The sequence below is a fragment of the Nocardioides zeae genome (assembly GCF_010686755.1).
GTDB lineage: Bacteria > Actinomycetota > Actinomycetes > Propionibacteriales > Nocardioidaceae > Nocardioides > Nocardioides zeae.
In genome coordinates this window covers 1-115,343 of the sequence record NZ_JAAGXA010000005.1, presented here as the reverse complement: position 1 = coordinate 115,343, position 115,343 = coordinate 1, and the positions used below count along the sequence as shown (strand labels likewise).

General features: G+C 72.6%; 102 protein-coding genes (1 of these 102 running past the window's edge). 31 read left to right on the top strand and 71 right to left on the bottom strand.

Going from position 1 to position 115,343, the window contains the following annotated elements; all coding sequences use genetic code 11:
* Positions 1-698: the 3' portion of a hypothetical protein gene (locus G3T38_RS08665; protein WP_163771894.1), read on the top strand. 394 nt of this gene lie to the left of the window's left edge; only the last 698 of its 1,092 coding nucleotides appear in the window; its start codon lies beyond the left edge, outside the window; it ends in the stop codon at positions 696-698.
* 13 nt (positions 699-711) lie between these two features.
* Here G3T38_RS08665 and G3T38_RS08660 read toward each other — a convergent pair whose 3' ends face one another.
* The 9 genes from G3T38_RS08660 to G3T38_RS08620 all read right to left on the bottom strand — a co-directional run bounded on the left by G3T38_RS08660 (position 712) and on the right by G3T38_RS08620 (position 8,348).
* Complete coding sequence (locus tag G3T38_RS08660; RefSeq protein WP_163771893.1) at positions 712-1,335, bottom strand: acVLRF1 family peptidyl-tRNA hydrolase; 624 nt, start codon at positions 1,333-1,335, stop codon at positions 712-714.
* A 10-nt stretch (positions 1,336-1,345) separates the two neighbouring features.
* Entirely contained in the window at positions 1,346-1,696 is a 351-nt protein-coding gene (locus G3T38_RS21180) for a metal-sulfur cluster assembly factor (RefSeq protein WP_309631859.1), read from the bottom strand.
* Between the two features lie 218 nt (positions 1,697-1,914).
* A complete protein-coding gene (gene sufU / locus G3T38_RS08650) occupies positions 1,915-2,382 on the bottom strand; it encodes a Fe-S cluster assembly sulfur transfer protein SufU (protein WP_338037545.1) in 468 nt (155 codons plus the stop codon).
* Positions 2,379-3,659: a cysteine desulfurase gene (locus tag G3T38_RS08645; RefSeq protein WP_163771892.1), complete on the bottom strand. Its 1,281-nt coding sequence runs from the start codon at positions 3,657-3,659 to the stop codon at positions 2,379-2,381. Before G3T38_RS08645 ends, sufU begins: the two co-directional genes overlap by 4 nt.
* Before the next feature lie 125 nt (positions 3,660-3,784).
* Entirely contained in the window at positions 3,785-4,543 is a 759-nt protein-coding gene (sufC, locus tag G3T38_RS08640) for a Fe-S cluster assembly ATPase SufC (RefSeq protein WP_163771891.1), read from the bottom strand.
* Between the two features lie 56 nt (positions 4,544-4,599).
* On the bottom strand, positions 4,600-4,938 hold the full coding sequence (locus G3T38_RS08635) for a non-heme iron oxygenase ferredoxin subunit (RefSeq protein ID WP_163771890.1): 339 nt from the start codon (positions 4,936-4,938) through the stop codon (positions 4,600-4,602).
* Positions 4,939-4,940: 2 nt separating this feature from the next.
* Complete coding sequence (sufD, locus tag G3T38_RS08630; protein WP_163771889.1) at positions 4,941-6,122, bottom strand: Fe-S cluster assembly protein SufD; 1,182 nt, start codon at positions 6,120-6,122, stop codon at positions 4,941-4,943.
* A 67-nt stretch (positions 6,123-6,189) separates the two neighbouring features.
* Complete coding sequence (gene sufB / locus G3T38_RS08625) at positions 6,190-7,617, bottom strand: Fe-S cluster assembly protein SufB (RefSeq protein WP_163771888.1); 1,428 nt, start codon at positions 7,615-7,617, stop codon at positions 6,190-6,192.
* Entirely contained in the window at positions 7,614-8,348 is a 735-nt protein-coding gene (locus tag G3T38_RS08620; protein ID WP_163771887.1) for a helix-turn-helix transcriptional regulator, read from the bottom strand. Before G3T38_RS08620 ends, sufB begins: the two co-directional genes overlap by 4 nt.
* Before the next feature lie 159 nt (positions 8,349-8,507).
* Here G3T38_RS08620 and G3T38_RS08615 point away from each other — a divergent pair, with 159 nt between their 5' ends.
* The 3 genes from G3T38_RS08615 to G3T38_RS08605 are packed head-to-tail and all read left to right on the top strand — an operon-like array spanning position 8,508 to position 11,213.
* Positions 8,508-9,470 (top strand): ABC transporter ATP-binding protein, encoded by a 963-nt coding sequence (locus tag G3T38_RS08615; protein WP_338037544.1) that lies wholly within the window; start codon positions 8,508-8,510, stop codon positions 9,468-9,470.
* Positions 9,467-10,243 carry an ABC transporter permease gene (locus G3T38_RS08610; protein WP_163771886.1) on the top strand — a complete coding sequence of 259 codons (777 nt, stop codon included), beginning with the start codon at positions 9,467-9,469 and terminating at the stop codon, positions 10,241-10,243. The genes G3T38_RS08615 and G3T38_RS08610 overlap by 4 nt, the downstream gene beginning before the upstream one ends.
* A gap of 4 nt (positions 10,244-10,247) precedes the next feature.
* Positions 10,248-11,213, top strand: a complete 966-nt coding sequence (locus G3T38_RS08605; RefSeq protein ID WP_163771885.1) for a COX15/CtaA family protein — start codon at positions 10,248-10,250, stop codon at positions 11,211-11,213.
* A 1,057-nt stretch (positions 11,214-12,270) separates the two neighbouring features.
* On the opposite strand, the gene G3T38_RS08600 is transcribed toward G3T38_RS08605, so the two are convergent.
* Complete coding sequence (locus tag G3T38_RS08600) at positions 12,271-13,191, bottom strand: heme o synthase (protein ID WP_163772075.1); 921 nt, start codon at positions 13,189-13,191, stop codon at positions 12,271-12,273.
* A gap of 374 nt (positions 13,192-13,565) precedes the next feature.
* On the opposite strand from G3T38_RS08600, the gene tkt reads away from it, so the two are divergent.
* From tkt to G3T38_RS08575, 5 genes are all read left to right on the top strand, one after another.
* Complete coding sequence (gene tkt, locus G3T38_RS08595) at positions 13,566-15,665, top strand: transketolase (RefSeq protein ID WP_163771884.1); 2,100 nt, start codon at positions 13,566-13,568, stop codon at positions 15,663-15,665.
* 56 nt (positions 15,666-15,721) lie between these two features.
* Positions 15,722-16,822 carry a transaldolase gene (gene tal / locus G3T38_RS08590; protein ID WP_163771883.1) on the top strand — a complete coding sequence of 367 codons (1,101 nt, stop codon included), beginning with the start codon at positions 15,722-15,724 and terminating at the stop codon, positions 16,820-16,822.
* 10 nt (positions 16,823-16,832) lie between these two features.
* Positions 16,833-18,515, top strand: a complete 1,683-nt coding sequence (pgi, locus tag G3T38_RS08585; RefSeq protein ID WP_163771882.1) for a glucose-6-phosphate isomerase — start codon at positions 16,833-16,835, stop codon at positions 18,513-18,515.
* Positions 18,512-19,234, top strand: coding sequence for a 6-phosphogluconolactonase (gene pgl, locus G3T38_RS08580; protein ID WP_163771881.1), 723 nt, complete (start codon positions 18,512-18,514; stop codon positions 19,232-19,234). The genes pgi and pgl overlap by 4 nt, the downstream gene beginning before the upstream one ends.
* Positions 19,235-19,360: 126 nt before the next feature.
* Complete coding sequence (locus tag G3T38_RS08575) at positions 19,361-20,323, top strand: hypothetical protein (RefSeq protein ID WP_163771880.1); 963 nt, start codon at positions 19,361-19,363, stop codon at positions 20,321-20,323.
* A 99-nt stretch (positions 20,324-20,422) separates the two neighbouring features.
* Here the strand turns inward: G3T38_RS08575 and G3T38_RS08570 are convergent, their stop codons facing one another.
* From G3T38_RS08570 to uvrA, 11 genes are all read right to left on the bottom strand, one after another.
* Positions 20,423-20,785 carry an RNA polymerase-binding protein RbpA gene (locus tag G3T38_RS08570; protein WP_163771879.1) on the bottom strand — a complete coding sequence of 121 codons (363 nt, stop codon included), beginning with the start codon at positions 20,783-20,785 and terminating at the stop codon, positions 20,423-20,425.
* 45 nt (positions 20,786-20,830) lie between these two features.
* A complete protein-coding gene (secG, locus tag G3T38_RS08565) occupies positions 20,831-21,064 on the bottom strand; it encodes a preprotein translocase subunit SecG (RefSeq protein ID WP_163771878.1) in 234 nt (77 codons plus the stop codon).
* 75 nt (positions 21,065-21,139) lie between these two features.
* On the bottom strand, positions 21,140-21,946 hold the full coding sequence (gene tpiA, locus G3T38_RS08560) for a triose-phosphate isomerase (RefSeq protein ID WP_163771877.1): 807 nt from the start codon (positions 21,944-21,946) through the stop codon (positions 21,140-21,142).
* Entirely contained in the window at positions 21,946-23,145 is a 1,200-nt protein-coding gene (locus tag G3T38_RS08555) for a phosphoglycerate kinase (protein WP_163771876.1), read from the bottom strand. Before G3T38_RS08555 ends, tpiA begins: the two co-directional genes overlap by 1 nt.
* Position 23,146: 1 nt before the next feature.
* Positions 23,147-24,142 (bottom strand): type I glyceraldehyde-3-phosphate dehydrogenase, encoded by a 996-nt coding sequence (gene gap, locus G3T38_RS08550; protein ID WP_163771875.1) that lies wholly within the window; start codon positions 24,140-24,142, stop codon positions 23,147-23,149.
* A 163-nt stretch (positions 24,143-24,305) separates the two neighbouring features.
* Positions 24,306-25,295 (bottom strand): DNA-binding protein WhiA, encoded by a 990-nt coding sequence (whiA, locus tag G3T38_RS08545; protein ID WP_163771874.1) that lies wholly within the window; start codon positions 25,293-25,295, stop codon positions 24,306-24,308.
* Between the two features lie 83 nt (positions 25,296-25,378).
* Positions 25,379-26,335, bottom strand: a complete 957-nt coding sequence (locus G3T38_RS08540) for a gluconeogenesis factor YvcK family protein (protein ID WP_338037571.1) — start codon at positions 26,333-26,335, stop codon at positions 25,379-25,381.
* Positions 26,336-26,361: 26 nt separating this feature from the next.
* Positions 26,362-27,243 carry an RNase adapter RapZ gene (gene rapZ / locus G3T38_RS08535; protein ID WP_338037543.1) on the bottom strand — a complete coding sequence of 294 codons (882 nt, stop codon included), beginning with the start codon at positions 27,241-27,243 and terminating at the stop codon, positions 26,362-26,364.
* Complete coding sequence (gene uvrC / locus G3T38_RS08530) at positions 27,244-29,235, bottom strand: excinuclease ABC subunit UvrC (RefSeq protein WP_163771873.1); 1,992 nt, start codon at positions 29,233-29,235, stop codon at positions 27,244-27,246.
* A 96-nt stretch (positions 29,236-29,331) separates the two neighbouring features.
* Positions 29,332-29,769, bottom strand: a complete 438-nt coding sequence (locus G3T38_RS08525) for a Rieske (2Fe-2S) protein (protein ID WP_163771872.1) — start codon at positions 29,767-29,769, stop codon at positions 29,332-29,334.
* Positions 29,766-32,807: an excinuclease ABC subunit UvrA gene (gene uvrA, locus G3T38_RS08520; protein ID WP_163771871.1), complete on the bottom strand. Its 3,042-nt coding sequence runs from the start codon at positions 32,805-32,807 to the stop codon at positions 29,766-29,768. The genes G3T38_RS08525 and uvrA overlap by 4 nt, the downstream gene beginning before the upstream one ends.
* 144 nt (positions 32,808-32,951) lie before the next feature.
* Between uvrA and G3T38_RS08515 the strand changes: the two genes are divergently transcribed.
* Both G3T38_RS08515 and G3T38_RS08510 read left to right on the top strand, forming a co-directional pair.
* Positions 32,952-33,629 carry an MBL fold metallo-hydrolase gene (locus G3T38_RS08515; protein ID WP_163771870.1) on the top strand — a complete coding sequence of 226 codons (678 nt, stop codon included), beginning with the start codon at positions 32,952-32,954 and terminating at the stop codon, positions 33,627-33,629.
* Positions 33,630-33,747: 118 nt separating this feature from the next.
* A complete protein-coding gene (locus tag G3T38_RS08510; RefSeq protein ID WP_338037542.1) occupies positions 33,748-35,139 on the top strand; it encodes a dicarboxylate/amino acid:cation symporter in 1,392 nt (463 codons plus the stop codon).
* Positions 35,140-35,373: 234 nt separating this feature from the next.
* Here G3T38_RS08510 and G3T38_RS08505 read toward each other — a convergent pair whose 3' ends face one another.
* Positions 35,374-35,907 (bottom strand): flavin reductase family protein, encoded by a 534-nt coding sequence (locus G3T38_RS08505; protein WP_338037541.1) that lies wholly within the window; start codon positions 35,905-35,907, stop codon positions 35,374-35,376.
* 101 nt (positions 35,908-36,008) lie between these two features.
* On the opposite strand from G3T38_RS08505, the gene G3T38_RS22575 reads away from it, so the two are divergent.
* Both G3T38_RS22575 and G3T38_RS08495 read left to right on the top strand, forming a co-directional pair.
* A complete protein-coding gene (locus G3T38_RS22575) occupies positions 36,009-37,289 on the top strand; it encodes an alpha/beta hydrolase fold domain-containing protein (protein WP_163771869.1) in 1,281 nt (426 codons plus the stop codon).
* On the top strand, positions 37,286-37,963 hold the full coding sequence (locus G3T38_RS08495) for a class I SAM-dependent methyltransferase (protein ID WP_338037539.1): 678 nt from the start codon (positions 37,286-37,288) through the stop codon (positions 37,961-37,963). Before G3T38_RS22575 ends, G3T38_RS08495 begins: the two co-directional genes overlap by 4 nt.
* Positions 37,964-37,979: 16 nt before the next feature.
* Here G3T38_RS08495 and G3T38_RS08490 read toward each other — a convergent pair whose 3' ends face one another.
* From G3T38_RS08490 to G3T38_RS08475, 4 genes are read right to left on the bottom strand one after another with little or no spacing between them, the layout of a single operon-like run.
* Entirely contained in the window at positions 37,980-39,077 is a 1,098-nt protein-coding gene (locus tag G3T38_RS08490; RefSeq protein WP_174267772.1) for a prenyltransferase/squalene oxidase repeat-containing protein, read from the bottom strand.
* The gene (locus G3T38_RS08485; protein WP_163771868.1) at positions 39,074-39,787 is read right to left on the bottom strand and encodes a class I SAM-dependent methyltransferase; all 714 of its coding nucleotides are present in this window, start codon (positions 39,785-39,787) and stop codon (positions 39,074-39,076) included. The genes G3T38_RS08490 and G3T38_RS08485 overlap by 4 nt, the downstream gene beginning before the upstream one ends.
* Before the next feature lie 13 nt (positions 39,788-39,800).
* Positions 39,801-41,081 (bottom strand): glycosyltransferase family 4 protein, encoded by a 1,281-nt coding sequence (locus G3T38_RS08480; RefSeq protein WP_163771867.1) that lies wholly within the window; start codon positions 41,079-41,081, stop codon positions 39,801-39,803.
* A gap of 59 nt (positions 41,082-41,140) precedes the next feature.
* Positions 41,141-41,902: a response regulator gene (locus tag G3T38_RS08475; RefSeq protein ID WP_163771866.1), complete on the bottom strand. Its 762-nt coding sequence runs from the start codon at positions 41,900-41,902 to the stop codon at positions 41,141-41,143.
* Between the two features lie 168 nt (positions 41,903-42,070).
* On the opposite strand from G3T38_RS08475, the gene G3T38_RS08470 reads away from it, so the two are divergent.
* From G3T38_RS08470 to opgC, 5 genes are read left to right on the top strand one after another with little or no spacing between them, the layout of a single operon-like run.
* Positions 42,071-43,270: a SpoIIE family protein phosphatase gene (locus G3T38_RS08470; protein WP_163771865.1), complete on the top strand. Its 1,200-nt coding sequence runs from the start codon at positions 42,071-42,073 to the stop codon at positions 43,268-43,270.
* A complete protein-coding gene (locus G3T38_RS08465) occupies positions 43,267-45,267 on the top strand; it encodes a glycosyltransferase (protein ID WP_338037538.1) in 2,001 nt (666 codons plus the stop codon). The genes G3T38_RS08470 and G3T38_RS08465 overlap by 4 nt, the downstream gene beginning before the upstream one ends.
* Positions 45,264-45,596, top strand: a complete 333-nt coding sequence (locus tag G3T38_RS08460; RefSeq protein ID WP_163771863.1) for an STAS domain-containing protein — start codon at positions 45,264-45,266, stop codon at positions 45,594-45,596. The genes G3T38_RS08465 and G3T38_RS08460 overlap by 4 nt, the downstream gene beginning before the upstream one ends.
* Positions 45,589-46,062: an ATP-binding protein gene (locus G3T38_RS08455; protein WP_163771862.1), complete on the top strand. Its 474-nt coding sequence runs from the start codon at positions 45,589-45,591 to the stop codon at positions 46,060-46,062. The genes G3T38_RS08460 and G3T38_RS08455 overlap by 8 nt, the downstream gene beginning before the upstream one ends.
* The gene (opgC, locus tag G3T38_RS08450; RefSeq protein WP_163771861.1) at positions 46,059-48,650 is read left to right on the top strand and encodes an OpgC domain-containing protein; all 2,592 of its coding nucleotides are present in this window, start codon (positions 46,059-46,061) and stop codon (positions 48,648-48,650) included. Before G3T38_RS08455 ends, opgC begins: the two co-directional genes overlap by 4 nt.
* 38 nt (positions 48,651-48,688) lie before the next feature.
* Here opgC and G3T38_RS08445 read toward each other — a convergent pair whose 3' ends face one another.
* From G3T38_RS08445 to G3T38_RS08435, 3 genes are all read right to left on the bottom strand, one after another.
* Complete coding sequence (locus G3T38_RS08445) at positions 48,689-49,957, bottom strand: MFS transporter (protein ID WP_163771860.1); 1,269 nt, start codon at positions 49,955-49,957, stop codon at positions 48,689-48,691.
* Between the two features lie 32 nt (positions 49,958-49,989).
* Positions 49,990-52,131 (bottom strand): excinuclease ABC subunit UvrB, encoded by a 2,142-nt coding sequence (gene uvrB / locus G3T38_RS08440; protein WP_163771859.1) that lies wholly within the window; start codon positions 52,129-52,131, stop codon positions 49,990-49,992.
* A gap of 88 nt (positions 52,132-52,219) precedes the next feature.
* Positions 52,220-52,603 carry a response regulator transcription factor gene (locus G3T38_RS08435; protein WP_163771858.1) on the bottom strand — a complete coding sequence of 128 codons (384 nt, stop codon included), beginning with the start codon at positions 52,601-52,603 and terminating at the stop codon, positions 52,220-52,222.
* A 205-nt stretch (positions 52,604-52,808) separates the two neighbouring features.
* Between G3T38_RS08435 and G3T38_RS08430 the strand changes: the two genes are divergently transcribed.
* Positions 52,809-54,005, top strand: a complete 1,197-nt coding sequence (locus G3T38_RS08430; protein WP_163772068.1) for a phospholipase D-like domain-containing protein — start codon at positions 52,809-52,811, stop codon at positions 54,003-54,005.
* Between the two features lie 24 nt (positions 54,006-54,029).
* Here G3T38_RS08430 and G3T38_RS08425 read toward each other — a convergent pair whose 3' ends face one another.
* The 10 genes from G3T38_RS08425 to G3T38_RS08380 all read right to left on the bottom strand — a co-directional run bounded on the left by G3T38_RS08425 (position 54,030) and on the right by G3T38_RS08380 (position 64,181).
* A complete protein-coding gene (locus G3T38_RS08425; RefSeq protein WP_163771857.1) occupies positions 54,030-55,121 on the bottom strand; it encodes an MlaD family protein in 1,092 nt (363 codons plus the stop codon).
* Positions 55,122-55,123: 2 nt separating this feature from the next.
* Positions 55,124-56,194, bottom strand: a complete 1,071-nt coding sequence (locus G3T38_RS08420; protein WP_163771856.1) for an MCE family protein — start codon at positions 56,192-56,194, stop codon at positions 55,124-55,126.
* Positions 56,191-57,294, bottom strand: a complete 1,104-nt coding sequence (locus tag G3T38_RS08415) for an MCE family protein (RefSeq protein WP_163771855.1) — start codon at positions 57,292-57,294, stop codon at positions 56,191-56,193. Before G3T38_RS08415 ends, G3T38_RS08420 begins: the two co-directional genes overlap by 4 nt.
* Positions 57,291-58,274, bottom strand: a complete 984-nt coding sequence (locus G3T38_RS08410) for an MCE family protein (RefSeq protein ID WP_163771854.1) — start codon at positions 58,272-58,274, stop codon at positions 57,291-57,293. The genes G3T38_RS08415 and G3T38_RS08410 overlap by 4 nt, the downstream gene beginning before the upstream one ends.
* Entirely contained in the window at positions 58,271-59,287 is a 1,017-nt protein-coding gene (locus G3T38_RS08405; protein ID WP_163771853.1) for an MCE family protein, read from the bottom strand. The genes G3T38_RS08410 and G3T38_RS08405 overlap by 4 nt, the downstream gene beginning before the upstream one ends.
* A gap of 1 nt (position 59,288) precedes the next feature.
* Positions 59,289-60,365, bottom strand: coding sequence for an MCE family protein (locus G3T38_RS08400; RefSeq protein ID WP_163771852.1), 1,077 nt, complete (start codon positions 60,363-60,365; stop codon positions 59,289-59,291).
* A 13-nt stretch (positions 60,366-60,378) separates the two neighbouring features.
* The gene (locus G3T38_RS08395) at positions 60,379-61,200 is read right to left on the bottom strand and encodes an MlaE family ABC transporter permease (protein ID WP_163771851.1); all 822 of its coding nucleotides are present in this window, start codon (positions 61,198-61,200) and stop codon (positions 60,379-60,381) included.
* Positions 61,201-61,213: 13 nt separating this feature from the next.
* Positions 61,214-62,047, bottom strand: coding sequence for an MlaE family ABC transporter permease (locus G3T38_RS08390; protein ID WP_338037536.1), 834 nt, complete (start codon positions 62,045-62,047; stop codon positions 61,214-61,216).
* A 10-nt stretch (positions 62,048-62,057) separates the two neighbouring features.
* Positions 62,058-63,035 carry an SCP2 sterol-binding domain-containing protein gene (locus G3T38_RS08385; RefSeq protein WP_163771850.1) on the bottom strand — a complete coding sequence of 326 codons (978 nt, stop codon included), beginning with the start codon at positions 63,033-63,035 and terminating at the stop codon, positions 62,058-62,060.
* A 216-nt stretch (positions 63,036-63,251) separates the two neighbouring features.
* Positions 63,252-64,181, bottom strand: coding sequence for a DNA-3-methyladenine glycosylase family protein (locus tag G3T38_RS08380; protein ID WP_163771849.1), 930 nt, complete (start codon positions 64,179-64,181; stop codon positions 63,252-63,254).
* 112 nt (positions 64,182-64,293) lie between these two features.
* Between G3T38_RS08380 and G3T38_RS08375 the strand changes: the two genes are divergently transcribed.
* Positions 64,294-65,007, top strand: coding sequence for a TetR/AcrR family transcriptional regulator (locus G3T38_RS08375; RefSeq protein ID WP_163771848.1), 714 nt, complete (start codon positions 64,294-64,296; stop codon positions 65,005-65,007).
* A gap of 68 nt (positions 65,008-65,075) precedes the next feature.
* Here the strand turns inward: G3T38_RS08375 and G3T38_RS08370 are convergent, their stop codons facing one another.
* A complete protein-coding gene (locus G3T38_RS08370; protein WP_163771847.1) occupies positions 65,076-66,359 on the bottom strand; it encodes an acetyl-CoA C-acetyltransferase in 1,284 nt (427 codons plus the stop codon).
* Positions 66,360-66,552: 193 nt separating this feature from the next.
* On the opposite strand from G3T38_RS08370, the gene G3T38_RS08365 reads away from it, so the two are divergent.
* Both G3T38_RS08365 and G3T38_RS08360 read left to right on the top strand, forming a co-directional pair.
* Positions 66,553-67,890: a 3-oxoacyl-ACP reductase gene (locus G3T38_RS08365; protein ID WP_163771846.1), complete on the top strand. Its 1,338-nt coding sequence runs from the start codon at positions 66,553-66,555 to the stop codon at positions 67,888-67,890.
* 4 nt (positions 67,891-67,894) lie between these two features.
* Positions 67,895-68,785 carry a MaoC/PaaZ C-terminal domain-containing protein gene (locus G3T38_RS08360; RefSeq protein ID WP_163771845.1) on the top strand — a complete coding sequence of 297 codons (891 nt, stop codon included), beginning with the start codon at positions 67,895-67,897 and terminating at the stop codon, positions 68,783-68,785.
* Between the two features lie 141 nt (positions 68,786-68,926).
* On the opposite strand, the gene G3T38_RS08355 is transcribed toward G3T38_RS08360, so the two are convergent.
* The 7 genes from G3T38_RS08355 to G3T38_RS08325 all read right to left on the bottom strand — a co-directional run bounded on the left by G3T38_RS08355 (position 68,927) and on the right by G3T38_RS08325 (position 76,970).
* Entirely contained in the window at positions 68,927-69,805 is an 879-nt protein-coding gene (locus tag G3T38_RS08355; RefSeq protein ID WP_163771844.1) for an acyl-CoA thioesterase, read from the bottom strand.
* A 36-nt stretch (positions 69,806-69,841) separates the two neighbouring features.
* Positions 69,842-70,768 carry a PAC2 family protein gene (locus G3T38_RS08350; protein ID WP_163771843.1) on the bottom strand — a complete coding sequence of 309 codons (927 nt, stop codon included), beginning with the start codon at positions 70,766-70,768 and terminating at the stop codon, positions 69,842-69,844.
* An 85-nt stretch (positions 70,769-70,853) separates the two neighbouring features.
* Positions 70,854-72,356: an amino acid permease gene (locus G3T38_RS08345; protein ID WP_163771842.1), complete on the bottom strand. Its 1,503-nt coding sequence runs from the start codon at positions 72,354-72,356 to the stop codon at positions 70,854-70,856.
* A gap of 74 nt (positions 72,357-72,430) precedes the next feature.
* Entirely contained in the window at positions 72,431-73,708 is a 1,278-nt protein-coding gene (locus tag G3T38_RS08340; protein WP_163771841.1) for a hypothetical protein, read from the bottom strand.
* Positions 73,689-75,593: a 1-deoxy-D-xylulose-5-phosphate synthase gene (gene dxs / locus G3T38_RS08335; protein ID WP_163771840.1), complete on the bottom strand. Its 1,905-nt coding sequence runs from the start codon at positions 75,591-75,593 to the stop codon at positions 73,689-73,691. Before dxs ends, G3T38_RS08340 begins: the two co-directional genes overlap by 20 nt.
* 76 nt (positions 75,594-75,669) lie before the next feature.
* Entirely contained in the window at positions 75,670-76,629 is a 960-nt protein-coding gene (locus G3T38_RS08330; protein ID WP_163771839.1) for an SMP-30/gluconolactonase/LRE family protein, read from the bottom strand.
* Complete coding sequence (locus G3T38_RS08325) at positions 76,626-76,970, bottom strand: thiamine-binding protein (RefSeq protein WP_163771838.1); 345 nt, start codon at positions 76,968-76,970, stop codon at positions 76,626-76,628. Before G3T38_RS08325 ends, G3T38_RS08330 begins: the two co-directional genes overlap by 4 nt.
* Positions 76,971-77,067: 97 nt before the next feature.
* Here G3T38_RS08325 and G3T38_RS08320 point away from each other — a divergent pair, with 97 nt between their 5' ends.
* From G3T38_RS08320 to G3T38_RS08300, 5 genes are read left to right on the top strand one after another with little or no spacing between them, the layout of a single operon-like run.
* On the top strand, positions 77,068-77,304 hold the full coding sequence (locus G3T38_RS08320; RefSeq protein ID WP_163771837.1) for a hypothetical protein: 237 nt from the start codon (positions 77,068-77,070) through the stop codon (positions 77,302-77,304).
* Positions 77,297-78,376: a hypothetical protein gene (locus G3T38_RS08315; RefSeq protein WP_163771836.1), complete on the top strand. Its 1,080-nt coding sequence runs from the start codon at positions 77,297-77,299 to the stop codon at positions 78,374-78,376. The genes G3T38_RS08320 and G3T38_RS08315 overlap by 8 nt, the downstream gene beginning before the upstream one ends.
* Positions 78,377-78,378: 2 nt before the next feature.
* Positions 78,379-78,666: a hypothetical protein gene (locus tag G3T38_RS08310; protein ID WP_163771835.1), complete on the top strand. Its 288-nt coding sequence runs from the start codon at positions 78,379-78,381 to the stop codon at positions 78,664-78,666.
* On the top strand, positions 78,663-79,538 hold the full coding sequence (locus G3T38_RS08305; protein ID WP_163771834.1) for a hypothetical protein: 876 nt from the start codon (positions 78,663-78,665) through the stop codon (positions 79,536-79,538). The genes G3T38_RS08310 and G3T38_RS08305 overlap by 4 nt, the downstream gene beginning before the upstream one ends.
* Complete coding sequence (locus tag G3T38_RS08300; RefSeq protein ID WP_163771833.1) at positions 79,539-80,612, top strand: heparan-alpha-glucosaminide N-acetyltransferase domain-containing protein; 1,074 nt, start codon at positions 79,539-79,541, stop codon at positions 80,610-80,612.
* Positions 80,613-80,691: 79 nt separating this feature from the next.
* Here G3T38_RS08300 and G3T38_RS08295 read toward each other — a convergent pair whose 3' ends face one another.
* From G3T38_RS08295 to G3T38_RS08285, 3 genes are all read right to left on the bottom strand, one after another.
* Positions 80,692-83,502, bottom strand: a complete 2,811-nt coding sequence (locus G3T38_RS08295; RefSeq protein WP_163771832.1) for an aconitate hydratase AcnA — start codon at positions 83,500-83,502, stop codon at positions 80,692-80,694.
* Positions 83,503-83,763: 261 nt separating this feature from the next.
* A complete protein-coding gene (locus tag G3T38_RS08290) occupies positions 83,764-85,011 on the bottom strand; it encodes a class I SAM-dependent RNA methyltransferase (RefSeq protein WP_163771831.1) in 1,248 nt (415 codons plus the stop codon).
* Positions 85,008-87,074 carry an amino acid permease gene (locus tag G3T38_RS08285; RefSeq protein WP_163771830.1) on the bottom strand — a complete coding sequence of 689 codons (2,067 nt, stop codon included), beginning with the start codon at positions 87,072-87,074 and terminating at the stop codon, positions 85,008-85,010. The genes G3T38_RS08290 and G3T38_RS08285 overlap by 4 nt, the downstream gene beginning before the upstream one ends.
* An 89-nt stretch (positions 87,075-87,163) precedes the next feature.
* Between G3T38_RS08285 and G3T38_RS08280 the strand changes: the two genes are divergently transcribed.
* The gene (locus tag G3T38_RS08280) at positions 87,164-87,826 is read left to right on the top strand and encodes an NAD-binding protein (RefSeq protein ID WP_163771829.1); all 663 of its coding nucleotides are present in this window, start codon (positions 87,164-87,166) and stop codon (positions 87,824-87,826) included.
* Entirely contained in the window at positions 87,826-88,494 is a 669-nt protein-coding gene (locus G3T38_RS08275; protein WP_163771828.1) for a potassium channel family protein, read from the top strand. Before G3T38_RS08280 ends, G3T38_RS08275 begins: the two co-directional genes overlap by 1 nt.
* Positions 88,495-88,564: 70 nt before the next feature.
* Here G3T38_RS08275 and aspS read toward each other — a convergent pair whose 3' ends face one another.
* From aspS to G3T38_RS08260, 3 genes are read right to left on the bottom strand one after another with little or no spacing between them, the layout of a single operon-like run.
* Entirely contained in the window at positions 88,565-90,337 is a 1,773-nt protein-coding gene (gene aspS / locus G3T38_RS08270; RefSeq protein ID WP_163771827.1) for an aspartate--tRNA ligase, read from the bottom strand.
* The gene (gene hisS, locus G3T38_RS08265; RefSeq protein ID WP_163771826.1) at positions 90,334-91,716 is read right to left on the bottom strand and encodes a histidine--tRNA ligase; all 1,383 of its coding nucleotides are present in this window, start codon (positions 91,714-91,716) and stop codon (positions 90,334-90,336) included. Before hisS ends, aspS begins: the two co-directional genes overlap by 4 nt.
* 32 nt (positions 91,717-91,748) lie before the next feature.
* Positions 91,749-92,477, bottom strand: coding sequence for an MBL fold metallo-hydrolase (locus G3T38_RS08260; RefSeq protein WP_163771825.1), 729 nt, complete (start codon positions 92,475-92,477; stop codon positions 91,749-91,751).
* 140 nt (positions 92,478-92,617) lie between these two features.
* Here G3T38_RS08260 and G3T38_RS08255 point away from each other — a divergent pair, with 140 nt between their 5' ends.
* On the top strand, positions 92,618-93,844 hold the full coding sequence (locus G3T38_RS08255) for a DUF349 domain-containing protein (RefSeq protein WP_163771824.1): 1,227 nt from the start codon (positions 92,618-92,620) through the stop codon (positions 93,842-93,844).
* A gap of 244 nt (positions 93,845-94,088) precedes the next feature.
* Here G3T38_RS08255 and G3T38_RS08250 read toward each other — a convergent pair whose 3' ends face one another.
* The 18 genes from G3T38_RS08250 to thrS all read right to left on the bottom strand — a co-directional run bounded on the left by G3T38_RS08250 (position 94,089) and on the right by thrS (position 114,308).
* A complete protein-coding gene (locus G3T38_RS08250; protein WP_163772066.1) occupies positions 94,089-96,323 on the bottom strand; it encodes a RelA/SpoT family protein in 2,235 nt (744 codons plus the stop codon).
* A 300-nt stretch (positions 96,324-96,623) separates the two neighbouring features.
* Positions 96,624-97,163 carry an adenine phosphoribosyltransferase gene (locus G3T38_RS08245; RefSeq protein WP_163772065.1) on the bottom strand — a complete coding sequence of 180 codons (540 nt, stop codon included), beginning with the start codon at positions 97,161-97,163 and terminating at the stop codon, positions 96,624-96,626.
* Between the two features lie 38 nt (positions 97,164-97,201).
* On the bottom strand, positions 97,202-99,727 hold the full coding sequence (locus G3T38_RS08240) for a thioesterase domain-containing protein (protein ID WP_163771823.1): 2,526 nt from the start codon (positions 99,725-99,727) through the stop codon (positions 97,202-97,204).
* Position 99,728: 1 nt separating this feature from the next.
* A complete protein-coding gene (gene yajC, locus G3T38_RS08235) occupies positions 99,729-100,055 on the bottom strand; it encodes a preprotein translocase subunit YajC (protein ID WP_163771822.1) in 327 nt (108 codons plus the stop codon).
* Positions 100,056-100,146: 91 nt separating this feature from the next.
* Positions 100,147-101,226, bottom strand: coding sequence for a Holliday junction branch migration DNA helicase RuvB (ruvB, locus tag G3T38_RS08230; protein WP_163771821.1), 1,080 nt, complete (start codon positions 101,224-101,226; stop codon positions 100,147-100,149).
* A gap of 10 nt (positions 101,227-101,236) precedes the next feature.
* Positions 101,237-101,839 (bottom strand): Holliday junction branch migration protein RuvA, encoded by a 603-nt coding sequence (gene ruvA / locus G3T38_RS08225; protein WP_163771820.1) that lies wholly within the window; start codon positions 101,837-101,839, stop codon positions 101,237-101,239.
* Complete coding sequence (ruvC, locus tag G3T38_RS08220; RefSeq protein WP_163771819.1) at positions 101,836-102,426, bottom strand: crossover junction endodeoxyribonuclease RuvC; 591 nt, start codon at positions 102,424-102,426, stop codon at positions 101,836-101,838. Before ruvC ends, ruvA begins: the two co-directional genes overlap by 4 nt.
* Before the next feature lie 112 nt (positions 102,427-102,538).
* Entirely contained in the window at positions 102,539-103,306 is a 768-nt protein-coding gene (locus G3T38_RS08215; protein ID WP_163771818.1) for a YebC/PmpR family DNA-binding transcriptional regulator, read from the bottom strand.
* Positions 103,307-103,322: 16 nt separating this feature from the next.
* Positions 103,323-103,982, bottom strand: coding sequence for a pyridoxal 5'-phosphate synthase glutaminase subunit PdxT (gene pdxT, locus G3T38_RS08210; protein ID WP_163771817.1), 660 nt, complete (start codon positions 103,980-103,982; stop codon positions 103,323-103,325).
* Positions 103,983-104,041: 59 nt separating this feature from the next.
* Entirely contained in the window at positions 104,042-105,187 is a 1,146-nt protein-coding gene (locus tag G3T38_RS08205; RefSeq protein WP_206675832.1) for a metallophosphoesterase, read from the bottom strand.
* Between the two features lie 19 nt (positions 105,188-105,206).
* Entirely contained in the window at positions 105,207-106,130 is a 924-nt protein-coding gene (gene pdxS / locus G3T38_RS08200) for a pyridoxal 5'-phosphate synthase lyase subunit PdxS (protein WP_163771816.1), read from the bottom strand.
* A gap of 10 nt (positions 106,131-106,140) precedes the next feature.
* Positions 106,141-107,919, bottom strand: a complete 1,779-nt coding sequence (locus G3T38_RS08195) for an FAD-dependent oxidoreductase (RefSeq protein WP_163771815.1) — start codon at positions 107,917-107,919, stop codon at positions 106,141-106,143.
* A 94-nt stretch (positions 107,920-108,013) separates the two neighbouring features.
* Entirely contained in the window at positions 108,014-109,087 is a 1,074-nt protein-coding gene (locus G3T38_RS08190) for an AurF N-oxygenase family protein (RefSeq protein ID WP_163771814.1), read from the bottom strand.
* 145 nt (positions 109,088-109,232) lie between these two features.
* Complete coding sequence (gene pgsA, locus G3T38_RS08185) at positions 109,233-109,862, bottom strand: phosphatidylinositol phosphate synthase (protein WP_163771813.1); 630 nt, start codon at positions 109,860-109,862, stop codon at positions 109,233-109,235.
* A gap of 37 nt (positions 109,863-109,899) precedes the next feature.
* On the bottom strand, positions 109,900-110,691 hold the full coding sequence (locus tag G3T38_RS08180) for an inositol monophosphatase family protein (protein WP_338037533.1): 792 nt from the start codon (positions 110,689-110,691) through the stop codon (positions 109,900-109,902).
* On the bottom strand, positions 110,688-111,239 hold the full coding sequence (locus G3T38_RS08175; RefSeq protein WP_338037532.1) for an HIT family protein: 552 nt from the start codon (positions 111,237-111,239) through the stop codon (positions 110,688-110,690). The genes G3T38_RS08180 and G3T38_RS08175 overlap by 4 nt, the downstream gene beginning before the upstream one ends.
* 46 nt (positions 111,240-111,285) lie before the next feature.
* The gene (locus G3T38_RS08170) at positions 111,286-112,263 is read right to left on the bottom strand and encodes a glycoside hydrolase family 25 domain-containing protein (RefSeq protein ID WP_163771811.1); all 978 of its coding nucleotides are present in this window, start codon (positions 112,261-112,263) and stop codon (positions 111,286-111,288) included.
* 26 nt (positions 112,264-112,289) lie between these two features.
* A complete protein-coding gene (thrS, locus tag G3T38_RS08165; RefSeq protein ID WP_163771809.1) occupies positions 112,290-114,308 on the bottom strand; it encodes a threonine--tRNA ligase in 2,019 nt (672 codons plus the stop codon).
* Positions 114,309-114,412: 104 nt separating this feature from the next.
* Between thrS and G3T38_RS08160 the strand changes: the two genes are divergently transcribed.
* On the top strand, positions 114,413-114,793 hold the full coding sequence (locus tag G3T38_RS08160) for a hypothetical protein (RefSeq protein WP_163771808.1): 381 nt from the start codon (positions 114,413-114,415) through the stop codon (positions 114,791-114,793).
* The last annotated feature ends 550 nt before the right edge of the window (positions 114,794-115,343 follow it).

Below are 115,343 nucleotides of genomic sequence, written 5' to 3'. Positions count from 1 at the left end.
CCGTGGTCGCCGACGAGATCGGGACGTGGCTGGGCGACGTCCGCTGGTTCGGCGAGCTCGCCGCACCGCCGGCGCGGGTCTCCGTCGTCGAGGGCACGATCGACGTCGACCACCTGGCGGCGACGTACGACGGCGAGACCGACGCCGACGGCGGTCGCTGGAAGGTGGGTGAGGGCGAGGACTTCTCTACCGACGTCGAGGCGACCTCCCCGGTGCGCCGGCTGGGTCAGCCGCTGCACCTCGACGTGGCCGGCGACCGGCTCACGGCGTCGCTCAGCGAGCCGGACCTGGCGCTCGCCCTCGCCGGCGACCGGGGCAGCGAGCCGGCGCTCGACCTGGGCACGGCCCTCGACGAGCACGACGTGTACGCCGCGCGCATCGTCGTCGGCCGCTTCGACGGTGGCGAGCGGTCGCTGCCGGCGGCGTTCGACGCGGTCGCGGTCGGTCTCACCGGGGAGGAGGGCGACGCGGAGGTCGTGGTGGCCTACGCCCACGACGACGCCACGGCGGCGCAGGAGAACGCCGACGCCGTCGCCGGCGTGCTGGCCGACGACCCCGCCGGCCCGCCCCTGGAGGTCACGGGCACGGACGTCGACGGCGGGGTGCTGACCGTGACGCTCCGCATGACCGACGACGCACCGGTGCGGACGGCCTGGACGGTGCTCGACCGGCGGGCGGCGTTCGTCAGCCACCGCTGAGGTCGCGGCCCCGTCAGGTGCCGGGCGCGTTCGCCACGCGGACCTGGAGGGCGGCCGCGTCGGCGATCGCCTGGTCGAGCACGGCGCGCCGGGGATCGGGCACGTCGAGGAAGGGGGCCACCGTCTCGGCCTCGAGGCGACCGTCCTCCAGCACGTCGGCGACCGCCGTCCGGTCTCCACCGGCGACCACGACGAGGCGGCCCGGGCCCCAGACGCGGTGGGCGTGCTCCGCGGCCGCGTCGTACGCGGCCTGGGCCTGGTTGGCCCGCCGCCGCGCGAAGCGCTGCTGGCTCTGACCGCCGGCCTTGGTCCGACCCTGCACGTGCCGGGTGCCGACCTTGCTGGCGACGGTCGTGTCCCCCGCGAGCCGCGCCACGGCGTACCCGCCCTTGCGGACCAGCAGCACCCCCCACCGCTCGGGCAGCACCCGGGCGGCGAGGAAGGCGGCGGGTTCGGGCGCTCCGGAGTAGGACGCGGCGAAGGGCAGCCGGGCCTCGAAGCCCGAGCCGTCCGCGGACGTGCCCACGAGCGCACCGTCGACGACGGCGAGGTGGGTGCCGGGGTGACGCGTGCCGAAGTTCGCGACCCAGCGCTCCCAGCGCGCCGCCGGCACGTGGACCAGGACCGGCGGCGTCACGGGGAGGTGCTCAGACGTTGAAGCCGAGGGCGCGGAGCTGGTCGCGGCCGTCGTCGGTGATCTTGTCCGGGCCCCACGGCGGCATCCAGACCCAGTTGATGGCGACGTCGTTGACGATGCCCTCGAGCGCCGTCGACGTCTGGTCGCTGATGACGTCCGTGAGGGGGCAGGCGGCCGAGGTCAGGGTCATGTCGATGACCGCGTTGGAGTCCTCGTCGACGTGGATCCCGTAGACCAGCCCGAGGTCGACGACGTTGATCCCGAGCTCCGGGTCCACGACGTCCTTCATGGCCTCCTCGACGTCGTCGAGGGAGACGGTCGCCGACCGGCTCGACGACACGCCGCCCGATGCCTCCGGCACCTCGGGGAGGTCGCCGTGGTCGTGACCGTGACCGTGCCCGTGGTGCGCGTGGTCGTGCCCGCTGTGGTCGTGCCCGGCGTGGTCGTGCCCGGCGTGGTCCGTCACCGGGGCCTCGCCGGCGTTGGGCACGGTGTCACCGTCGGTGACCTCGCCGGTCACCGGACCGTCGGTGGTGGGGGCGGTCTGGCCGCCCGTGGTCTGGTCGGTGGTCTGCTCGGTCACTTGCTGTTCTCCTCCATGACTCGGGCCGTCGCGTCCTTCCAGGCCATCCACGACAGCAGGGCGCACTTCACGCGCGCCGGGAACTTGGCGACACCGGCGAACGCGATGCCGTCCTCCAGGACGTCCTCGTCGGGCTCGACCTGTCCCTTGCCCTGCATGAGGGTCAGGAACGTCTCGTGCACCTCGAGCGCCTCCGCGACGGGACGCCCGATCACGAGGTCGGTCATCACCGAGGCCGATGCCTGGGAGATGGAGCAGCCCAGGGAGTCGTAGGAAACGTCGGCCACGGTCTCCGCGCCCGGCTCACCGGTGAGGTGCACCCGCAGCGTGATCTCGTCGCCGCACGTGGGGTTCACGTGGTGCACCTCGGCCTCGTGCGGCTCGCGGAGACCCTTGTGGTGGGGGTTCTTGTAGTGGTCCAGGATGATCTCCTGGTAGAGCGCGTCCAGGTCCTGTGCGGTCACGAGTCACCCAACCGGAAGTAGGAGCGGGTGTATTCCAGGGCCTCGACGAGCGCGTCGATCTCCCCCGGCGTCGTGTAGAGGTACGACGACATCCGGGTCGAGCTCTGCACCCCGAAGCGGGCGTGGGCCGGCTTCGCGCAGTGGTGGCCGGCGCGCACCGCGACGCCGCGCGAGTCCAGCACCTGGGCGACGTCGTGCGGGTGCACGCCCTCGATCTCGAAGCTGATCGCGCCGCCCCGCTGGGCGGCGTCGAGCGGACCGAGCACCGTGAGGCCGGGGACGGTGGCCAGGCCCTCCAGCGCGTACGCCGTGATGGCCTGCTCGTGCGCGTGGACGTGCTGCATGCCGAGGTCCGACAGGTAGTCGACGGCCGCGCCGAGGCCGACGGCCTCGACGATCGGCGGGGTACCGGCCTCGAACTTGTGGGGGATGCCGGCGTACGTCGAGCGCTCCATCGCCACCGTCGCGATCATCTCGCCGCCGCCGAGGAACGGCGGGAGCTCGTCGAGGACCGCCCGGCTGCCCCACAGCACGCCGATGCCCGTCGGACCGACGACCTTGTGACCGGTGAACGCGAGGAGGTCGGGGCGCTCCTCGACCGGCATCGCCGCCAGGTCGATGGGCAGCTGAGGAGCCGCCTGCGAGGCGTCGACGACCACGAGTGCGCCGACCTCGTGGGCCCGGCGGGTGATCGCGGCGACCGGGTTGATCGTGCCGAGCATGTTCGACACCCAGGTGAGGGTGACGAGCTTGGTGCGCTCGGTGATCAGCTCGTCGATGTCTGACAGGTCGAGGTGACCGTCCTCCGTGAGGCCGAACCAGCGCAGCGTCGCGCCCGTGCGCTGGGTGAGGAGCTGCCACGGCACGATGTTGGAGTGGTGCTCCATCTCGGTGGTGACGACGACGTCGCCCTCACCGAGCGCCAGGTCGCCGCGGGCCCACGCGAGCGTGTTCGCGACGAGGTTCAGCGCCTCGGAGGCGTTCTTCGTGAAGATGACCTCGTCGCGCGAGGGAGCACCGATGAACGACGCCACCTTGTCGCGGGCGGCCTCGAACGCCTCGGACGACTCCGCGCCCAGCTGGTGCATGGCGCGGGCGACGTTGGCGTTGTGGCGCTCGAGGTGGTCGACCATCGTGTCGATCACGCACTGCGGCTTCTGCGAGGTGTTGGCGCTGTCGAGGTAGACCAGCGGCATCCCACCCGCGAGCGTGCGCTCGAGGATCGGGAAGTCCTTGCGGACCACCTCGAGCTGGGGCAGCAGACCAGCGATCGACATCGTGTTCCTTTCTGGCTGTCGGGCTCACGCAGCGGCGTGAGCAGTGGTGCAGGGCAAGGCGGAGGAGCGACGGCGGCCTTGGAGCGGAGCGGCCGCCGAGCGACGACAACGCCGCCCGGTGCCGCTTATCGCGCCGCTGCGACGTACTTGTCGTAGCCCTCGGCCTCGAGCTGCTCGGCGAGCTCGGCGCCGCCGGACTCGGCGACCTTGCCGGCCACGAACACGTGGACGAAGTCGGGCTTGATGTAGCGCAGGATGCGCGTGTAGTGCGTGATCAGCAGCACGCCCTTGTCGCCGCCCTGGGCGAAGGTGTTGACGCCCTCGGAGACGACCTTGAGCGCGTCGATGTCCAGGCCGGAGTCGGTCTCGTCGAGCACCGCGACCTTGGGCTGCAGCAGGTTCAGCTGGGCGATCTCGTGCCGCTTCTTCTCGCCGCCGGAGAAGCCCTCGTTGACGGAGCGCTGCGAGAAGGAGGCGTCGAGGCCGTTGGCGCCGAGCGCGGTGTTGACGTCCTTCACCCACGTGCGGAGCTTCGGCGCCTCGCCGTCGATGGCGGTCTTCGCGGTGCGGAGGAAGTTGGCGACGGAGACGCCGGGCACCTCGACCGGGTACTGCATGGCGAGGAAGAGACCGGCGCGGGCCCGCTCGTCGACGCTCATCGCGAGGACGTCCTCGCCGTCGAGGGTGACGCTGCCACCGGTGACCTCGTACTTCGGGTGTCCCGCGATCGAGTAGGCGAGCGTCGACTTGCCCGACCCGTTGGGGCCCATGATCGCGTGGGTCTCGCCGTCCTTGATGGTCAGCGTGACGCCCTTGAGGATCTCCTTGGGGCCGTCCTCGGTGGTCACCGAGACGTGCAGGTCCTTGATCTCCAGCGTGCTCATGTTCTCTCTCGTTCTCCAGCGTGGGTGGAAAGTCGGTGGGGGTGGCGACCGGCGGCTCAGCCGCTCGGGCGCACTCCGTTGAGGGTGGTGCTGACGTCGACGTACACGTCGTCGCCGCGCACCTCGACGGGGAAGGTCGCGACGGGCTCCGTCGCGGGCAGCCCCGAGGGCTCGCCCGTGCGGAGGTCGAACTCCGAGCCGTGCAGCCAGCACTCGATGCGGCAGTCGCTCACCTCGCCCTCGGAGAGGGCCACGGCAGCGTGGCTGCAGAGGTCCTCCAGGGCGTAGAACGTCTCGCCGTCACGAGCCACGGCGACCTCCAGCGAGCCCACCTTCACGGCGACGGCCGTGTCGGTGGGGACGTCGGCGGCCGCGCACGCGCGCTCGAAGGCCATGCTCAGGCCTGGCCGTCGGTGAGGACGTGACGCTCGAGCTCGGCCTCGACGACCGCGCGCAGGCGCTCCTCGAGCTCGGGCACGCCGACGCGGCGGATGAGGTCGTTGAAGAACCCGTGCACCACCAGTCGGCGGGCCTCGGACTCCTCGATGCCGCGCGAGCGCAGGTAGAACAGCTGCTCGTCGTCGAAGCGGCCGATCGCCGACGCGTGGCCCGCGCCCTCGATCTCGCCGGTCTCGATCTCGAGGTTCGGCACCGAGTCGGCCTGGCAGCCGTCGGTGAGCACGAGGTTGCGGTTCTCCTCGTAGGTCTCGATGCCTTCGGCGACCTTGCGGATGAGGACGTTGCCGATCCACACCGCACGCGCGCCCTCGCCCTGCAGCGCGCCCTTGTAGGTCACGTTGCTCTTGGTCTTCGGCGCCGTGTGGTCGACGAAGAGACGGTGCTCGATGTGCTGGCCGGCGTCCACGAAGTAGAGGCCGAGCAGCTCCGCGTCGCCGCCGGGCCCGGCGTACTCCACGTTGGTGGACGTGCGCACCAGGTCGCCACCGATGGTGAACTCGCTCGCCCGCACGCGGGCGTCGCGACCGACGCGGATGCCGACCTGGCCGGCGTGCACCGAGTCGTCGCTCCAGTCGTTGAGCGTGACGAGGTCGAGCTGGGCGCCGTCGCCGACGAGCACGGTGGTGGCGTGGCTGTAGCGCGCCTGGCCGCGGTGCTCGATGACCACGGTGGCACGGGCGAACCGACCGACGCGCACGATGACCTGGCCCCACACGACCTGGTCGAGCCCGGTGCCCTCGAGGTCGATGCGCACCGGCTCGTCCAGCTCGGCCTCGGCCGGGATGTCGAGCAGCATCGCGCCGCCCGCGTGGGCGACGGCGAGCGCGGCGAGGCGGTCGAACGGCAGGAACTCACCGAGCTCGCGGGCCTCCTCCCCCGAGATGGGGGTCAGCGTCACGCCGGCCGGGAGCTGGGTGGTCCACGACAGGTGCGCGTCGGAGGCCTGGTCGTCGAGCAGGCCCTGGAGCCGCTTGAGCGGCGTGAAGCGCCAGATCTCCTCGCGCCCCGTCGGCACCGGGTGCAGCGCCAGGTCGTAGCCCGGCTCGGGGTGGAGGTGGCTCGACACCTTGCCGGTCTCCACGGCCTGGGCGGCGGCGGGCGTCTCGTCGATGACAGTCACTTCGTCTCTTCGTCTTTCCTCGGGATCGGTACGGCGCGGGTGCGGCGGCTGCGGCGAGGGGGGCCGGTCAGCCGACCGCGCCCTCCATCTGCAGCTCGATGAGGCGGTTGAGCTCGAGCGCGTACTCCATGGGGAGCTCCTTCGCGATCGGCTCGACGAAGCCGCGCACGATCATCGCCATCGCCTCGTCCTCGGCCAGGCCGCGGCTCATCAGGTAGAACAGCTGGTCCTCGGAGACCTTCGAGACCGACGCCTCGTGGCCCATCGACACGTCGTCCTCGCGGATGTCCACGTAGGGGTAGGTGTCGGAGCGGCTGATCTGGTCGACCAGCAGCGCGTCGCAGAGCACGTTCGACTTCGAGCCGTGGGCGCCCTCGTTGACCTGGATGAGGCCGCGGTACGACGTGCGACCGCCGCCCCGGGCGACCGACTTCGAGAGGATCGAGGAGGAGGTGTTCGGCGCCGCGTGCACCATCTTGGCGCCCGCGTCCTGGTGCTGGCCCTCGCCGGCGAACGCGATCGACAGCGTCTCGCCCTTGGCGTGCTCGCCCATGAGGTAGACCGCCGGGTACTTCATCGTCACCTTCGAGCCGATGTTGCCGTCGACCCACTCCATGGTGGCGCCGGCCTCGCACGTGGCGCGCTTGGTGACGAGGTTGTAGACGTTGTTCGACCAGTTCTGGATCGTCGTGTAGCGGACGCGGGCGCCCTTCTTCACGATGATCTCGACGACCGCGGAGTGCAGCGAGTCGGACGAGTAGATCGGCGCCGTGCAGCCCTCGACGTAGTGCACGTAGGAGTCCTCGTCGGCGATGATGAGGGTCCGCTCGAACTGGCCCATGTTCTCCGTGTTGATGCGGAAGTAGGCCTGGAGCGGGATGTCGACGTGGACGCCCTTGGGCACGTAGATGAACGAGCCGCCGGACCACACCGAGGTGTTGAGCGCCGAGAACTTGTTGTCGCCGACGGGGATGACGGTGCCGAAGTACTCCTTGAAGAGCTCCTCGTGCTCCTTCAGCGCCGTGTCGGTGTCGACGAAGATGACGCCCTTCTCCTCGAGGTCCTCGCGGATCGAGTGGTAGACGACCTCCGACTCGTACTGCGCGGCGACGCCGGCGACGAGACGCTGCTTCTCGGCCTCGGGGATGCCGAGCTTGTCGTACGTGTTCTTGATGTCCTCCGGCAGCTCCTCCCAGCTGGTGGCCTGCTTCTCGGAGGACCGCACGAAGTACTTGATGTTGTCGAAGTCGATCGCGCCGAGGTCGGAGCCCCACGTCGGCATCGGCTTGCGGTCGAAGAGCTTCAGGCCCTTGAGGCGGAGGTCGAGCATCCACCCGGGCTCGCTCTTCTTGGAGGAGATGTCGCGGACGACGTCCTCGTTGAGGCCACGCTGCGCGGCCGCGCCGGCGGCGTCGGAGTCGGACCAGCCGAACTCGTAGCGGCCGATGCCCTCGAGGCCGGGGTTGAGCTCGTCGATGCTCGGGGTGGACGTCATGCGGACGCTCCGTTCTTCTCGGGGGTCGGACGGTCGTTCTGGTCGGTGTCGCGCGTGGCCGGCAGGTCGGGGATGCAGGTGGTGCACACCCCGTCGCCGTGCGCGATGGTCGCGAGGCGCTGGACGTGGCGTCCGAGCACCTCGCTGATGGCCTCGGTCTCCGCCTCGCAGAGCTGCGGGAACTCGGCGGCGACGTGCGAGATCGGGCAGTGCTGCTGGCACAGCTGGTCGCCCACGGGCGAGGCGCGCACGCTCGCGGCGTACCCCTCCTCGGTCAGGACGCGGGCCAGCACCTCGGCGGGCGACAGGTCGGGGTGCGCCGCGCTCACGGCGCCGAAGTCGCGGCCGATGAACGCGACCCGACGGCGCGCGAAGTCGAGGACGGCGTCGTCGCCCTGGGTCTCGGCGAGGAACCGCAGCGCCTGCACGGCCAGGTCGTCGTACTGCTGGTCGAACTGCTGGCGCCCCGTGTCGGTCAGGTGGAACACCCGCGCGGGGCGGCCGCGGCCGCGCGAGCCACCGGGACGCTGCTGGCGCACCTCGACGCTCCCGTCGTCGACGAGCTGGTCGAGGTGGCGGCGCACGGCTGCAGGGGTCAGGTCGAGCCGGTCCGCGAGCTGCGCCGCGGTGGACGGACCGGCCTCGAGGATGCTGCGGACCACGCGCGCGCGGGTGGGTGCGTCGGAGTCGTCGGCCCCGGGGGGACCGACGATCGAAGCGCCTCGCAGCATTTCCACTACGCCAGTGTGACGTTATTCGTCGCGGCCCTTCAAGCAAGGGTGTCCTAACCCTTCCCCGCCGAGCCGCACCCCGGCCGGGCCCGCGGAGGTCGCGGCAGCGGACCCGGGCTCGGGGGCGGACCGGGACGGCCGCACTCCTACACTGGCACGGTGCCGTCCCCCGCTCCTGCCGTCGCCGTCGACGGCCTGGTGATGCGGTACGGCGACCTCGTCGCCGTCGACCACCTCGACCTGCGGGTGGAGGCCGGGACCATCACCGCGGTCCTGGGGCCCAACGGTGCGGGCAAGACGACCACGCTCGAGACCTGCGAGGGCTACCGGCGCCCGCAGGGCGGCACGGTGCGGGTCCTCGGGCTCGACCCGGTCCGCGACCGTCGCGCGCTGCTCCCCCGGATCGGCGTGATGCTGCAGGCCGGCGGAGCCTGGTCGGGGGTGCGGGCGGAGGAGATGCTGCGGCACGTCGCGGCCCTGCACGCCGATCCCCTGCCGGTGGGCCTGCTCGTCGAGCGCCTCGGCCTCGCGGAGTGCGGGCGCACGCCGTTCCGACGCCTCTCCGGTGGTCAGCAGCAGCGGCTCGGGCTCGCCACGGCCCTCGTGGGCCGACCCGAGCTCCTGTTCGTCGACGAGCCGACGGCGGGCATGGACCCGGCCATCCGGCGCACGACGTGGGAGCTGCTCGAGGAGCTGCGGGCCGACGGGGTGACGACCGTGCTGACGACGCACTACCTCGAGGAGGCGGAGCGCCTCGCCGACCACGTCCACGTCATCGACCGCGGGCGACTCATCGCGAGCGGCACGCCGTACGAGCTCACCCGCGCGGGGGGCGCGACCACCGTGCGGCTCGTCGTGACGAAGCCGTTCCCGCCCCACGCCCCCGCCTCCCTGCAGACCGCCCTCGGCCCCGCCACGGAGGTCACCACCATCAACGCCCAGAGCCTCCTCATCACCGGGCCGGCCGACGCGTCGACGCTCGCGAAGGTCTCCGCCTGGTGCGAGCAGCACGGCGTGCTGCCCGAGGCGCTGACCCTGGGCCAGCGGACCCTCGAGGACGTCTTCCTCCAGCTCACCGGACGCGTGCTCACGGAGCCGACGCCGAGCGGGACCGCCGGATGAGCGCGGGCACGTTCACCCCGTCGCCCGGAGCGGCGCCCCTGGCCCGCCAGGTGCGGGCGCAGGCGCTCATGGAGACGCGCCTGATGCTCCGCAACGGCGAGCAGCTGCTCGTGGCGATCGTCATCCCCGTCATGGCACTCGTCGGCGGGGTCATCGCCGGCCGGCGCGGCGGCATCGAGCTCGACGGCCGGGCCGTCGACGTCCTCACCCCCGGCGTGCTGGCGCTCGCCGTGATGTCCACCGCCTTCACGTCGCTGGCGATCGCGACGGGCTTCGAGAGGCGCTACGGCCTCATCAAGCGGCTCGGTGCCTCTCCCCTGCCCCGGCACGGCCTGCTGCTGGGGAAGCTGGGCGCGATCCTCGTCGTCCACGTGGTGCAGGGGGTCGTGCTGGTGCCGGTGGCGCTCGCGCTCGGGTGGCGTCCCGGTGGCGGCGCGGTCGGCGTGCTGGCTGCCCTGCTCGCGGTGCTGGTCGGGGCGGCAGCCTTCTCGTCGCTCGGGCTGCTCATGGCGGGCACGCTCCGCGCCGAGGCGACGCTCGCCGCGGCGAACCTCGTCTACCTCCTGCTCCTCGTCGGTGGCGCCGTGGTGCTGCCGCGGGCCTCGTACGGCGCGGCCGGCGAGGTGCTCGCCGTCCTGCCCTCCGCAGCGCTCGGCGACGCGATGCGCGCCGCGCTCATCGACGGCCGCGTCGCCGTCGTCCCCCTCCTGATCCTCGTGGCGTGGGCAGTCGCCGGCGCCGCCGCCGTGTCCCGATCCTTCCGCTGGGAGTAGTCCGATGTCCCCCGCCGCACCGTCCACCGCCCCGTCCCGATCCCGGCTGGACGCCCTCGCCGACCGGCACCTCGGGTGGCTCGCGATCGCGAACCTCGTCGCCAACATCGGCATCGTCGTCACCGGCGCCGTCGTGCGCCTCACCGGCTCCGGGCTCGGCTGCCCGACGTGGCCCCGCTGCACGGAGGAGTCCTACGCGGCCCACCCGAGCATGGGCATCCACGGCGCCATCGAGTTCGGCAACCGGCTCCTGACGTTCGTGCTCGCGGCGATCGCGCTCCTGACGTTCCTGGCCGCGTGGCGGGCCACCTCGCGTCGGGCCTCGTGGATCGCGTTCGGCATCGGGCTCGGCATCCCGGCGCAGGCCGTCATCGGCGGCATCACGGTGCTGACCGACCTGAACCCGTGGATCGTCGCTCTCCACCTGCTGCTGTCGCTGGCCATGATCGGCCTCTGCGTCGTGCTGCTCGACCACGTGCGGCACCCGGAGGTGTGGGGGCCAGCGGCCCGCGCGACGGCGCCGGCGACGCCCCCGCTCGTCCGTCGGCTCACCGTCGCCGCGTTCGTCGTCGGCTGGGTCGTGCTCTACCTCGGCACCGTCGTCACCGGCAGCGGTCCGCACGCCGGCGACGAGAACGCCCCCCGCACGGGCCTGGACCCGGCGACGTTCTCCCACGTCCACGCCTGGGCCGTCTACGCGCTCGTCGCCCTCACCGTCGCCCTGCTCGTGGTCGCGCGCCGCCAGCGGGACGCAGGGCTCACCCGCGCCGTCACCGCGCTCCTCGCGGTCGAGCTGGCCCAGGGCGTCGTGGGCTACGTGCAGTACTTCACCGGACTCCCCGTCGGCCTCGTCGCCCTCCACATGCTCGGCGCCGCCGTCACCTCCGCGGCCCTGACGTGGGTCGTGGTGCGGGCCTTCCGCCCGATCACCATCGTCGTCGAGCCGGACGTGAGGGTCGCGCGGGTCTGACGCCGAGCCGTACCCCCGCGCGCGGTCGTGGTGTCAGGCCACCGTTCTCCGCAGGTCTGGCACCACGACCCTCGGGGCGGCGCCGGGTCGGGTCGGGTCGGGCCGAGTCGGCTCGGGTCGGGTCGGCGAACTGTGCGGCTGGGGCGGCCCTGATCAGGTGCGACCGGCACCAGCTGCACATCGTTGCCCGCCCCGGAGGGGTACGCCGCACGCCGACGCTCGAGGCCGGCGGAGTCGCTCACCGCGCCGTACCCCCGCGCGGTCGTGGTGGGAGGCCACCGTTTTCCGCGGGCCTGGCACCACGACCTCGGGGCGGCGGCGGATCGGGTCGGGTCGGGTCGGCGAACTGTGCGGCTGGGGCGGACCTGATCAGGTGCGACCGGCACCAGCTGCACATTGTTGCCCGCCCCCGGAGGGGTACGACGCACGCCGACGCTCGAGGCCGGCGGAGTCGCTCACCGCGCCGTACCCCGACGCCCGCGGCGCGCTCGTGTCCTGAGGGAGGAGCGGCCACGTCGGAGGAGCGCAGCGGAGGAGGCGTGGTCGGGATCGACCGAAGGGCGGGAGCTCGTGGCGCCGCGGGCACGGTCGAGCGGAGCGAGGCCAGAGAACGCCGTCGAAGGGCGGGAGCTCGTGGCGCTGCGGGTACAACTGAGCGGAGCGAGGTCAGAACCTCACCGCGCCGTACCCCCGCGCGGTCGTGGTGGGAGGCCACCGTTTTCCGCAGGCCGGGCACCACGACCTCGGGGCGGCGCCGGGTCGAGGCGGCGCCGGGTCGGGTCGGGTCGGCGAACTGTGCGCCTGGGGCGGCCCTGATCAGGTGCGACCGGCACCAGCTGCACATTGTTGCCCGCCCCCGGAGGGGTACGACGCACGCCGACGCTCGAGGCCGGCGGAGTCGCTCACCGCGCCGTACCCCCGCGCGGTCGTGGTGGGAGGCCACCGTTTTCCGCAGGCCGGGCACCACGACCCCGAGCTCGTGCCCCCCCCGACCCTCCCGACGCCCGCGTGGCGCCGCGGGCACAGCCGAGCGGAGCGAGGCCGGAAGAGCAGAGCCTCAGCGCATCAGCAGCGGGTCGATCGCGATGGCGACGAACAGCAGCGACAGGTACAGGTTCGACGTGTGGAACAGGCGCATCGGGTTGATGACGCTCAGCTGGTCGCTGCGCCGGGTGCGGCCCCACATCTTGTGGGCCTCGACGAGGAACACGACACCGAGCACGGCGGCAGCGGCCGGGTAGAACAGGCCGGTGTCGGCGATGGGCCAGAGCGCCAGTGACATCGCGACGGTCGCCCACGTGTAGAGGACGATCTGCTTGCCGACGACGGCGCCCGGCGCCACGACGGGCAGCATCGGGACGGCGACGTTGGCGTAGTCCTCGCGGTACCGCAGCGCCAGCGCCCAGGTGTGGGGCGGCGTCCACAGGAACACGATGAGGAAGCAGATGACCGGGGGCCACGCGAGCTCGTTGGTGACCGCGGTCCAGCCGATGAGGGCCGGGAAGCACCCGGCGGCGCCGCCCCAGACGATGTTCTGGGTGGTGCGGCGCTTGAGCCACATGGTGTAGACGAGCATGTAGAACGCGTTCGCCGACAGCGACAGCACCGCGGAGAGCGGGTTGACGAAGACCCAGAAGATGGCCGTCGAGAGCACCCCGAGCGTGAGACCGAAGACGAGGGCGGCGCGTGGGGTGACGATGTGGCGCGGGAGCGCTCGACGTCGGGTGCGGCGCATCTGCTCGTCGATGTCGCGGTCGTAGACGCAGTTGAGCGCGGACGCGGACCCCGCGGACATCGAGCCGGCGACGACCGTGGCGAGCACGACGCCGAGCTCCGGCACGCCGCGGGCGGCGAAGAACATGACGGGGACCGTCGTGAGCAGCAGCAGCTCGAGGACGCGCGGCTTCGTGAGGCCGACGTACGCCGCCACCACGTCGCGCAACGTCGCGCGCGAGACGGGCGCCGGCTCGTCGCGCACGCCGAGGTCGTCGGCGGTCTCCTCCTCGCTCAGCGAGCCCGGAGGGACGGGCGGAAGCGACTCGGACACCGGAACAGGATGCAGGTCGTGCTCCGGCGTCACGACGACGGGGTCCTCCTCCGTGCGAGCGGAGGTGGACGACTGGCCGGCGTGCGTCACAGGGGTCCTCGTCAAGCGGTCTGGGGCCGAGCGGCTCCGGCGTGCGGAGCGGGCGGTCCGGGCGGTCCAGTGCGGGGTCGAGTCTAGACCGAGGCGGCAGTAGGCTCGGCATCGGCCGTGGCGGCGCGTGGGTACCGGTGAGTCCGTGCAGGACCACCCCCAGGTCCCGCGCCTGTCGCGCCCACGAACGCGCCACCACCCCGGAGAGGATCCCTGTGACCGAGAGCACGCTGGACTGGACCGACCTCGACCGGAAGGCGGTGGACGCCTCCCGGGTCCTGGCGATGGACGCCGTCCAGAAGGTCGGCAACGGTCACCCGGGCACCGCGATGAGCCTCGCGCCCGCGGCGTACCTGCTCTTCCAGAAGGTCATGCGTCACGACCCGTCGGACCCGAGCTGGATCGCCCGCGACCGCTTCGTGCTGTCGTGCGGCCACTCGAGCATCACGCTCTACACGCAGCTCTTCCTCGGTGGCTTCGGTCTCGAGATCGAGGACCTCAAGGCGCTGCGCACGTGGGGCTCGAAGACGCCCGGCCACCCGGAGTACGGCCACACCGCCGGCGTCGAGGTCACGACCGGCCCGCTCGGGCAGGGCGTCGCGAACGCCGTCGGCATCGCGATGGCCGCCCGCCGCCAGCACGGCCTGCTCGACCCCGAGGCCCCGCTGGGCGAGAGCCTCTTCGACCACGACGTCTACGCGATCTGCTCCGACGGCGACCTCCAGGAGGGCGTGAGCGGCGAGGCGAGCTCGATCGCGGGCACGCAGAAGCTCGGCAACCTCGTCGTCATCTACGACCGCAACCGCATCTCGATCGAGGGCGACACGGACGTGGCGTTCAACGAGGACGTCGCGAAGCGCTACGAGGCCTACGGCTGGCACGTGCAGACGGTCGACTGGACCAACGGCGGCGACCACTACGAGGAGGACGTGCCGGCGCTGTACGACGCGGTCCAGGCCGCCCGCGGCGTCACCGACCAGCCGTCCCTCATCGTGCTCGACACGATCATCGCCTGGCCGGCCCCCAACGCCCAGGGCACCGAGGCCGCGCACGGCAGCGCCCTCGGCGCCGACGAGGTCGCGGCGACGAAGGAGGTGCTGGGGTGGAACCCCGACACGACCTTCGACGTGCCGGCCGACGTGCTCGAGCACACGCGCGGCCTCGCGGCCCGTGGCGCCGCGTGGGGCGCGGAGTGGGACGAGAAGTACGCGGCGTGGGCGGCCGCGAACCCGGAGCGCGAGGCGCTGCTGCACCGGCTCAAGGCGCACGACCTGCCCGAGGGGCTCGTCGACGCGCTGCCGACGTTCCCGGCCGACGCCAAGGGCGTCGCGACGCGTGCCGCGTCCGGCAAGGTCATCAACGCGATCGCCGGCATCATGCCGGAGCTGTGGGGCGGCTCGGCCGACCTGGCCGGCTCCAACAACACCACGATCAAGGACGCGCCGTCGTTCATCCCGGAGTCGCGCTCGACGCGCGACTGGACGGGTGACCCGCTCCAGGGCCGGGTGCTCCACTTCGGCATCCGCGAGCACGGCATGGGCGCGATCATGAACGGCATCGCGGCCGACGGCCTGACGCGCGTGTTCGGCGGCACGTTCCTGACGTTCTCCGACTACATGCGCGGTGCGGTGCGCGTGGCGGCGCTGAGCAAGCTCCCCGTCACCTACGTCTGGACCCACGACTCCATCGGTCTGGGCGAGGACGGGCCGACCCACCAGCCGATCGAGCACCTCGCCGCGCTGCGCGCCATCCCCGGTCTCGACGTGGTGCGGCCCGCCGACGCCAACGAGACCGCGGCCGCGTGGGCCGCGATCCTCGGCAACGACGACCGGCCGGCGGCGCTCGCGCTCTCCCGCCAGAACCTCCCGGTGTTCCCCCGCGGCGAGGAGGGCTTCGCGACCACCGACGGCGTCGCCCGTGGTGCCTACGTGCTGAAGGACGTCGAGGGCGGGCTGCCCGACGTCGTGCTCATCGGCACCGGCTCCGAGGTGCAGCTCGCCGTCGCGGCCGCGGAGCAGCTTGCCGAGGAAGGCGTGCGTGCCCGCGTCGTCTCGGCGCCCTGCCTCGAGTGGTTCGCCGAGCAGGACCTGGCCTACCAGGAGAGCGTCATCCCCCCGACCGTCAAGGCGCGCGTCGCGGTCGAGGCCGGCATCGCGATGCCGTGGTGGCGCCTCGTGGGCGACCACGGCAAGGTCGTCTCCATCGAGACCTACGGCGCCAGCGCGTCCGCCGAGCGCATGTTCGCGGAGTTCGGCTTCACGCCGGAGGCCGTCGTGCGCGCCGCCCAGGACAGCATCCGGGTCGTCGCGGGCTGATCCCCGCGCCGTACACCCGTATCCCCGCACGTCAGACCGCAACCCAGGAGGTAGCAATGTCCGACCGTCTCTCCGCACTCGCCGACGCGGGTGTGTCCATCTGGCTCGACGACCTGTCCCGCGAGCGCATCGAGACCGGCAACCTGGCCGCCCTCGTGCAGGACTCCTCGGTCGTGGGCGTCACGACCAACCCGTCGATCTTCGCCGCTGCCCTCGCCGAGGGTGAGCGGTACGACGCGCAGGTGCGCGAGCTCGTCGCCGAGGGCACCGACGTGGACCGGGCCGTCTTCGCCCTCACGACCACGGACGTCCGGCAGGCCGCCGACGTGCTGAAGCCGGTGGCCGACGCCACGGGCGGCAAGGACGGCTGGGTCTCGATCGAGGTCCCCCCGGGCCTCGCGTTCAAGACCGACGAGACCGCCGAGGCGGCTCAGGAGCTGTGGAAGGCCGTCGACCGCCACAACGTGATGATCAAGATCCCCGGCACGACCGAGGGCCTGCCGGCCATCACACAGACGCTCGGCTCCGGGATCTCGGTCAACGTGACCCTGATCTTCGGCCTGCCGCGCTACCGCCAGGTCATGGAGGCGTACGTCGCCGGGCTCGAGCTCGCCCGGGACAACGGCCACGACCTGTCGACGATCCACTCGGTCGCCTCGTTCTTCGTCTCGCGCGTCGACACCGAGATCGACAAGCGGCTCGAGGCCGCCGGCGCGACCGACCTGCAGGGGAAGGCCGGCGTGGCGAACGCCCGGCTCGCCTACCAGGCGTTCGAGGAGTTCTTCACCGGGCCGCGCTGGGAGGCGCTGGCTGCCGCCGGTGCGAACCGGCAGCGTCCGCTGTGGGCCTCCACCGGCGTGAAGAACCCCGACTACCGCGACACGATGTACGTCGCGGACCTCGTCGTCGAGGACACGGTCAACACGATGCCCGAGAAGACGATGCAGGCGTTCGCCGACCACGGCGAGGTCGTCGGCGACGCGGTGCGGCCGCACTACGACGACGCACGGGCGGTGCTGCAGGCGGTGGCGGACGCGGGCGTCGACTACGACGACGTGATCGCCCAGCTCGAGAAGGAGGGCGTCGACAAGTTCGTGACGTCCTGGGACGAGCTGCTCGAGACCGTCCAGGGGCAGCTCGACGGGGCCAAGGGCTGAGGCCGGGTCGATGAGCAGCGCACCGCACGTCTGGCCCGTCGACCCCACCTCCACCGCCGCCTGGTCGCGCCTGCGCGACCGGGCGGGCGCGTTCGAGCCCGACCTGCGGGGGTGGTTCGCCACCGATGCGGGTCGGGCCGAGCGCCTGTCCTTCTCGGCGGGCGACCTCTTCGTGGACCTCTCGAAGGCCCTCGTCGACGCGCCCCTGCTGGAGGACCTGCTGGCGCTCGCCGACGAGGTCGGCGTCGCCGCGCGGCGTGACGCCATGTTCCGTGGCGAGCACATCAACACCACGGAGGACCGTGCGGTGCTCCACACGGCCCTCCGGCTGCCGGAGACGGCGTCGCTCGAGGTGGACGGCCAGGACGTCGTCGCCGACGTGCACGCCGTCCTGCGCCGCGTCTACGCGTTCGCCGAGTCCGTGCGCTCCGGCGAGTGGCGCGGCGCCACCGGCGAGCGCATCCGCACCGTCGTCAACATCGGCATCGGCGGGTCGGACCTCGGCCCCGTGATGGCCTACGAGGCGCTCGCGGCCTACCGTCACCCGGCCATCGAGTGCCGCTTCATCAGCAACATCGACCCGACCGACGCGGCGGCGACGCTCGCCGACCTCGACCCGGCCACGACGCTGTTCATCGTCGCCAGCAAGACCTTCGGCACGCTCGAGACGCTGACGAACGCGCGCCTGTGCCGCCAGTGGCTGCTCGACGGGCTGCGGTCGGCGGGCGCCGACGCGTCGGTCGTCGACGACGCCGTCGCCCGGCACTTCGTCGCCGTCTCGACGGCGCTCGACAAGGTCGCCGACTTCGGCATCGACCCCGACAACGCCTTCGGGTTCTGGGACTGGGTCGGCGGACGCTACTCGGTGTCGTCGGCGATCGGTACGTCGCTGGTCGTCGCGATCGGCCCCGAGCGCTTCGCCGAGTTCCTCGACGGGCTCCACACGATCGACGAGCACTTCCGCACGGCGCCCCCTGCCGAGAACGTCCCGCTCCTCATGGGTCTGCTCAACGTCTGGTACACCGACTTCCTCGGGGCGGCCACCCACGCGGTGCTGCCCTACGCCCAGCTGCTGCACCGGTTCCCGGCGTACCTGCAGCAGCTCACGATGGAGTCCAACGGCAAGGGCGTGCGCGCGGACGGCACGCCGCTGACGGCCGGTACGGGCGAGGTCTTCTGGGGTGAGCCGGGCACGAACGGGCAGCACGCGTTCTACCAGCTGATCCACCAGGGCACGCGCATCATCCCGGCGGACTTCATCGCGGTGGCCAACCCGGCGTACCCGCTCACGGACGGCGACACGGACGTCCACGAGGTGTTCCTCGCGAACTTCTTCGCCCAGACCAAGGCGCTGGCCTTCGGGAAGACGGCGGACGAGGTGCGGGCCGAGGGCACCGCCGAGGACGTCGTGCCGGCGCGGGTGTTCACGGGCAACCGTCCGTCGACGTCGATCCTGGCGCCGGAGCTGTCGCCGTCGGTGCTCGGACAGCTCATCGCCCTGTACGAGCACATCACGTTCACGCAGGGCGTCGTGTGGGGCATCGACAGCTTCGACCAGTGGGGCGTCGAGCTCGGCAAGCAGCTCGCGCAGCAGGTGCTGCCCGCCGTCACCGGGGACGCGGAGGCGCTGGCGGACCAGGACGCCTCGACGCGGTCGTTGATCGAGCGGTACCGGGCGGAGCGCCGCTCGTGACCGGCGCCGAGACCGTCCGGGTCCACCCCGATGCCGAGACGCTGGCCCGCACCGTCGCGCTCGCACTGCTGACCCGCCTGGCCGAGGTGCAGGCCGAGGGCCGCACGCCCCACGTCGTGCTGACCGGCGGCACGATCGCCGACCGGATCCACCGGGAGGTGGCCGGGCTGGCGGGCGAGTCGGGCGTCGACTTCGGCGACGTCGTGTTCTGGTTCGGCGACGAGCGGTTCGTCCCCGCGGACTCGTCGGACCGCAACGAGGGCCAGGCCCGCGCGGCCTTTCTCGACGCGGTGGGCGCCACGCAGGTGCATGCCGTCCCGTCGGCCTCCGACGCGGCGTCGGCGGACGACGCAGCCGCGACGTACGAGGGTCTGCTGCTGGAGCACCTCGTCGGCGAGGTGGACGTCGTGATGCTGGGCGTCGGCGAGGACGGCCACGTCGCCTCGCTCTTCCCGGGCTACCCCCAGCTCGACGAGACCGATGCGCTCGCCGTCGGTGTGCGGGACTCCCCCAAGCCGCCGCCGGACCGTGTCACCCTCACCCTCGAGACGCTGAACCGGGCCGCCTCGGTGTGGTTCCTCGTCAGCGGCGACGGCAAGGCGCCGGCGGTGGCCGAGGCCCTGGGCGGAGCGGACCTCCACGACGTGCCGGCCACGGGCGTCCACGGCCGCACCGAGACCGTCTGGTGGCTCGACGCCCCCGCTGCCTCCCGCCTCTGACCCCGCGTCGAGTTGTCACGTACGACGCGACAGATTCCCCTGCCGAGTTGTCACGTACGCCGTGTTTCCACAGGCACGGCGCATGAGGGATGCAGTTCGTCGAGGTGTAGCGAAGACTGACCGATCATGAGTCTCCGCAAGCTCCAGGGCAATCCGACCCTCGACGGTGCATTCCCACTTCCCCTCGACCAGCCGTTCCATCGGCAGCAGGCATTGGCGGAGGGCGTGCCGCCCGGCTGGCTGAGCGCACTGGTGAGATCCGGGCACCTGCGGCGAACGCTGCGAGGCGTGTACGTCGCGGCAACAGTTCCCGACGACATCGCGGCCCGGGTCGCCAGCCTGCGGCTGGTGACGCCGGACGACGCCGTGATCTGCGACCGCCATGCCGGCTGGCTCCACGGCGCTGACATGGTGCTCGCACCGGGCGAACACCTCGACGTCCAGCCCATCCGCATCTTCAGGCATCCCGGCGCGATCCGCGTGAGGCGACCTGAAGTCCAGAGCGGACAGCGAGCCCTGTTGGCGCGCGACGTCACCGAGATCGAGGGGCTGCTCGTGACGACGAAGCTCCGAACTGCTCTGGATCTCGGGCGGCAGCGGTCGGCCGTCGTCGCCCTGAGCGGTGTCGACGCCATGCTCCGAGCCGGAGTCGACCGAGGCGAGATGATCTCGGAGGTCGGTCGGCTCGTGGGTGAGCGTTGGGTGAGGACCCTCCGCTACGTGCTACCGCTGTCGAGCTCGCTCAGCGCTTCGCCGCCGGAGTCTGCGGTCAAGCTGGCGTGGTACGAGACGACTGGCGAGCTCCCCGATCTGCAGATCGAAGTGACCGGACCCCACGGACGCCCGGCCTATCTCGACCTGGGCAGCAGGGCGCTCCGGTTCGCCGTGGAGTACGACGGCGAGGACTGGCACAGCAGTCCTCGGGACGCAGCGTGGGACGGAGCTCGCCGGTCGCACATTGCTCGCGCCCACGACTACGACATCGCCGTCGTGACGGCGGTGAACGTCTACGGACCCGAACGGGACATCGAGGGGATCATCAGGTCGGGGTTGGGACGCGGGCGCCGCCGCGCTGCGGAGGCTGCGTGACTCGAGCGCGCGGCGTACGTGACAACTCGACGCTCACGCCGCGGCGTACGTGACAACTCGATGCTCACGCCGCGGCGTACGTGACAACTCGGCGCGGGGTCAGAAGACGATGTCGCCGGAGGCGCGGCGGGTGCGCAGGAGCTTGACGGCCTCGTCGAGGAGCACCTCGGCCTCGGCGTCCGAGCGACGCTCCTTCACGTAGGCCAGGTGCGTCTTGTAGGGCTCCGTCTTCGGGACCGCCGGCGGGTTCTCGGAGTCGAGGCTCGCCGGGAGGCCGCACTTCGGGCAGTCCCACGACTCGGGCGCCTGGGCCTCGATCGCGAAGGTCATCACCGAGCGGTGGTCACGGCCGCAGAAGTAGGTGACGGTCTGCCGGGGCGCCGCCTCGCCGCGCGCGTCCTCCCCCATCGGGCCCGAACCCACCCGGGAGCCCCGGATCGCGCTGCCACCTCTGCCCGCCATGCTGCTTCCTCTTCTCTACCGGTGGTCGCGCCAGGGGGACGTGCGTCAGGCGTAGGCGAGCAGCAGCCCGAGAGCGATGACGCTCGCGAACCAGATGATGCCGATGCCGATGGTGTACCGGTCGAGGTTGCGCTCCGCGACCGACGAGCCGCCCAGGCTCGTCGAGACGCCGCCACCGAACATGTCGGAGAGACCACCACCACGTCCCTTGTGCAGGAGCACCAGAACGATCATCAGGAAGCTCGTGATCATGAGCACGGCGGTGAAGAGGACAGTCACGGAGAGAAACCTTACGTCACGGGTGGAACCGTGGGCGGGCGAGGACCCGCCCGCCCACGGCGATGGTGCGGTGGATCAGAGCAGCGGCATGTCGTAGAACCGGCAGATGCCGCCGAACTCGTCGGCCTGGAGGCTGGCGCCGCCGACGAGCGCGCCGTCGACGTCCTCCTTGACCATGATGCCGGCCACGTTGGCCGCCTTCACGGAACCGCCGTAGAGCACCCGCACCCCGTCGGCCGCGGCGTCGCCGTGGACCTCCCGGATGCGGGCACGGATGGCCGCGCAGACCTCCTGCGCGTCCTCGGGCGTGGCGACCTCGCCGGTGCCGATGGCCCACACCGGCTCGTACGCGATGACCAGCCCGGCGACCTCCTCGGCACTGAAGCCGGCGAGCGAGCCGTCGACCTGGGCCAGCGTGTGGGCCACGTGCTCGCCCGCCTTGCGGACCTCGAGGCCCTCGCCCACGCACACGATCGGCGTCATCTCCGCGCCGAGCGCGGCGCGCGCCTTGGCGTTGACGACAGCGTCGGTCTCCGCGTGGTACTCGCGGCGCTCCGAGTGGCCCACGACCACGTAGGACACACCGAGCTTCGCGAGCATCGCCGCGGAGATCTCACCCGTGTAGGCGCCCGACTCGTGCACGGAGACGTCCTGCGCGCCGTACTTCAGCTTGAGGCGGTCGCCGTCCACGAGGGTCTGCACGGAGCGCAGGTCGGTGAACGGCGGGACCACCACGACCTCGACGGCGTCGTGGTCGTGCTTCTTGTCCGACAGCGTCCACGCGAGCTTCTGGACCAGCGCCACCGCCTCGAGGTGGTTCAGGTTCATCTTCCAGTTGCCCGCCATGAGCGGCGTGCGGCCGCTCGTCGTCGTGCCCGCCATCAGTCCTCCAGCACCTTCACGCCCGGGAGCTCCTTGCCCTCGAGGTACTCCAGGCTCGCGCCGCCACCGGTCGAGATGTGGCCGAACGCCGACTCCTCGAACCCGAGCGTGCGCACCGCGGCGGCCGAGTCGCCGCCGCCGACGACCGACAGGCCGTCGATCTTCGTCAGCGCCTCGGCGACCGCCCGGGTGCCGCCGGCGAAGGCCGGCACCTCGAACACGCCCATCGGACCGTTCCAGAACACCGTGCGCGCACCGGCGAGTGCCTCCGCGAACGCGGCCGCCGCGTCGGGCCCGATGTCGAGGCCCAGGCTGCTGGCCGGGATGTTCGACGCCGGCACGACGATCGGCTGCGGCTCGGTGTCCCCGGAGGGGAACTCCGTGTCCACGACGATGTCGCTGGGCAGCACGATCTCGACGCCCGACTCCTCGGCGCGACGCAGGTACTCGATGCAGACCGGCACCTGGTCGTCCTCCAGCAGGCTCCGACCGACCTCGTGGCCCTGGGCCTTGAGGAAGGTGAAGACCATGCCACCGCCGATGAGCAGCTTGTCGGCCTTGCCGAGCAGGTTGTCGATGACCCCGAGCTTGTCGGAGACCTTCGAGCCGCCGAGCACGACCACGTAGGGCCGCTCGGGGGTCTCGGTGAGGCGCTTCAGCACCTCGATCTCCGCGCTGACCAGCGCGCCCATCGTGTGCGGCAGGCGCAGGGCCACGTCGTACACGCTCGCCTGCTTGCGGTGGACCACGCCGAACCCGTCCGACACGAACGCGTCCGCCAGCGCGGCGAGCTCGTCGGCGAACGCACCGCGCTCCGCCTCGTCCTTGCTCGTCTCGCCCGCGTTGAAGCGGACGTTCTCGAGCACGGCGACCTGGCCGTCGGCCAGGCCCGCGACGGTGCTGCGGGCGCTCTCGCCGACGGTGTCCGTCGCGAACGCGACCGGCGCTCCCAGCAGCTCACCGAGGCGGGCTGCGACGGGAGCGAGCGAGTACGCCGCGTCGGGCGTGCCCTTCGGACGACCGAGGTGGGCCGTGACGACCACCCGGGCGCCGGCGTCGGCCAGCGCCTTGATGGTGGGCACGCTCGCCCGGATGCGACCGTCGTCGGTGATGGTCGAACCGTCCAGCGGGACGTTCAGGTCCGAGCGGACCAGCACCCGCTTGCCGGCGACCTCGCCGAGACCGGGGTAGGACCCCACGTCAGAGCGTCTTGCCGACGTACGCGATCAGGTCGGCGAGGCGGTTCGAGTAGCCCCACTCGTTGTCGTACCAACCCGCGACCTTCACCTGGTTGCCGATGACCTTGGTCAGCGGGGCGTCGAAGATGCAGGACGCCGGGTCGGTGACGATGTCGGACGACACGATCGGGTCGGTCGAGTAGCGCAGGACCTTGCCGTCGGCGGCGGCCTCCACCGCAGCGTTGACCTCCTCGACGCTCGTCTCGCGCGAGGCCTCGAACGTGAGGTCGGTGAGCGAACCGGTCGGGGTCGGCACCCGCAGCGCGTAGCCGTCGAGCTTGCCCTTGAGCTCGGGGAGCACGAGGCCGATGGCCTTCGCCGCGCCCGTCGAGGTCGGGACGATGTTGAGCGCGGCGGCGCGGGCGCGACGCAGGTCCTTGTGGATGTTGTCCTGCAGGTTCTGGTCGGCCGTGTAGGCGTGGACCGTCGTCATGAGGCCCTTGGTGATGCCCACGGTGTCGTTGAGGGCCTTCGCCATCGGCGCCAGGCAGTTCGTCGTGCACGACGCGTTGGAGAGCACCGTGTGCGCGGACGGGTCGTAGAGCTCGTGGTTCACGCCGTAGACGATCGTGATGTCGTCGTTGGTCGCGGGCGCCGAGATGATGACCTTCTTCGCGCCGCCGTCGACGTGGGCCTTGGCCTTCGTCGCGTCCGTGAAGAAGCCGGTGGACTCGACGACGACGTCGACGCCGATGTCGCCCCACTTGAGGTCGGCGGGGTTGCGCTCGGCGAAGGCGTGGATCTCCTTGTCGCCGACGACGATCGCGGAGTCGGTGGCGCTCACGTCCGCGTCGAGGCGACCCAGGATCGAGTCGTACTTCAGCAGGTGCGCCAGCACCGCGTTGTCCGTGAGGTCGTTGACGCCGACGATCTCGATGTCCAGACCGGAGGCGCGGACCGCCCGGAAGAAGTTGCGGCCGATGCGGCCGAAGCCGTTGATACCTACGCGAACAGTCACTGCTTCTCGACTCCTAGGGGTGCGGACCCGGGGCGAATGACCCGGCTCGTGGCGGGTTGCCGGGCACGACCCTACCTCCCGCGACCGACACCCCGCGGAGGTGGCACAGACCGGTGGACACCTACCGACGGGTACGCCGCCGCACGCCCCCGCAGGGGTGGGGTCAGACCTCCTCGGCGAGCATCTCCGGCGTGAGCGACGCCTCGGTGTCGGGGATGCCCAGGTCCTCGGCGCGCTTGTCCGCCATCGCCAGCAGGCGCCGGATCCGACCGGCGATGGCGTCCTTGGTCAGCGCCGGCTCGTGCAGCTGGCCCAGCTCCTCCAGGGAGGCCTGCTTGTGCTCGAGCCGGAGGTGGCCCGCCGTCTTGAGGTGGTCGGGGGCCTCCTCGCCGAGGATCTCGAGCGCGCGCTCGACGCGGGCGCCCGCGGCCACGGCCGCACGAGCGGAACGGCGCAGGTTCGCGTCGTCGAAGTTGGCCAGGCGGTTGGCCGTCGCCCGCACCTCGCGCCGCATCCGGCGCTCCTCCCAGGCCATGAGGGCCTCGTGGGCGCCGAGGCGGGTGAGGAGCGCGCCGATCGCGTCGCCGTCGCGGACCACCACGCGGTCGTAGTTGCGGACCTCACGCGCCTTCGCCTGCACGCCGAGCCGGCGGACCACGCCGACGAGGGCCAGCGCCGCCTCCGGGCCGGGGCACGTCACCTCGAGCGAGGACGAACGGCCCGGCTCCGTCAGCGAGCCGTGGGCGAGGAACGCGCCCCGCAGCGCGGCGACCGCGTCGCAGGCGCCACCGGAGACGACCTGCGGCGGCAGGCCCCGCACGGGGCGGCCCCGACCGTCGAGCAGACCCGTCTGCCGGGCCAGCGCCTCGCCGTCCTTCGCGATGCGCACCAGGTAGCGGCTGCCCCGGCGGATCCCGCTGCTCCCCTGGACCAGCACGACGTCCGAGTCGTGCCCGAACACGTCCTTCAGGTCCTTGCGCAGCCGGCGCGCGGCGGCCCCGGTGTCGAGCTCCGCCTCCACCACGATGCGACCGCCCACGATGTGGAGGCCGCCGGCGAACCGCAGCAGCGTGGCCACCTCGGCCTTGCGGCAGCAGGTCTTGGTGATGTGCGTGTTGGAGAGCTCCGCCTTCACCTGTGCCGTCATCGCCATGCGCGACATCCTGCCACGGCACGCGACACGCCGAGGCTTCGTCGTCGAGATCCCGGGCGTGCCGCGGCGTACCCGCCCCGGACTCACCCCATCAGGCGCTCGAAGACCCCCGCCAGCTTCGCCGGATCGTGCCGCGGGCTGCCGTCGCCCACGGCGACGTCGGCCAGCACCAACCGCGCGCCGTGGGACGCGACCCACGCCCGTACGCCGCCGCTGTCGCCCACGGCGCCCTCGTCGGCCACCACCGTGTCGATGCGCAGGTCGGGGGCGTGCTCGAGCAGCGCGTCGAGGTGGTCCTCCGGGCCGTAGCCGGCCGTCTCCCCCGGCTGGTCGGCGAGGTTGAGCACCACCACGACCCGAGCGGTCGACTCCACGATCGCGCGCCGGAGGTCGGGCACCATGAGGTGCGGGATGACCGAGGTGTACCAGGACCCGGGACCGAGCACGACCCAGTCGGCGGCCCGCACGGTCGCCACCGCCTCGGGACAGGCGTCGGGATCCGGCGGGTCCAGCTGGATGTTGACGATGCGCCCCGCCGTGCTCGCGACCTCGACCTGACCGCGCACGTGGGTGAGCTCCCCGTCCTCCGGTCCGCCGAGCCGCACGTCCGCCGTGATGTCCATCGGGGTGACGGCCATCGGCAGCACGCGGCCCTGGGCCCCCAGCAGCCGCCCCACCCAGTCGAGGGCCGGGACGTGGTCGCCCAGCAGCTCCCAGAGGCCGACGATCAGCATGTTGCCGACGACGTGACCCCGCATCTCGCCGTCCCCCGCGAAGCGGTGCTGCAGCACCTCCGCCCACGTGCGGCCCCAGTCGTCGTCACCGCAGAGGGCGGCCAGGGCCATCCGCAGGTCGCCCGGCGGCAGGACCCCGAACTCGCCCCGCAGGCGACCCGAGGAGCCGCCGTTGTCGGCGACCGTCACCACGGCGGTCAGGTCGCCGACGACACGACGCAGGGCCGCGAGCGAGGCGAAGAGGCCGTGGCCGCCGCCGAGCGCCGCGACCGAGACACCGGGCAGGGGGACCGCCCGGGGGCCGATCGGGGCCTGGGCGTCGCCGAAGGGGCTCACTCGCGTCCGAGGTCGCGGTGGGTGGCGCGGACCTCGAAGCCGTCGGCGCGGAGCCGGGCCGCGATCTCCTCCGTCATCGCGACGCTCCGGTGCTTGCCCCCCGTGCAGCCCACCGCGACGGTCATGAACCGCTTGCCCTCGTTGAGGTAGCCCTCCGCGACCGTCCGGAGCAGCGGCACGTACTGCTCGAGGAACGGCTCCGCCCCGGGCCGCCCCTTCACGTAGGCGGCCACGTCGGGGTCCTGGCCCGTCAACGCCCGCAGCTCGGGGACCCAGTGCGGGTTGGGCAGGAACCGCATGTCGGCCACGAAGTCGGCGTCGACGGGGATGCCGTACTTGAACCCGAAGCTCACGACCCGCACCTTGAGCCGCGTCGTGTCGGGGGTGCCGAAGGCCTGCGCGATGCGCTTGGTGAGCTGGTGGACGTTGAGGCTGGTCGTGTCGATCACCAGGTCGGCGTCGGAACGCAGCTTGGCGAGCACGGCGCGCTCGCGGTGCAGGCCGTCGAGGAGCCGGTCGCTGCCCTGGAGGGGGTGGGGACGGCGTGCCGCCTCCTGGCGGCGCACGAGCACCTCGTCGCTCGCCTCGAGGAACAGCAGGGTCGCCTGGCGGTGGGTCGCCCCCTCGGCGAGGTTGACCTGGAGCGAGTCGAAGAACGAGCCGGAGCGCACGTCGACCACCACGGCGATCGGCTGCTGGGAGCCCTTGCTCTCGTCGACGAGGCGCACGACCTCCCGCAGCAGCGTCGGCGGGAGGTTGTCGACCACGAAGAAGCCGAGGTCCTCGAGCTCCTTGGCGGCCGTGCTCCGGCCGGCGCCGGTCATGCCGGTGACGATGACGAGCGGCCCTCCCGGGGCCTCGGGTGCTGGAGCGGACACTCAGTCCTCCTCGATCTCGCCGGTCGCGGTGTTGACCCGCACATTCTGTCCGCGGCTGCGGCGTTCTGCATCGTCCTTCGCCAGCGCGTCCTTGATCGCCGCCGCCGTGGCGGGACCGATGCCCGGCACCTGGGCGATCTCGGCGACCTCGGCGGCACGCAGCTTCTTGAGGGAGCCGAAGTGCTTCAGCAGGCCCTTGCGCCGCACCTCGCCGAGCCCGGGCACGTCATCGAGCACGCTCTCGACCATCGACTTCGACCGTCGCGAACGGTGGTGGTTGATGGCGAAGCGGTGCGCCTCGTCGCGGATCCGCTGCAGCAGGTAGAGGCCCTCGGACGTGCGCGGCAGGATCACCGGGTCCTCCTCCCCCGGCACCCAGACCTCCTCGAGCCGCTTCGCGAGGCCGCAGATCGGGATGTCGTCGATGCCCAGCTCGTCGAGCGCGCGCTGCGCGGCCGCGACCTGCGGCGGACCGCCGTCGACCACGACCAGACCAGGCGTGTAGGCGAACTTGCGCGGCCGGCCCGTGTCGGGATCGACGAGCATCGGCCCCGACTCCTCGTCGCCCGGACGCAGCTCGCTGCGCGCCTGCTCGTCGAGGAGCCGCCGGAACCGCCGCGTGATGACTTCGTGCATCGATGCCACGTCGTTCTGGCCCTCGACGTCCTTGATGACGAAGCGCCGGTACTCCCCCTTGCGGGCCAGGCCGTCCTCGAACACGACCATCGAGGCCACGACCTCCGTGCCCTGGAGGTTGGAGACGTCGTAGCACTCGATGCGCAGCGGCACCTCGGACAGCTCGAGCGCCTCCTGGATCTCCTCGAGCGCCCGGTTGCGGGTCGTGAGGTCGCTCGCCCGCTTCGTGCGGTGCAGCGCCAGCGCCTGCTCCGCGTTGCGGGCGACCGTCTCCTGCAGCGTCCGCTTGTCGCCCCGCTGGGGCACCTTGATCCGCACCCGGCTGCCGCGCAGCTCCGAGAGCAGCGCCTCGACGGTCTCCACGTCGGGCGGCAGGGCCGGCACCAGCACCTCGCGGGGGATCGCGTCGGGATGCCCCGCCTCGCCGGCGTACAGCTGCAGGAGGAAGCCCTCGACCAGCTCGGGGACGCCGCCGTCGTCGGACCGGTCGGCGACCCAGCCGCGCTGGCCGCGGATGCGACCCCCGCGCACGTGGAAGATCTGCACGCCCACCTCGAGCGGGTCCTCCGCGAGCGCCACGACGTCGGCGTCGGTGCCGTCGCCGAACACGACCGCCTGCTTCTCCAGCGCCCGCTGGAGCGCGCCGAGGTCGTCGCGCAACCGCGCGGCGCGCTCGAACTCCATGGCCTCGCTCGCCGCGTACATCTCCTTCTCGATGCGCTTGAGGAACGCAGCCGTCTGGCCGCCCATGAAGGCGCAGAAGTCGTCGACGATCGCCCGGTGCTCCGCGGCGCTCACCGAGCCGACGCAGGGCGCGGCGCACTTGTCGATGTAGCCCAGCAGGCAGGGCCGCCCCACCTGCTGGGACCGCTTGAACACGCCGTTGCTGCACGACCGCATGGGGAAGACGCGGAGCAGCGTGTCGACGGTGTCGCGGATCGCCCACGCGTGGCTGTAGGGCCCGAAGTAGCGCGTGCCCTTCCGCTTGGCGCCGCGACCGACCATGACGCGCGGGAACTCGTCGGAGACCGTGACGGCGAGCCACGGGTAGGACTTGTCGTCCCGGTACTTCACGTTGAAGCGCGGGTCGAACTCCTTGATCCAGGAGTACTCCAGCTGGAGGGCCTCGACCTCGGTGCCCACCGTCGTCCACTCGACGCTCGCGGCGGTGGTCACCATCGTCGCCGTGCGCGGGTGCAGGCCCGCGATGTCCTGGAAGTAGGACGACAGCCGGGCCCGCAGGTTCTTCGCCTTGCCGACGTAGATCACCCGCTGGCGCGCGTCACGGAAGCGGTAGACCCCCGGCTGCGTGGGGATCTCCCCCGGGCGCGGGCGGTAGGTCGTCGGATCAGCCACGGATCGACCCTACGTCGCCCCACCGACGGTCCTGGACGCTCCGGTACGCCGCGGCGCGGGGCGCGAGGGACGCGACGACCGAGGAGGGACGACGCCTCACGCGAGGACGACGTCGTCGCCCGCGACGTCGACGGCCACCGACGGGAGCGGCTCGTCGGCGGGACCCTCCTGCACCGACCCGTCGGCCACGGAGAAGAGGCTGTTGTGGCAGAGGCACACGATCGAACCCTCCTCCACGCGCGTCACCTGGCAGCTGCGGTGGGTGCAGGTCGAGGAGAAGGCCTTGAACTCGCCGGCGGTGGGCTGCGTGACGACGACCTCCTGGCCGTCGAGGACGACGCCCCCACCGACGGGGACGTCAGCCGTCGCGACCAGCACGTCGCCCGGCGAGCCCGACGGGGCCGACACCTCCTCGCCCCCGCACGCGGCCACGGCGGGCGTCACCGCGGCAGCCCCCGCGAGACCGGCACCAGCGCGCACGAGCCCGCGCCGGTCGATGCCCCGCCGGTCGCTGCCCCGGCCCGCGGCGGTCATCGGCCGCGCCCGGCGGTGGAGGTCTTCTTGGTGACCGTCTTCTTCGTCGCCGTCTTCTTGGTGACCGTCTTCTTCGTCGCCGCCTTCGTGGCTGCCGCCTTCGTCGCCGGGGTCTTCCTCGTCGCGGCGGTCTTCCCCGCGCCCTTCCCGACCGGCGCCTCCTCGGCCGGTCGCGGCGCGCTGACGCGCGCGGCGCGCCCCTCGAGGAGGGGAGCCAGGAACCGCCCGGTGTGGCTGGCCTCGACCGCGGCGACCTCCTCGGGCGTGCCCTCGGCGACGACGTACCCGCCGCGCGAGCCGCCCTCGGGACCCATGTCGACGATGTGGTCGGCCGTCTTGATGACGTCGAGGTTGTGCTCGATCACCAGCACGGAGTTGCCCTGGTCGACCAGGCGACCGAGCACCACCAGGAGGCGCGAGATGTCCTCGAAGTGCAGGCCCGTCGTGGGCTCGTCGAGCACGTAGAGCGTGCGGCCCGTCGAGCGCCGCTGCAGCTCCGTGGCCAGCTTGACGCGCTGCGCCTCGCCGCCGGACAGGGTGGTGCCGGGCTGGCCGAGCCGCACGTACCCGAGGCCGACTTCCATCAGCGTCTTCAGGTGCCGGTTGATCACGGGGACGGCGGCGAAGAAGTCGACCGCCTCCTCGATCGGCATGTCGAGCACCTCGGCGATGGTCTTGCCCTTGTAGTGCACCTCCAGCGTCTCGCGGTTGTAGCGCGCCCCGTGGCAGACCTCGCACGGCACGTAGACGTCCGGCAGGAAGTTCATCTCGATCTTCAGCGTGCCGTCGCCCGCGCAGGCCTCGCAGCGACCGCCCTTGACGTTGAAGGAGAAGCGCCCCGGCATGTAGCCGCGCACCTTCGCCTCGGGCGTCGCCGCGAACAGCTTGCGGACGTGGTCGAAGACCCCCGTGTACGTCGCGGGGTTCGACCGCGGCGTACGCCCGATCGGCGACTGGTCGACGTGGATCACCTTGTCGACGTGCTCGAGGCCGGTGATCCTGCGGTGCCGGCCCGGGACGGCCTTGGCGTTGTAGATGTGCTTGGCCAGCGACGCGTAGAGGATGTCGTTGACGAGCGTCGACTTGCCGGATCCGGAGACGCCGGTGACGGCGACGAAGAGACCCAGCGGGAAGGTCACGTCGATGCCCTGCAGGTTGTTCTCCCGCGCGTCGACGACCGTCAGCTCCCGGTCGACGGTGCGCGGGCGGCGCACCTCCGGGACGGGGATCTCGCGGCGGCCCGACAGGTACTGCCCGGTGATCGAGTCCGGGTGGTCGTAGAGACCCTGCACGCTGCCCGAGTGCACGATCTGGCCGCCGTGCTCACCGGCGCCGGGGCCGACGTCGACGACCCAGTCCGCGACGCGGATGGTGTCCTCGTCGTGCTCGACGACGATGAGCGTGTTGCCGAGCCGCTTGAGCCGCAGGAGGGTCTCGATGAGCCGCTGGTTGTCGCGCTGGTGGAGACCGATGGAGGGCTCGTCCAGCACGTAGAGCACCCCGACGAGGCCGGCGCCGATCTGCGTGGCGAGCCGGATGCGCTGCGCCTCGCCGCCCGACAGCGAGCCGGAGGACCGGTCGAGCGTCAGGTAGTCGAGACCGACGTCGAGCAGGAAGCGCAGCCGCTCCTGGATCTCCTTGAGCACGTTGGCCGCGATCTGCCGCTGGCGCTCGCTGAGCTCCAGTCCGCCGAGGAACGCCGACGCCTCGTTGAGCGGCATGCGGCAGACCTCGGCGATGTTGCGGCCGCCGACGGTGACGCTCAGCACCACGGGACGCAGGCGCGCGCCACGGCAGGTGGGGCACGGCACCTCGCGCATGAACCCCTCGAACCGCTCGCGGCTCGTGTCGGTCTCGGCCTCGCGGTGGCGCCGCTCGACGTAGGCCCGCACGCCCTCGAAGTCGGCGTGGTAGGACCGCTCGCGCCCGTAGCGGTTGCGGTGGCGCACGTGGACCTTCTTGGCGTGGCCGTCGAGCACGACCTTGCGGACACGCTCGGGCAGCTCGTCCCAGGGGGTGTTGAGGTCGAAGCCCATCTCGTCCCCGAGGGCGGCGAGGAGGCGCAGGAAGTAGTCGGCCACGTGGGCGCCGGTCCAGGGCGACAGCGCGCCCTCGCCGAGGGTCGCGGTCGGGTCGGGGACGACGAGCTCCGCGTCGACCTCCATGCGGACGCCGAGCCCGGAGCAGTCCGGGCACGCGCCGTACGGGGCGTTGAAGGAGAACGAGCGGGGCTCCAGCTCGTCGACCTCGAGCGGGTGGTCGTTGGGGCACGCGAGCTTCTCCGAGAAGCGCATCTCGCGGCCCGGGTCGTCGTCGGGGAGGTCGACGAAGTCGAGCACGACGAGACCGTTCGCGAGGCCGAGGGCGGTCTCCACCGAGTCGGTCAGCCGCTGCTTGGAGGACGGCTTGACCGCGAGGCGGTCCACCACGACCTCGATCGTGTGCTTCTTCTGCTTGTCGAGCTTCGGCGGCTCGTCGAGCGCGTGGGTCTCCCCGTTGGTGCGGGCGCGCGAGAAGCCCTGGGTCTGGAGCGACCGGTAGAGCTCGAGGTACTCCCCCTTGCGGCCGCGCACGACCGGGGCGAGCACCTGGAAGCGCCGCCCCTCCTCGAGGCCGAGCACGCGGTCGACGATCTGCTGCGGGGTCTGCCGGGCGATGGTCTCGCCGCAGACCGGGCAGTGCGGCGTGCCGGCCCGCGCGTAGAGCAGACGGAGGTAGTCGTAGACCTCCGTGATCGTGCCGACGGTCGAGCGCGGGTTCTTCGACGTCGACTTCTGGTCGATCGACACCGCGGGCGACAGGCCCTCGATGAAGTCGACGTCGGGCTTGTCCATCTGGCCGAGGAACTGGCGGGCGTAGGCCGACAGCGACTCGACGTAGCGACGCTGCCCCTCCGCGAAGATCGTGTCGAAGGCGAGGCTCGACTTGCCCGACCCGGACAGGCCCGTGAACACGATGAGGCTGTCGCGCGGCAGGTCGACCGAGACGTCCTTCAGGTTGTGCTCGCGGGCACCTCGGATGATCAGCTGGTCGGCCACGGTGGTCCTTCGCGTGTCGGAGGGGACCGCGGCCCCGATCGGACCGCGTCGCGTCGAACAAGTTTTCGACATCGGGCGTCGAACCGCAAGCCGACGCGCGGCACCACGATGTCACCCCGACCCAACCGCTCCTACGATCGGGCCATGACCGACGACTACACGGGCCGCGTCTCCCCGGGCCGCCCGCCGCACGTGCGCGAGCTGCCGGGCCTCACCATCACGAAGCTCGCCGTGGACCCCGAGATGTCCAACAACGTCTACGTGCTCCGCTGCCGTGCCACCGGCGCCCAGCTCATGGTGGACGCGGCGGCCGAGGCGGAGCGGCTCGTCCCGCTCGTCGCCGACGCGGGGCTGACGGGCGTGGTGACGACCCACCAGCACTGGGACCACCACCGCGCGCTCGCCGCGGTGGTCGAGGCGACGGGAGCCACGACGTACGTCGGCGCACCCGACGCCGACGCCGTCACCGAGCAGACCGGGGTCACCGTGGACCGGCGCCTCGAGCACGGCGACACCGTCACCTTCGGCGAGGTGACGCTCGGCGTCATCGCGCTGGCGGGGCACACCCCCGGCTCCGTGGCGCTCGTGTACGACGACGGCTCGCGCGCACCGCACCTGTGGACGGGTGACTCGCTGTTCCCGGGCGGCGTCGGCAGCACGTTCGGCGACGAGGCGGCCTTCCGTCAGCTCATCGACGAGGTGGAGACCAAGGTCTTCGGCACGCTGCCGGACGCGACCACGTTCTACCCCGGGCACGGCGACGACTCGACGCTCGGCGACGAGCGTCCCTTCCTCGCCGAGTGGCGCGAGCGCGGCTGGTGACCGACACCACCCGGGGTGCCGCCGCGGGATCGGTCTCCGCGGAATAGCGCCGCTCGGGGGCTCGTTGTGACCCTTCGTGCCCCGTGAGGTCCGCGGGCTCTCGGAAAGGCGGTCCCCCGTGTCCCACGCTCCCTCAGCGCCCTCCCCGGACGGCGGCTCTGCTGCCGGGTCCGACGCCGGTCGCGCGTCGGGCGGTCGGCGCCGCCCGGCGTTCCTGCGCGTGCCGTTCTGGGCGCAGATCGTGTTGGCGCTCGTGCTGGGCGTCGCGCTCGGTCTCGCCGCCCGCCTCGGCGACGTCAGCTGGCTGACCACGACGCTCCAGACCATCGGCGACGTGTTCGTCGGCCTGCTCAAGGCCGTCGTGCCGCCACTCGTGTTCGCCGCGATCGTCGTGAGCATCGCCAACCTGCGGCAGGTGGCGAACGCAGCCCGCCTCGCGGCGCAGACACTGCTCTGGTTCATGATCACGTCGCTGATCGCCGTCGCCATCGGCCTCACCCTCGGCCTGCTGACGAACCCCGGGCAGTCCGCCGACGTGAGCGCCCAGGGCGCGACGTACGACGGGGGCACCGGCTCGTGGGTCGACTTCCTCACCGGCCTGGTCCCGGCCAACTTCCTCGGCATCTCGTCGTCGGAGAGCGGGATCAGCTTCAACGTGCTGCAGATCGTGGTCGTCGCCCTGGCGATCGGTGCGGCGGCGCTCAAGGCCGGCGACAAGGCCGAGCCGTTCCTCGGCATCATGAGGTCGTTCCTCGCCGTGGTGCAGCAGATCCTCTGGTGGATCATCAAGCTCGCGCCGCTGGGCACGCTCGGTCTCATCGGCGCCGCGGTCGCGTCGTACGGCTGGGACCTCCTCGGTCCGCTCGCCGTCTTCACCATCGACGTCTACGTCGGCTGCGCGATCGTGATGTTCGTCGTCTACCCGGTCATCGCCCGCCTCCACGGCCTCTCCCCCGCGAAGTTCTTCTCGGGTGCCTGGCCCGCGATCCAGCTGGCGTTCGTGTCGCGCTCGTCGGTCGGCACGATGCCGCTGACGCAGCGGGTCACCACGCGGAACCTCGGCGTCCCGGAGGAGTACGCCTCGTTCGCGGTGCCCTTCGGCGCGACGACTAAGATGGACGGCTGCGCCGCGATCTACCCGGCGCTCGCCGCGATCACGGTCGCGCAGATCTTCGGCATCTCGCTGGGCATCCAGGACTACCTGCTCATCGCGTTCGTCTCCGTGATCGGGTCCGCGGCCACCGCCGGGCTCACCGGCGCGGTCGTCATGCTGACCCTGACGCTGACCACGCTGGGCCTGCCGCTGGAGGGCGTCGCCCTGCTGCTCGCCATCGACCCGATCCTCGACATGATGCGCACCGCGACGAACGTCGCCGGCCAGGCGCTCGTGCCGACCGTCGTGGCGAAGCGCGAGGGGATCCTCGACCAGGAGCGGTACGACGGGCCGCGCATCGACGTGACCGTCGACGACCCGTCCGACGCGGTCGCCCCCGTGCGCGCGGCGGCCTGACCGGGGGCCCCACAGGTCCCGCGTCCGGCGTCCCCCAGACCCCGGACGTCATGCGAAGCGGCTGCCCCGGCGGTCGCATCGCATGACGTCCGCGGGAGCCTTGGGCCCGGGGCGGACGTCATGCGAAGCGGCTCCGCCCCCACCTGTGCGGTGCTGGTGCGTCCTGTGCGGTGGTCGACCGCGTGTGCAGTAGCCCGGACACCGCGTTACACGAACGGGGGGACGGAGCGCGGATCAGGGCCGGGGCGGCTGCTCCGCGGTCGGGGCCTCGGCGACCAGGCGGGCGTAGGCGCTGCGGTGGTAGAGCAGGGGTGCGGCGTCGCGGACCCGCTCCACGCGACGCACCCGACCCACGACGAGGTCGTGGTCGCCGCTGTCGTGCACCGTCTGCACCGTGGCCTCGACGTGCGCCAGGGCCCCGTCGAGCAGGGGCTGGCCGCCGAGGCCCGGGCGCCAGTCGACGTCGCGGAAGCGGTCCCCGCCCGACGCCATCGCGGCGGCGACGTGGGCCTGGTCCTCCGCCAGCACGTTGACGCAGAACCAGCCCGCGCGGCGCACCAGGGGCCACGTGCGCGACGTGCGCGCCGGGGCGAAGACGACGAGCGGCGGCCGCAGCGACAGGCTGGCGAACGACTGCACCGTCATGCCGACGGGCCGCTCCTCGTCGAGCGCCGTCACCACGACGACACCGGTCGCGAAGGTGCCCATGACGTCGCGGAGCCGCGGGATCGGCACCTCGGGCAGGGGGACGGGGGGCGGGACGGGCACCCGTTCATCGTGGCACCCGGGTCCAGGGCAGCGACCGGCGGGCGGCACTCGGCGGTGACCCGTGGGTAACCGTCCGCCGTCGGGCGGCCTACAGTCGCCCCGTGGGTCTCCTCCGTCGCCAGCTCGCGCTCGCCGCCCTCAACGCCAACGCGTTCCACCCGCCCCGCGGGTTGCGCTCCGGTGTCTACGCCTTCGCCGCCGGCTGGCTCACCACCGAGCTCGCCCCGCAGCTGCTGGGCCTCACGGCGCTCGACGCCGCCACCCACCCACCGCGGGCCGGTGACCGCCGCCGCGCGGCCGGCCTCGCGCTCGCCGCCGCGAACGCCGCCGCGCTCGGGGTGATGGTCGCCCAGGCACAGCGCGCCCGCGGCGGGGTGGAGGCCGCGCTGACCGACGCGCTCGGGGTCGACTACGTCGAGCAGCTCGACCAGGCCCCCACGCCCGCCGACCTCGCGCTGCCGTGGCGGCAGCTCGCGACGCCCCTGCGCGTCTTCCGGCACGGGCCCGACGGGGTGCAGGTGGAGCGCGACATCGCCTACGCCGACGCAGGACGTCGGACGATGCTCGACATCTACCGGCCGAGCGAACCGGTGCACCCCGACGGTGCGCCCGTCCTGCTGCAGGTGCACGGCGGCGCCTGGCGCGTCGGCAGCAAGGAGACCCAGGCGGTCCCGCTCATGCAGCACATGGCGAGCAAGGGCTGGGTCTGCGTCGCGATCAACTACCGGCTCGCGCCCCGCGACCCGTGGCCCGCACACATCATCGACGTCAAGCGGGCGATCGCCTGGGTGCGGGAGCACATCGGCGCGTACGGCGGCGACCCGTCCTACCTGGCCATCACGGGCGGCTCGGCCGGGGGCCACCTCGCCGCCCTCGCCGCGCTCACCCCCGGCGACCCCGACTTCCAGCCCGGCTTCGAGGACGCCGACACCCACGTCGAGGCGGCGGTGCCGCACTACGGGGTGTACGACTTCGCGGGCGCCACGGGGCTCCCCCGCGCCCTCCGCATGCGCGACCGCTTCCTCGGTCCCCTCATCCTGCGCCGGCGCTTCGCGGACGACCCGGTACCGTTCTCGGCCGCCTCACCCCTGCTGCGCATCACACCGGACGCCCCCGACTTCCTCGTCCTCCACGGCACGGCCGACAGCCTGGTCGACGTCGAGCAGGCCCGGCTGTTCGTCGACCGCCTGCGGGAGGTCTCCGACCGATCGGTCGTGTACGCCGAGCTCCCCGGGGCCCAGCACGCCTTCGACACCCTGCCGTCGATCCGCAGCGCGCACGTGGTGCGCGCGATCGACCGCTACCTGCACTGGCACTGGAACGGTTGGCGCGGTCGCCCCGTGGGCGACAGCCCCGCCGAGGTGGCCGAGGACCAGTCGTGAGCGCCGCTCCTGCCCCCGGGGCCGTCGAGATGCCCGCCGACCTGCTCGAGCACGCCCTCGCCGCCACGGGCTTCATGCCTCCCGACGAGGGCCTGCTGCTGCACCGCTGGGCACGCGCTCGGCTGCCGCACGGACCGGTGCTGGAGGTGGGGACGTACTGCGGCAAGTCCGCGATCTACCTCGGCGCCGCGGCCCGCGAGGTCGGTGGCACGGTCGTGACGGTCGACCACCACCGCGGGTCGGAGGAGAACCAGGCCGGCTGGGAGCACCACGACGCCTCCCTCGTCGACCCCGAGTCCGGCCTCATGGACACGCTGCCCCGGTTCCGCCGCACCCTCGAGCGGGCCGGCATCGAGCACCTCGTGGTCCCGGTCATCGGTCGCTCCACGACGGTCGCGGCGCTGTGGCGCACGCCGCTCTCCCTGCTCTTCATCGACGGCGGGCACGCCGAGGAGCACGCCCACAACGACTACACGGGCTGGGCCCGCTGGCTCGAGCGCGGCGCCGCGCTCGTCATCCACGACGTGTTCCCGGACCCCGCGGACGGGGGCCGTCCGCCGTACGACGTGTTCTGCCGCGCCCTCGCGTCCGGCGACTTCGTCGAGGTCGAGGCGTGGGGGTCGATGCGCGTGCTCGAGCGCGTGCGCGGCGAGGCGGGCGACCCCGTCACGTGAGCCCGATCGGGCGTAGCTAGACCGGCGCGGAGCAGCCGCAGTCGCCCGCCACCTCGGCCGGGTGCGGCCCGAAGGACGAGCCGACCATGATGTCGGCCCCCGGGGTCGCCCCGCTCAGCTGGTCGGCCGCCAGCAGCACCGCGGCCGCCGTGTAGGTCGTGCGCTCGTTCGGCCAGAACACCTCGTCGGGCCACACCCAGCCGGTGGTGTAGCCACCGTCCTCGACGCGGAGGTGCTGCATGTCCCCGAACAGCTGCAGGGCCCGCTCGCGGTCGCCGATGGCGTCGAGCGCCATGACGAGCTCACAGGTCTCCGCGCCGGTCACCCACGGGTTCGTGTCGACACAGCGGATGCCCAGCCCCGGCACGACGAAGTCGTCCCAGCGGGACGCGATCATCCGGTGCGCCGCCTCGCCGCGGACGGCGCCGCCGAGCACCGGGTAGTACCAGTCCATCGAGAAGGTCGACTTGTCCAGGAAGTCGCCGGGGTGGTGCCGCACGGCGTGCCGCAGCCGCCCGGCCGCGAGCTCCCACGTCGGCTGCGGGTCCTCGACGAGGGCGGCCAGCGCGAGCCCGGCGCGCAACGACTGGTAGCAGCTCGACGACCCGGTGAGCAGCGCCTCCTGCCGCACACCCGCCGGGGCGCCATCCACCCAGTCCTGCACCCAGGCCAGACCGCCGAACGGGAGCTGCATCCCCACCACGAAGTCCAGCGCGGCGCGCACCATCGGCCAGGCACCGTCCACGAAGGCCCGGTCACGCCGGACGAGCCAGTGGTGCCAGACGCCCACCGCGACGTACGCCGTCATGTTCGACTCGCCGCTGTGGTCGACGACCTCGGTGCCGACCACCTTCACCGGCCACGAGCCGTCCGCCCGCTGCTGGGCGCGGCACCAGTCGTAGGCGCGCTCGGCCGCCTCCACCTCGCCGCCCACGAGGAGCGCCATCGCCGCCTCGACGTGGTTCCAGGCGTCCGTCTTGTCGCCGGTCGTCCACGGGATCGCGCCGTCCGGGTGCTGCATCGCGGCGATCGCGGCCGCCGTGCGGCGCACGTCGTCGGCGCTCAGCACCCCGTGCACGGCGGGGACGGCCGGCACGGTGGGGCTGGAGCTCATGCGGGCTTGCGGAAGTAGAGGACGAGGCTCTTGCCGATCAACGGGTCGAGCACGCGGCCCGCGAGGCGCAGCGCCCGCGGCTGCTTCATGATCTCCCAGACGAGGAGCCGGTGGTACGCCCTCGCCAGCGGGTGGTCGTCGTTGCGCACGCCGACGGCGCACTTGATCCACCAGTACGGCGCGTGCAGGCCGTGCGCGTAGTCCTTGCCCACCAGCTCGAGCCCGGCGTTCGTCACCTTCGTGACGAGCTCCTTGTCGGTGTAGATGCGGATGTGGCCGCCGGGCGTGTCGTGGTACTCCGTCGACAGCTGCCAGCAGATCGCCTCGGGCAGCCACCGCGGGACGCTGACGGCCAGCGTGCCGCCCGGGCGGAGCACGCGCACCAGCTCGTCGATGGCCTGGAGGTCCGCCGGGATGTGCTCGAGCACCTCCGCGGCGACGACGCGGTCGAACTCGCCGTCGGCGAACGGCAGCCCGAGGGCGTCGCCCTCCTTCGTGTCGGCCTCCGCGCCCGCGGGCACCTCGCCGGCCTCCTTCATCGCACCGAAGAGGTCGCGCACGCCGGCCAGCTCGTCCGCGTCCTGGTCGAACGCCACGACATCGGCACCGCGCCGGTACATCTCGAAGGCGTGACGGCCGGCTCCGCAGCCCATGTCGAGCACGCGCTCGCCGGGCCGGAGGCCCAACCGGTCGAAGTCAACGGTCAGCATCCCTGCTCGCTCCTCACTCGGCCGACGCGACGTGCGCGGCAGTGTCCTGTGGTGCCTGCCGGCGTCCCCGCGTGACCGCGACGACGTCCTCGTAGGCCTGCGCGGTGGCCTGCGCCACCGCCCGCCAGCTGAACTCGGCCCGCACCCGCTCGCGGCCCGCGCGTCCCATGCGCGCGCGCCGCTCGGGGGCGTCGAGCAGCGCGCCCAGCGCCTGCTCGAGCTCGCCGACGTCGCCGGGCGTGACCAGGTCGGCGCACAACCCGTCCGGGCCCGTGACCTCGGGGATGGCGCCCGCTCGGGAGGCCACGAGGGGCGTCCCGCACGCCATCAGCTCCGCCGTCGGCAGGGAGAACCCCTCGTAGAGCGACGGCACGCAGGCGACCTCGGCCGACCCCATCACCCGCACGAGCTCGGCGTCGCTGACCCCGTGCACGAATCGCACGTGGTCGCCGATGCCGAGCCGCTCGACGAGCTGCTCCGTGGGACCGCCCGGCTGGGGTCGCGAGACCAGGACGAGCTCGACGTCGCGCTCCGTGCGCAGCTTCGCGAACGCCTCGAGCAGCGTGCCGATGCCCTTCAGCGGCGCGTCCGCGCTCGCCATGGCGAGGATGCGGCCCGGCACGCGGGGCTCGGTCGGCGGCTGGAAGACGTCGTCGACGCCGAGCAGGATCACCCGGATGCGCTCGGGGTCGACGCCGAAGTCGGTCACGATGTCGCGCTTGGACGACTCCGACGGGGTGAGCACGAGCGTCGCCCGGCGCGCCACCCGGCCCTGCATCCGCAGGAACCCGTACCACCGTCGCAGCGACAGGCGCTTGCGGCGGGTCGTGGCCGCCGCGAGGTCGATCCGACGGTCGAAGGTGATGGGGTGGTGGAGCGTCGTCACCACGGGCAGGCCGTCGGCGGCCAGGTCGAGGATGCCGTAGCCCAGCACCTGGTTGTCGTGGACCACGTCGAACTCGTCGGCGCGGGCGCCCACCACGCGCCGTACCCGCTCGCTGAAGGTGCGGGGCTCGCCGAACCCGGCGGTCCACATGGTCGCCACCTCCCGCAGGTCGGTGAGGTCGCGCAGCTCGCCGGGGTAGGGGGTGCGGAACGGGTCCGGGTCGCGGTAGAGGTCCAGGCTGGGCACCGGCGTGAGCCGCACGCCGGGGTCGAGCTCCGGATAGGGCTGCCCGGAGAAGACCTCGACCTCGTGGCCGAGCGCCACCAGCTCCCGGCTGAGGTGCCGCACGTACACGCCCTGGCCGCCGCAGTGGGGCTTGCTGCGGTAGGACAGCAGGGCGACGCGCATCCGTTCTCCTGACGCTCGGGGGCGCGGCCTCCCGACCGCGTGCTCCGGAAGGTTACCCGTCAGTCAGGTGCGTTGGTGGGGCGACTCGGGATGAAGGCGTACGCCGTGCCCCCGACGCTCCGGATCCACTCCTCGCGCACCCCGGCCTTGCGGAGCTTGCGCCGGAGGTTGCCGACGTGGACGTCGAGCAGGAACTGCGACTCGCCGAACTCCTCGGTCCAGACGGCTCGCACCAGCTCGCGCCGCTCCCACGCCCGGCCCGGCTCGCGGGCGAGCGCGGCGAGCACGAGCACCTCGGCGCCGGTCAGCGGGAGCGGCACACCGTCCACGAGCGCGAGCTCCCGATCGGGGACCACGACGAGCCCGCGGTCGGGATCCACCACCGACGCCGGTGCGCTCATCGGTGTCGGCACCGCGCGCTCCGCGGCCGGCCGGGCGCGTCGCAGGACCGCCGCGACGCGGGCGCGGAGCTCCTTCGGGGAGAAGGGCTTCACCATGTAGTCGTCGGCCCCGACGTCGAGGCCGATCAGGCGATCGGACTCGTCGGCCCGGCCCGTCAGCATGATCACGTAGGCGTCGCTGAACTCGCGGAGCGCGCGGCACACCTCGGTGCCGTCCATGTCCGGGAGCCCGAGGTCCAGGGTGACGAGGTCCGGCGCGTGGGTGCGGGTCGCCTCGACCGCCTCGGCGCCCGAAGCGGCTTGCTCGATGCGGTAGCCCACGCTGCCCAGCACCACCGCGACCAGCTCCCGCTGGTCGGGATCGTCGTCGACGACCAGCACCGTCCGCGTCTGCTGAGAGCCCGCCGTCCCGTCCGCCACTGCCACCCACCTGTCCCGACGACGTCGACCGATTGCGTCATTCTTGCGGAAAGTATCGGTGAACCGGATGGCACTTCTCCGGTTCCCGTGCTGGCCACGCTAGCGTGGCCCTCGTCACCGACACCGCTGCGCCTCCGGGCGCTCTTCTAGGGGAGCGGAGAAGAGGACGTGGACGACGTCGTACCCGAAGTCAGGTCGGGGGATGAGGTCGCGGCGCGGGAGCGCGCCGCGGCGGGCATCGCCGACACCGTGGACGCTGCGCACGAGCAGCTGGACCGCATCACCCGCCTCGCGCGCAAGCTGTTCCGCGTCGACGCCACCTCGATCACCCTCCTCGACGCGCGCCACGCCTGGCTGCCCAGCGCCCAGGGCATGCCGACGGGCACCGTGCCCCGCCGCGACACCTTCTGCCACACGACGCAGGCGGTCGGCGACCTCCTCGTGGTGCCGGACGCCCGGGACGACGCCAGGTTCCGCTCGCTGCCGATCGTCGCGGGGGGCGACGTGGTCTTCTACGCCGGCCACCCGTTGAAGGACCACCTGGGGAACGTCGTCGGCACGCTCTGCCTGTTCCACGGCAGCAGCCGGGACCTCGACGACGAGGAGCGCGCGGACCTGGCGGACCTCGCTGCGTGGGCCGAGCACGAGCTCGTGTCCTCGAGCGAGATGGGCCAGGCGCGACAGGTGCAGTCGGCGCTCTTCCCCACGACCCCGGTCGACCGCGACGGCTGGCTCGTCGACGGGATCTGCCTCCCCGCGCTCGCGGTGGGCGGCGACTGCTTCGACTACGGCGTGGGCGGCGGGGTCCTCCACCTCGGTGTCGGCGACGTCATGGGCAAGGGCACGAGCGCCGCGCTGCTGGGCGCCGGTGCCCGGTCGGCCGTCCGGGCGACCCACCAGGCGGTGACCGCGGGCGCCGACCTGGGGGTCGTCGCGACGCAGGTGGCCCGGAGCCTCCTGCCCGACCTCGAGGGAGCCGGTGCGTTCCTCACCCTGTTCGAGGCAGCGGTCGACCTCGAGGACGGCTACACCCGCTGGGTCGACGCCGGCGCCGGCCTCGCCGCGATCGTGCGGGCGGGCGGCGGTCACGAGGTGCTCGCCGGCGAGGACCGTCCGTTCGGCGTGCTGCCCGACGACCACTGGAGCGAGCACACCTCGATGCTGGAACCGGGCGACCGGCTGGTGGTGGTCAGCGACGGCGTCCTCGACGTGCTCGAGGACCCGCTCGACCCCTGGCCGGAGCTCGACCGCGTCGTGCGGCGCTCCCCCGCGCCGACCGCGCTCCTCGACGAGGTGCGGGCCATGACCACCCGCCGCACGCCGCTCGACGACGTCACCGTCCTCGCCGTCTACCGGTGCGGCCCGTGACGCGCCGCCTGCTGCTCCTGCGCTGCGTGGTCGTGCTGACCGCGCTGCTGGGCATCAACTACATCACCTGGCGGTGGATCTTCTCGGTCCACTGGTCGGCCTGGTGGATCGCGGTGCCGCTCATCCTGGCGGAGACCTACAGCATGATCGACTCGCTGCTGTTCGGGATGACCATGTGGCGGCTCAAGGAGCGCGGCGACCCGCCGGCGCCCGACCCCGACGCGACCGTCGACGTGTTCATCACGACCTACAACGAGCCCACCGAGCTCGTGCGTGACACCGCCGTGGCCGCGGTCGCCATCCGTCATCCCCACCGCACGTGGATCCTCGACGACGGCAACCGCCCCGAGATGCAGGCGCTCGCCGAGGAGCTCGGCATCGGGTGGATCACGCGCTCCCCAGAGTGGACCGGCATGCCGCGCCACGCCAAGGCCGGCAACCTCAACAACGCGCTGCTCGCCACCGACGGCGAGTTCCTCCTCATCCTCGACGCCGACCAGGTCCCGGCCCCGGAGATCCTCGACCGCACGTTGGGCTACTTCACCGACGACGACGTCGCCCTCGTGCAGACGCCGCAGTACTTCGTCAACGTCCCGGAGTCCGACCCCCTCGGCAGCCAGGCGCCGCTGTTCTACGGCCCGATCCAGCAGGGCAAGGACGGCTGGAACGCGGCCTTCTTCTGCGGCTCCAACGCGGTCATCCGCCGCGAGGCGCTCATCCAGGTCGGCATCGCCCGCTACGTGCACGACACCACCCTCGGCGTCACCCGCGCCCTGCGCTCCGCGCGCACTGTGCTGACCGCCGCACGGAAGGAGCTCGGGCCCGACGACAAGGCCGTGGCGACCGCCCTCGACGAGGTCCTGTACGACGTCGGTCGCGCCCAGCGGGAGATCGACCGCGGCGGTGCCCTGCTCGACGTCACCTACCGGTTCCAGGCCCGCGTCGCGGAGATCCGTCGGCGGCTGGTCGCAGCGGACCTCGAGCTCGTGGCAGCGGACCTCGAGGTGATCGCCGAGCTCGAGGCGCTCGGCGAGTCCGACGAGACCCTCGCGACCGTCAGCCTCGAGAGCCTCGACCGCGTCACGGCGCGGGACCTCTCGCCGCTGGGCGCCATCGAGGCCGTCGAGGCCCTCGTGCGCGCCATCGACGTGGACCGCTCCGGCGAAGCCATCCCGGTCATGCCGATGGCGACCATCTCGGTCACGGAGGACATGGCGACCTGCATGCGCATCCACGGCCTGGGGTGGCGCACCCTCTACCACGACGAGGTGCTGGCCCACGGGCTCGCGCCCGAGGACCTGGAGTCCATGCTCACGCAGCGGTTGCGCTGGGCGCAGGGCACGGCGCAGGTCATGTTCCGCGAGAACCCGCTCACCCAGCGCGGCCTGTCGTGGCCCCAGCGGCTCATGTACTTCGCCACCATGTGGAGCTACCTGTCCGGCTTCGCGGCACTCGTCTACATCGCGGCCCCGGTGATCTACCTGACCATCGGCGTCCTCCCCGTGCAGGCGCTCAGCTCCGACTTCTTCTGGCGCCTGGTGCCGTTCCTCGTCCTCAACCAGCTGCTGTTCTTCGTGGCCGCCGCGGGGAGGCCGACCTGGCGGGGCCAGCAGTACTCGCTGGCGCTGTTCCCGGTCTGGATCACGTCCGTCACGTCCGCGTTCGGCAACGTGTTCCTCGGCCGGTCCCTCGACTTCTCCGTGACGCCGAAGGTCGCCAAGGAGTCCACCGTCCGGCGCTGGGACCTCGTCCGTCCCCAGCTCGTGGCGATGGGTCTGCTCGCGCTCGCCGCCGTCGTCGGGGTCGTCCGGCTCGCCGTGGGCCAGGCCTCCTGGCTCGGCACCTCGCTCAACATGGTCTGGGTCGTCTTCGACCTCGTCATCTTCTCGGTGATCATCCAGGCCGTCCGCTACCGCGGGTTCGCCGCCAGCACCTCGCCGCCGGCGGGCTCGCCCGCACCCCCCTCCCCGCCCGACAGCACCGAAGGAGCCCGATGATCGAGATCGACGTGTCCACCGAGCGCGGCATCGCGGTCGTCGTGCCCCGCGGACGCCTGAACATGGTCGCCGCGAAGCGGCTCCGCGAAGCGCTCGCCGAGGTCGTCGCCGGCGGCACGCACCGCATCGTCGTCGACCTGGGCGAGACCACCTTCCTCGACTCCTCGGGCCTGGGCGCCCTCGTCAGCGGCCTGAAGGCGGCCCGGCAGGCGGGCGGCGACCTGCGCGTGGCGCGCCCGACGCCGGAGGTGCTCGCCGTCTTCCAGCTCACCAACATCGACAAGGTGCTCCGGCCACGGCCGGACGTCGCCAGCGCCTTCGATGTCTGAACCGACCGGGTCCACCGGGTCTACCGGGTCCGCCAGGACCGCCGGACGCGTCGTCGCGCACCTCGAGCTGCCGGCCGACCCGGAGGCGCTCGACACCGCCCACGACGCCCTCGACGCGGCCTGGGCCGAGCACCCCGAGATCGGCGCCGGCGAGCGCATCCGCTTCGTGACCGCCCTCATGGAGATCCTCGGCAACGTCGTCGAGCACGCCTACGCCGCCGACGCCAGCGCCGCCGAGCGGCGGCTCACCGTCGAGGTCGTCGGAGACGGCGACGGCGGCCTGCGCGGACGGATCGAGGACAACGGGCAGCCGGCGGCGCTCGACCTGAGCGACGTCGTCATGCCGGACGCCGACGCGGAGAGCGGCCGTGGACTCGCCCTGGCGGTCGCCGCGCTCGACGACCTGTCCTACATCCGTGTGGGGAGCCGCAACGTGTGGACCCTGCGCTGCGAGCGCCGCCCATGACCCGGGTGTCCCCGGCGACGGTCCGGCCGCGCGCCGTGCGTTCCGTGCGCGCCGTGCGCGCCGTGCTCCTGGTCGCCGTCCTCGGCCTCGTCGCGGGGCTCCTGTCGTGGGCTCCCCCGGCCTCGGCCGACGACGACGCGCCCCCGGCCCTGCCGGCGGCCGGCAGCCCCTGGTTCGGACCGAGCCTGACGTGGACCGACGACTCCGCCGCCGACTACGCGAACCGCCTCGGCGAGGGCCCGTCGCTCTACACGCAGCGGGTCAACTACCCCCTCGGGGACGACGACCGCACGTACCTCCGGCAGTTCGTCGAGCAGGCGGCCACCCAGGGCGCCGTGGCGGTCGTCAGCCTCGAGCCCGTCGTACCGCTCGACGAGCTCACACCCGGCGACGCCGCCGCGTTCGCGGACGAGCTCGTGGAGCTGCACCGCGAGCTCGACTCCTTCTTCCTCGTGCGCTTCGCACCCGAGATGAACGGCACCTGGTACGGCTGGGGGCAGCAACCGCGGTCGTACGTCGCGGCGTTCCGCACGCTCGCCGACGAGGTGCACGCGGCCACGCCGCACGCGGCGATGGTGTGGGCGCCCGTGTACGGCGCGGGCTACCCGTACGGCGCGGCGTACGGCGACGTCGACCCCGACCGGCTGACCGAGGCCGGCGAGCTCGACACCAACGACAACGGGCGGCTCGACGAGGGCGACGACCCCTACGGGCCGTACTGGCCGGGCGACGACGTCGTCGACTGGGTGGGGCTCACGCTCTACCACTTCGGGCCCGACCGCGGCCGGGTCGACAACGACCTCGGCCTCGACGACGGCGGCGAGACCGGGGACCTGGAGACCAGCGAGGGCTTCGAGCTCGACCGGGTGGCCTCGCCCGGCGCCTACCGGGAGCGGCTGGAGGAGCAGTTCAACTACAACCAGGGCACGAGCGGGACGCCGTTCTACGAGCGGTTCGCCGAGGCCAACGACCTGCCGATGCTCGTCGAGACCGGCGCGCTGTGGATCCCCGACGGCGAGGGCGACCCCGAGCTCGCCATCAAGCAGGGGTGGTGGCAGCAGGTCTTCGAGGCCAACGCCGACTACCCCCTCATCCGGGGCATCTCGTGGCTGGAGCAGCGCCGCCCCGAGGCCGAGGCGGGCGACCGGGTGGTCGACTGGCGGGCGACGCGCACCGACGAGCTCGCCACGTCGCTCCGCGCCGACCTCGGCACCGACCGCGTCGACATCGGGCCGGTCACGCGCGTCCTCGACCAGGAGGCCGCCAACGAGGCCACGGCGCAGGGCCGCCAGCCGGCCCCGGACGACATCGGTGCGGAGATGGGGTGGATCGTCTTCTGCGTGGCGTTGCTGGCGCTGCTGTTCGCCCTGGCCGGGATCGCCGGCACGTACGTGCCGTCGTGGCGCTACCCGAACGAGAACGACCCCCGCGACCAGCGCCTCGACCTCTTCCGCGGCTGGATCATCCTCGCCGTCGTGATCACGCACATCGAGGTCACCAGCCCGTACTCCTACCTCAGCCTCAACGCGATCGGCGCGATCACCGGCGCCGAGATGTTCGTGCTGCTCTCCGGGATCGTGCTCGGCATGATCTACCTGCCGACCGTGCGGAAGCTGGGCGAGTGGGTCACCGCGGTGACGATGTGGAAGCGGGCGCGCAAGCAGTACCTCGTGGCGCTGGTCGTCGTCATGCTCGTCTACCTCATCGGGCTGCTGCCGTTCGTCGACGCCACGGTCATCACGACGTTCACCGACCGCGGGACCGGTGAGAACGGCGAGGCCGTCTCGGGGCAGGTCTACGACCTCTACGCCAACGCGCCGCGCCTGTTCGACTACCCGCCGCCGTGGTACGCCGTCAAGCAGCTGCTGCTCCTCGAGATGGGCCCGTGGGTCTTCAACATCATGGGGCTGTTCGTCGTGCTGAGCCTGCTGCTCCCGGTGCTGATGTGGTTCGTCAAGCGCGGCATGTGGTGGCTGGTGCTCGCCGTGTCCTGGGCGCTGTTCGTGTGGAGCTCGATCTCCGAGGTGCACGTGCTCCCGTCGCAGTTCGAGGCCGTCTTCCCGCTGCTCACCTGGCAGATCGCGTTCACCCACGGGCTCGTGCTCGGGGTGTACCGCCGCCAGGTCACCCGGGCCCTCGTGAGCCGCGCGGGCAAGATCGCCTGCGCCGTCTTCGTGTTCGGGTACGCCGGGTCGCTCGTGTGGCTGTGGTTGGCGCACACGTTCGGCTACGCGGCGTCGCCGTTCCCCGAGGGCTCCTACGGCTGGCTCTACGACAACGCGTACACGCGGGTCTTCCTCCAGCCCGGCCGCCTGGTCGACCTGGCCCTCATGATCATCGTGGCCTACGCGGTCCTCACGACCATGTGGAAGCCCATCGACAAGGTCGTCGGGTGGTTCTGGATCCCGCTGGGCTCCGCGAGCCTCTACGTCTTCATCGTGCACGTCTTCTTCGTGCTGGCGGTCGGGAACATCCCGGGCCTCGACCGGGGATCCTGGTGGCAGGGCACCCTCGTCCACACGGCCGTGCTCGCCCTCCTCTGGGTGATGGTCAAGAAGCGGTTCCTCTTCTCGGTGATCCCCCGCTGACCCGAGCGTCTCGTGCGGCTCGGCGTCGTCAGCGCCGATCAGAGGGTGCCGGCGGCCAGGTGGGCGCGGGCCTTGCGGCGCAGGCGCCAGACCTGGGTCAGGCCGAGGCCCCACAGGACGTACTGGAGGCTCATCGCCCAGCGGAACGCCTCGGAGGTGTACGCCGTGCTGGCCCCCGGCGTGCGCCAGTCGAGCACGACACCGATGCCGATCACGAGCGTCAGCGTGGCGATGAAGCCGCCTTGGTTGACGAGCCCGGTGGCGCTCGCGAGACGCTCGACCGGGTTCGCCGTGCGTGCCACGTCCAACCCGATCATCGACGCCGGACCGCCGACGCCTGTCACGACCACGAGCAGCACCAGCAGCGGCAGCGGCGCGTTGCCGGGCCACACGAGCACCAGGGTCCAGACGAGGACGATGGCACCGACGATCGAGAGCACCATGGTGGAGCGCTGGTAGGGGAACGTCCCGACCAACCAGCCCAGGGTGGGCCCGGCCACCATCATCACCAGCACCATCAGCGTGAGCAGGCCACCCGCCGTGGCCTCCGTGAGCCCCTCGCCGCGCACGAGGAACGGGTACCCCCACAGCAGGCCCAGCGTGGTCGCGCTGAACTGGGTGACGAAGTGCATCCAGAAGCCCAGCCGGGTCGCCGGCAGCGCCCACGACGTCGCCAGGCTCGCTCGCAGCTCGCGCCACGAGAGCGGCGCGCCCCGCAGGTTGCGCACGGCGGGGGTGTCGCGCACGACGAGCAGCAGGCCCAGGAGGAGCAGCACGCCGACGGACGCCGACAGCAGGTACGTCGTGGTCCAGCCCAGCTCGCGGAACGCGACCGTCATCGGGACGGCCGCGACGACCGCGCCCAACTGGCCGACCGTGCCCGTCAGCTGGCTGAACAACGGGACCCTCCGCGTGGGGAACCACGACGACACGAGGCGCAGCACGCAGATGAACGTGAGCGCGTCGCCCATGCCGACGAACAGGCGGGCGACCAGCGCGAGCGCATAGGTGTCGGCGAAGGCGAAGGCCGCCTGCGCGAGGCTCATGACGACCACCCCGGCCGTGAGCACCGAGCGCGAGCCGAACCGGTCGACCAGCAGCCCGACCGGCACCTGCATCGCGGCGTACACCGCCAGCTGCAGCATCACGAACGTCGCGAGCTGCGCGGCGGTGATGCCGAAGCGCTCCGTGGCGAGCAGGCCGGCGACGGCCAGCGACGACCGGTGGAAGACCGCGAGGAGGTAGGTCGCGAGGGCGACCGCCCAGACGAGGTAGGTGCGTGCCGCCCCACCGGGATAGTTGCTCATCGCAAGCGGATGCTACGCGGCGGGGTCGGTGGCTACTTCGCCGCCTCCATCATCTGGCGGAGCTCCTTCTTGAGCTCGGAGATCTCGTCGCGCAGCCGGGCCGCCAGCTCGAACTGCAGCTCGGCGGCGGCGGTCTTCATCTGGTCGGACAGGTCCTGGATCAGCTGGGCCAGGTCGGCGCTCGGCAGCCCGGCGGCACCGGACTCCCGTTCCTTCGCGCGCTCGCCCAGGACGGGCACGGGGGCCCGCGCGGGGGCCTTCGCGGACGGCTTCACCCCGCCGGCGCGGCCCTTCTGCCCGACGTCGGCCCACGTCTGGAGGAGCGCCTCCGTCGTCTCGTCCTCGCGCGCCAGCATCTCCGTGATGTCGGCGATCTTCTTGCGCAGCGGCTGGGGGTCGATGCCGTGCTCGCGGTTGTAGGCGATCTGCTTGTCGCGACGTCGGTTGGTCTCGTCGATCGCCCGCTCCATCGAGGGGGTGATCCGGTCCGCGTACATGTGCACCTGGCCCGACACGTTGCGCGCCGCACGGCCGATCGTCTGGATGAGCGACTTGTCGGAGCGCAGGAAGCCCTCCTTGTCGGCGTCGAGGATCGCGACGAGCGACACCTCGGGAAGGTCGAGGCCCTCACGGAGGAGGTTGATGCCGACCAGCACGTCGTACGCGCCCATGCGGAGGTCGCGCAGCAGCTCGATGCGCTTGAGCGTGTCGACCTCGGAGTGCAGGTAGCGCGTGCGGAGACCGGCGTCGAGCAGGTAGTCGGTGAGGTCCTCCGACATCTTCTTCGTCAGCGTCGTGACGAGCACCCGCTCCTCGCGCTCCACCCGGGTGCGGATCTCGCCGATGAGGTCGTCGATCTGCCCCTTCGTCGGCTTGACCACGACCTCGGGGTCGACGAGCCCGGTCGGCCGGATGATCTGCTCGACGACGTCACCGCCGACCTTGTCGAGCTCGTAGTCGCCCGGCGTGGCCGAGAGGTAGATCGTCTGGCCGATCCGCTCGAGGAACTCCTCCCAGCGCAGCGGCCGGTTGTCCATCGCGCTCGGCAGCCGGAAGCCGTGCTCGACCAGGTTGCGCTTGCGGGACATGTCCCCCTCGTACATCCCGCCGATCTGCGGCACCGCGACGTGGGACTCGTCGACGACGAGCAGGAAGTCCTCCGGGAAGTAGTCGAGGAGCGTGTTGGGCGCCGTGCCCCGGGCACGGCCGTCCATGTGCATCGAGTAGTTCTCGATGCCCGAGCAGGACCCCACCTGGCGCATCATCTCGATGTCGTAGGTCGTGCGCATCCGCAGCCGCTGCGCCTCCAGCAGCTTGCCCTGGGACTCGAACGCGGCGAGCTGCTCCGCCAGCTCGGCCTCGATGCCGCGGATCGACTTCTCCATGCGCTCCGGCCCCGCGATGTAGTGCGACGCCGGGAAGACGTGGAGCTCCGTGTCCTCCGTGAGCACCTCCCCCGTGACCGCGTGGAGGGTGGAGAGGCGCTCGATCTCGTCGCCGAAGAACTCCACGCGCACCGCGTGCTCCTCGTAGACCGGGAAGATCTCGAGGGTGTCGCCCCGCACCCGGAAGGTGCCGCGGGTGAACGACATGTCGTTGCGGGCGTACTGGATCTCCACCAGCCGCCGGAGGACGCTGTCGCGGTCGTGCTCCTCCCCCACCCGCAGCCGGAGCATGCGGTCGACGTACTCCTGCGGGGTGCCCAGGCCGTAGATGCACGACACCGTCGAGACCACGATGACGTCGCGGCGGGTCAGCAGCGAGTTGGTGGCCGAGTGGCGCAGCCGCTCGACCTCCTCGTTGATCGCCGAGTCCTTCTCGATGTAGGTGTCCGTCTGCGGGACGTAGGCCTCGGGCTGGTAGTAGTCGTAGTACGACACGAAGTACTCGACCGCGTTCTTCGGGAAGAGCTGCCGCAGCTCGTTCGCGAACTGCGCCGCGAGGGTCTTGTTGGGCTGCAGGACCAGCAGCGGCCGCTGGAGCTGCTCGGCGACCCACGCCACCGTGGCGGTCTTGCCCGTGCCGGTCGCACCGAGGAGCACCACGTCCTCGGTGCCGCCCTGGATGCGCCGCGTGATCTCGGCGATCGCCGTCGGCTGGTCGCCGCCCGGCTGGTAGTCGGAGAGCACGTGCAGCGGGGCCACGCTGCGCTCGAGATCGGTGACGGGTCGCATGCCTGCGAGCGTACGACGCGGCACCGACAGTCCTGAGCGGCGTCGGCGCCGACGGCGCCGACGGTCAGACCAGGACCCGGGCCAGCAGTCAGGCCAGCTGGATCCCGCGGGCGCCCAGCGCCTCGCGGACGGTGGCGCGGAGCTGCTTCGGCGCGAAGGGCTTGCTCATGAACTCGTCGGCCCCGCTCTCCGAGCCGACCTCGCGGTCGGCGCGCTCCTCGCGCGCCGTCAGGATCAGCACGTAGGCGTCCGAGAACTCCCGGAGCCGCCGGCAGGTCTCGATCCCGTCGATGTCGGGCAGCCCGAGGTCGAGGGTCACCAGGTGGGGCGCCTCGCTGCGTGCCAGCTCGAGCGCGGTCAGCCCGTCGCCGGCCTGCAGCACGTCGACCCCCAGCTGTCCCACGACGATGGCGACCAGCTCACGGATGTCGGCGTCGTCGTCGACGACCAGCACGCGGCCTCGCTCCGTCATCAGCACCCCTCGTCACGCGCTCGAGCCCTGTCCAGCGGAAGCCAACCACACCGACGGGGCAACCGTCCCACCGACGCCCGCCCGACCGACCGCCGGTTCCCACCGGCGCGCGGGCGCCGCCGCGGTTGGGTAGGTTGGGCGCGTGAGACTCAGGGGCGCCCCCACCGACCGCCTGCTGCGTGTGCTGCGCCGGACGCTCCTCGCGATGGTGGGCGTGCCGTTCGCCCTCGCGATCAGCATGACCCTCGTCGACTCCTACCGCCGTCGCGGCAAGAAGCCCCGTCCGTTCCCCACCACGCCCCCCTCGACCAACGAGGTGGGCGGTGGCGAGATGACCGTCTACACCTACGGCCAGGACCTGTACGACGACATGCTGGCCGCCATCGGCGGAGCGCGGAAGCGGATCCTCCTCGAGACCTACATCTGGAAGGGCGACGAGGTCGGCGAGCAGTTCAAGGCCGCGCTGGTCGACGCCGCGCGACGTGGCGTCGAGGTCTACTGCATCTACGACGCGTTCGCGAACCTGGTCGTCTCGCCCCGCTTCAAGCGCTTCCCCCCGGAGATCAAGGTGTTGCGCTACCCGGTCTACAGCGCCGGCCTGCGCTTCTGGGACCTCCGGCGCTACGGCCGCGACCACCGCAAGATCCTCGTCGTCGACGACGAGGTCGCGTTCGTCGGCGGCTACAACCTCGGCGCCGCGTACGCCACGGAGTGGCGCGACACGCACGTGCGCCTCACGGGGTCGAGCGTCTGGGACCTCACACGCACGTTCGCGGACTTCTGGAACCTCAACCGGCGCAAGCGCTTCCGCTCCAGCGAGCGTCCCCTGCTCCTCGAGGCGGCGTCGGTCTGGGAGCCCCGCATCCGGATCCACCGCAACATCCCGCGGCTGTGGATGTTCCCCATCCGCTCGATGTACCTCGAGGCCATCGACCGCGCCACCGACCACATCTGGATGACGCACGCCTACTTCATCCCCGACCAGGACTTCGTCGACTCCCTCGTCCGGGCGGCGCGACGCGGCGTCGACGTCCGCGTGCTGCTCCCGCACAAGTCGAACCACGTGGTCGCCGACTGGATCTCCCGCGGGTACTACTCGCAGCTGCTCGACGCCGGGGTCCGCATCCTCCGCTTCCGCGACGCGATGGTGCACGCCAAGACCTCGACCATCGACGGCAGCTGGTCCACCGTCGGCACCGCCAACGTCGACCGCCTCAGCCTCCAGGGCAACTACGAGGTGAACGTCGAGGTCATCGACGAGCAGTTCGCCGCGACGATGGAGGCGATCTTCCTCACCGACCAGGGTCACTCCCTGGAGCTGCACAGCGCCGAGTGGGAGGCGCGCTCCGCCCACCGGAAGTTCACCGAGTTCGTGCTCGCCCCCCTGCGCCCGCTGCTCTGAGCCCCCGCGGTCCGGCGGCGGTCCTCAGCGGTCCAGCGGCGGCGGGGCGTACTGGGCCCCCCGACGCACCGGCCCCCCGATCGCGCAACGGCCGTCGAGGTACAACGGCTGCTGGTCGGTGCTCATCGGGTCGGCCCGCGTGTCGCGGTAGTCGCACTCCTCGCCGCCCTGCAGCCACAGGTCCACGTTGAGCCACCCGTCCTGGAAGGCCGAGGCGAACCGGCTGTTGCCGTAGACGAGCGCGTCGGGCAGCGCCCGCAGGTGCGGCTCGCGCTGGTAGGCGACCTCGCCGATGACGTCGAGCTGCGTGAGAAGGGGGGGCAGCACCGGGCGGAGGTCGGCCACGAGCAGGCGGGTGTTCGCGAAGTCCCCTCCGGCGCGGGACAGGATGTCGCGGAAGGTCGGGTCGAAGTCGCGCAGGAACGCGGCGAGCGAGGCGGCGGCCGTCGAGAAGCGCTCGAGGTTCTCCTGGTTGCCCTGGAGCACCTCGCCGACCGTCTCGCCGTTCACGAGCAGGTTCTGCGTCTCGGGCCAGACCTCGTCGAGCGCCGTCGACAGCTCGTCGGTGGCGTCGAGAAGGGTCTCGAGGTCGTCCCCGACACCGTCGGTCGCGGCGCCGAGCTCCTGCAGCACCGTGCGGAGCTGGTCCTGGTCGATGACCTCGATGAAGGCGTTGACGCTCTCCGCCGCCTCGGCGAACGAGACCGGGATGTCCACCGCGTCCGCGGAGATCGTGTCGCCGTCGGCGAGGTAGGGACCCTCGTCGGTCTCCGGCCGGAAGTCCAGGTACTGCTCGCCCACCGGCGACAGGCTCCGCACCTGCGCCTGCGTGGAGCGCGGCACCTCGACCCCGTCCGAGAGGCTCACGGTCGCCGTCACGCCGCCGTCCGGGTTGATCCGGATCTGCTCGACGGTGCCGACCCGCGACCCCCGGTACGCCGCGGCCGAACCCTCGAAGAGGCCGCCGGAGCGCGGGAGCTCGATGGTCACGCGGTCGGGCCGACCCGTGAGGGGCAGGTTGAGCACGACCGTCAGGAGGTAGCCCACGCAGATGGCGAGGGTGACGACCAGCCCGACGACGCTGAGCACGGGCTTGCTGGGAACCAGGCGCGCCATCGTCAGCCTCCGTTCGGGGTCGAGCCGCCGAGCAGGTCACCCAGGCCCGGCAGCGGTGAGTTGAGGACGGAGGTGACGCGCAGCTTGAAGTAGAGGTTCAGGTAGTCCGTCGGCGTGCGTGAGTCGATCGTCGCCGAGAACGTCTGGAGGTCGTCGAGCGCCGGGAGCAGGTCGTCCTCGGCCGCCAGGATCGTGTCGAGCACGGGGCCGAGCTCGTCGAGGATCAGCACGAGGTCGTCGCGCGTGCTCTCCACCAGGTCGTCGGCCGTGATCGCCAACGCGTCGGCGCTCTCGAGGAGCGCCGCCAGGTCGTCCGTGTTCTCCGTCAGCGTCTGGGCTGCGGGGCGGAGGTCGCGCAGCGCCGCGTTGATGGTCTCCTCGCGGGCGTCGAGCGTCTGCGACGCCGCCGCCAGCGCGTCGAGCACCCGGTCGATCTCCTGGGTCGACGCCAGGGCCTCGGCCAGGAACACGTCCGTCTGCTCGATGAAGTTCTGCGTGGCACCGACGCGGCCGTCGAGGGCCGTGTTGAGCTCGCTGACGATCGTCTGGATCTGCCCCAGGTTGCCGCCGTTGACGAGGAGCGAGGCCGAGGCCAGCGCGTCCTCGACCGTGGTGGCGACCGTGGTCGCGTCCACGGGCACGACGGCGCCGTCCGCGAGGGGCGTGCCGCCGCCCTCGGCGGCGGAGACCTCGACGTACACCTCGCCGAGGGCCGTCGTGTAGCGCAGGCGGAAGTCGGAGCCCTCGGGGATCTCGACGTCCTCGTCGACCGCCATGGTGACGCGGGCGGCGTAGTCGGCGGGCTGGATGTCGACGACCTTGCCGACCTTGACGCCGTCCAGCTTCACGGCGGCACCCGCCGGGAGGTTGAGCGCGTCGGTGAAGGTCGCCTCGATCGTGTACTGCCCGGCGCCGACGGCGGACGGGCGGAGGGCGTCGGCCCGTTCCCGGGCCGAGCTGCAGCCCGTCAGGGCGGCGGCGCCCAGGCCGAGGGCCACGGCGGCGGCCACGAGCCGTCGGGCCCGAGCGGGACCGGCAGGGGGTCGCGGGGTGGGGCGGGGGGTGGCGGTCACGGCTGCAGCAGCTCCCTCAGGTCGCCCAGGAGGGCGAGCAGGTCGGGACTCGTGCCGAGCTGCGCACACACGTCGAGCGGCAGGTCGGCCAGGGTCTGGCAGAGGGCCTCGGTCACGGGTTGGACCGGCGAGAAGTACTGCGGGGGCAGCTTCACCAGCACCCTGTTGTCGTCGGTGACCGCGTCGCCCACGTTGCGGAACGCCAGCGGCAGGATCTCGATGGTCTCCTCGAGCTGGGCCCGGTGCTCGACCAGGTTCTCGAGCACGTCGGTGAGGCCACGCGTGGTGTTGACGATGCCCGCCCGGTTCTCGACCGAGAAGCGGCCGAGGGCCTCGAGCGCGTTGCTGAGGGCCACGAGCGAGTCGCCGAAGTTGTCCTGCTCCGCGGCGAACAGCTCGGTCGCCTCCGTGACGCTCGTGAGGAACTCGTTGATCGTGTCCTGGTTGGTGGCCAGCAGCGTCGTCAGCTCGTCGAGGTCGACGATCGTGCCGGCGACGTCGTCGGTGTTGCCCGACAGCGCCTCGGCCGCCGCGGCGAACTGGGTGATCGTCTCGTTGATCTGCTGCCCGCGGCCGTTGAGGGTCTCCGCGCCGACCTCCAGCAGGCGGTTGAGCGTGTCGGCGTTGCCGTCCGGTCCGCGGAGGCCGTCGCTGAACGTGCGCAGGGTCTCCAACACCTCGTCGAACTCCACCGGGGTGCGCGTGCGCTCGACGGGGATGACCGCGCCGTCCTCCAGACGGGGGCCGTCGGCGAAGGCGGGGGTCATCTCGACGTACCGGTCCGTGGCGACCGACCGCGACGCGACGACCGCACCGGCGCTGGCCGGGAGGTCGGCGTCCGGCCCGATCTCGAGCGTCACCTCGACGATCTCGCCGCGCGGCTCGATCTCGGTCACGGTGCCGACGGTCACGCCGAGGATCCCGACGTCGTTGCCGACGAACAGGCCGGAGGTCGTGCGGAACTGCGCGGTGACGGTGATGTCGTCGTCGCCGACGGAGCAGCCGCCGGTGCTGGCGAGGAGCCCGGCGATGGCGAGGCCCGAGAACGCCCGCCTCAGGACCGGGCGACGGCTCGATCGGGTCGTGGACGGCGTGCTCATCCCACGCACCGCCTTTCGATGACGCACTCGAGGTTGTCGGGCAGGGCGCTGGGCGTGTAGAGCGCGACCCACGGTCCGGTGGCCGCGCTGTTGGTGAAGTAGCGCGCCGTCGCCGGCAGCATCGTCAACGCCTGGTTGAGGGTCTGCTCGTGGCGCTGGAGCACGCCCACCGTCACGTCGAGGTCGGAGAGCAGCGGCGCCACGGCCTCCTCGTTGTCCTCGATCACCCCGGTCAGCAGGTTGCCGAGCTCCGTCATGTCGGTGAGGAGCTGGCTGATCGCGTCGCGCCGCACCCGGAGGACGTCGAGGATGAGGTCGCCCTGCTGCATCAGCTCGACGAGGGCGGGCGTGGTGTCGGTCAGCTGCTGCGTCACCTGCCGGGCCGCCGTCAGGAGCGAGGACAGCTGGTCGGACCGCTCCACGACGACGCCGGACAGCGCCTCGACCCCGTCGAGCGCCGGACCGATGTCGTCACCGGTGACGTCGAGCACCTCGGTGATCTGCGCGAGGCTCTGCTCGAGCTGGACGGTGTCGAACTCCGAGAGCTCGCCCACCGCACCGTCGACCGCGTCCTGCAGGTTGTAGGGCACCCGCGTCTGCGCCACCGGGATCGTGTCGTCCTCGAGCTCGCCCTCGCCGCCGGGCGTGACCAGCAGGAAGTGGGTGCCGAGCAGCGTCGCGACCTTGACCTCCGCGGTCGTGCCGGCGCCGAGCTCGATGTCGTCGTCCATCGTGAAGGTCACCCGCACGGCCTCGCCGTCGAGCTCGACCGCCGTGACGTCGCCGGCGCTCACGCCGGCGACCTGGACCTCCTCGCCGGCCCGGATCCCCCCGGTGCTCTGCAGCATCGCCGAGTACGTGCGCGTGCCGATCGAGAGACCCGACGCGGCACCGACGAGGGCACCGACGAAGGCGAGCACCGCGAGGCCGGCGAGCCCGACGCGGTAGCGGTTGGCGTTGGCCAGGCTGAACTTGCTCACAGGGTGCACCCCTCCGAGTACGGTCCGCCCCCGCTGGGGACGTAGGCGGTCGCGCCGAGCACCTCGACACCGAGCGTGCAGATGTAGACGTTGAGGTAGGCGCCGTAGGACATCGACCGGCCGTACCCGCCCAGGAGCAGCGGCAGGGCCTCGATCGTGCGCGCTACCCGCTCCTGCTCGCGGGCGAGCAGGGCGGCCGTGCTCTGCAGGCTCTGGACGTCCGCGGCCAGGGGTGCCCGGATCTCCCCGAGGAGGTCGGAGGTCGACGCGACGAGGTCGCCGAGGTTGTCGATGGAGTCGGCGAACACGTCACGCTGCGCGGCGAGGCCGGTCATGAGGTCCCGCAGCTGGTCGACCGTCGCGTCGAACTGCGCCGACTGCTCGTCGAGGTTCTCGAGCACGGGGGTCAGGTTCGTCAGCACCTCGCCGAAGACCTGGTCCTTGCTCGCCAGGTATTGAGTCGCCTCGGCCGTGTTCTGCAGCAGCGACTCGATCGTGCCGGCCTCGCCCTGCAGGACCGCGACGATGTTGGCCGCCAGCTGGTTGACCTCGCTGGGCTCGAGCACGTTGAAGAGCGGCTCGAAGCCGTTGAGGAGCACGGTGAGGTCGAACCCGGGCGACGTGCGCTCGAGCGGGATCGTGCCCCCCGGCTCGAGCTCGGCGCCCCGGTCCTCCGGGGCGGTGAGCGCGAGGTACCTCTGGCCCAGCAGGTTCTGGTAGCGCAGCGCGAGCAGCGTGCGCTCGTAGACCGGCTGGTCGTCGCGGAGCGAGAAGGTCACCTCGGCGACGTTGCCCTCGCCGAGCTCGATGGTCTCCACCCGGCCCACCTTGACGCCGGCGACCCGCACGTCGTCGCCCTCGCGCAGACCGCTGACGGCCGTGAACTGGGCCGTCCACGTGGTGGTGTCACCGCCGACGGAGTTCGTCATCATGCGGAACAGGCCGACGAACAGCACGATGGAGACGACCGCGAAGATCGTGAACTTGACGAGGGTGCTCTTCCAACCGGTCACGTCAGCACCCCCGTCCGCGCAGGTCGCCGTACGTCGGGCAGTCGGCCGCGCCGTACGGCCGCGGTCCGGTGAGCACCAGGTTGGCGTCGATGCGCACGTACCGGCCGTAGCTCATGGCCTCGGTGAACCCGCGGCCGAAGTCGGCGGCCGCCAGCACGCCCGCGACCACCTGGTCGCGCTCGTCGTAGAGCACGTCGACCGTCACGGCCGTCGTCATGAGGACGGAGATGAGCTGCTCCTCGTTCTCGGTCAGCAGGGCGTTGGTCTCGTCGAAGGCGGCCGAGCCGTTGGTGACGAGCGCGGCGAAGTTGCGCTCCTGCTCGATGAGCGTGCGCGCGGCGACGAGCACGTCATCGGTGGCCTCGAAGAGGTCCGGCGCGTAGCGCTGGAACGCCTCGAGGTTCGAGGAGAGGAGCTCGAGGTTGCGGCGCACGGCCGGCATCTCCGGGTTGAGGCGCCCGAGGTAGGACCCCAGCCGCTCGATCGTGACCCCGAGCTGCTCGCCGTTGCCGTCGAGGGCCTGGGCGAGGTTGCGGAGCGTGGTCGCCAGCTCCGCCGGCCCGAGCGCGGTCACGATCTGGTCGATGCTGTCGAGCACCTGCTGCAGCTCGAGCGTCTCCTGGCTCGTGTCCTGCGGGATGCGCTGCCCCGCCTGGAGGAAGTCACCGCTGGCGCCCGGCGAGACGAGCTCGACGAACGACGTGCCGAACACGGTCGCGGGCAGCACCCGGGCGACGACGTTGTCGGGCACGTCCTCGGACAGCTCGGGGTCGAGCTTCACCCCGACCTCGACGGGCTGGCGACCCGTCTCCGCGTCGCGCTCCGCGGCGTGGGCGATCGACTGCACCTGACCGATCACCACGCCCTGGTAGCGCACGTCGGAGCCGTCCACCAGCGCGCCGCCGGCGTTGTCGAGCGTCACCGTGGCGTCGAACCGCTCGGCGAAGGCACCCCGGCCGACGAGCACGAGCAGGGCGACGACCAGGGCCAGCACGGCCAGCCCCACGATGCCGCGCACGACGAGCGTGGCACGACTGGGGTCGCGCGTGTTGCCGCGCAGCAGATCTATGACCTTCATCGGTTCACCCCGTTCACCCCGTGATCCTGAATCCGGGGTCGTTGCCCCAGAAGGCGAGCGTGAGCAGCATGTTCATGAGGATGACCACCACGATGCTGGCGCGGATCGCGCGGCCCGTCGCCTCGCCGACGCCCTGCGGGCCGCCGCCCGCGTTGAAGCCGAACCAGCAGTGGATGAGCGTGACGAGGGCGGCGAACACCACGATCTTGATGACGGAGAAGAAGACGTCCCGTCCCGAGATGAAGATGTCGAAGTAGTACTCGTAGGTTCCCGCGGACTGGCCGAACACCACCACCACCGCGAACTGCGAGGCGATCCACGACCCGATGAGGCCGATGAGGTAGAGCGGCAGGATCGCGATCATCGACGCCAGCACGCGGGTCGTGACGAGGTAGCGCAGCGGGTGCACGGCCATGACACCGAGGGCGTCGATCTCCTCGTGGATGCGCATCGAGCCGAGCTGCGAGGTGAACCGGCAGCCCACCTGTGCGGCGAGCGCCAGCGCGGCGATCAGGGGGGCGAGCTCGCGGGTGTTCACCGAGGCGGACACGAAGCCCGTCAGGGGTGCGAGCCCGACGAGCTCGAGGCCGTTGAAGCCCTCGATGCCCAGCGAGGTGCCCGCCGAGAGGGAGAGCAGCACCATGACGCCGATCGTTCCGCCGCCGACGATGATGGCGCCGGAGCCCCAGCTGATGTCCATCAGCTGGCGCAGCACCTCCTTGCGGTAGTTGACGAGCGTGTACCGGGTCGCGAGCAGCGCCCGCACCGCGAAGGTGACGAAGTCGCCGAAGCGCGCGAGCGCGTCGGTGGGACCGTCGAGGATCTTGCTGGCCACGTCTCTCCTCCTCTCAGGCGATCCGCTGCGGGACGAGCATCACGTAGGCCTGCGTGAGGGCGACGTTCACCACCGACAGCAGGATGAAGCTCAGGACGACGGCCTGGTTGACCGCGTCGGCGACACCCTTCGGGCCGCCCTTCGCGTTCAGGCCCTTGTGGGCGGCGACGATCGTCGCGATGAACCCGAAGATCGCCGCCTTCATCTCCGCGAGCAGCAGGTCGGTCACCTGGGAGAACGAGATGAACGAGTTCAGGTAGGTGCCCGAGCTGACGTTGCCGCCGCCGACGTTGAGGAAGTAGCCCGTCGCGATCGCGGTCACCGCCACGATGACGTTGAGCAGGAGGGCGACGACGATCGCGGCGAAGAGGCGGGGGGCGACCAACCGGTTGACCGGGTTGATGCCCATGACGCGCAGCGCGTCCACCTCCTCGCGCACCGTGCGCGCGCCGATGTCGGAGCAGAGCGCCGACCCGACCGCGCCCGCGATCATCAGCGAGGTCACCAGCGGCGCGCCCTGGCGCAGCACGCCGATGCCGTTGACCGCTCCGGAGAACGAGATCGCACCGATCTGGTTGGCGATGCCGCCGATCTGCACGGAGACGATCACGCCGAACGGGATCGCGACCAGGATCGTGGGCAGCAGCGACACCTTGGTCATGAACCACGCCTGGAAGAGCGCCTCCTGCCAGGAGAACTTGCGCTTCACGATGTCGACGAAGATCGCCCTCGTCGCCTCGACGGCGAGGATGATCATCGCCCCGGTCGTGGTGATGCCGGTCTGCGCGCGACCCTTCAGGTCGCTGACCAGCGCGACCCCGGGCACGCTGCGGGTGGAAGCGGACACTGCGTGCTCCTCAGCTCGGTCGGGGGATGTCGAGGGCGGTGCTGAGCAGCAGCGCCGTGGCTCGGTCGCCGCGCACGGCCAGGCGTCCGCGGAGGACGGCCGTGACGGGGTGGAGGTGGCCGGTCGCGAGCCGCAGGTCCTCCCCCGTGCAGGTGAGCGTGACGTCGCGCCGAGTCGCGGGCGGGGCGTCCGGCCCCGTGAGCCGCGTCACCCTAACGCGTCCGTCGGCCATCGCGACGACGAACCGGTCGGTGACGTCCGGCGCGTCGCCCCCGGACGGACCGGTGACGCGCAGCACCGCCGTGCCCCGCAGCCGTGCCGCCGACCCGGGTCGCACGTGCTCGGGCAGCCGCCGGGCCACCTCGCCGAGCACCACGTCGCGGAACGGGCCGCGGATCACGGAGCGCAGGTGGGCGGTCGAGACGCCGCGCAGGGCCTGGGCCACGGCCCGCGGCTCGAGCGCCCCCGGGTCGACCAGCGCGACGGCGGTCGCCGGGCAGCGCAGCACGCGTCCTGCGTCCAGCACCGTGGCCGCGTCGCCCTCGACCGCCAACCGGTCGGCCAGCAGCTCGAGGGCCGCGGACCGCTGTCCGGTGAGGAGCCGCGCGAAGGTCAGGGGCGTGCACCGGACCACGACCGAGCGCACGTCCGCGCGCAGGGACCGGGTGCCGTCGTACGGCGCGACGCCGTCCGCGTCGAGGAGGAGCCGGACCCGGTCGACGACCTGGCCCTGCCGGTGGAGCGCGAAGGTCACGAGCACGTCGGCGACGGCGGACCGGCCGCGAGCACCCTCGACGAGGAGGTCGGTGAGCCGGCCCAGGAGCGCGGGGCCTTCAGGACCGCTCACCCAGGCCGCGAGCGCGGCGTCGTGGGTCGCGGCCACCTCGGCCAGGACGTCGTCGGCGTGCTGGACGAGCCGGTCCGCGGGCGGCGGTGCGGTCACCGTCATCCGCCCACCCGCCGTCGCCACGACGGGCTGCTGATGCATCCCGTCGTGCTCCGGGCGCGACGCGTCCACATGCATAGGCTCCGTTCCACTCCCTCAAGCGGTCACAGGGGGTAACGCGGGGTTCACCCCGGGGTTACGCGGATCACAGGGTGGAGGGTCCCGCGGCCGTTCGCAAGTCCTCCGGACCGATCTCCCTGCCAGTGGCGCCTGCCAGTGGCAGTGCATCATCGTCGCTGGCCAGGGCGCTGTCCACCCTCATCGCCGCGACCCGGGGAGGTGACGGCGCGGGGCCATCCGCGCACCCCGTCGAGGTCGACCGAGGCCGGCACGGGCGAGCAGCTCGACGACCCGCCCGCGGTGCGGCCGGAAGGGCTCGAGGAGCTCGGCCAGGCCGGCGTCGTCCACCGGCGTGCCGGTCAGCGCCCAGCCGACGTCCTTGGCGACGTGGTAGTCACCGAAGCTCACGGCGTCGGGGTCCCCCCACGCCCGGCGCAGGGTCTCCGCGGCGGTCCACACCCCGACGCCCGGCACCGAGCGGAGCAACGGCTCCGCCTCGCGGGGCGGGCGGGAGACGGTCCGCTCCAGGCCCGCGGCCACCCGGGCCACCTGGACCGCGGTGCGCGAGCGGGCGTGGTCCACGGGCAGCTGGAGCCACTCCCACGACGGGATCCGGGCGAGGGTCGCCGCCGACGGCGCGACCTGGAGACGAGGAGCGGTCGGGAGGTCCGGGCCCGGCGCGGGCTCACCGTGGCGCCGCAGCAACCGGCCCCACGCCCCGAACGCCTCCTGACCGGTGACCTTCTGCTCGAAGACGGCGGGCACGAGCGCGTCGAGCACGAGCCCGCTGCGGGAGAACCGCCACGACGGGTTCCGTCGCCACACGTCCGCGACGAGCGGGTGCCGGGGCTCGAAGCCCGCGACGTCGTCGTCCGCGCCGAGGAGGCCGGGAGCCGCGTCGAGCAGCCAGTCGGCCCCCTCGCCCCACGACTCCAGCTCGACCTCCCCCGCGGCCAGCGCGCGGACACGGAGCGTGCCCAGGCCCTGCGGCGTGCGGAAGGCGCGCCAGTGGGCCCCGTCGGGAGTCACGGCGTACGAGGGGTCGCGACCCCCGTGCCGCTGCTGCACGAGCACGCCGCCGACCGGGCACGGCCAGTCCGGCCGCCAGCGACGCGTCCGATGCTCCACGACCGCCACCTCCCGCTCCCGACTCGTGCCGTGTCCTGCCGACGTCCACCCTGACGGTCCTGCGACTCGTGTGCAACGGACGTGCAACTGCACGTTGCACTACGCTTCCCCCATGAGCGAGCCCAGGGACACCGCCGCGCCCGCGGGCGCCGCGCCGCGCGACGGACGTCGCTCGGCCGCGGCCTCCCGCCGGCGGCAGCGGGAGCGGGAGATCCTCGACGCCACGCGGCGCCTCTTCGACGAGCGGGGCGTCCGCGACGCCCAGATCGAGGACATCGCGCGCGCCGTCGGCATCAACCGCGCGATCGTCTACCGGCACTTCACGGGCAAGGAGGAGCTCTTCGCCCTCACGCTCGTCGGCTACCTCGACGAGCTGCGCGACGCCCTCGCCGCGGGTGCCGCGTCGCGGGAGGCGTCCGCCGAGCGGCTCGAGGCAGTCGTCTCAGCGTTCGTGGACTACGGCATGACCCACCCGGCGTTCGTCGACTGCGCCCAGACGCTCATGCGCCGCACGGGCACCGAGCTGCTCGACGAGATCAGTGAGAGCGCGCTGCTGCGGCTGGGCCGCGGCATCTCGGGGTGCCTCGCCGTGCTCAGCGCCGTGCTCGAGGACGGCGTCCGTGCGGGCGACTTCGCGGTGGAGGACCCGATCCTGCTGTCCAACACGCTCTACGCCAGCGGCCTGGGCGCGCTACAGCTCGCGCGGGTCGGCATCCTCGTCAAGGAGGCCGCGCCGGGCATCCCGGTCGTCTCCTCGATCACCACCGAGCAGGTCCGCAGCCACATGGTGACCTCGGCCCTCGCCCTGGCGGCCACGGCTTCCTGAGCGCTCGCGCGCGCCGTACGACCCCGTGGTGCTGCGGGGTGCAGCACCACGGGGCCGTGCGGGTCAGGTCAGGGGCGCTCGAGGATCGCGGTCACGCCCTGGCCACCGGCCGCACACACGGAGATGACGGCCTTGCCCGAGCCCTTCTCGGCCAGCAGCTTCGCCGCGTTGGCGACGATCCGTCCGCCCGTGGCGGCGAACGGGTGCCCGGCGCCGAGCGAGGACCCCTTCACGTTGAGCTTCGCGCGGTCGATCGCCCCGAGCGGTGCGTCGAGGCCGAGGCGCTCCTTGCAGAAGACCGGGTCCTCCCACGCCGCCAGGGTGGAGAGCACCTGGGAGGCGAACGCCTCGTGGATCTCGTAGAAGTCGAAGTCCTGCAGCGTGTGGCCCTCGCGCTTCAGCATCCGGGGCATCGCGTAGGCGGGCGCCATCAGCAGGCCCTCGCCGCCGTGCACGTAGTCCACGGCCGCCGTCTCGTAGGCCGTGAGGTAGGCCAGCACGGGGAGGCCGTGCGCCTCGGCCCACTCCTCGGAGGCCAGGAGCACCACCGACGCGCCGTCGGTGAGCGGCGTCGAGTTGCCCGCCGTCATCGTCGCCGCCTCGCCCTTGCCGAACACCGGCTTGAGCTTGGCGAGCTTCTCGGCCGTCGAGTCGGGGCGGAGGTTCGTGTCGCGCTCGACGCCGCGGAACGGCGAGACGAGGTCGTCCTGCCACCCCTCGTCGTACGACGCGCCCAGGTGCTGGTGGGACGCCGCCGCCAGCTCGTCCTGCGCCTCGCGGGAGACCTGCCACTCGATGGCGGTCAGCGCCTGGTGCTCCCCCATCGACAGCCCGGTGCGGGGCTCGCCGTTCTGCGGGATGGTGGGGATGATGTCGCCCGGACGGATCTTGGCGAACGCGGCGAGGCGGCCCTTGAGGTCCTTCGCGCGGTTGGCCTCGAGGAGGATCTTGCGCAGGTTCTCGCCGAGGGCGATCGGGGCGTCGGACGTCGTGTCCGACCCACCGGCGATGCCGACGTCGATCTGGCCGAGCGCGATCTTGTTCGCGACGTAGATGACGGCCTGGAGACCGGTGCCGCACGCCTGCTGCAGGTCCGTCGCGGGCGTCGTGGGCGCGAGCTTGGACCCGAGCACCGACTCGCGCGCCAGGTTGAAGTCGCGTGAGTGCTTGAGCACGGCGCCCGCCACGACCTCGCCGACCTGCTCGCCGACGAGGCCGAAGCGCTCGGCGAGACCGTCGAGCGCGGCGGTCAGCATCTCCTGGTTGGAGGCATCGGAGTAGACGGTGTTCGACCGGGCGAACGGGATGCGGTTGCCGCCGATGACGGCGACACGGCGGGTCTGTGCCTGCATGTCGGTGTGCTCCTGATCGTTGGGAAATCGGTGCCTATCCTGGCGATGCCCCAGCCGCGACGGAACCGGCTGAGGGCCACGTCACGAAAAGTGGACACGGAGTTACACTACCCGTTACTTACTGATGAGTAGTGTGGTGCTCGCACCATCATCCACCGTCGCCCGATCCTGCGCACCTGGAGGACGTCCCACCATGACCGATCGCTACCAGAGCTTCGTCGCGAGCCCCGTCGGCAAGATCCTCGTCAAGAACCTCGGCCTGCCCAGCCCGGTGGCGCTCGACCGGTACGTCGAGGGTGCGCCCCTCGTCGACGGCACCGTGCTCGTCGGCGGACGCGGCCGGCTCGTCGAGCACCTGCCCGAGACCCTCGACGCCCTCGGGATCACGTCGGCGTCCCTCGCGGAGGAGGGCGCGTCGTACAAGGGCCTGCTCTTCGACGCCACCGGCCTCACCACCCCCGAGGACCTGCGCGCCCTGCGCGACTTCTTCACCCCCGTGCTGCGGAGCCTCAAGGCGTCGGGCCGCATCGTCGTGCTCGGCACGACGCCCGCGGACACCACGTCGACCGACGAGCGGATCGCGCAGCGCGCCCTCGAGGGCTTCACCCGCTCGCTCGGCAAGGAGGTCGGCCGCGGCAGCACCGTGCAGCTGGTCTACGTCGCGCCCGGTGCCGAGAACGCCGTCGACTCGACGCTGGCGTTCCTCCTCTCCCCCAAGTCGGCGTACGTCTCCGGCCAGGTGGTGCGGATCGGCGCCACCGGCACGACCGAGGCCGAGCCGGTGGCCGACCTGGCCAAGCCCCTCGCGGGCAAGGTCGCCCTCGTCACCGGCGCCAGCCGCGGCATCGGCGAGCAGATCGCCCGCGTGCTGCACCGCGACGGCGCGACCGTCGTCGGTGTCGACGTGCCGCAGGCCGCCTCCGACCTCGTCGCGCTGGTCAAGGAGCTCGACGGCGACCACATCGCCCTCGACATCACGGCGAAGGACGCGCCGCAGCGGATCGCGCAGCACGTGCTGGCCAAGCACGGCGGCGTCGACATCGTGGTGCACAACGCCGGCATCACCCGCGACAAGAAGCTGGCCAACATGAAGGAGGACCGCTGGGACTCCGTCATCGCGGTCAACGTCGCGGCCCCCGAGCGCATCACCGCCGAGCTGCTCGAGCAGAAGGCCATCCGCCCCAACGGTCGCGTGATCGGGGTGGCCTCCATCGCGGGCATCGCGGGCAACGTGGGCCAGACGAACTACGCGGCCTCGAAGGCCGGCGTCATCGGGCTCGTCGAGGCCCTGGCCCCCGAGCTGACCGACGGCATCACCATCAACGCCGTGGCGCCGGGCTTCATCATCACGCAGATGACGGCGGCCGTGCCGTTCGCGACGCGCGAGGTGGGCCAGCGGCTCAACGCGATGGCGCAGGGCGGTCTGCCCGTCGACGTCGCGGAGACGATCTCCTGGTTCGCCTCCCCCGGGTCCACCGCGGTCAACGGCAACGTCGTGCGGGTGTGCGGCCAGATGATGCTGGGGGCCTGAGGCGATGGCCGCCGCAGCGACCCCGACCGCCAAGACGCTGACGTCGACCGGCGGTGGGCTGACCGTGCTCGCGCGGGCCGCGCTCCCCGCCGTGCCCGTCCTCAACCAGCTCCCCGGCGTCCGGAAGACGGGCGGCGACCCGGAGGGGCTGGCCTACGAGCGGCCGCCCGTGCGGATCGAGCGGGACGCGGTGCGGGCGTACGCCGAGGTGTGCGGCTTCCCCGTCAAGGACACGGTGCCGCTCCCCTACCCGCACATGCTCGCGTTCCCGCTGCACATGGCCATCATGAGCGACCCCGGCTTCCCCTACCCGGCGATCGGCACCGTGCACCTGGAGAACTCGATCTCCTCGCACCGGCCCGTCGGGATCGGTGAGGAGGTGGCGGTCCGCACCGAGGTGGGCTCGCCCCGCCCGCACCCGAAGGGCACCCTCCTCGACTTCCGCACGAGTGCGCGCGTCGGCGGCGAGCTGGTCTGGGAGAGCACGTCCGTCTACCTCCGTCGCGGTCGCGGGGACCGCGACGCCCCCTTCGGCACGCCCTTCGAGGAGGTGGCCCCGACCGGCACGCGCTGGCGGCTGGCCTCCGACCTCGGGCGGCGGTACGCCGCGGTCTCGGGCGACCACAACCCCATCCACCTCTACCCGTGGACGGCCAAGGCGCTCGGCTTCCCCCGGCAGATCGCCCACGGCATGTGGACCAAGGCGCGCTGCATCGCGCAGCTGGAGAACCGCCTCCCGGACGCCGTGCGGGTCGACGTCTCCTTCCGCAAGCCCGTCCTCCTGCCGGGGACGGTGGCCTTCGGGTCGCGCGCGGAGCAGGACGGCTGGGCCTTCTCGCTCACGAACCCCCGCAACGGCGCCGTGCACCTGCTGGGGCGCACGCACGCGCTCTGACGCCGCCTCGGATCAGGAAAACGCGGACCGGAGTCCACGAGGGGTCCGCGTTTTCCTGCATCTGGCCGGGCCCGGTCCTCGTTTTCCTTCCCCGCCTCGGCCGCTCCGGCCGGGTCGACCGGGTCGACCGGGCCGGCCGCCTCAGATGGCGTTCGGGTTGGGGCCCTCGACCCGGCGGATGAGGCCCTCCTGGGCGACGCTGGCCACCCGTCCGCCGTCCTCGGTGTAGATCCCGGCCGTCGCGAACCCGCGGGCTCCGCCGGCGGCCGGTGACTCCTGGTCGTAGAGCCACCAGCGGTCCGCGCGGAACTCCCGGTGGAACCAGACCGTGTGGTCGAGCGACGCCGGCTGGAGGCCCGCCGAGTTGAGGGTGAGGCCGTGCGGCACGAGCGTCGCACCCAGCAGCGTCAGGTCGCTGGCGTAGACGAACGCCGCCTGCTGCAGCGCCGGGTCGTCGGGGAAGTCGCCCTCGATGCGCACCCAGATCTGCGCGCGCGCCGGGTTCGCCTCGTCGACGGGGAGCCCCATGCCGGAGACGCCCACGTACCGCACGTCGAGCGCCGACCACTCGCGCTCCCACACGCTGACGTCCGCGTTGCGCTGGCCGCGGATGATGTCGACCAGCCGCATGCCGTCCTCGGGCGCCGGCACCGTCGGCATCCGCGTCTGGTGCTCGAAGCCTTCCTCCGCGACCTGGAAGCTGATCGTGACGTAGAAGATGTCGCGCCCGTGCTGGCGCGCCACGACGCGTCGCGTCGAGAACGAGCGCCCGTCGCGGAGGCGCTCCACGTCGTACACGATCGGGACCCGCGAGTCGCCGGGCCGCAGGAAGTAGGCGTGGAGCGAGTGGGCGGAGCGGTCGGCGTCGACGGTGCGGGCGGCGGCGAGGAACGCCTGCGCGGCGACCTGGCCGCCGAAGACGCGCTGGCGCACCGTGTCGGGCTGCCGCCCGCGGTAGAGGTTGACGTCGATCGTCTCGATGTCGAGCAGGTCGAGCAGCTCGGCAGCGGTCTGGGGCATGGCGGGGGCCTCTCGGTTCTCTGGAGGGGTCCGGGCTCAGGCCCGGTCGTCGGGACCGTCGGGGCCGTCGAGCCCCGCGAGGAACTGCTCGAACTGGCGCCCGATCTCCTCGCCCGACGGCAGCGGCGCGTCCTCGGCGAGCAGGTTGGACCCGGCGGCCTCGGCGCGGTGGAACGTGTCGTACTGGCGCTCGAGGCCCTCGACCACGTGGCGGACCTCGTCGTGCTCCACGAGGTACTCCGCGACGTCCGCGTCGGTGCGCTCCGCCGCCGCGCGCAGGTCGGCGAGGTCCACCTCGAGCGACGCGACGCGGGTGACGTGCTCGAGCAGGCTGATCGCCGCCCGCGGGTAGCTCATCTGCGCCAGGTAGTGGGGCACGTGGACGACCGCGCCCTGCATCAGGTGGCCCCACTCGCCGAGCCGGATCTCGAGCAGCGCCTGCGCGCTGGACGGCACCCGCAGCTCCCCCTGCCACGCCGAGCTGCCCAGCACGACCGACGGGTCGTTCGCGTGCTCGGTCAGGGCGACGGGCCGCGTGTGCGGCACCGCCATGGGCACCGCCGCCATCGCCACGACCCGCGTGACGCCGAAGCGCTCGACGACGGTGCGCACGCCCCGGGCGAACGCCTCCCAGCGGATGTCCGGCTCGGGGCCGGTGAGCAGGAGGTACGGCGTGCCGGCGACGTCGGTCTGCCGCCGTACGACGAGGCGCGGCGCCGCGTAGTCCGCGTAGTGGTCGCGCACGAAGGACACCGGGGGACGCCGCGCGCGGTAGTCGTAGAGCTCGTCCACGTCGAACGTCGCCACGACCGGCCCGCGGTCGGCGAGCAGGTGCTCGACGGCCAGGTCGGCCGCGCGGCCCGCGTCGAGGAATCCCTCGAGGGCGAGCAGCAGGACGGGCGCCTCCAGGGGCTCCACGTCGTCGACCACGTGCACCAGGCGGTCGGCTCGCTCCTGCTCCACTCGTTCCTCCTCAGCCGGTCCTGCGCCGGCGGTCACCGGCGCAGGGCACAACCGTAGTGGGCCCCGCCGTTGTTCCCCGAGGAGGTCAGCGACCCGGGACGGCCTTCTCGCCCGCCTCCTCGCGCGCGAGGTTGCTGCGGCGAGCACCGTAGGCGAAGTAGACGACGACACCGATGAGCATCCAGACGCCGAAGCGCACCCACGTCTCGCCGGTGAGGTTGAGCATCAGGTAGCCGCACAGCAGCACCGAGAGCGTCGCGACGAGCGTCACCGCGGGGGCGCGGAACGCGCGCGGCAGGTCGGGACGGGTGCGGCGCAGCACGACGACCCCGATGCTCACCAGCACGAAGGCGAACAGGGTGCCGATGCTCACGAGGTGGCCGAGCGTCGCGAACGGGACGAAGCCGCTCATGATCGCGACGCCGACGCCCGCGATGACGGTGATGACGTACGGCGTGCCGTAGGTCGGGTGCACCTTGCTCAGCACGGGCGGCAGCAGGCCGTCGCGCGCCATCGCGAACGCCACCCGGGTCTGGCCCATCATCAGGATCATCACGACGACCGTCAGGCCGATGCAGGCGCCTATCGCGATGACGTCACCGATCCAGTCCTGGCCGACCGCGTTGAACGCCGTCGCCAGCGGGGCCGCGTCGGTCGGGTCGATGTCGTCGTAGCTCTGCATGCCGGTGACGATCAGGCTCACCGCGATGTAGAGCCCCGTGACGATGGCGAGCGAGCTCAGGATGCCGATCGGCACGTTGCGCTGCGGGTTCTTGGTCTCCTCGGCGGTCGTCGCGACGACGTCGAAGCCGATGAACGCGAAGAACACGATCGAGGCACCCGCCACGACGCCCGCCACGCCGTACACCGCCGGCTCGAGGCCGAAGATCGACGAGATGAGGGTCGAGGACCAGAAGTCGCCGCCGCCCTCGCTCGCCGGGGGCTTCGACTCGGGGATGAACGGCGTGTAGTTGGACAGCTTCACGTAGCCGATGCCCATGACGATGACGATGGCGACGACCGCCAGCTTGATGGCGACGACCACCTGGTTGATGCGGCTCGAGAGCTTGACGCCGCCGATGAGCACCAGCATGACGAGCAGCGAGATCACGATGGCCGGCAGGTTGACGACGCCCGTCTCGACGGACGCGATCTGGTCGGGGATCGCGAACGGCGTGCCCGCGAGCACCGACTGCAGGTAGCCGGAGAACCCGACCGACAGCGCTGCGGCACCCACGGTGAACTCGAGCGCGAGGTCCCAGCCGATGATCCAGGCGACGAGCTCGCCGAACGTCGCGTAGCTGAACGTGTACGCACTGCCGGCCACCGGCACCGTCGAGGCGAACTCGGCGTAGCAGAGCGCCGCCAGCGCGCAGGCGAGGCCGGCGATGGCGAACGAGATCGCGATGGCGGGCCCGGCGTTGCTGGCCGCGACCTGGCCGGTGTAGACGAAGATGCCCGCACCGATGATCACGCCGACGCCGAAGACCGTGAGGTCGAGCGCGGTCAGGTTCTTCTTGAGCCGGTGCTCCGGCTCCTCGGTGTCGGCGATCGACCGTTCGACGGACTTGGTGCGCAGGACGTTCACAGGAGGGACCGTACGACGCGGGTGGTGACGCAGGGCACGACGCGCCGTACGGGACGGCCCGCGGCGGGCGGGCCTCAGCCGAACACGGAGACGATGCGGCGGCCGGCCGCCCCCGCCAGCTCGCTCCCGTCGACGCCGAGCACCCGCCGGAGCACGGCGTCACGGTCCTCGTCGGGCGAGGCCGCGTAGGACGCCAGCAGCGACCACAGCCGGTCCTCGCCCCAGGTGCGCACGACGTGCTCGCACGCCCACCACGCGAGCCCGTAGCTGGCGCCCGAGCGGGCCCCGCCGAAGTCGGCGTCGCCCGGCAGCTCGGCCACCCCGGCCACCCCGGCCTCCGCGGCGTCGATCGCCGCGCGCGAGATCGCGCGCTCGCCCATCGCCATGCCGCGCACGGAGACGAGCTCGGCGACGCCCTCCGACAGCCAGGTGGGCACGCGGTCGTCGCGGTCGCCGAGCGCCACGTGGGTGAGCTCGTGGCGCAGCAGCCGTCCCCGCGACGGGGAGCCCGCGTCGGTGGTCAGGAGCCGCGGGTGCAGCACCACCCGCACGGCCGCGACCGTGCGGTCCTCGGGGGCCGCCGCCACCGTGAAGGCGACCCCGTCGAGCTGCTCCGGGTCGTCCACGGGCATGCCCTCGACGGCGCGCAGCACGTCGGTCGCCGACAGGGCGTAGACCATCGCCCGCGCGCTCCACGGCAACGGCACCTCGGACGCGACGTCGTCGATCGCCTGCTCGACGTCGTCCGCCAGTGCGTCGGCACGCGCGTCGGCGGCGTCCGCCACCACCAGCGCGCCGCCGCGCACCACGACCCGGACGGGCGCCAGGTCCCACGGGGCAGAGGCCTCGGTGTCGGCGACGACGCGGTACGCCGTCGTCGCAGCGCCCCCGCCCGCCACCGTCGTCAGCCGGAAGCGGTACTCGGCGGCCGTCGTCACGGGCACCACGTCCCAGCCCGCCACCTGGAGCACGCGTCGCACCTCGGCCACCACCTCGTCGCCCTCGGTGCGCGCCGACCCGTCGACGAGCTCGAAGCGGGCGACGGCACGGGGCAGCTGCACGAGGTTGTCGAAGACCCAGCCCTGGCGCTCGCGGTACGCCGCGTCCTCCCCCACGGTGGCCAGCCAGGCGTCGCGGTCGTCGCCGCCCAGCGCGCGGGAGCGCTCGCCGAGCAGCTCGGCGAGCGCAGGCTCGGCGACCCGGGCCGGGTCGGCCGGGGACCGCGGTGGATCGTCCGCGCCACCGCCCGGCACACCGCAGGTCGCCAGGAGGATGCCGAGCACGAGCACACCGAGGAGCACCGCGCTCCACGGCGTGCGGGAGGGGTGCTCGTCAGCCGGTGCGGTCGACATCGAGGAGGCGGCTGTGGTCAGCCAGTGCCGTCATCTCCTCGACGCACGCCCGGGCGAGCGTCTGGGCGTCCAGGCCCACCTGCTCCAGGATCGCGGCCCGCTTCGCGTGGGCCAGGAACTCCTGGGGGATGCCGTGCACCCGCACCGGGGTCGTCACCCGCGCGTCGTTGAGCGCGCTCAGCAGCGAGGCGCCGCAGCCGCCCTGGCGGCCGTTGTCCTCGACGCTCACCACGAGACGGTGGTCGCGGGCGAGGTCGATGAGCGCCGGCGCGACCGGGATGACCCAGCGCGGGTCGACCACCGTGACGCCGATGCCCTGCGCCTCGAGCCGGGCGGCCACGTCCATCGCCGTGGTCGCCATCGCACCGACGGCGACGAGCAGCACGTCCTGGCTCGCGCTGCGGTGGAGCACGTCGACGCCGTCGACATGCTCCACCGCCGGGATGTCGGCCGGCGGCGGTCCCTTCGGGTAGCGCACGACCGTGGGGGCGTCGTCGACGTCGACGGCCTCGGCGAGGAGCTCGGCGAGCCGGGTGGCGTCGCGCGGCGCCGCCAGGCGCAGCCCCGGGACCAGCTGGAGCATCGACATGTCCCACATGCCGTTGTGGCTCGCGCCGTCGTCGCCGGTCACGCCGGAGCGGTCGAGCACGAACGTGACACCGCAGCGGTGGAGCGCGACGTCCATCAGCACCTGGTCGAAGGCGCGGTTGAGGAAGGTCGCGTAGACGGCCACCACGGGGTGCATGCCCGCGAGCGCCAGCCCGGCCGCGGACGTCGCCGCGTGCTGCTCCGCGATGCCGACGTCGAAGGTGCGGTCGGGGAAGCGCTCGGCGAAGGCCTGCAGGCCGACGGGGTGGAGCATCGCCGCCGTGATGCCGACCAGGTCGGGGCGCTGCTCGCCGAGACGCACGACCTCCTCGGAGAAGACGTCCGTCCACCCGCGGCCCTTCGGCTTCTCGACGCCGGTGCCGACGTCGAACGGCCCGGGCGCGTGGAACTGGTCGGCCTCGTGGCGCAGCGCCGCGTCGTACCCCTGCCCCTTGTTCGTCAGGGCGTGCACGATGACCGGGCCGTCGAAGCGCTTGGCCTGCGCGAGCGCGTGCTCCAGCGCCTCGAGGTCGTGGCCGTCGACCGGGCCCACGTACTTCAGCCCGAGGTCCTCGAACAGGCCCTGCGGGGCGATCGCGTCCTTGAGGCCCTTCTTGATGGCGTGGAGCGCGTCGTACGCCGCGGGCCCGACCCCGGGGACCGCGGTCAGCCGACGCTTGACGAGGTCGAGCACGTTCTCGTAGCGCGGGCTGGTGCGCAGCGCCGTCAGGGCCGTGGCCAGGCCGCCGATCGTCGGGGTGTAGGACCGCCCGTTGTCGTTGACCACGATGACCAGCCGGCTGTTCGGCGCGATCGCGATGTTGTTGAGGGCCTCCCAGGCCATGCCGCCGGTCAGCGCGCCGTCCCCGATGACCGCGACGACGTGCCGGTCGGCGCCCTGGAGCGCGTACGCCTTCGCCAGGCCGTCGGCGTAGCTCAGGGCCGTCGACGCGTGCGAGTTCTCGACGATGTCGTGGGGCGACTCCGCGGCGCTGGGGTAGCCCGACAGGCCCCCCTCCTGGCGGAGGGAGTCGAACGCCGCGGCGCGCCCCGTGAGGAGCTTGTGCACGTAGGTCTGGTGCCCGGTGTCGAACACGACCCGGTCGCGGGGGGAGGCGAACGTGCGGTGGATGGCCAGGGTGAGCTCGACGACGCCGAGGTTGGGGCCGAGGTGGCCGCCGGTGCGCGCGCAGGTCGCGACCAGCACGTCGCGGATCTCGGCGGCCAGCTCCGTCAGCTCGGCCGACGAGAGGTCACGCAGGTGCTCCGGTGCCGTGATCGACTCCAGGTGTCCCATGCGTGCGGTCCTCTCGTTGCGTGGTGCCCCGTGCGGCCGGGGACCGGTCCGACCGGCCCCGAGGCGTCCCGCCACTCTAGCCGCGGTCTGGTCGGAGCCGCGCCACCGCGGCTTCGTGCAGGCTGCCGAGCCAGACCGTGCCCTCGTGCTCCCGCACCCCGGTCACCATGTGGAAGGCCCGCCGGTCCGCGGGACCGTCCAGGTCGATGTCGTGCACCACCCGACCGTCGGCGTCGACCGCACGCACGTGCACCACGCGCCGGGGTGCCGGCTGCAGGGGCGCGGGCAGGGAGGTGGCCGCGCGCCGTACCCACAGCGGAGCCCGCTGCACCCGCTCGACCACGGGGTCGCGGGGGCTGGCGAGCGCGAGCCACACCAAGCCGTCGGTCCCGCGCGCGATGTTGTCGGGGTAGCCCGGCAGGTCCGTGGCGAGGAGGTCGCGCTGCCCCGCCCACGGTCCGGTCAGCCAGAGCCGCACCACGGTGCGGGCGGCGGTCTCGGCGACCGCGACCCAGCTCTCGTCCGCCGCCAGGGCGACCCCGTTCGCGAAGGCGAGGCCGTCGAGGAGGACCGTCACCGTGCCGTCGGGGTCCCGGCGCAGGAGCCGGCCCGTGCGGGTCAGGCGCACGAAGTCGTGCTTCCACTCCGCGATCCCGTGCCGGGTCGAGGAGTCCGAGAAGTAGACCGTGCCGTCGCCGGCGACGGCCGCGTTGTTGCAGAAGCGCATCGGGACGCCGTCGACCGCGGTCACGAGCGTCTCCACGGCCCCGGACGACGGGTCGAGGGCGAGCAGACCCCGGTGGGCGTCGCAGACGAGGAGCCGCCCGTCGGGCAGCTCCTCCAGCCCGAGGGGGCGCCCGCCCGTGTGCCCGACGCGGGTCACCCGGCGCCCGTCGTGGGAGACCCGCAGCACCGCACCGTCGTCGGTGCCCGTGAAGACCGCGCCCTCGTGGGGGCCTGCACTGGCGACCAGCACGTCCTCGGCGCCGTTGCCGGGGACCTGGACGACCTCGAGGGAGGTCGACGTCCGGGTCACCGGTCGTTCCCGGCGTCGGCCCCGGCGTCGTTCCCGGCGTCGGCCAGCCGCTCCTCGACCCGCCGCACCTTGCCGTCGAGCTCGCCCTCGTGGCCGGGACGGATGTCCGCCTTGAGCACGAGGGAGACCCGGGTCCCGTGGGCCTGCACCGCCTCGGTGGCGCGCTTGACGACGTCCATCACCGTGTCCCAGTCGGGGCCCTCGATGGTCGTGAACATCGCGTCGGTGCGGTGCGGCAGCCCGGAGGCACGCACGACGCGGACCGCGTCGGCGACCGCGTCGGCGACGGAGGCGTCGTCCCGGCCGGTGCCGCTGGGGGCGACGGAGAAGGCGACGAGCATCAGGCGGCCCGTCCTGCCGTGCGGAGGGCGGAGATCCAGGTGGTCATGTCGTCCAGCATCCCCCGCGGCAAAGTGACCCGCGAGTAGGGTGAGGCCCATGTCACGACCCGTGCTCGCGGCGATGGCCCGGCGGCTCGACCTCCCGGTCGAGCGGCTCGCGCTCCTCGAGGCCTACGACGACGCCGACCTGACCGTGCTCGACGACGCCATCAGCCTGGCGATCCGCGCCGAGGACCGCGCGGTGGCCGACGGGCTCGAGCAGGCGGTCCGGTTCGTCCCCCGACCGCTCCGGGGTCGGGCGCGCGCGCTCGTGTTCGGGAGCGGCCGTGGCTGAGACGGCGGTTCCCGGCGCACCCCGGGGCGCCAACGCCGCCACCCGGCTCGCCGCCCGCATCGAGCTCACCAAGCTGGCGCACGAGCTCGACCTCGGGCTGGACGAGGTCGCCTTCCTCGCCGACGCCGACCCCGACGAGCTCCGCCGGTTCCGCACCGACGTCGCCGAGCAGCTCTTCGCACGCCACGCCGACCGGTTCGCGCGCATCGCCCACCTGAGCTCTCTCGTGCCGGTCGCCATCGCGGCCCGCGCGGCGCAGCACGCCGTCGGTCCCCTGGTCAGCGCCCGGATCGCCGGGTCCCTCCCGCCCGCCGAGGCCGTGCGCCTCGCCCAGCGCCTGCCCGCCGAGTTCCTCGCGGAGGTGTGCCTCACCCTCGACCCCGACCGGGTGCGCGGCATCGTGGCCGACCTCGACGTCGCCCTCGTGACGCAGATCGGCCGGCTCCTGCTGGAGCGGGGCGAGCACGTCGTGCTCGGCCGGTTCGTGTCCGTGGTGCCCACGGAGTCGGCGCTCGCCGTCGTCGACGGCGCCGACCCCGGCGACCTGCTGCGCGCGGCACTCTTCGCGGACGACCGCACGGTGCTGCCGGCACTCGTGGACGGTCTCGGGGACGACGTGCTCGTCGCCGTCGTCGAGCACGCCCACGCCACGGACGCGCACCTGGACGCCCTCACCCTGGTGACCTCGTTGGACCCCGCGGAGCGCGTCCGCGTGGTCGCCCTCGTCGCTGGCCTCCCGCCCGACCGCGCCGCGGGCTTCCTCGCCGCGGTGGCGGAGATCGACGCCTGGCGCGAGCTCCTCCCCGCGCTCGCGCACCTCGACGACCGCGCGCTCGCGGCGCTCGTCAACGTGCCCGCCACGGCGGACCCGGCCGTGCTCGACGCCGTGCTCCACACCGCTCACGCCCTCGACCTCGCCGCTCCCCTGCGACGGGTGCTCCACGCCCTCGACGACGAGCACCTCGCGGCGCTCCGCGGTGCACCGGGCCTGGCGGACCCCGCCGTCCGCGCCTGGCTGGAGCAGCACGACGACGGCACCGACCGCCTGGCCGACCTGCTGCAGGGGCCGTGAACGTGCCCCCGCCCCTGGAGCGCATCGCCGATCGCCTCGGTCTCGGGCCGGACGACCTCGCCTACCTCCGTCGGTTCGACGACGCCCACCTGGAGGCGCTCGACACCGCGGTCGCGATGGCCCAGCACCGCGAGGACCACGAGGTACGACGGAGCATGCGCGACGCCGTACGCCTCGTCCCCGCCCCGCTCCGCCGGCGGGTCGCGGCCACGCTGTTCCCGCGGGACGAGCCCGTCGCCGAGGCACCCCGCGGGACACCCGAGACGAGCCCCGCCGAGGCGTCCCCGTGAGCGCCGGGCGGTCGGTGGTCGAGGTCGCCAAGCTCAAGCACGCGCTGCAGGTGCCGGCGGCGGCCACCGACCTGGACTTCCTGGCCGACCTCGCGCCAGCGGACGTCAGCCACCTGCGCCGCAGCATCGACGCCGCCCGCCACGCCCGCCAGGCCGGGCGCTTCGCGCGTCTCGCCGGCATCACGCGGTTCCTGCCCGTCGCGGTGGCGGCGAAGGCAGCCGAGGCCGCTCTCGGTCCCCTCGTGTCGGCCCGCACCGCGTCGGTGATGGAGCCCGAGGAGGCCTCCCGGCTGGCCGAGCGGATCTCGCCGGAGTTCCTCGCGGAGCTGACCGGCCACCTAGAGCCGACGCGGGCGACCGCGATCGTCGCGGGCCTGCCCCCCCAGCTGCTGATCGAGGTCGGCCGCCGCATGCTCGCCAACGGCGACCACCTCACCCTCGGTGGCTTCGTGGGCGTCATGCCCGCCGACGCCAGCGTCGAGGTGGTCCGGGACGCGTCGGGCCTGGCGATCCTCGAGATCGGCGTCCACGCCGAGGACCCCGCGGCACTCGACGAGGTGCTGTCGGGGCTGCCCGACGAGGCCCTCGAACGGGTGCTCACCGCCGCCGGCGAGCACGAACGGGCCGACGAGGCCGTGCTGCTCATGGGACTGCTGGGGCTCGAGGCCCGGGCCCGGCTGTTCGAGCTGCTGCCGCGGCTCGACCGGCTGCACCAGCGCCGGCTCGTGCGCGCCGTCGTGCGGCAGGCGGCGTGGGAGCACGTGCTGCCGGTGCTCTCGCGGATCAGTGCCGATGCGCTCCACCACCTGGTGCGCCTCCCCGAGATCGCGGATCCCGACCTGCTGGCGGGCCTCGTGCACGACGATGGGTGAGTGAGCGCCCCCCTCCCCCTCGGCACCGGCACCGGCACCGACACCGACCCGCCCAGGCGCAGCCGGGCTCGTGACCTCGGCATCGACGCGGCGCGCGGCCTGGCCCTGGTCTCGATGTTCGTCGCGCACTTCGCCCCGGCGCCGGGGCCCGGCGGCATCCTCGACCTGAGCGAGTACCTGACCGCCCCCCTGTTCGCGTTCCTCATCGGGTGGGGAGCCGAGCTGGGCCGCGGCCGCCACGGCGAGGTCGTCGCGGTGCTCGTGCGTGCCGCGGCCCTCGTCGGGATCGGCCTGCTCCTCGAGCGCACCGACGCGCAGATCGTGGTCGTTCTCGTCTGGCTCGGGGCGCTGACGCTGCTCTGCCTCGTGCTCGTGCGACTGCCCAGCCTGGCCCTGCTCGGCATCGCGGTCGCGCTCTACGTGCTGGAGCCGCGGCTGCTGACGAGCACCTCGACCGCGCTCCGGGACTGGCGCTTCGAACGCCTGATGGCCGGCGGGACGGCCGACGGCCTCTACCCACGGCTCCTCGAGCTCACCGCCGCCGGGCCCTACTACCGGCTCACCTCGATGCTCGTGGTCGCCTGCCTCGGCATCGTGCTCGCCCGGTACGCCGGCCGGCTCGTGACCGTCGCCAGCCTCGCGGGCTGCGGCCTCGTCGCCGCCGGGATGATCGGGGCGCAGCGCGCCGGGACGCTCGACATGGCGCCGTACACGGGGACCCCGGCGGTGCTGACGTTCGAGGTCGTGCTCGTGGTGGCCGTCGTGCAGGCGGTGCGGCTCGCGGCGACGTACGTCCCCGCCGGGGCACGCCCCCTGGCCGACGCGGGCCGGGTGACGCTGACCGCCTACACGGTGCAGATCCTCGTCGCGCACCAGTGGGTGCAGGACCGCGAGCCGGGCTTCCGCGACGACTCCTGGGCGCTCATGGCCGCGATGGTCGTGGGCTCGCTCGCCCTCGGGTGGCTGTGGCCGCGGATCGTGCGGTGGGAGCCGTGGGCCCGCGGACCCGTCGAGGGCCTCGAGCGCGGCCTGGCGCGGGGCATCACCGCCGGCATCGACCGCGTGCGGCGGTAGTCCCCCGGGTACGCCGACGGCCCGCCCCCCGCGGTGCGGGAGACGGGCCGACGGCGTGTGGCCGGTGGCGCTGCCGGGGTCAGCCCTTCAGCAGGCTCCGGAGCACGAACTGCATGATGCCGCCGTTGCGGTAGTAGCTCGCCTCGCCCGGGGTGTCGATGCGCACGACGGCGTCGAACTCGACGTCGCCCGCCTTCACCTTGACCGTCTTCGGCGTGCGGCCCTCGTTGAGCTCCGTGATGCCGGTGATGGAGAAGGTCTCCTCGCCGGTCAGGCCGAGGCTCTCGGCGTTCTCGCCCTCGGGGAACTGCAGCGGGATGACGCCCATGCCGATGAGGTTGGACCGGTGGATGCGCTCGTAGCTCTCGGCGATGACCGCCTTGACGCCGAGGAGCGAGGTGCCCTTGGCCGCCCAGTCGCGGGACGAGCCCGAGCCGTACTCCTTGCCCGCCAGCACGACCAGCGGGATGCCGGCCTCCTGGTAGTTGACCGACGCGTCGTACACCGACGTGACGGGGGCGTCGGCCTGGGTGAAGTCGCGGGTGACGCCCCCCTCGGTGCCGGGCGCGATCTGGTTGCGCAGGCGGATGTTGGCGAAGGTGCCGCGGATCATGACCTCGTGGTTGCCGCGGCGCGAGCCGTAGGAGTTGAAGTCGCGCTGCTGCACGCCGTGCTCGGTCAGGTAGAGACCCGCGGGCGAGTCCTTCTTGATCGAGCCGGCCGGGCTGATGTGGTCGGTCGTGACCGAGTCGCCCAGCTTGAGCAGCACCCGGGCGCCGTCGATGTCGGTCACCGGGGTCGGCTCGTCGGGCATGCCGTCGAAGTAGGGCGCCTTGCGCACGTACGTCGACGACTCGTCCCACGTGAAGATGTCGCCCTCGGGGGTGGGCAGCGCGCGCCAGCGCTCGTCGCCCTTGAAGACGTCCGCGTAGGAGTCGGCGAACATCTCCGAGTTGATCGCGCCGCGGATCGTGTCCTCGACCTCGGCCGGGGAGGGCCAGATGTCCTTGAGGTAGACCGGGTTGCCGTCGGTGTCGTCGCCGAGCGAGTCGTTGAACAGGTCGACGTCCATGGAGCCGGCCAGCGCGTAGGCGACGACCAGCGGCGGGGACGCCAGGTAGTTCATCTTGATGTCGGGGCTGATGCGGCCCTCGAAGTTGCGGTTGCCGGAGAGGACCGAGACGACGGCGAGGTCGTTCTCGTTCACCGCGGCGGAGACCTCGGGGATGAGCGGGCCCGAGTTGCCGATGCAGGTCACGCAGCCGTAGCCGACGAGGTTGAAGCCCAGCTTGTCGAGGTACGGCGTGAGGCCGGCCTTGTCGTAGTAGTCGCTGACGACCTGCGAGCCCGGGGCCAGCGTCGTCTTGACCCACGGCTTGCGGGACAGGCCCTTCTCGACGGCCTTCTTCGCCAGCAGCGCCGCGCCGATCATCACCGACGGGTTCGACGTGTTGGTGCAGGAGGTGATCGACGCGATGGTGACCGCACCGTGGTCGAGCGTGAACTCGGTGCCGTCCTCCAGCGTGACCTCGACCGGCTTGCTGGGGCGACCGCCGTCCGCGGGCGCGGCCGACAGGTAGTCACGCGGCGGGGCGGCCTCGCCGTGCCCGTTGGACGTGGCGGGGTCGGACGCGGGGAACGTCTCGGCGACGGCCTCGTCGTACCCCTCCTCCTCGCCGTCCTCGTCGACGTACGACGCGAGCGCGCCACGGAACGACTCCTTGGCGACCGAGACCTCGACGCGGTCCTGCGGACGCTTCGGGCCGGCCAGCGAGGGGACGACGGTGGCGAGGTCGAGCTCGAGCTTCTCCGAGTAGCGCGGCTCGGCGTCGGGGTCGAGCCAGAGGCCCTGCTCCTTGGCGTACTTCTCCACGAGCGCGACCTGCTCGGCCGGGCGGCCGGTGAGCTCGAGGTACTTCGTCGTCTCGCCGTCAATCGGGAAGACCGCGATGGTCGAGCCGAACTCGGGGCTCATGTTGCCGATCGTGGCGCGGTTGGCCAGCGGCAGCGCCGCGACACCCGGGCCGTAGAACTCGACGAACTTGCCGACCACGCCGTGCTTGCGCACCATCTCGGTGATCGTCAGCACCAGGTCGGTGGCGGTGGAGCCCTCGGGCAGCTCGCCCGACAGCTTGAAGCCGACGACGCGCGGGATGAGCATGGAGACCGGCTGGCCGAGCATGGCCGCCTCGGCCTCGATGCCGCCGACGCCCCAGCCGACGACGCCGATGCCGTTGACCATCGTGGTGTGGGAGTCGGTGCCGACGCAGGTGTCGGGGTAGGCCAGCAGCTCGCCGTCGACCTCGCGGGTGAAGACCGTGCGCGCCAGGTGCTCGATGTTGACCTGGTGGACGATGCCGGTGCCCGGGGGGACGACCTTGAAGTCGTCGAACGCGCCCTGGCCCCAGCGCAGGAACTGGTAGCGCTCGCGGTTGCGCTCGTACTCGATCTCGACGTTGCGCTCGAAGGCCTCGGGCGTGCCGAAGACGTCGGCCATCACGGAGTGGTCGATGACCATCTCGGCGGGCGCGAGCGGGTTGATCTTGGAGGCGTCGCCACCGAGCTCCGCCATGGCCTCGCGCATCGTGGCGAGGTCGACGATGCAGGGGACGCCGGTGAAGTCCTGCATGAGCACGCGCGCCGGCGTGAACTGGATCTCCTTGTCGGGCTGGGCCGTCTCGTCCCACCCCGCCAGCGCCTTGATGTCGTCGGCGGTGATGTTGGCGCCGTCCTCCGTGCGGAGGAGGTTCTCGAGCAGCACCTTGAGCGAGAAGGGCAGCGAGTCGACGTCGAGCCCCTCGCCCTTCACCGCGTCGAGGCGGAAGATCTCGTAGGACGTGCCGTCCACGTCCAGGGTGCTCTTCGCACCGAAGCTGTTCTGACTTGCCACAGTCCGTCTCCTCGTCCGCTGGTTGGCCGCGCCCCACCCATCTTGCCGCCGCAACCGGAACCGTTCCTAGGAAGGCTCGCCTTACCTGGGTGGGCTCAGGACGTCGGGACCACGGGGAGGTGTCGTCCGTTTTGTCTTGACGTCAAGATACACGATGTCGAGCGAAGAATCTCGCGACCCCGTGCGCCTCTTCCCGTGTAACGCGGTGTCCGGGTCACTGTGCACGCGATCTACCCCTTCCACAGATGCCCGGACACCGCGTTACACGACGGGGAGCGCAGCGACCGACACCGGCCGCAGCAACGCGACGCACTCGACGTGGTGGGTCATGGGGAACAGGTCGAAGCCCCGCACCTCGACCAGCTCCCAACCCGCCGCCAGGAACAGCCCGACGTCGCGGCCCAGCGCCGCGGGATCGCACGCGACGTACGCCACCGCGCGCGGAGCGCGGCGCACCAGCTCGTCGACGACCGCGCGACCGGCGCCCTCGCGGGGCGGGTCGAGGACGACGAGGTCGGGCGCGACGAGTGCGGGCAGCGACGGGTCGCCCTCCGCCAGCACGGTCGCCACGTCCCCCCGTACGGCGGCCACCCGCCCGGGTGCCTCGCGCAGGTTGTCGACGGCGTGGGCCGACGCCGTGGCGTCCCCCTCGACGCTCAGCACGGCGCCGTCGGGCCCGAGCGCGTCCGCCAGGTAGCGGGCGAACAGGCCCACCCCGCCGTACAGGTCGAGGGCGGACTCCCCCGGCCGTGGCTGGAGCAGCTCGAGGACCGTCGCGACGAGGGCGCCGGGCGCGCCGGGGTGCACCTGCCAGAAGCCGTCGGTCGCGACCGCGAAGGCGTGCTCGTGGGTGTCGGCGACCGCGACGTGCTCGGTGGTGGTGCCGGGCCGTGGCTCCCGGGCGTCCGGGTGGGCGATCAGGCACGTGTCGACCGGCACGACGTCGTGCGACCGGTGGCGCCGCATACCACGCCCTCCCCCGGGGAGCGCGACGTACCGGACCCGGGTGCGCCAGCGCAGGCCGGCCAGCTGCTCGGGGAGGTCGCCCGCCACGGGCCGCACCTCGCCGTCCCAGGTCACGCCGGCGAGGCGCCGCAGCTGCTCGGCGACCACCGCGGTCTTGAGGGTGCGCTGGTGGGCGAGGTCGACGTGCTGGAAGTCGCAGCCGCCGCAGAGCCCCGGGCCTGCGACCGGACACGGCGCGACGACGCGGTGCGGCGAGGCCTCGTGCACCTCGACGACGTCGCCCCGCCAGAAGCGGTCGCCGTCGGAGCCCTCGGTGATCTCGAGGACCACGCGCTCGCCGGGGATGCCGTGGCGCACGAACACGACACGGGCACGCTCCTCGCCCTCGACGGCCACGCGCGCGACGCAGTGGCCGCCGTGGGCGACGGGGCCGATCTCCGCGGCGTACCGCTCCCCCACGCGCGAGCGTCCCCGCGGCGCCCGGGCGCGGGTGCCGCGCCCGCGCTGCGGACCGGGTCGACGGCGGCGGTCGGGGCGCGTCATCGCTGCCTCGGGGGGCGGGGGCGCACCCGGTCGGGCGCCTCCTCGCTCGTCACGCGGCCGCGGCGCAGGTCGCCGGGCCGCACGCGGGTGAGCTGGCGGTCCTCCCGCTCGAGCGCCACGGCGGAGGACTGCAGCTGGAAGGGCACCGACGTGACCATGACCCCCGGCGTGAAGAGCAGCCGGCCCTTGAGGCGCAGTGCGCTCTGGTTGTGGAGCAGCTGCTCCCACCAGCGACCCACGACGTACTCGGGGATGTAGACCGCCACCACGCCGCGCGGGTTGGCCTGCCGGATCTCGACGGCGTAGTCGACGATCGGCTTGATGAGCTCGCGGTACGGCGAGTAGAGCACCTTGAGCGGCACGTCGATGCGGCGCTCGTCCCAGGCCGCGAGCAGCCGGTCGGTCTCCGCCGGGTCCGTCGAGACGCAGACCGCCTCCAGCACGTTGGGGCGCGAGGCCTTGGCGTAGGCGAGAGCCCGGAGCGTCGGCTTGTGGAGCTTGGAGACGAGCACGATCGCGTGCACCCGCGTGGGAAGCACCTTGTCGGTCTCCTCCGCGGCGATCTCCTTCGCCACCCGGTCGTAGTGCCGGCGGATGGACCGCATGACGAAGTACGCCGCGGTCATCGCGAGGATCGTGATCCAGGCGCCCTCGAGGAACTTGGTGAGCAGCACGACCACGAGCACGACCGCCGTGAACGCCAGGCCGATCGCGTTGATGACGCGCGACTGCTGCATCTTGCGGCGCCGGCCGGCGTCCTTCTCCGTGGCGAGGTGCCGCGTCCAGTGCCGGATCATGCCGAGCTGGCTCAGGTTGAACGAGACGAACACGCCCACGATGTAGAGCTGGATCAGCTTCGTGGTCTGCGCGTCGAAGGCGACGATCAGCACGATCGCCATCACGGCGAGGAAGACGATGCCGTTGCTGTAGGCGAGGCGGTCGCCGCGGGAGCCGAGCGCCCGCGGCGCGAAGCCGTCCTTCGCCAGGATCGACCCGAGCACCGGGAAGCCGTTGAACGCCGTGTTCGCGGCCAGCACGAGGATGACGCCCGTCATCGTCACGACGAAGTAGAACCCCGGCGGGAAGTCCGCGAACAGCGCGCCGGCGATCTGGGCGATGACGGTGTGCTGGTCGTAGCCGTCCGGCATCGGGTCGCCCGCCGCCGTCCGGAGGCGGTCGAGCTCGTGGGGGTCGACGTAGCGGATCCCCATCTCCCGGGCCAGCAGGATGACCGACAGCATCATCGTCACGGCGATCATGCCCAGCATCAGCAGCGTCGAGGCGGCGTTGCGGCTCTTCGGCCGCTTGAACGCCGGTACGCCGTTGGAGATCGCCTCGACGCCGGTCAGCGCCGCACAGCCCGACGAGAAGGCACGGGCCAGCAGGAAGACCATGGCGAACTGGGTCAGCGGACCCTCGAAGCCCTCCCGCGGCACGACGTCGAGCGCAGCGCTCTCGACCTCGGGCAGCGTGCCGACCGCCCACCGGTAGCCGCCGTAGAGCGACATGCCGATGATCGCGACCATGAAGAGGTAGGTGGGGACGGCGAAGTAGCTGCCCGACTCCCGGATGCCCCGCAGGTTGAGGGCCATGAGCACGACCACGAGCGCCGAGGCGAACAGCACCTCGTGCCCCGAGAGGAACGGGATCGCCGCCGCGGCGTACTGCGAGCCGGACGAGATCGACACCGCCACGGTGAGCACGTAGTCGACGAGCAGGGCGCTCGCCACCGTCGTACCGGCCGCGGGGCCGAGGTTGACGCTCGCCACCTCGTAGTCGCCGCCCCCGCTCGGGTAGGCGTGCACGGTCTGGCGGTACGACGCGATCACCGCGGTCATCACCAGGGCGACGGCGACGCCGATCCACGGGGAGAAGACGTACGACGTCGTGCCCGCGATCGAGAGCATGATGAAGACCTCGTCGGGCGCGTAGGCGACCGACGACAACGCGTCGCTGGCGAAGACCGGGAGCGCGATGCGCTTCGGGAGGAGAGTTTCCCCGAGCTGGGAGCTGCGGAGCTTGCGCCCCAGCAGGATCCGTTTCGAGGCGTCGGCAAGACCCACGAGGCGCGATCGTACGCGCACGGGACGGCGCGCGGGTGCCAGCGGCGGTGATCCACCGCACGGACCGGTGCTGGGCTACCGTTCCGCACGTGCATGTCGTGATCATGGGCTGCGGCCGGGTCGGTTCCACGCTGGCGCGCAGCCTCGAGGACCGCAACCACACGGTGTCGATCATCGACGTCGCGTCGGAGGCGTTCCGTCGGCTCGGGCCCGAGTTCAACGGTGACAAGATCACCGGCGTCGGGTTCGACCGCAAGGTGCTCGTCAAGGCGGGCATCAAGCGCGCCGACGCCTTCGCCGCCGTCTCGAGCGGCGACAACTCCAACATCATCGCGGCGCGCGTCGCGCGGGAGTCGTTCGGGATCGAGCAGGTCGTGGCCCGCATCTACGACCCGGGCCGCGCCGAGGTCTACCAGCGGCTCGGCATCACCACCGTCGCCACGGTGAAGTGGACGGCCGACCAGGTGCTGCGCCGCCTGCTCCCCGTGGGCGCCGAGCCCGACTTCCGCGACCCCTCCGGGACCATCCGGCTCGACCAGGTGCCGGCGCCCGGCGCGTGGGTCGGGCACCGCACCGTCGCGTTCCAGGAGCAGACCCGCACGCGCATCGCGTGGATGGACCGGCTCGGCGAGGGCGAGCTGCCCCACCGCGACAGCGTCATCCAGGAGGGCGACCTCCTGCACCTGGTGATGCGCGAGGAGAACGCCGCGCACGCCTACCGCACCATCGACCGCGGCCCGGAGGAGAGCTGATGCGCGTCGCCATCGCCGGAGCGGGCGCCGTCGGGCGCTCCATCGCGGCCGAGCTGATCCAGAACGGCCACGAGGTGCTGCTCATCGACAAGTCGGCCGACGCGATCCGCCCCGAGCGGGTCGCGGAGGCCGAGTGGCTGCTCGCCGACTGCTGCGAGCTGTCTTCCCTCGAGGAGGCGCGGCTCGACAAGTGCGACGTCGTGATCGCCGCGACCGGCGACGACAAGGCCAACCTCGTCACGTCGCTGCTGGCGAAGACCGAGTTCGCCGTGCCGCGCACCGTCGGGCGCGTCAACCACCCCGACAACGAGTGGCTGTTCGGCGAGGCCTGGGGCGTCGACGTCAGCGTCTCCACTCCACGGATCATGTCGGCGCTCGTCGAGGAGGCCGTGGCGGTCGGTGACCTCGTGCGGCTCTTCACCTTCCGCCAGGGCCAGGCGAACCTGGTCGAGCTGACGCTGCCCGAGGACTCGCCGTACGTCGGCACCCCGTCGGGGCTCGTGCCCTTCCCCGACAACTGCGCCCTCGTCACGATCCTGCGCGACGGCCAGGTCTACACGCCCGACGCCGAGCAGCCGCTCGAGGCGGGCGACGAGCTGCTGTTCGTCATCCCCACCGAGCTCGAGGACGACCTCGAGCGCCTCCTGGCGCCCTCCACCCACCCCTGAGGCTGCACGGCACCGCCGAGTTGTCACGTACGCCGCGACGAACGCGTCGTACGTGACAACTCGACGAGGATCAGGCCTCGGGCGTCGGCTTCGGCTCGGGCGTGGCGTCGACGCCGGCCTCCTTGCGCTGGGCCGGGGTGATCGGCGCCGGCGCGGCCGTCAGCGGGTCGAAGCCGCCGCCCGACTTCGGGAACGCGATCACCTCGCGGATCGAGTCGACGCCCGCGAGGAGCGCCACGATCCGGTCCCAGCCGAAGGCGATGCCGCCGTGCGGGGGCGCGCCGAACTTGAACGCCTCCAGCAGGAAGCCGAACTTCTCCTCGGCCTCGGCCTCGTCGAGCCCCATGATCGCGAACACGCGCTTCTGCACGTCCTCGCGGTGGATGCGGATCGAGCCGCCGCCGATCTCGTTGCCGTTGCAGACGATGTCGTAGGCCCAGGCGAGCGCGTTGCCGGGGTCGGCGTCGAAGCCCTCGGGCTCCTTCGGCGACGTGAACGCGTGGTGCACCGCCGTCCACGAGCCCGCACCGACGGCCACGTCGCCGCTGGCGACCGCGTCGGACGCGGGCTCGAACAGCGGGGCGTCGACGACCCACAGGAAGCTCCAGGCGCTCTCGTCGATGAGGCCGCAGCGACGGCCGATCTCGAGACGGGCGGCACCGAGGAGGGCGCGCATCGGCTTCGTGGCGCCGGCGCTGAAGAAGATGCAGTCGCCGGGGACGGCACCGACGTGCGCGGCCAGGCCCGTCTTCTCGGCGTCGGACAGGTTCTTCGCGACGGGGCCGGTCAGCTCGCCGTCCTCCTGCACGAGCACGTACGCCAGCCCACGCGCGCCCCGCTGCTTCGCCCACTCCTGCCACGCGTCGAGCTGCTTGCGGGGCTGCGAGGCGCCGCCGGGCATCACGACCGCACCGACGTACTCCGCCTGGAACACGCGGAACGTCGTGTCCTTGAAGTAGTCGGTGCACTCGACGAGCTCCTGGCCCATCCGCAGGTCCGGCTTGTCCGAGCCGAAGCGGCGCATGGCCTCGGCGTACGTCATCCGCGGCAGCGGGGTCGGCACCTCGTGGCCGACGAGCGCCCACAGCGCCGTGAGGATCTCCTCGGCCAGGGCGATGACGTCGTCCTGCTCGACGAAGCTCATCTCGATGTCGAGCTGCGTGAACTCGGGCTGCCGGTCGGCGCGGAAGTCCTCGTCGCGGTAGCAGCGCGCGATCTGGTAGTACCGCTCCATCCCGGCCACCATCAGCAGCTGCTTGAACAGCTGCGGGCTCTGCGGCAGGGCGTACCAGCTGCCCGGCTGCAGGCGCGCCGGCACCAGGAAGTCGCGCGCACCCTCGGGCGTCGAGCGGGTGAGGGTCGGCGTCTCGACCTCGACGAAGTCGTGGCCGGCGAGCACCTCGCGGGCCGCGCGGTTGACCTCGCTGCGCAGGCGCAGCGTGCGACCCGGGCCCGTACGGCGCAGGTCGAGGTAGCGGTGCCGCAGGCGCGCCTCCTCGCCGACGTCCACGTGGTCGTCGATCGGGAACGGCAGCGGCGCGGCGGCCGACAGCACCTCGACCTCGGTCGCGATGACCTCGATCTCGCCGGACGCCAGGTTGGCGTTGGCGTTGCCCTCGGGGCGCAGCGCGACCTCGCCGGTGACCTTCACGCAGTACTCGTTGCGGAGCCCGCCGGCGACCTCCTCGTCGCGCACGACGACCTGGGCCACGCCGCTCGCCTCACGGAGGTCGAGGAACGCCACGCCACCGTGATCGCGCCGCTTGGCCACCCACCCGGCGAGGGTGACGGTCTGGCCGACGTGCTCGGGGCGCAGGGCCCCGGCGTCATGGGTGCGGATCACGAGCTTGTCTCCTCGGTGGTGGGGCTGACGACCTGCGGGCGCAGGTCGTCGGTCGATGGTGTCCAGGCCGCCGGGTCGGCGTCCACCTGGTTTCCGTCGCGGATGTCCTTGACCTGGTGGGTCGGCGCGCCCTGCTCGTCGGTGCCGACGAACCAGACGAACGGGATGCCGCGCCGGTCGGCGTGCTTGATCTGCTTGCCGAACTTGGCCGCGGTGGGGGCGACCTCGCAGGCGATGCCGCGGGCCCGGAGGGCGTCCGCGACGGCGTCGCTGGCGGGGCGCGAGGCCTCGTCGGTGAGCGCGACGAGCACGACGCTGGGCACGGAGCGGCTCCCCGTCAGCACGCCGCGGGACAGCAGCGGCACCAGCACGCGGGAGACGCCGAGCGAGATCCCCACGCCGGGGTACGTCGTGCGCCCGTCGGAGGCGAGCGCGTCGTACCGGCCGCCCGAGCAGATGGAGCCCATCGACTCGTAGCCGTCCAGCCGCGTCTCGAACACGGTGCCGGTGTAGTAGTCGAGTCCCCGCGCGATGGAGAGGTCGGCGGTGATCCGCACGTGCTCGTCGGCCAGCGGGGCGGCGCCGCGCACGAGCGTGGCCAGCTCCTCGAGGCCCTCGTCGAGCAGCTCGTGGGAGACCCCGAGGGCGCGCACCTGGTCCACGAACGAGTCGTCGTCGGTGCGGATGGTGGCCAGCCGCAGGCACGCCTCGGCCTGCGCGGGCGTCGCGCCGGCCTCCGCCACGAGCAGCTCGGCGACCTTCTCGGCCGGCAGCTTGTCGAGCTTGTCGACCAGCCGCATGACCTCGTCGACGTCGCTCAGCCCCAGGCCGAGGTAGAAGCCCTGGATGAGCTTGCGGTTGTTGACCTGCAGCCGGAAGCCGGGCAGCCCGATGACGTCGGGGTGCGCGAGCCGCCGCAGCGCGTCGAGCATCACCTTCGTGACCTCGACGTCGTGGTGGAACGGCAGCGTGTCCCGGCCGATGACGTCGATGTCGGCCTGCGTGAACTCGCGGTAGCGCCCGTCCTGCGGCCGCTCGCCCCGCCACACCTTCTGGATCTGGTAGCGCCGGAAGGGGAACTCGAGCTTGCCGGCGTTCTCCAGGACGTAGCGGGCGAACGGCACCGTGAGGTCGAAGTGCAGACCGATGCCGGCGTCGGACCCGGCGTCGTCGGCCTGCAGCCGGCGCAGCACGTACACCTCCTTCGAGGTGTCGCCCTTGCGGAGCAGCTGGTCCATCGGCTCGACGGCACGCGTCTCGATGCCGGCGAACCCGTGCAGCTCGAAGGTGCGGCGCAGGGTGTCGACGACGAGCTGCTCGACGACCCGCTGGGCGGGCAGCAGCTCGGGGAACCCGCTCAGCGGGGTGGGCTTGCTCATGGGGTGGGGATCTCCTGGGACGTGTCGAGCACTCAGAGGCCGCGGCGCACGGGCGGGGTGCCGTCGCCGTCGCTCTCGAGGAGGTCGAGCAGGTAGGGGTTCGTGGCGCGCTCGCGACCGATCGAGGTCTGCTCGCCGTGGCCGGGGAGCACCACGACGTCGTCGGCCAGCGGGAGCACCTTGCTGGCGAGGGTGCGCAGCATCGTCGGATGGTCCCCGCCGGGGAGGTCGGTGCGTCCGATCGAGCCCTTGAACAGCAGGTCGCCCGCGAACATGACCTCCGAGATCTCCGCCTGGCCCGCCGCCGCGCCGTACGGCGTGCGGAAGGTGACGGAGCCGGCGGTGTGGCCGGGCGTGTGGTCGACGGTGAAGGTGAGGCCCGCCAGCTCGAGCGCCTGGCCGTCGGCCAGCTCGGCGACGTCGTCGGGCTCGACGAACTCGTGGCGACCGCCGAGCAGCATCGCGGCGCTCTCCCGCGAGATCCCCGCCATCGGGTCGCTCAGCAGGTGCCGGTCGCGCGGGTGGATCCACGCCGTCGCGTCGTAGGCGCCGGCCACCGGCGTCACCGACCACATGTGGTCGATGTGGCCGTGGGTCAGCAGCACCGCGACGGGCTTGAGCCGGTTCTCGGCGACGACCTGCTCGACGCCCGAGGCCGCGTCCTGGCCCGGGTCGACCACGATGCACTCCGTGCCCTTGCCGGTCGCGACGACGTAGCAGTTCGTGCCCCACGAGCCTGCGGGGAATCCGGCGATGAACACCCGAGCACAGTACCGAGTGGGTTCGTGCCCCCGCACTTCGGCGCTTCTGACTAGCATGGGCCCCCGGTAGTCGCACGGACGGGCACACCCCCGCCGCAAGCGGCTGCGGCCAGCGGCCAGCGAGCGAAGAGGACGACCACGTGACGGGTCATGAGTGGGGACGGGTCGACGAGGACGGCACGGTCTACGTGCGCACCTCCGACGGGGAACGTGCCGTGGGGCAGTACCCGGAGGGCTCGCCCGCGGAGGCACTGAAGTTCTTCACGGACCGGTACGACGCACTGAAGTTCGAGGTCGACCTGCTGGAGCAGCGGATCTCGAGCGGCGCGGTCGGCCCCGAGGACGCGGCGGCCTCCGTGCAGAAGGTGCGGACCGCGGTCACGGACGCGAACGCCGTCGGTGACCTCGCCGGGCTGCTGACCCGGCTCGACGCCCTCACCGCGACGATCGACGCCCAGCGCGAGGTCAAGAAGGCGGAGCGCGCCGAGAAGGTCGCCGCCGCCCGGGGCGAGAAGGAGCGCATCGCCAGCGCGGCCGAGGCGATCGCGGAGGGCGACGACTGGCGCAACGGCGCCAACCGCCTGCGCGACCTCCTCGAGGAGTGGAAGGCGCTCCCCCGGCTCGACCGCAGCTCCGACGACGCCCTGTGGCGGCGGTTCTCCGGTGCGCGCACGGCGTACACCCGGCGCCGGAAGTCCCACTTCGCCCAGCTCAACGAGAAGCGCGAGGGCGCTCGCGCCGTCAAGGAGCGGCTCGTCGTCGAGGCGGAGGCGCTCTCCACGTCGACGGAGTGGGGCCCGACCGCCGGTCGCTACCGCGACCTCATGCGCGACTGGAAGGCCGCGGGGCCTGCGCCGCGCGACGTGGACGAGGCGCTGTGGCGTCGCTTCCGGGGCGCGCAGGACGCCTTCTTCGGGGCCCGGGACGCCGCCAACTCCGAGCTCGACGCCGAGTTCGCGGCCAACGCCGAGGTGAAGGAGCAGATCCTCGTCGAGGCCGAGGCCCTCGTGCCCGTGCAGGACCTGGAGGCCGCCAAGCGCACCTTCCGCGACCTCGCCGAGCGCTGGGACGCCGCCGGCAAGGTGCCGCGCGAGCGCATGAAGGACCTCGAAGGCCGGATGCGTCGCGTCGAGCAGGCGCTGCGCGGCGTCGAGGACGAGCAGTGGCGCCGCTCGGACCCCGAGAAGTCCGCACGCGCGAACGACGTCATCACCAAGCTCGAGTCGGCGATCGCCGAGGTCGAGGCGGAGCTCGAGCAGGCCCGCGCCGCCGGCAACCAGAAGAAGGTCGCCGAGCTCGAGGGCAACCTCGCCTCGCGCCAGATGTTCCTCGACGCCGCGCGTCGCGCCTCGGAGGACTTCGGCTGATCCGCGGCACGCCGCGCACGATCCCGGCCCCGCACCCGAATCCGGGTGCGGGGCCGGGCCCGTCGTGGGTGCGGGTGCCGGCTGGGCTCTCGCCCGAGGGAAGAAAACGCGGACCGGATGGCCCCGGAAGCGCGGTTGGATCGTTCCAGAAGTCCGACCGGTCCGCGTTTTCTTTCCCGGGTCCGCGTTTTCTTTCAGCCCCCCGGCCGCGCCGCGGCCCAACCGGGCCGCTGGCTCGGGCGGGCTACTGCGTCACGCGGTACGCGTCGAACACGCCCGGCACGGTGCGGACGGCACGCAGGACGGTGTCGAGGTGCTTCGCGTCGGCCATCTCGAACGTGAACCGGCTCTTCGCCACGCGGTCGCGTGTCGTGCTGAGCGTCGCGCTGAGGATGTTCACGTGGGCGTCGGACAGCACCATCGTGATGTCGGACAGCAGCCGCGCCCGGTCGAGCGCCTCGACCTGGATGTTGACGAGGAACGTCGACTGGGCCGTCGGCGCCCACTCGACCTCGACGAGCCGCTCCGGCTGGCCCTGCAGGTTGTCCGCGTTGGTGCAGTCCTGGCGGTGCACCGAGACCCCGCCGCCCTTGGTGACGAAGCCCAGGATCGGGTCGGGCGGCACGGGCGTGCAGCACTTGGCCAGCTTCACCCACACGTCGGCGACGCCGCGCACGATGACGCCCGACTCCGTGCTGCTGGGGGTGGCCTTCCGCGACCGCCGCGGCGACGTGATGGTGACGCCCTCGGCGGCGTGCTCCCGCGCGCCCTCCTCGCCGCCGTGGAGGTCGATCACGCGGCGTACGACGGCCTGGGCCGAGAGGTTCCCCTCGCCGACCGCGGCGTAGAGCGCCGTGATGTCGTCGAGCTTGAAGTGGACCGCCGCGAGCCGCAGCGTCTCCGCCGACATGAGGCGCTTGAGGGGCAGGCCCTCCTTGCGCATCAGCTTGGCGAGCTGGTCCTTGCCCCGCTCGATCGCCTCCTCGCGGCGCTCCTTCGTGAACCAGGCACGGATCTTGGAGCGGGCCCGCGGCGACTTCACGAAGGTCAGCCAGTCCTGCGACGGCGCGGCGGTCTGCGCCTTCGAGGTGAACACCTCGACGACGTCGCCGTTGTCGAGGGTCGACTCGAGCGGCACGAGCCGGCCGTTGACGCGTGCGCCGATCGTGTGGTGACCGACCTCGGTGTGCACCGCGTAGGCGAAGTCGACCGGCGTGGCGCCCGTCGGGAGCGCGATGACGTCGCCCCGCGGGGTGAAGACGTAGACCTCGGCGCGGTTGATCTCGTAGCGCAGCGAGTCGAGGAACTCCCCCGGGTCCTCCACGTCGGACTGCCAGTCGAGCAGCTGGCGCACCCAGTTCATGTCGTCGGGGTCGCCGAGCCGGTCGGTGTCGACGCCGGTGCGGTTGTCCTCCTTGTACTTCCAGTGCGCCGCCACGCCGTACTCCGCCCGCTTGTGCATGGCGAACGTGCGGATCTGGATCTCCACCGGCTTGCCCTGCGGGCCGATGACGGTGGTGTGGAGCGACTGGTACATGTTGAACTTCGGCATCGCGATGAAGTCCTTGAACCGGCCGAGCACCGGGTTCCACCGCTGGTGCACGGTGCCCATCACCGTGTAGCAGTCGCGGTCCTCCTCGACGAGCACGCGGATGCCGACCAGGTCGTAGATGTCGGTGAACTCGCGGCCGCCGACGATCATCTTCTGGTAGATCGAGTAGTAGTGCTTCGGCCGCCCGGTGACGGTCGCCTTGATCTTGGCGTCCTTGAGGTCGGCCGTGACCTGGGCGATCACCTCCGCGAGGAACTGGTCGCGCGACGGCGCCCGGTCGGCGACGAGACGCACGATCTCGTCGTAGATCTTCGGGTGCAGCGTCGCGAACGCCAGGTCCTCCAGCTCCCACTTCAGCGTGTTCATGCCGAGGCGGTGGGCGAGCGGCGCGAAGATGTCGAGGGTCTCGCGGGCCTTGCGCTCCTGCGTCTCCTGCTTGACGTAGCGCAGCGTGCGCATGTTGTGCAGCCGGTCGGCGAGCTTGATGACGAGCACCCGGATGTCGCGCGACATCGCGACGATCATCTTGCGGATGGTCTCCGCCTGGGCCGAGTCCCCGTACTGCACCTTGTCGAGCTTCGTCACGCCGTCGACCAGCAGCGCCACCTCGTCGCCGAAGTCGGCGCGCAGCTCGTCGAGCGTGTACGGCGTGTCCTCGACCGTGTCGTGGAGCAGGGCCGCCACCAGGGTCGGCTCCGTCATGCCGATCTCGGCGAGGATCGTCGTCACGGCGAGCGGGTGGGTGATGTAGGGGTCGCCGCTCTTGCGCATCTGGGTGCCGTGCATGCGCTCGGCGGTCAGGTACGCCCGCTCCAGGAGCGCGAGGTCGGCCTTCGGGTGGTTGGCGCGCACCGCGCGGAACAGCGGGTCGAGCACCGGGTTGCCGGGCTGGCTCCGCGTGCCGATCCGCGCGAGCCGCGCCCGCATGCTGCGCGCCGACGTGACCGCCTCGGTGCTGCGGGTCGGAGCGGTGCTCACGTCGCGGCCCGGTGTCGGGCGGCGCGTGCGGAGCCAGGCGGCACGGCCCGGGTCGTCGGCGGCGTCGTGTCCGGCCGCCACCTCGGCGGGCGGGACGTCGCCCGGCACCACGCCGTCGTCGTCCCGCGAACGGACCTCTGCGCCCGTGCTGCCCGCCCGCTCGTCGCTCACCTTCGCCAGTCTAGGCGTTGGCGACGACATCGCGTCCGCGGACCCGGCACGGCTCGGCGCCGGCCGCGTCGCACCGCCTCAGACCTGCCGGAGCGTCAGCACCGGCGTGTCGCCGAGCGCGGCCCGACCGGGCAGGAACGTGAGCTCGAGGAGCAGCGCGAAGCCGACCACCTGGGCGCCGCAGCGCTCGACCAGTGCCCGCGTGGCGACGGCGGTGCCGCCGGTCGCCAGCACGTCGTCCACGACCAGCACCCGCTCCCCCGGCGCGACACCGTCGACGTGGACGGCGAGCGTCGCCTCGCCGTACTCCAGCGCGTAGGACTGCTCGTGCACCTCCCGCGGCAGCTTGCCCGCCTTGCGCACGGGCACGAAGCCGACGCCGAGGGCCTGGGCGACGGGAGTGCCGAACAGGAACCCGCGCGCCTCCATCCCGACGACCTTGTCGACCACGACCGCACCGTCGTCGCCACGGCCCGCCTCCGCGAGCGCGGCGACCGTCGCGGCGAAGCCCGTCGCGTCGGCGAGGAGCGGGGTGACGTCCTTGAACACCACCCCCGGTTCCGGGAAGTCGGGGACGTCGACGAGCAGTGCGGCGACGGCCGCGGCGCCGGCCGCGATCCGCTCGTCGCGGGTGGGGGTGGAGCCGGGGACGGGGATCACGGGACGGGCACCTCTCGATGGGGGCGGGACGGGGGTACGGCGGGACTTCCGCCGGGAGCCGGGACCTGCGTTCCCGCCGCCGCGGCCGTCAGGCACAACGCGCTGGTGAGCGCGACGGCCAGCCCGGCGAGCACCAGCGCGAAGGGACCGCGCACGGACGGCGCCGCGACCACGACGGCGGCGAGGGGGACGAGGTGCAGCACGGCGCCGGCGACGTACCGCGGCGCCAGCCGAGCGCCGCTCGCGCGGTCGGCCACGACGGCCAGGTGGGTGGTGACGCCGACGACGGCGACCACGCCGAGCGCCGCCAGCGTGGCCGGCGACCACGTCACGCCGATCCAGGACGCCAGGCCGAGGCCCAGCAGCAGGTCGAGGGACGTCGCCGCCAGCACCACGGGCACCAGGCGGAGCGGGGCGGCGATGAGCCGCCGCCCCAGCAGCACGCCCCCCACCAGCGACAGCGCGAGCAGTCCCGCGCCGACCTGCCAGGCGCGGGTCGAGCCGGCGGCGTCGAAGCCACCGGTGGTGACGGGGCCCGTGACCACCGGTACGGCGCGGAGGGCGCCCGCGAGCTCGGCGCGCTCGACGTCCGAGAGCGTCGGCGTCGTCAGGATGACCGTGCTCTCGCCAGCGTCCCGCAACGAGGAGACCGCGACGCCCGCGTCGCGCGCCGCGTCGCGCACGGCACCCCGTGCATCGACGGGGTCGCCGCTCACGGTGACGAGGTGTTCCTCCCCGGCCGTGAAGGCGGGGTCGGAGGCGACGCCCCGCACCACGAGCCCGGCGATCGCCACGAGGGCGACGACCGCGAGCGCGGCCAGCACGAGCGGTGCCGGTCGCCCGGCGCGCGTGGGGCCTGGAGAGGGCGCCGGGGCCGGAGTCGCTCCCGCTCCGCCGGCGAGCAGCACGGCGCCGGAACGGACGAGCGTCCCGCCCGTGACCAGCGCAGCCAGCAGGACGGTGCCGACCGCGACGGCCACGTCGCCGACGAGGTCGCCGGCGGACGACCGGACGAGCCCCGCGCCGACGGCCCCGGCGGCGACGGGCGGCCACCAGCGTCGCCAGACCTCCGCGCCGGCGCGGGCCGCGGCCGCAGCCGGGGTGCGCCCCGGCAGCTCCCGCTCCTGCACGACGAGGATGCCGACCGCCAGCAGCGGCGCGACGCCCAGCGTGCCGAGCGTCGCCACGACGGCGGGAAGGGACAACGCCAGGCCGAGCACCTGGTCGGCCACGAGCAGCCCGGGAGCGGCCAGCGCCCCGGTGCCGACGACGGCCGCGACGGGGAGGACGGCCCGCCGCCGGACGAGCACGAACGCGGCGAGCACCGCACCGAGGAGCCCGAGGAGCGCGGCGGCCGCGGCGTGCGAGCCCTCGTCGCGGTCGAGGGTGGAGCCGAGCCGCACCACGGACGCCGAGCCGATGGCCGCCGGCAGCGCACCGTCCTGCACCCGGGCGGCGACCTCCGCCGCCGAGCGCTGGTCGAGCGTGGGATCGGCGACGGCGACGGCGTCACGCTCCGGCTCCGCGCTCGGCGCGCCGTCCGCCCCGCCCGCGCCGTCCGGGTCCGCCTCGCCGTCCCCGCCGTCCCCGCCGTCCGGCGCGGTGAGCAGGTCGATCCGGGCGTCCCCCACGGCGGCGAGGTCGGCGTCGAGCGTCACCGCGAGCACGCGGAGCGGTGGGCGCTCGTCCTCGTCCGGATCGCCCGCCCCCTCCGCCTGGTCGTCGTCGGGTCCGGAGGGCGCCGGCGCGTCCTCGGCCGCCACGGCGACGCGGTCCTCCGCGAGGGGCATCAGGTCCTCGACGGCAGCGGCGACCGTCCCGGCGGCGGCGGGCTCGAGGTCGAGGCCCACGGCCCAGGTGCCGTCGTCCAGCTCCGCGGCCGCGTCGTCCACGGCGGTACCGGTGACGAGCGCGGGGCCGAGCAGCAGGGGCACACCGGTGGGGTCACAGGCGAGGAGGGGACGTCGGGGATCGGCCTCCTGCTCCGCGAGCGCGGCGACGGCCGAGGGGTCGTCGCACCGCAGGGCCGCCAGCGCCGAGGACCAGGCACCGTCCGGGGCGAGGGTCCACCCCACCGCGGCGACGTCGGGCGTCGGCAGGTCGCCCGTCGGCACGGGGTCCGCGGCCCCGGACGGGGGCGGCGGCAGGCTCGGCAGCGACAGGCCGACGGCCGCCACCCCGCGGAGGGCCACCTGGTCGTTCGAGCGCAGGGCGTCGAGCACCCGCTCGTCGGGGCGTCCCGGGAGAGCGACGAGGTAGGGCCCGTCGCTCCCCCGCCGCACGGTCGCACCGGGGGCTCCGGCCGCGCGGGCGCGTGCCTGGAGCTCGGCGGCGGTCGCGTCGAGGTCCGCGTCGGAGGCGTCGGGGTCGGCCGGGGTCACGACGACCCGGGTGCCGGCCAGCACGTCGACGCCCCAGCGGGGCGTCCAGGTCGCCGTCAGGAGCAGGAGACCGACGGTCGTGAGGAGCAGCAGCGCGAAGAGGACGGCGCCACGGGAGCCGCGCGACGCGACCGCGGTCATCTCAGCTCTCGTCGGCCCGCTTGTCGAGGTCGACGACCGCGTCGGCGTCGGTCGGGCCGGCCGGCTCGTCCGTGGCCTCGGGGACCACGACGGCGACCGCACCGCGCACGACCTCGATGACCACGCCGGGCGCGATCTCCACCGAGACGTTGTCGCCGTGCTCGACGTCGACCAGCGTGCCGAAGACACCGCTCGTCAGCATGACGCACTGGCCTGCGGTGAGCGACCGCTGGAGCTCGACCTGCGCCTTCGCGCGGCGCTGCTGCGGGCGGATCAGCACCAGCCAGAAGAAGAAGACGATGACGACAAGGAACAGCAGCTCGTACACGAGAGAAGGGTCTCTTCCGATCGGCGACGTGGAGCCCGGGGGCTGCGGCGATCCTATCCGGAGCCCGTGCCGCGCCGCCGACCCGTCGGGCTCAGCCCTCGAACAGGGGGGCGTCGGCCGCGTCCGCCCAGGTCCCGGCGGGTGCCCGCAGGCCGAGGTGGGCCCAGGCGGCCGGGGTGGCGACGCGGCCCCGCGGCGTGCGCGCGAGGAGTCCCTGGCGCACCAGGAACGGTTCGGCCACCTCCTCGACGGTCTCGCGCTCCTCGCCGACGGCGACGGCGAGCGTCGACACGCCCACCGGCCCTCCGCCGAACCGCCGGCAGAGCGCATCGAGCACGGCACGGTCGAGGCGGTCGAGGCCGGAGGCGTCGACCTCGTAGAGGTCGAGCGCCGCCCGGGCCACCGCCCGGGTGACGACCCCGTCGGCGCGGACCTGCGCGTAGTCCCGCACCCGCCGGAGCAGCCGGTTGGCGATGCGCGGCGTGCCGCGGGAGCGCGAGGCGATCTCCGCCGTGCCGTCGAGCTCCACCTCGCACCCCAGCAGCCCGGCCGAGCGGCGGACGATGCGGTCGAGGTCGTCCGGCTCGTAGAACTCGAGGTGCGCCGTGAACCCGAACCGGTCGCGCAGCGGACCGGGGAGCAGGCCCGCCCGCGTCGTCGCTCCCACCAGGGTGAAGGGCGGGATCTCCAACGGGATGGCCGTGGCCCCCGGTCCCTTGCCGATGACGACGTCGACCCGGAAGTCCTCCATCGCCATGTAGAGCATCTCCTCCGCCGGGCGCGACATGCGGTGGATCTCGTCCACGAAGAGGACGTCGCCCTCGTTCATGCCGGACAGGATCGCGGCCAGGTCGCCGGCATGGGTGATCGCGGGGCCGCTGGTCAGGCGCAGCGGCGCCGACATCTCCGCCGCGATGATCATGGCGAGCGTCGTCTTGCCGAGGCCCGGCGGTCCCGACAGCAGCACGTGGTCGGGGGTGCGGCCCCGGCGGCGGGCCGCCTCGAGCACGAGACCGAGCTGCTCGCGCACCCGCACCTGCCCGACCACCTCGTCGAGGGTCCGCGGCCGCAGGGCGGCCTCGACCGCCCGCTCGTCGCCGTCCGCCTCCGCGGCGACCAGCGACCGCAGGTGCAGGTCCTCGGCGGCGGCGAGCTCGTCGTCGTAGGTCATCGGGGACCGCTCACGCCCGGCTCAGCGACTGCAGGGCGGCGCGGAGCAGGGCGCCGACGTCGGGGGTGTCGCCGGCCTGCGGGGCGACGCCCTCGACGGCCTTGTCCGCCTCCTTGGCGGTCCAGCCGAGACCGACGAGACCGCCGTGGACCTGCTCGCGCCAGCCCGCAGCCGGCGCCGTGGTGCCGTCGGGCAGGGCGGCAGAGGTGCCGGGCACGCCCACCTTGTCCTTCAGCTCGAGGATGATGCGCTGGGCGCCCTTCGGGCCGATGCCGGGCACGCGGGTGAGCGTCTTGACGTCCTCGTCGCGCACCGCGCGCCGCAGCTCGTCGGGCCGCAGCACGGCGACCATCGCCTGCGCGACCTTGGGCCCCACGCCCGACGCGGTCTGCACGAGCTGGAAGACCTGCTTCTCGTCCTCGTCGAGGAAGCCGAACAGCGTCAGCGAGTCCTCGCGCACGACGAGGCTGGAGGGCAGGGTGACCTGCTCGCCCCGCCGCAGCGTGGCGAGCGTGCCGGGCGTGCACTGCAGCTCCAGCCCGATCCCGCCGACGGCCACGACCGCCGTCGTCAGACCCACCGCGGCGACCTCGCCGCGCACGAACGCGATCATCGCTGCTTCCTCCCGCTCATGCCCTGCCTCCCGTGCGCGGCGACGGCCGCGGCGTACCTGTTGGGTGCGGTGCTCCCGAAGCCCGCGGCGGTCGCGGCGTCGAGCCGCTGCTGCGCCCCACCGCGCCAGATGTGCGTGATGGCGAGCGCCAGGGCGTCGGCCGCGTCGGCCGGCTTGGGCATCGCGTCGAGCCGCAGGATCCGGGTGACCATCGCACCCACCTGGGCCTTGTCGGCGCGGCCGCTGCCGGAGACGGCCGCCTTCACCTCGCTCGGCGTGTGGAGGGCGACGGTGATGCCGCGGCGCGCGGCGACCACCATCGCGATGCCGCTCGCCTGCGCCGTGCCCATCACGGTGCTCACGTCGGAACGGGCGAACACGCGCTCGATGGCGACCACGTCGGGCCGGTGCTCCTCGATCCACGCGTCGACGGCCCGCTCGATCGTGACGAGACGCTCCGGCACGGGGACGCTCGCCGACGTGCGGACCACGTTGACGTCGACGAGGGTCAGCGGACGCCCGAGCTGTCCCTCCACGACACCCACGCCGCACCGGGTCAGACCGGGGTCGATCCCCAGCACGCGCATGCCACTCTCCCTCGACGTCGAACGCCTGTTCTAGCGGTGCACGCTATCCGCCCCGGGCCCCGCCGTCGTCGGCGACGCGCCGGGCGGGCACCGGGGAGCGGGCTCCGACGGGTCAGGCGTCGACCTGCTCCATGACCTCGTCGGGGATGTCGGCGTTGGTGAAGACGTTCTGCACGTCGTCGAGGTCGTCGACGACGTCGACGAGGCGGAAGACCTTGCCGGCGGCCTCCGGCTCCGTGACCGGGATGTCCATCGTCGCGACGAACTGCACCTCGGCGGAGTCGTAGTCGATGCCCGCCTCCTGCAGCGCGGTGCGCACCGCGACCACGTCGCCGGGCTCCGACTGCACCTCGATGGTGTCGCCGTGGTCGGCGACCTCGTCGGCACCGGCGTCGAGGGTCACCTCGATGACCTCGTCCTCCGAGACCACCTTGCCGTCCTGCTCCTTGGCGACCACGACGACGCCGCGGCGCTGGAAGAGCCGCGACACCGAGCCGGGGTCGGCCATGGTGCCGCCGTTGCGCGTGACCGCCGTGCGGACCTCCATCGCGGCGCGGTTGCGGTTGTCGGTGAGGCACTCGACGAGCAGCGCCACGCCCTGCGGGCCGTACACCTCGTACATGATCGTCTCGTAGTCGACGCCGCCGCCGTCGAGACCGCCACCGCGCTTGACCGCGGCGTCGATGTTCTTGTTGGGGACCGACTGCTTCTTCGCCTTCTGCACGGCGTCGTAGAGCGTCGGGTTGCCGCCGAGGTCGGGGCCGCCCATCTTGGCCGCGATCTCGATGTTCTTGATGAGCTTGGCGAACAGCTTGCCGCGCTTGGCGTCGATCGCGGCCTTCTTGTGCTTCGTGGTCGCCCACTTGGAGTGGCCGGACATGCGCTACCTCTTCTTCTCAGCTGCCTCGAGCGGCGCTCGCCGCCTCGTCGATCACGTCCAGGAGCAGGCGGTGCACCACCGACCCGCCGCCCGCCCCGATCTCGGGGTGGAACGACGTCGCGAGCACGGCGCCCTGCCGGACCGCGACGATCCTACCTGCGGCGTCGCCCTGCGCCGGGGACCCCTCGACCCGCCCGAGCACCTCGACCCCCGGCCCGACGGACTCCACCCAGGGCGCCCGGATGAAGACGCCCGGCACCGGCACCTCCGCGCCGCGGAGCCGGATCGGCGTCTCGAACGAGTCGACCTGCCGTCCGAACGCGTTGCGGCGGACCGTCACGTCGAGGCCGCCCACCGTCTCGCTGCCGTCCTGCTGGGCCGGGGTGCCGTCGAGCACCCGGTCGGCCAGCAGCACCATCCCGGCGCACGTGCCGAGCACCGGGCGGTCGGCCGCGACGTACGCGCGCAGCGGAGCGAGCAGGTCGAAGTGCCGCGCCAGGCGGCCGATGGTCGTCGACTCCCCGCCGGGCAGCACGAGGCCGTCGCAGCGGTCGAGCTCCGCGGGCCGGCGCACCGGACCCGCGGCGGCACCGAGCGCCGTGAGGGCGGCGACGTGCTCCCGCACGTCCCCCTGGAGGGCGAGGACACCGACGTACGGCGCGGTGGGGCGGGACACGAGGGCCGACGGTAGCGGCTGGTCCGGACGCCGGCACGTCTGCTCTCCAGGTGAGACGCTCAGCCCGCCCGGAGCGTGACCACCACGACCTCGGGCGGAGCCGCCACGCGCACGGGCGGCCCCCAGGCCCCGGCCCCGCGACTCGTCACGACCTGCACGCCCTCCACCTCGTCGACGCCGGCCAGGGTGGGCTGGTCGAGCCGCACCAGGTAGCCGAACGGCCACAGCTGGCCGCCGTGCGTGTGGCCCGACATCTGGACGTCGATCCCGCGGCCCACCTCGACCTGCGCGGGCTCGTGCGCGACGTACAGGATCGCGTCGTCGGGGCTCGTGCCCGCCAGCGCCGCGTCGGGGTCCGGCGCGTCCTCGCCCTCGCCGACGGCGTCGTGCACCCCGGCCACGACGAGCCGGGCGCCGTCCCGCTCGACGACGACGTTCTCGTTGCGGAGGGCCGTGATGCCGAGGCCGTCGAGACGCGCCATCACCTCGTCGGCGTCGCCGTTGATGAACTCGTGGTTGCCCGTCACCGCCACGACCCCGTACGGCGCGTCCAGCTCCCCGAGGGGATCGAGGTAGGCGCCGACGTGGCGCTCGGGGCCGTCGCTGTAGTCGCCGCCGAGGACGACCAGGTCGGGGTCGGCCGCCTGGACGCCGTCGACCACGGACGCGACGAAGTCGGCGTCGCGCACGGGGCCGACGTGCAGGTCGGTGACCAGCGCGACCCGCAGGCCGTCGAGACCGGGGTCGAGGTCGTCGACCGTCACCTCGACCTCGCTCGTGCGCACGTCGGCGGCCTCCCCCAGGCCGTAGCCGGTCACGCCGAGCGCCGCGACGAGGGCTCCGACGGCTCCCACCCGCGCGACCGCGTCGCGCCACGTCGGCCGGCGGACCAGGCGCAGCACGCCGCAGACGAGGGCCACGAGCACGAGCCCGAGGGTCAGGTACCAGACCACCGACACCCAGGTCAGGCCCAGCCAGAGCAACGGACGCCACGGCGCCGGGTCGACCAGGCGCTGCAGCACCTCGGCGACGACGAGGAGCACCGTGCCCAGCACCACGAACGCAGCAGCCCCGCGCCGCACCCACCGTGCGGCGGACGCGGGCAGCACCTCCCCCCAGCGCGGAGCGACCGCGAGGCGTCGGACGAGCCAGACGACCCAGCCGACGAGGAGGGCGAGGAAGACGAGGAGGCCGAGCCAGATCACCCGGAGATCCTCGCGGACGTCACCAACCGCGCTCGGCGAGGCGGTGGGGCTGGGGGATCTCGTCGACGTTGATCCCGACCATCGCCTCACCCAGACCGCGCGACACCTTCGCGACCACGTCGGGGTCGTCGAAGAAGGTCGTCGCCTTGACGATCGCCTCGGCGCGCTGCGCCGGGTTGCCCGACTTGAAGATGCCCGAGCCGACGAACACGCCCTCGGCGCCGAGCTGCATCATCATCGCCGCGTCGGCCGGGGTCGCGATCCCGCCGGCGGTGAACAGCACCACCGGCAGCGTGCCGCTCGCCGCGACCTCCGCCACGAGCTCGTACGGCGCCTGGAGCTCCTTCGCCGCGACGTACAGCTCGTCCGGGCTCAGCGCACCCAGCCGACGGATCTCCCCGCCGATCGTGCGCATGTGCATCACGGCGTTCGACACGTCGCCCGTGCCGGCCTCGCCCTTGGAGCGGATCATCGCCGCGCCCTCGGTGATGCGCCGCAGCGCCTCGCCCAGGTTCGTCGCCCCGCAGACGAACGGCACCGTGAACTGCCACTTGTCGATGTGGTTCGCGTAGTCGGCGGGCGTCAGCACCTCCGACTCGTCGATGTAGTCGACCCCCAGGGACTGCAGCACCTGCGCCTCGGCGAAGTGGCCGATCCGGGCCTTGGCCATCACCGGGATCGAGACCGCGGCGATGATCCCCTCGACCATGTCCGGGTCGCTCATCCGCGAGACCCCGCCCTGGGCGCGGATGTCGGCGGGCACGCGCTCCAGGGCCATCACCGCGACCGCGCCGGCGTCCTCGGCGATCCTCGCCTGCTCGGGCGTGACCACGTCCATGATCACGCCGCCCTTGAGCATCTCCGCCATCCCGCGCTTCACCCGGGAGGTGCCGGTGGCCGAGGACCCGCTCGCGGGGGTGGTGCTGTTCTCCGTGCTCGTCATGGGCGGCACCCTAGGGCCGGGGCGGGACGGAGCCGGTCGGCGCCCGTCCCTCGGACCGACGCCACGGCACGGTGCGCGCATGCCGCACCCGCGCGAGCCCCTCGCGCTCCTGCCGCTCGGCCGCCACGCGCACCACCTCCGCGATGGCGTCGCGGTCGACCAGGCGACGCCGCGGACGGCCGTGCTCGGCCCCCCACGCCCGCTCGTAGGAGTCGACGGCGCGCCAGCCCGCGAGGTCGAGCGCGCCCGGTACCCGCCGGCGCACGAGCGCCGCGAACGAGGTCGGCGCCCCGGCCGGCGCGGGCAGCAGCCCCGTGTTGAAGTCGTCGACGAGGTGGGCGACCGTCTCCTCGGCGTCGCTCTTGTTGGTGCCGATGAAACCGGACGGGCCGCGCTTGATCCACCCCGCGACGTACGTCGCCGGGACCGGGGCACCCGCGGCGTCCACGACGCGGCCGGCGACGTTGGGGATCGTCGCCGACACCTCGTCGAAGGGGACTCCGGCGACGGGCCGGCCGCGGTAGCCGACCGAGCGGAGCACGAGACCGGCGTCGAGCACCGTCGTGCGGTCGGTGGCGACAGCGCGCACCGTGCCGTCGGCGTCGACGACGAGGTCGTTCTCGACGAGCTCGAGCCCCTCCACGACGCCCTCGCCGAGCACGCGGGCGGGCGACGCGCCGAACCGCAGCACGACCCGACGCCGGCCGCCGCCGCGCGGCGCGGGGAGCTTCTCGAGCACTCGCAGCTTCTGCTCGAGCAGGCGGTCCAGCGTGCCGTCGGCCCGGCGACGCTCCGTCTCCTCGTCGAGCCGCAGACCGCCCTCGACCACCAGGTCGATGTCGTCGCGCATGGCGAGACCGGTCAGCTCGGGCAGCGTGCACGCCGCCTGCGCGGCCCCGCGCCGCGCCACCAGCACGACCTCCCGCACGGCGCTCGTCCGCAGCGCGGCGAGGGCGTGGTCGGCGATGTCGGTGCCGGCCAGGCGCTCCGGGTCGGTGGCGAGGATGCGCGCCACGTCGAGCGCCACGTTGCCGTTGCCCACGACGACGACGCGCTCCGCGTCCAGCGGCACGTCGAGCGTGGTGTGGTCGGGGTGCCCGTTGTACCAGGCCACGAACGAGGTCGCCGTGCCGCTCCCGGCGAGGTCCTCCCCCGGGATCCCGAGGCGTCGGTCGAGGGACGCGCCCGTGGCGTAGAGCACCGCGTGGTGGTGGGCCGCGAGGTCCTCGTGGGTCAGGTCGGTGCCCACCTCGGCGCCGAGCACGTAGGCGAAGCCCTCCTGGCGCTCGATCTCCCGGAAGAGCCCGATCACCTCGCGCGTGTCCGGGTGGTCGGGGGCGACCCCGGCCCGCGCCAGCCCGTACGGCGTCGGGAGGCGGTCCACGACGGTGACCCGGGCGCCCTCCTGCTTGAGCACCTCGTCCGCGGCGTACAGCGCCGCCGGTCCGGAGCCGACGATCGCGACCCGCAGGCCGCCCCGTGCGGGGTCCGTGCGGGCGATCTTCCGCAGCGGAGCCTGGACCGGCCGCGGTGCCGGCGGCGTGTGGAACAGCTGGTTGATCTCGAGGAACGGCAGCTCGGCGTCGGTGAGCTTCGTGTGGGGCTTGATCGCCCCGACCGGGCAGGCGGAGACGCAGGCCCCGCAGTCGACGCAGGCGACCGGGTCGACGTAGAGCATCTCGGCCGTGGCGAAGTCCGGCTCGTCGGGGGTGGGGTGGATGCAGTTGACCGGGCACGCGAAGACGCAGGAGGCGTCGCCGCAGCAGGAACGGGTCACGACGTGGGGCATGGGGTTCTCCGGCCTCGGGAGCGGGACGCGGCGACGCCGACGACGGTCGGCGCCGCCGCGGACCGGGGCGTGTGGGGAGGTCGTGCGGGACGGCTCAGGCGAACTTCACGGCCGGCTCGCTGCGGTAGCGCGAGGGGCGGCCGTCGATGCCGAGCGCGCGCCAGACACGGCGCGAGAGGCGGGTCATGAGGCCGGACTCCTCGGCGAGCATCCGCACGTCGGAGAACAGCTCGCTGAGGAACTCCTTCGACTCCGCCGACTCCCAGAACAGCTCGTCGATGACCTCGTCGGGGATCGCGAACTCCTGCTGGAACTCCTTGACCGGCACCAGGATCGCGTCGCCGAGGACCCGCATGATGACCGGGAACGCCAGCGAGACGAGGAAGCGGTCCACGGGGCCGACGCGGGGGGCGTTGCGCTTGACGTACTCGTGCGCGAAGGAGATGTGGCGCGCCTCCTCGGCGACGTGGATCTGCATGATGCGCTTGATCATGGGGTGGACCTCGACGCCCTCGCGGAGGAGCGCCTTCTGCGTGTGGTCGATCGGCTCCTCGCCGGCGAGCACGCCGATGAAGAACGCGAGCGGCACCTTGCTCGCGGCCAGCGGGAGCGCCCACGCCACGGCGCGGAGCCACCGCGGCATGCCGGGGGCGTCGACGCCCATCCGGTTCACGCCCTCCTGGAACATCTGCGTGTGGTGGCACTCCTCGGTCGCCTCGTGCGTGAGGTACCGGTACTCCTTCGAGCCGTTCTCGGCGGTGAAGACGTACTGCATGATCCCGCGGATGAGGATGTTCTCGAACTGGAGGCCGACCTTGAAGATGTTGGCGTAGCGCCACTGGCCGACGCGGATCTGCTCCTCGAGCGGCAGCGCCTTGTACCACGGGTGGCGGCCGACCGGGTCGACGTCGGGGAGCACCCACCGCGGGTCGTCGGCGCGCACCTCGAAGTCGGGGTGGTCCCAGTCGATGTCCGCGAAGGCGTCGAAGTGGCGCTCGACCGAGGCGACCGAGAGCCGGTGCAGCACCTCGTCGTACTCCGCGTCGGTCAGGCCCTCGGGCACCTCCGGCTCGTTCCAGTCGATGAGCTCGAGCCGGGAACGCGGCTGGGTGGTGTCGGCGGCGCCGACACCGTCGACCTCGTGCAGCTCGTGGGCCTGGGCGGACATGGTGCCCTCCTCGTCGTCGCGGACCGCGTCGGGGACCGGCGCGGGGGTGGCGGAGAACCACCCGGTCGCACCAGCCTGCGTCGCGCTCAGGACGATGTCAAGGGTTATGTAACATTCAGAGTGTCACGTTCGGTCGGAGGTGGGTTCACGCACCTTCGGCGGCTGCGTCGTGCTCCGCCATCGCCTGCTGGCGCACCACCCAGATGCGCTGCACGACCGTGACCGTGCTCGCCGCCGCCAGGGCCCACAAGGTGACCTGCTGCAGGATCGGCAGGTCGAACAGCGCCCCGAGACCCGTCATGACGAGGATCGAGACGAGACGGTCGCTGCGCTCCGCGATGCCGACCTTCGCCTGGTAGCCGAGGCCCTCGGCGCGCGCCCGGGCGTAGGAGGTCACGCTGCCCATGACGAGGCAGACGAGGCTGAGCACGAGGTAGAGGTCGGAGTCGCCGGGCCCGGCCCAGTAGAGGGCGAGGCCGGCGAAGATCGCACCGTCCCCGATGCGGTCCAGCGTCGAGTCGAGGAACGCGCCGAACTTGCTGGTGCGGCCCGTCTCGCGGGCCATGAACCCGTCGATGAGGTCGGAGAACACGAAGGCCGTGATGAACAGGACGCCGGCCAGCAGGTGCCCCTGCGGGAAGAAGACCAGCGCACCGGCGCAGACCCCCAGGGTGCCGACGAGGGTGACGGCATCGGGGCTGACCCCGCAGCGGATGAGGAAACGGGCGACGGGCGAGAGGAGGCGGGTCCAGAACCCGCGGAAGCGCTCGAGCATGGTGGTGGCAGGTTAGGCCATCACCGCCGCCGGTCCGTTACCCGTCGGCCCCGCCCACCAGGGCCGCGCAGGCCTCGGCGACCGCCGTGGGCGCCCCCGCGGCGTACCACTCCAGGCCCTCGTGGCGGACCCGCTGCGTCGTGCCGCCGGCGCCCCGCACGAGGGCGGCGCCGGGGAGCTCGTCCCAGGGGGGCACGGAGTGCTGGAGCACCAGCCCGACCTGGCCCTGCGCGACCGCGGTGGCGTCCATGCTGCCGGAGCCGAGCATGCGGACCGCGGCGGCGCTGCCCGCGGCCCGGTAGAAGGCCGCGCCCGCGCGGGCCACCAGGTCGCCGGGAGCGAAGTAGGTGGCCATGCTGGTGCGCGCGAGCGGTACGTCGCGGAGCGGCCCGATCGGCACACCGTCGCGCGTGCTGGGCAGGCCCGGGCCACCGAGGTGGAGGGCGTCGTCGTGGGGGTGGTAGATCGCGCCGAGCACCAGCTCGTCCCCGTCCAGGAGAGCGACCGCCGAGCACCACCAGGTGAGGCCCGAGAGGAAGTTGTAGGTGCCGTCCACCGGGTCGACCACCCAGCGCCGGCCGCTGGTGCCGGGCTCGTCGACGCCCTCCTCCCCCAGGACGCCGTCGGCCGGGCGCTCCTCGGACAACCTGCGGGCCACGAGCTCCTCCGCCGCCCGGTCGGCCGCCGTCACGACGTCGGACACCGAGGTCTTCTGCTCGACGCCGAGCCCCTCGACGCCCTCGGCGCGCATGCGGGCCGCGAGCGTGCCGGCCTCCCGCACGAGGGCCCCGGCCAGCCGGACGTCGTCGGGGTCGGGCACGCCGCTCACGCCCGCCACGCCCCACGGATCAGGTCACGGGTGTCCCCCAGCAGCTGCGGCAGCGTCTTCGTGCCGGCCAGGACCGTCATGAAGTTCGCGTCGCCCGACCACCGCGGCACGACGTGCTGGTGGAGGTGGGCGGCCAGGGAGCCGCCCGCCGCGGAGCCCAGGTTGAGCCCCACGTTGAACGCGTCGGGGGTCGCCACCGCGCGGATCGCGCGGATCGCCGACTTCGTCATCGCGGCGACCTCCCTGGTCTCGTCGTCGGTGAGGTCCACGTAGTCGGCCACGTGGCGCCGCGGCAGCACCATGAGGTGGCCCGGATTGTAGGGGTAGAGGTTGAGCACCGCGAACGCGGTCTCCCCCTCGGCGACCACCAGGTCCGGGCCCGTCGCCGTGCCGGCCACCATGCGGCAGAACGGGCAGCCCGCGGGCTCGGTGGTCGGGGGCGCCTCCTCGGCCGATGCGTCGGGTGCGCCCGCGGCCGGTCCGCCGGCGGCGATGTAGGCCATCCGGTAGGGCGTGTAGAGCCGCATCAACCCGTCGGGGTCGGTCACGCGTCCTCCTGCGTCGGTCACGGTCGGTCTGCGGGTGTCGATCGGGTCAGTACTGGTGGAACCAGCGGTCGAGCTCGGCGGCCACGCCGGGGCAGGTGACGTTCTGGTCGCGGTCGGCCTCCACCCACTGGCCGAGCACCGCGGGCCCGCCCTGGACGGACCAGTCCGCTCCGCAGCGGTCGAGCGCCTCCTGCCGCGACGTGTGGCCTGCGGCGCGCCACTCCGGCACCCCGAGGGCGAGGTCGCCGACGACCTGCTCCCACAGGTACGGCGTCGAGTAGACCCCGATCGCGTAGCCGGCGTCCGTGTACGCCCGGGCCACGCCCTCGACGACGGCGGCGTTGGCGACGGGGTCGTCGCTCCACTCGAAGTCGGGCACCGGCTCGACGTCGATCCACACCACGGGGGTCGCGAACCCGGCGTCGCGCAGGGACGCCACGTTGAACCGGCCCTGCGCGTAACCGGTGTTGCGCAGCCGGTCGAGCTCCGCTCCCCCGGTCCACGGACCCGCGGCGCCGTGCGCGGCGAGCGTGGCGTCGTCGGGGAAGCTCGCGACCGCGTACGCCGCGCCGAGCAGGTGCCGGTCGGCCACCCAGGAGAGCTGGTCGGCGAGGCACGGGTTCGCGTGGAAGCCGGGGCCGTTCGTCAGCCCGACGACGACGTACTCCGCCGCGTCGAGCGGCATCGGCATCCCGAGGGTGCGCTTCTCGGGGATGCCCATCCCGCGCGGGCACTGCGGCCAGGAGATGTCACCGCCGAGCACGGCCTCGGCCGGGTCGCGTGCCGGGTCGCGTGCCGGGGTCGGGCTCGCCGTCGTAGACGGCACCTCGCCCGCGGCGCCCTCGGCCAGGCGGGCCAGGTCGCCCCGGGGATCGGCCGTGGCCGTGCCCGGACCCCCGGACGTCGCGGACGCGCCCTCCGTCGGGTCGTCCGCCCGCGACGTACCGCCGTCGGCGCAGCCGGCGAGGAGGCCGAGCAGCAGCACGGCACCCAGCCACGACCGGCCGAGCGTCCGTCGTGCCACTGCTGCCCTCCTCGCCGGCCCGTGCCTCAGACCTGGGTGCGGGCCGCGACCGCGTCCACGACCCGCTGGATCGCGTCGTCGAGCGGCACGCCGTTGTCCTGGTCGCCGTTGCGGTAGCGGAACGACACCGCGCCCGCCTCGACGTCCGCGTCGCCCACGATGACCATGAAGGGCACCTTCTGCAGCTGCGCGTTGCGGATCTTCTTCTGCATCCGGTCGTCGGAGTCGTCCACCTCGACGCGGATGCCGGCGGCCTTGAGGCGCTTGGCCACGTCGTACAGGTAGTCGACGTGACGCTCGGCGACCGGGATCGCCTGCACCTGGACCGGGGCGAGCCAGGGCGGGAAGGCGCCGGCGTAGTGCTCCACCAGCACGCCGAGGAACCGCTCGATCGAGCCGAACTTCGCGGCGTGGATCATCACCGGCTGCTGCTTCGACCCGTCGGACGAGGTGTAGGTCAGGTCGAAGCCCTGGGGCTGGTTGAAGTCGTACTGCACCGTGCCCATCTGCCAGGTGCGGCCGATGGCGTCCTGCGCCTGGATGGAGATCTTCGGGCCGTAGAACGCGGCGCCACCGGGGTCGGGGACGAGCTGCAGACCCGACTCGGTCGCGACGCGCTCGAGCACCGACGTCGCGGTCTCCCACTGCTCCGGGGTGCCGACGAACTTCTCCGGCTTCGACTCGTCACGCGTCGAGAGCTCGAGGTAGAAGTCCTCCAGCCCGAAGTCGCGCAGCACGCCCAGCATGAAGTCGAGGAGGTGCTTGACCTCCGCCGGCGCCTGCTCGGGGGTGCAGTAGGAGTGCGAGTCGTCCTGCGCGAAGCCGCGCACGCGGGTGAGGCCGTGGATGACGCCCGACTTCTCGTAGCGGTAGACGTGCCCGAACTCGAACAGCCGCAGCGGCAGCTCGCGGTAGGACCGTCCGCGCGAGCGGAAGATCAGGTTGTGCATCGGGCAGTTCATGGCCTTGAGGTAGTAGTTCTCGCCCTCGAACTCCATGGGCGGGAACATGCCGTCGGCGTAGTAGGGCAGGTGGCCCGACAGGTGGAACGTGCCCTCCTTCGAGATGTGGGGGGTGCCCACGTACTCGAAGCCCTCCTCGACGTGGCGCTGGCGGACGTAGTCCTCCATCGCGCGCTTGATGACGCCGCCCTTGGGGTGGAAGACGGGCAGGCCCGAGCCGATCTCGTCGGGGAAGCTGAAGAGGTCGAGCTCGCGGCCCAGCTTGCGGTGGTCGCGGCGCTCCGCCTCCTCGAGGCGGTGCAGGTGGGCCTCGAGGGCCTCCTTGCTCTCCCACGCGGTGCCGTAGACGCGCTGCAGCTGCTTGTTCTTCTCGTTGCCCCGCCAGTACGCCGCGGCCGAGCGCATCAGCTTGAACGCCGGGATGCGCTTGGTGGTCGGCAGGTGGGGGCCGCGGCAGAGGTCCTTCCAGACCACGTCGCCGCTGCGACCGATGTTGTCGTAGATCGTCAGCTCGGCGCCGCCGACCTCGACGCTCGCTCCCTCGGCGGCGTCCTCGGCCGCTCCCCCGCCCTTGAGCGCGATGAGCTCCAGCTTGTAGGGCTCGTCCTGCAGCTCGGTGAGGGCGTCGGCGTCGGTGGTGACGCGACGGGAGAACCGCTGGTTCTCCTTGACGATCTTCCGCATCCGCGACTCGATCTTCTCGAGGTCCGCCGGGGTGAACGGGGTCTCGACGTCGAAGTCGTAGTAGAACCCGTCGCGGATCGGCGGACCGATGCCGAGCTTGGCCTCGGGGAACAGCTGCTGGACCGCCTGGGCGAGCACGTGGGCGGTCGAGTGCCGCAGGATGTCGAGACCGTCCTGGCTGGAGATCTCGACGGCCTCGACCTCGTCGCCGTCCGCGAGCTCGTGGGCGAGGTCCTTCAGCTGGCCGGCCACCCGGGCCGCGATGACGTCGGGCTGCTCGGCGAAGAGCTCCCACGCCTTGGTGCCCGTCGTGACCCTCCGCTCCTCACGCTCGTCGGCGTGGATGCGGGTGATCAGGATGTCGGGCACCGGGGGGCTCCTCGGGGGTTGGCTGCACATGTGGGTGGGACGGTTCTACCGACCGAGCGCGATGCTATCGGTCGGACGCTCCCGGCCTCGCGTCGGTTTCCAGGGTCACCCGGCCGGGCCGTAGGTTCGCGGCCGTGGACGCACCCGAGCAGCAGCCTGCCGACGTGGTCTGCGCGCACTGCGGCCGGCCTCTCGACCTCGGTTCGCCCGACACGACGCGGCTCGCGCTCCTGCGCGACTGGGTCGGCTACGGCGGACCGGAGTGGGACGAGGCCGGCGAGCACGTGCCCCGTGAGGGCGAATGGAGGATCCGGTGCGTGCGCCCGTTCTGCGACGCGGACCACGCGCGCACCTGGATGGCGGAGGGCCATCCGCTGCCTGAGGAGTGGGATCGGCTCGAGCCGCCGCCCGAGTCCTCGGACCTGGGTTGCATGCTCGGCTGCGCCGCCGTGCTCCTCGTGGTGGCGTGCCTGCTGGTCCTCGGCGCCGCCGAGGCGTGGCGGATCTTCTTCTGACACGACAACGTGGTGGTTCGGTGAGCAGACGGGTGCTCAGCGAACCACCGCACCATCACCAGCGCGTCGCCGAGAGCGGCTGAGGCGGGTACGTCGCGCCCCCGGGGTCGACCGGGGTCGACCGGGGTCGACCTAGGTCGCTCGGGGACGCCTGGGGACGCCTGGGGACGCCCGGGGACGCCCGGGGTCGTTCGGGAAAGGAAAACGCGGACGCGGAGAAGAAGAATGCGCGCGGCCTCTCGCGTGGGGGATGAAAGTGCGCGGCGGCTCGCGGCCGGAGAAGGAAAACGCGGACCTTCAGGGCGTTCCATCGGCGTGTCGCGGGGGCCGATCCCGCACTCTTCTCGTGCGCTCCCGAGCCGATCCCGAGCCTGTCCGCGTTTTCTTTCCCCGAGGACCAGCGCCACCCGGGCCGATCCGCGTTTTCGGGCTCTTGTGACTGATCCGTGGGTTATCGGCGGCCGGGGAGGGTGGGGCGGTGTCCTGCGAGGTTGAGCATGGCGAGGGCGATGAGTGCGTGGGGTGAGCGGAAGCCGAAGGCGGTTCTGGT

Excerpts from the sequence above, each read along its gene's own strand:
- G3T38_RS08645 (WP_163771892.1), bottom strand. The coding sequence starts at position 3,659 with ATGTCGATCGCTGGTCTGCTGCCCCAGCTCGAGGTGGTCCGCAAGGAC.
- sufC (WP_163771891.1), bottom strand. The coding sequence starts at position 4,543 with ATGAGCACGCTGGAGATCAAGGACCTGCACGTCTCGGTGACCACCGAG.
- G3T38_RS08635 (WP_163771890.1), bottom strand. The coding sequence starts at position 4,938 with ATGGCCTTCGAGCGCGCGTGCGCGGCCGCCGACGTCCCCACCGACACG.
- sufB (WP_163771888.1), bottom strand. The coding sequence starts at position 7,617 with ATGACGTCCACCCCGAGCATCGACGAGCTCAACCCCGGCCTCGAGGGC.
- G3T38_RS08620 (WP_163771887.1), bottom strand. The coding sequence starts at position 8,348 with ATGCTGCGAGGCGCTTCGATCGTCGGTCCCCCCGGGGCCGACGACTCC.
- G3T38_RS08610 (WP_163771886.1), top strand. The coding sequence starts at position 9,467 with ATGAGCGCGGGCACGTTCACCCCGTCGCCCGGAGCGGCGCCCCTGGCC.
- G3T38_RS08605 (WP_163771885.1), top strand. The coding sequence starts at position 10,248 with ATGTCCCCCGCCGCACCGTCCACCGCCCCGTCCCGATCCCGGCTGGAC.
- tal (WP_163771883.1), top strand. The coding sequence starts at position 15,722 with ATGTCCGACCGTCTCTCCGCACTCGCCGACGCGGGTGTGTCCATCTGG.
- pgi (WP_163771882.1), top strand. The coding sequence starts at position 16,833 with ATGAGCAGCGCACCGCACGTCTGGCCCGTCGACCCCACCTCCACCGCC.
- G3T38_RS08575 (WP_163771880.1), top strand. The coding sequence starts at position 19,361 with ATGAGTCTCCGCAAGCTCCAGGGCAATCCGACCCTCGACGGTGCATTC.
- G3T38_RS08570 (WP_163771879.1), bottom strand. The coding sequence starts at position 20,785 with ATGGCGGGCAGAGGTGGCAGCGCGATCCGGGGCTCCCGGGTGGGTTCG.
- tpiA (WP_163771877.1), bottom strand. The coding sequence starts at position 21,946 with ATGGCGGGCACGACGACGAGCGGCCGCACGCCGCTCATGGCGGGCAAC.
- whiA (WP_163771874.1), bottom strand. The coding sequence starts at position 25,295 with ATGGCGATGACGGCACAGGTGAAGGCGGAGCTCTCCAACACGCACATC.
- G3T38_RS08525 (WP_163771872.1), bottom strand. The coding sequence starts at position 29,769 with ATGACCGCCGCGGGCCGGGGCAGCGACCGGCGGGGCATCGACCGGCGC.
- G3T38_RS08515 (WP_163771870.1), top strand. The coding sequence starts at position 32,952 with ATGACCGACGACTACACGGGCCGCGTCTCCCCGGGCCGCCCGCCGCAC.
- G3T38_RS08490 (WP_174267772.1), bottom strand. The coding sequence starts at position 39,077 with ATGAGCTCCAGCCCCACCGTGCCGGCCGTCCCCGCCGTGCACGGGGTG.
- G3T38_RS08485 (WP_163771868.1), bottom strand. The coding sequence starts at position 39,787 with ATGCTGACCGTTGACTTCGACCGGTTGGGCCTCCGGCCCGGCGAGCGC.
- G3T38_RS08480 (WP_163771867.1), bottom strand. The coding sequence starts at position 41,081 with ATGCGCGTCGCCCTGCTGTCCTACCGCAGCAAGCCCCACTGCGGCGGC.
- G3T38_RS08460 (WP_163771863.1), top strand. The coding sequence starts at position 45,264 with ATGATCGAGATCGACGTGTCCACCGAGCGCGGCATCGCGGTCGTCGTG.
- G3T38_RS08455 (WP_163771862.1), top strand. The coding sequence starts at position 45,589 with ATGTCTGAACCGACCGGGTCCACCGGGTCTACCGGGTCCGCCAGGACC.
- opgC (WP_163771861.1), top strand. The coding sequence starts at position 46,059 with ATGACCCGGGTGTCCCCGGCGACGGTCCGGCCGCGCGCCGTGCGTTCC.
- G3T38_RS08445 (WP_163771860.1), bottom strand. The coding sequence starts at position 49,957 with ATGAGCAACTATCCCGGTGGGGCGGCACGCACCTACCTCGTCTGGGCG.
- uvrB (WP_163771859.1), bottom strand. The coding sequence starts at position 52,131 with ATGCGACCCGTCACCGATCTCGAGCGCAGCGTGGCCCCGCTGCACGTG.
- G3T38_RS08435 (WP_163771858.1), bottom strand. The coding sequence starts at position 52,603 with ATGACGGAGCGAGGCCGCGTGCTGGTCGTCGACGACGACGCCGACATC.
- G3T38_RS08430 (WP_163772068.1), top strand. The coding sequence starts at position 52,809 with ATGGTGGGCGTGCCGTTCGCCCTCGCGATCAGCATGACCCTCGTCGAC.
- G3T38_RS08425 (WP_163771857.1), bottom strand. The coding sequence starts at position 55,121 with ATGGCGCGCCTGGTTCCCAGCAAGCCCGTGCTCAGCGTCGTCGGGCTG.
- G3T38_RS08415 (WP_163771855.1), bottom strand. The coding sequence starts at position 57,294 with ATGAGCACGCCGTCCACGACCCGATCGAGCCGTCGCCCGGTCCTGAGG.
- G3T38_RS08400 (WP_163771852.1), bottom strand. The coding sequence starts at position 60,365 with ATGAAGGTCATAGATCTGCTGCGCGGCAACACGCGCGACCCCAGTCGT.
- G3T38_RS08385 (WP_163771850.1), bottom strand. The coding sequence starts at position 63,035 with ATGCATCAGCAGCCCGTCGTGGCGACGGCGGGTGGGCGGATGACGGTG.
- G3T38_RS08375 (WP_163771848.1), top strand. The coding sequence starts at position 64,294 with ATGAGCGAGCCCAGGGACACCGCCGCGCCCGCGGGCGCCGCGCCGCGC.
- G3T38_RS08370 (WP_163771847.1), bottom strand. The coding sequence starts at position 66,359 with ATGCAGGCACAGACCCGCCGTGTCGCCGTCATCGGCGGCAACCGCATC.
- G3T38_RS08365 (WP_163771846.1), top strand. The coding sequence starts at position 66,553 with ATGACCGATCGCTACCAGAGCTTCGTCGCGAGCCCCGTCGGCAAGATC.
- G3T38_RS08360 (WP_163771845.1), top strand. The coding sequence starts at position 67,895 with ATGGCCGCCGCAGCGACCCCGACCGCCAAGACGCTGACGTCGACCGGC.
- G3T38_RS08355 (WP_163771844.1), bottom strand. The coding sequence starts at position 69,805 with ATGCCCCAGACCGCTGCCGAGCTGCTCGACCTGCTCGACATCGAGACG.
- G3T38_RS08340 (WP_163771841.1), bottom strand. The coding sequence starts at position 73,708 with ATGTCGACCGCACCGGCTGACGAGCACCCCTCCCGCACGCCGTGGAGC.
- dxs (WP_163771840.1), bottom strand. The coding sequence starts at position 75,593 with ATGGGACACCTGGAGTCGATCACGGCACCGGAGCACCTGCGTGACCTC.
- G3T38_RS08325 (WP_163771838.1), bottom strand. The coding sequence starts at position 76,970 with ATGCTCGTCGCCTTCTCCGTCGCCCCCAGCGGCACCGGCCGGGACGAC.
- G3T38_RS08320 (WP_163771837.1), top strand. The coding sequence starts at position 77,068 with ATGTCACGACCCGTGCTCGCGGCGATGGCCCGGCGGCTCGACCTCCCG.
- G3T38_RS08290 (WP_163771831.1), bottom strand. The coding sequence starts at position 85,011 with ATGACGCGCCCCGACCGCCGCCGTCGACCCGGTCCGCAGCGCGGGCGC.
- G3T38_RS08275 (WP_163771828.1), top strand. The coding sequence starts at position 87,826 with ATGCGCGTCGCCATCGCCGGAGCGGGCGCCGTCGGGCGCTCCATCGCG.
- hisS (WP_163771826.1), bottom strand. The coding sequence starts at position 91,716 with ATGAGCAAGCCCACCCCGCTGAGCGGGTTCCCCGAGCTGCTGCCCGCC.
- G3T38_RS08250 (WP_163772066.1), bottom strand. The coding sequence starts at position 96,323 with ATGCGGGCGCGGCTCGCGCGGATCGGCACGCGGAGCCAGCCCGGCAAC.
- G3T38_RS08240 (WP_163771823.1), bottom strand. The coding sequence starts at position 99,727 with ATGACCGCGGTCGCGTCGCGCGGCTCCCGTGGCGCCGTCCTCTTCGCG.
- ruvB (WP_163771821.1), bottom strand. The coding sequence starts at position 101,226 with ATGACCTACGACGACGAGCTCGCCGCCGCCGAGGACCTGCACCTGCGG.
- ruvA (WP_163771820.1), bottom strand. The coding sequence starts at position 101,839 with ATGATCGCGTTCGTGCGCGGCGAGGTCGCCGCGGTGGGTCTGACGACG.
- ruvC (WP_163771819.1), bottom strand. The coding sequence starts at position 102,426 with ATGCGCGTGCTGGGGATCGACCCCGGTCTGACCCGGTGCGGCGTGGGT.
- G3T38_RS08215 (WP_163771818.1), bottom strand. The coding sequence starts at position 103,306 with ATGTCCGGCCACTCCAAGTGGGCGACCACGAAGCACAAGAAGGCCGCG.
- pdxS (WP_163771816.1), bottom strand. The coding sequence starts at position 106,130 with ATGACGAGCACGGAGAACAGCACCACCCCCGCGAGCGGGTCCTCGGCC.
- G3T38_RS08195 (WP_163771815.1), bottom strand. The coding sequence starts at position 107,919 with ATGCCCCACGTCGTGACCCGTTCCTGCTGCGGCGACGCCTCCTGCGTC.
- G3T38_RS08190 (WP_163771814.1), bottom strand. The coding sequence starts at position 109,087 with ATGTCCGCCCAGGCCCACGAGCTGCACGAGGTCGACGGTGTCGGCGCC.
- pgsA (WP_163771813.1), bottom strand. The coding sequence starts at position 109,862 with ATGCTCGAGCGCTTCCGCGGGTTCTGGACCCGCCTCCTCTCGCCCGTC.
- thrS (WP_163771809.1), bottom strand. The coding sequence starts at position 114,308 with ATGTGCAGCCAACCCCCGAGGAGCCCCCCGGTGCCCGACATCCTGATC.